The following is a 115,343-nucleotide window of genomic DNA, read 5'->3' as shown; positions in this document are numbered from 1 at the left end:
ATTGAGCTGGTTGAAAAAATCAGGCAGCCTGCAACCAGCACCATTTTGTGCCCATAACGAGAGGCAATTCTGCCACCCCAAAGCGCGGTGGGGACGACTGTTGCTGGGCCGACCATCATGGCCAGGCCCGCTTGCGGCAAGCTGTAGCCCCAAATTTTTGTCATCAGAAAAAAGAACGAAAAGAACATGGTGGCAAAGGCCGTTGAAAAGAACAAGGCAGCAATATTCACTGCGCGGTAGGTGCGGTTTTGGAATAAATTCAGATCAACCAGCGGATTGCTTGTTTTCTTGCACCAGTACACAAATAGCACCAGTAAGCCCAGGCCAGAGCCGCCCATTAGCATTGGAATATGTGGTTGGTTTAAATAGTTTTTATATTCAATCAGGCTACTGGTGATGGCGGAAATCGCTGCAATAATCAGCAACATGCCTATGAGGTCAAATCGCAGGTGGCTGGCAGGATTGCTGGATTCGTTGAGCGTTTTGATGCCCATGAACAGGCAATAAATCCCCAGTGGGGCATTGATATAAAATGCCCATTCCCAGCCCCAGCTATCGACAATCCAGGCGCCCACGGCAGGCCCCAGTGCGGCGGCCAATGCGCCAGTCGCGCCCCATGCACCGACGACGATGGCCCGTTTGTCTTTACTGAATGCCTCTAAAATCAGCGAGAGTGCCGCTGGCCCTAAAAAGGATGCCCCTATGGCCTGAACGACCCTGGCTGCAATCAGGGTATGGATATTGGGTGACAATCCACACAAGACAGAGGCCAGGATAAACAGCGCGACACCGACCATGAAGATACGTTTACGGCCATACCTGTCTGCCAGGCCGCCGGCCGGGATCAGGCAGGTGGCGTAAACGATGGTATAGGCATTCATCACCCAGGCGATGCTGGTCGGGTTCGCCTCAGGAAAACTCTTAGCAATGCTATGAAAAGCGACATATAACACGGTGGTGTCTATGGACACTAAAAATGTCGCCAGACTGGCGATATGAAAGACCAGCCACGGGCTTACGCGACGTATCGCTAGATTGTGTTCAAGTGGGTGCATGTTATTCATCGTGTGGATGGCCATAAATCAATGACTTGTTCGACCAATTGCAGCATGTCCTCTTTGCTGGAGCCATTGATCGCTTGCAGCGATAACCCTTTATGCAAGGTGACGACATAGAGCGCCAGGCGTTGGCTATCGACAGTTGGTTTAAGTTCGCCGTCTGCTTTGGCTTGCTCAAAGCGCGCGATGAGTTTTTGCTGATGCTGCTGTAGTCCGGCCACCAGTTTTTGCTGGATGCCTACTTTTTGTAGTGCCTCACTGGCCGTACTCATCACCACCAGGCAACCGGAAGGTGATTCGTTGTAAAACAGGAGCTCGATGGATTTCACTAATAACATCCTGACCAATGATTGTGTGGTGGGTTCGTCAAACACCGCATGAAAATAGGCCGTTGGCCCTGAGGTATAAGCATTCAACACCTCTAAAAAGAGTTGTTCTTTATTGCCAAAGGCCGCATACAGGCTAGGTTTGTTCACATTGAGTGCGGTGGTCAAGTCATCCAGTGACGTGTTGTCGAAGCCTTTCTTTCTGAATAGATCAAGCGCAATCCTGAGTGCCTGGTCTTTATCAAAGTTTCTTGGCCTACCTCGAGGTCTTTTAGGAGAAATGTTGTTCATGAAAATTTCCCTTATATAAATATATACCAAATGGTACAAAAATATATTGACAATAGCAATAGCCTTGCTTTAAATTATTTATACCAATCGGTAAGTAATTTAATTTTTAAGGAAAACACAACATGAACAGACTGAATTCTATGCTCGGCAAAGCCTTTATTTTTCATTCACTTTTGAGCTTGGGCATGATCGAAGCGAGCGCTGGCAGCGCGAATGCAGGACTGGCTACAGCGCCTAACCAGACGATAGCAGCCAATGGCATCCAATTTTCATATCGCAGTATTGGCAATAAAAGCGGCACGCCCATCGTCTTGTTACAGCACTTCACCGGCACCATGGATTACTGGGATCCGGCAGTGGTAGATGGTTTGGCCAAAACGCACCAAGTCATTGTGTTTAACAATACCGGCATGGGGCACAGCTCTGGCAAGGTAGCAGACAATATTGCGCAAATGACCACAGATGCGTATGCATTTATTGCTGCCTTAGGCTATCGCCAGGTAGATTTGCTGGGTTTTTCCATGGGAGGATTTATCGCGCAAGAGTTAGCTGCCGCGCATCCGGACAAAATCCGCAAAGTAGTGCTGGTGGGTACGTCGAACAAAGGTGGCGGTGAGCACTTGATGAAGGTATTGGGCGAAGCGTTCTCACAAAACCTGCCAGACCCAAGGGTATATTTGTTTTTTACGCAAACGGCTGCTAGTCAGCAGGCAGGCCAGGCGTTTCTTGCACGATCCAGTGTACGCAAAGACCGCGATCCTGAAATCTCGAAAGACGATATGAACTCACATGCCAAGGCCTTGATTACCTGGGCCAATACCCCTGATACCGAATTCAGCTTGCTCAAGGCAATCAAGCAGCCAGTGCTCATTGTGCAGGGCTCTAACGATGAGATGTTGATCACGGATAACTCAATCACTTTGTACAAGCATCTGCCAAATGCACAACTGGTGTTATACCCTGACTCTGCCCATGGGTCATTATTTCAATACCCGGCGGATTTTGTTGGTAAAGTGAATCAATTCCTGAATTAAGCCTCAATACAACCGCCAGGGGAAGATTCCCCTGGCGGGATTGGCTATCGTGATTAAAAACGTTTCAGCACAATGCTGGCATTGACGCCACCAAAGCCAAAGCCGTTGCTAATGGCATATTGAATGGCCAAGGGCTGTGTTTTATCCCTCACAAAATGCAGGCCTTCTGCCTGAGCATCGACGTTTTCCAGATTTAAATTGTAAGGCACCTGCTGATCCCTCACCGACAATGCCGTAAAGATGGCTTCAATGCCGCCAGCAGCACCCAGCAAGTGGCCTGTAGAGGATTTTGTTGAGGTAATGGCTATCGGGCTATGTTCGCCAAATACCGTTTTGATCGCTCTCAGTTCGCCCGCGTCGCCGACCGGGGTCGAGGTCGCATGTGCATTGAGATGCTGAATATCGTTCGGCTTGATATTGGCCATGGCAATGGCGGCCTGCATGGCGCGTTTTGCGCCATCGCCATCTTCTGGCCCGGCGGTGATGTGGTAGGCATCTGCCGAGGTGCCATAACCAACAATTTCTGCAATGGGTGTTGCCCCACGCGCGGTGGCATGGCTGAGTTTTTCTATCACCAATATGCCTGCACCTTCGCCCATGACAAAGCCATCCCGCTGACTATCAAACGGGCGTGAGGCTTTTTCTGGCGTGTCATTAAAGCCGGATGACAATGCTTTTGCCGCCGCAAACCCACCCAGGCTGACCAGGTCAATACAGGCTTCTGTGCCACCGCAAACGGCAATATCAGCTTCGCCAGCGCGTATCATTCTTGCCGCATCCCCAATGGCTTGCACACCGGCCGCACAAGCGGTCACAGGCGCGCCTATCGGTCCTTTAAAACCATGGCGAATCGAGACGTGGCCTGCGGCCAGATTCACCAGAAACGAGGGCACGGTAAAAGGCGATAACCTGGCAACGCCTTTGTTGTCTGTAGTGCGCACCGCTTGCGCAATGGCTGGGAAGCCGCCAATGCCAGAGGCAATCACCGTCGCCGTCCTCGCTTGTTCTCTATCGCTCTGCGGAAACCATTTGGCCTGTTTAATCGCTTCTTCGGCCGCAACCATGGCAAATTGAATAAAGCGGTCCATTTTTTTGAGCTCTTTAAATGCAATCACCTCTTCAGGCGCAAAGCCGCCACTGGCATCATCCGCTTTGCTTGGCACAATGCCTGCAATTTTAGTGCTCAGGTTGTCAGCGATGTCGGCCGATAGCCTCATGATCCCTGATTGGCCACTCAACAAACGCTGCCATACTAGCTCAACGCCACAGCCTAAAGGAGAAACTATCCCCATGCCTGTAATCACAATTCTTTCCATAAGTCCTCTACACTGATAACCATTTATAATGGTTACTTTCAATATAAAAGTAACTATCTTACAGTAACTTTCATGATAAAAGTTAATTGGTGATCCAATGAAAAATAAAAGTCTTTTAAACATGCCTTGTCCGATTGCCAAAAGCCTGGAGCATGTCGGTGAATGGTGGAATATCCTGATTTTAAGAGAGGCGTTAATGGGCGTTTCCCGTTTTGACGACTTTCAGCACTATTTGGGTATCGCGACCAGTACACTCGCTAAACGGTTAAATGCACTGGTTGAGTCTGGACTGCTGGAGCGTCGGCGGTATTGCGAAAAGCCACCAAGGGATGAGTATGTGATCACCCAAAAAGGGCTGGATTTCAGACCGGTTTTACTGACGATGATGCAATGGGGAAACCAGTATTACGCAGACGGTAAACCTGCGATTCAATTGGTTGACACCCAAACCAACCAGGCCGTTGATTTAATGCTGGTGGATAGAAATACAAACATGGAAATCGACCCGCAGCGGCACAGGTCTCAAGCAGGGCCTGCGGCTGACGAGTTGATTAAAGCCCGTTTTGAGTGATCACTTTGGATCCGATCACTTGGAATTCCGCCTAAACGTCAACAAGTACCAATTGACCAATACTTAAAAACATAATGGCGGTTTTGACTGGCAGGTCATCTTGCCTGAATAGTTGCGCATAGTGGGTGAGTTGCATTTTAAAACTCGCCGCCAATAAATGCAGGTCGTCACTCTCTGCGACGGGCACAGACTTATAGTCAATAATCCAGCGTGCGCCATCTGCCACAAAGGTACGGTCTATGATTTTTTTACCTTCGCTGAGTTGCTCAATCGCCAGTTCCGAGGCCGCTTGTGTATGCGGCTGTAATACCCAGTGGCCATCTTCGGACTGCACGGTGGTGGTTAATAATTGAGCGACGTGGCTGGCGCCCAGGCTGGCTTCGCTATCACTGTAGCCTTGCTGTTTAAACCAGCGTTGCATGGGGTGTTGCAGCGATAAGAATGCGTTTTTTTCATGCGTCTGCCAGGCGGCCAAGCCTTGCTCGGCGATGAGTTGCAAGTACAAATGGGCGAGGGTGCCAATATCGGCTTCCAGCCGGTGGGCGCTATCGTTTTCTTTTGAGGCCTGATAACCCGTGTGGGTTTCGTGGTGTGTCGTTTGCAAGAGGGCAGGTGTGCTGGCTTCGCGTAAACGAATGAGTTTGGGCACAAACTGCCGGATATCAGATTCTTGTTGTGCACTGGGGTAGCGGCTGACAATATCGTGTTCGCTGCTAAACCACTGCTGCACTGCGGGCCATAACAAATGCAGAAAACTGTTTTTACGCGCTTGCGGTTCGCCACTTTTGTCCGGCTTGGCTGCGCCCAGTAAATGCAGTTGGCGTTCGGCACGCGTGGCTGCGACATAGAGCACGCGGGCGTCTTCGTAGGCGGCGCGGGTTTTGTCCAGGTCGTTTAGGTAGTCATACGTAGTGATCGTCGCTTGCTGGCGTTTGAGTGCTGTGGGCACAAACGGGGCGGCAACCAGTTCGGTGTGGCCGTCTTCCATAGGAACCTCTTCCCAAATCACCAGCTTGGCATCATCCGGCGGATTGCTGCCATCCAGACCGGGCAAAATGACCGTGTCAAACTCCAAGCCTTTGGATTTATGGATGGTCATAAACTGCAAGCTGGCGTCCGCTTTAGCGTCGGGCGCGGCGTAGAGCTTTTGTACATCGTCGGCCAGCGCTTGCGGGTTAAACTGGCCGTGTTGCTCCAGTGCGGCGATACGCGCAAAAAAAGCCTGTACATCCTGCACATCACTTTCATTCCACAGACAATTGGCGCCTCCCAGCCGCAGCCAGGTGTTGTGCACCCAGCGGCTGACCGTGGTGCGGCCACGCCACTGCAAGGCGTTTTGCATCACCTCGCGCACATGGCGAGCCCGGGTTTGGCCGTCGGCACTTAAACGGGCGAGAATGTGGTCGTCGCTCAATAAGCTAAGCACGCTGCGCTGGCCATCCTGGCCGATGAGCGCGTGCATGTCGGCCAGCGTCAGGCCGCACCAGGGCGCCCGCAATAGCGCCAGCCAGTGCACGCGGTCAGCGCGTTGGTGCAGCGCATGCGTGAGCGTGAGCAAGTCCTGCACAATCTGCCGATTCGCCAACTCTTCAATCTCAACAGCCTGAAAACTCAGCTCGGCATGATTGCGGCGCATTTCTGTCACTAGGGCATGCAAGTGTTTGCGCGCCCGCACCAGCACGGCGATGGTAGCCTCAGGGTTGTCGGCGCGTGTTTGCTGGATGATGCGGATAATCTGCTCAGCTTCGAGGTGACGGATGTCGGCCGGTTCTTCGTCTTCGCTATACACGGGGGTGATGAGTGGATGCACAAACACGCCTGCGCCCGTGGCCTCGGCCCGTGTGGCGACAAATGGCCGGTAAGCAATCGCGCCTTGCTGTGGCGCATCGCTTGCAGGCAGCATGCCTTGAAAGGTCTGGTTGATCCAGTCCACCACCGGCGGGCGGGAGCGGTTGTTACGCCACAGCTTGAGTGGTGTCAGCGCAATATCGCCTATGCCGTGCAGGGCGGCATTGAGAAACAGGCCGACATTCGCCTTACGGAAACGGTAAATTGACTGCATGGGGTCGCCGACGGCAAATAGCGTACGGCCATCGTCGGGCTGCCAGCCGCGTGTCAGCGCCTTAAGCAGGTCAATCTGCATCGGGCTGGTATCCTGAAATTCATCGACCAGTAAATGCTGGATGCGATAATCCAGTCGCATGGCCAGTTCGGTGGCTTCATCGCCTTCTTGCAGCGCCTGAAACGCGCGTTGGGAGATTTCGACGAAATCCACTTCATTTTGCGCTTGAAAGCATAACCATAGCTGTGCGGCGGCAATATTGAGTAACTGGCTCAGCGCCTGGATCATGGCATCGTCTTCGCCGTTTGCATCCGGCAACAGGCGGATGCGTGCCAGGCTACGCTCGCTGTCAGCGTGTTGGGCGAGGCCCGCCAGTATCTCGGTCAGCGCTTCTTTATAGGGCTTAGCCTCGTCGGTGGCGGCTAAGCCCATGTTTTTATCCAGCCGCTTGCGCAAACCGCCGCTACTGGTGAGCAGCAGCTCGGTCAGCGCACGCCAGTCTGGTAAATTTTCTATGTTGGCAGTCAATGGCGTTTGCCAGTCCAGCAAAGCGGATAGCGCATGCTCAGCTGGCAACTGGCTGGCGGCGTAGCGCGCAATAGGCATCAGTGATTGTTGCAGGCGGGCAGGGATGGCTGTTAGCGCAGCTTGCAATTCGCTTTCTATCAGGTAAATCAAGGCCGTTTGTGCCTGCGTATGGTCTTTGGTCTGACTTAAATGCAGCCATTGCTCACGCTTGGCCAGCATCGACATCAGCAGGCTTTCCAGCCTGGCTTGGTCATTATCCATATAGCGCAGCACACGGCGCACAGGTTCGCCCAGGCGCTCGTCATCCATTGTTTGCAATGCCAGGCCAGCCGCTTCACGGTAATAGGCCCAGGCATCTTCAGTCACGGCGGGTTGTGTGCCAAATCGGCTCAGTAAAGGCATTTGCCGCGCCAGGTTGGCGCATAGTGAGTCAATGGTGTAAATACGCAGCCGCGCCGGGCTGGCGAGCAAGTGCCATTGCAGTTCTGCCGAGCGTCGCAAGGCCTGTTGGCCTAAGGCATAAGTGATTTGTTTGTGCGGCGCCTCTGGCGGCACGCCCGTGTCTGCCAGCAATAAGCTATCGAGAATCCGCGCCCGCATTTCCGATGCTGCTTTATTGGTAAAGGTGATGGCGATAATCTCTTCGGGCGCCTGCACGGTTTGCAGCAGCTTGAGAAAGCGCTGCGTCAGCAGCTCGGTTTTACCGGCACCCGCCGGGGCTTCGACAATAAACGATTCCACAGCCAGCGCACGTTCGCGGTTGGCAGCATCCAGCGCCAAGGCTTGCTGGAAGTCAGTCTCAGTCATTTTCATACTGCCCCTCCGGCCTGAAGCTGCTCAAACTGCAATTGCCGTTCGGGCAGGCGCAACAAGGGCAGTACATCGCAATAACCGAGGTCTTGTTCAGCCTCAAACACCACGGCGGCTTCACCGGCCTTAAGTGCTAGGGCGGTGCGCGTGATTTGTGTGTGCCAATGTGTGAGTACCGATCGCCAGTCGGGGAACTGCTCAGGGTCAAACAATTTGTTTTTCTCGTGGTTAAAGGCTTTGATGCCAGGCACGATGTCATCTTCAGCGGCGACGCCAGCGAAGCCGCCATCAGTCAGGCGCAGCTTGCCAAAGCACACTGCTGCAATGTCGGCATCCTGTAGCAGAAAAGCGGCGTAAATCGGTAATTGTGGTTCGCTGATTTTGTCTGACGCCCAGTTTTTAAAGTCGGGCATGCTGCCGGTTTTGTAATCCACCACCACCAGTCGGCCATCGGCTAGCGTATCGACGCGGTCTATCACCAGTTTGACCTGTATGCCTTCAATGAGTGGTTTGAAGACTTGTTCGACCGAGGTGACGGCGAATGCTTGCGGACGTTCGCGTTCCACTTCCCATAACCAGGTCAGTGCCAGTTTACTCAGACGCTCTGCCTCCAGTTGGCAAAACACGGCAGAGAAGGGTTGGGCAAATTCGCTATTAAAGGCAGCGATGACCTCTGCGGCAATCTGGTCTAGCTGGGTTTTTAAGTGGTCGGCATCTACTGTTTGCCAATCCAGCGTCGTTTGCTGCGACCAAAAAGCTGCCAGCACGCGGTGGATGAGGTCACCGCGCTGCATGGCGTCCAAGCCATTGTGTGGCGTGTCCAGTTTGCGCGCTTTGAGGCGGTATTGGTAAAACGCCCAGGCCGGGCACAGCGCTTGCGCACGTAGCAAACCCGTGCCGCCGCTAATATGTTCACCTTCCTGTATAGGTGGTGCCTGGTGGTCATCCAGCCATTGCCAGTCTTGCGTGCTGTTGCGCGCCAAGGTTTCGGCCAGCGTCGCGGCACCTGCCGTTTCGGTGGCTTCTGGGATCGCTTGTATCAGCGGGCTCATGCGCAACAAACGATCGCCCTCTTGCCGGGCAGATGAAAAAATGACTTGTTTGGCCGAGCGCAGCAGGCGTTGGTGAATCTGGCTGGCAAAGGCCATTTGCACTTCGCTACTCGCATTGGGGGTGCCTGCCTGCCGCTGCAATTCAGCCGGGATCAGCGCATTGGTGCGCGATAATGGTGGCCAGACATGGTCGTTCATGCCCATCACCCACACGCCATCGAGTGGCTGCGCACTGGCTTCCAGCATGCCCATGACGGTGATATTCGGTAATCGCACGGTTTGCGGCTGGAAAATTTGTGCCTGGCATAACTGAGAGAGTCTGTGCAGCGCACTCATGGCATCTACCGGCCCCAGCCAGGCATCCAGTGCTGCCAGTTGTGTCAGTACGCTTTTAAACTTGGTCTGGCACTGGTGTTCGTGGCTGGATAAGCTGCGTTCGCCAGGCCAATGTGTGGCTGCCAGTAATGCAGTAAAGCTGGCCACCCAGGCGGAAGGAACTTGTTTGCGCGGTGTTTGTTTGGCTTGTGTCAGCAAAGCCGTTAAATCGGCATGCAGGGCCGGGCACAAAATCGGGTATTCATCCTGCTGCTTGCGCGAGACAAAGCGGGCGAAGGTCTGCGCGCTCACTTGCAGCGGTAACTGGCGGCGCATCTCGGCATCGAGTGCAGCGCGCGCATCCGCTTCATACAGCGCTTGCGACCAGTAAATGTCGGCCAGCAACACCGATAGTTCGGCTTGTGGCATGGGGCTGGCCTGAAAGGCTAGCCGTAATACATGCAATGCGCACTGTACCAGCGGCCAGCGGCTCAGTGGCAGACCCAGCGAAAACTCGTAACAGCGCGGCGTTTCGGCCTGAGCAGGGTGCAGCGCTTCTGGGTGAAAGGTGTCATCCAGCAGGTTGGCCAAGGTGTCACGCAGGCTATCCAGCTCGGGCACGACAATCGCCAGTGTGGCTTGCGGATTAGCGCTTAACTGCTGTTGCGCCCAGTGCACTGCCGCGCGCATTTCGTCCATGGCCTCGGCAAACGTCATGCGCTGTGTGTGTTGTGCGGTCATGCCGTGATCAAAGGCGCTAATGTGAACGCCTGCCGCTTGTAGCGTTTCTAAGAGGGTTTGTACATGCGGGTTGATGCGGTCAAAACCAGCCAGTTGTATACTGGCAGATAAGGTCAAAGTGTGCTGATGGAGTTGTTCCAGTTGCCAGGTCTGGTAACGTACGCCCTCCAGGTAGCCACTTTGTTTGCATAAGGTTTGAAACTGCTGGCGCCACTGCAAAAACTGGCGCGTCTCTTCGCTGGTATCGTCCATGTCCAGGCTGATATTCCACTCAATCAGGTAGCGGTTGGCCTCCATGGCGGCGCTGGCCAGGCCATTGGTATTGAATAAATCAATGGCACTGTGCTGGCGTAAACAATGCTGAATCGCCTGCTCCCAAAGCAAGGCTTCCTGCGTGGTGGATAACATGCCCAGTGGCGCCTGGGCGATATCAATTTGCCCGCACAATAGTGCGTGTTCTATGCGTTGATTCACCCAGTCTTGTAACGGAAACACCTGTGGTGCCTGCCACTGTGCATGGCCTTGTTGCTGATACGTCTGTTGCAGCCATTGCCGGATACCTTGCGCCAGGCGTGCTGAGGCGCACAAAATCACAGTGCCTGAATCAGGAAGAACATTGGTGGCCGTCATGGGTAAGTGTCAGCAGGAATTATTATCTTTAGCGCCATATTTTATAAGATAATGCGGTAAATAAACGATAAAAAACTTGCGGAGAAGTGACATGTCGGCTTTTGCCAAATTTTTAAAATGGATTTTCTGGATCATCCTGTTACCGGTGGTGTTGCTTGGGCTTTACACTTGGGGTAGCCTGAGCTGGGTATATTCTGATGGCGAGCGCATAGGGTATGTACAGAAATTAGCCCATAAAGGCTGGGTGTGCAAAACCTGGGAGGGCGAGCTGGTGCTGGTCACCGTACCGGGTACACAGGCCGAGAAGTTTTATTTCACCGTGCGTGATGCGGCGGTGATCGCTAAAGTGAATCAGCTGGCTGGCGAACGCGTGCGCCTGCTATACAAAGAACATAAAGGCGTGCCTTCCAGCTGCTTTGGTGAGACCAGCCATTATGTTTATGATGTGGATATCATTAAAGAAGACGGGCAATAGTGGCTGTGCAATCAATAAACAAAAATGCTCCCGGAAGGGAGCATTTTTTATTCGCCAACCTGATTAAGCAATCAGGCGTAAGCGATCGAATTCATTCGCCTCGTCGGCATTGATTTTGAATTGATTCACGGATTCAACCAGCGTGTGCACTTGCTCCAGCATGCTTTCTGCCGCGGCCGCCGCTTCCTCTACCAGGGCTGCATTCTGCTGCGTGGTTTCATCAATTGAAGTCATGGACTCGTAGATTTGTTCCAGGCCGCTGCTTTGCTGGCCAGAGGCCTCAGAAATCGCCTGTATGCTGTGTGAGACTTGTTGTACGGCATGCACGATCTCATGCATGGTGTGGCCTGCCTGGCTCACTTGCTTGGCACTGGCATTGGTTTGAGAGACAGAGGCTGCAATCAGCTCTTTGATTTCTTTGGCAGAAGCCGCTGAGCGCTTGGCCAGGTTGCGCACTTCACCAGCAACCACGGCAAAGCCACGGCCTTCTTCGCCAGCGCGGGCGGCTTCCACGGCGGCATTGAGGGCCAGAATGTTAGTCTGGAAGGCGATGCTGTCAATCACGCCGGTAATTTGCGCAATTTGCGCCGAGGTTTCATTAATGCCTTGCATGGTGGTGGTTAAGGCATTAAACGCTTCGCCGCCCTGTAACGCCATCTGGTTGGCCTGGCTGGCTTGCAGGCTGGCCTGTTGGGCATGCTCGGCAGTTTGCCGGATATTGTTGGTCAGGGTTTCGAGGTTGGCGGATGTTTCTTGTAGCGCATTGGCCTGCGTTTCAGTGCGGCGCGACAGGTCGTTGTTACCTTTTTCAATTTCAGCCGCCGCAACATGGATAGTTTCTGCTGCCTGTTTGACCGTTTGTATAGGTGCCACCATGCGTTGCAGAATCTCCTGCGAACCTTGCAGGGCTTCCCTGAAGTCTCCTGCGTGGGTAGTGACATCGACCAGGCTATACAACTGGCCTTGTTGCGCTTCGCCTGCGATCTGACGGGTGTCTTCTACCAGACGGTTCACTGCCAAAATGCAGGTATTCAGGTTGTTGATCAGCACCTTGAAGTCGCCATGGTATTGATTGTGGATAGGCGCAGGAATATCACCGGCAGCAATGCGTTTGACGCAGTCTGCGGCCACATGCAGCGGCGAAACCACCGCATCCAGCGTCTGGTTGATGCCCTGGATGATTTTCTGGAAATCACCGGCGTGCGCTTCAACATCGACGCGGGTATTTAACTGGCCTTGTTGTGCTGCAGAGGCAAGGTGGTGTACATCTGCAATGAGCTGATGGATGGCGCCTGTGCAGTGTTTGAGGCTGGTTTGCATCAGGTTAAAGTCGCCGACAAAATGTTCTTCAATCTGCGTGGGGATATGTCCCGCAGCCATCTGGTCCAGATAGCGGGCGGTGGTTTGCAAAGGCACAACCACGGCGTCCAGTGTTTGGTTAAAGCCTGCGACGATCTGTTGAAACTCACCCTGGTGGCGCGACACATCGACGCGGATATTCAGTTGGCCCTGCTCGGCCGCTTGTGACAAGGTATGGACGTCGTCCATCAGCAGGTTAAAGTTCTGGCGTACTTGTTCAATGCTCTGGTTGATATAGCTGCGCTGGCCGGGGAAGGTTTCCAGTGGCTGGTTAAAGTCGCCCTGGCCAAAGGCGGTTACTACTTGCAGGGATTTTGTCTGTGCCAGAATATGTTCTTCTACCATCTGGTTGATGCCAGTGGTGAGTTGCTGATAAGCACCATGAAACGGCTGGCTGTCGATACGGTAATCAATCATGCCGTCACGGTGCTGGCTGGACATTTCATTGAGGGATTGCACGATACTTTGAATCGTCGACTGCATGCGGTGCATTTCGCGCAGCAGTTTGCCGGTTTCGTCATTGGTCGTTGGCGCGTCTTGTGAAATGAACTCACCATTGGCAATGTGTTGTGACAAGGTCAATGCCTGTTTGAGCGGCGTAGTAATCGAGCGCGTCATTTTCCAGGCGATGGCCATCGCCATGAGCACGGCAATCAATAAGGCAATTTCGATGTGTTTGTTGGCCTTGGCAATGGTGGAGGCAAACTGGCTGGAGGCATCAGTGACGCCAGCAATATTCATATCCATCAGCAGCCGCAGCGAATGGCTCAATGGTTTGTCAGCGCCTTTGACTGTGGCATCAATGTCAGTCACGCTCATGCCGTCATCTTTCAGTGCTTCGCAACGCTTGATGGCTTCGCGGTAGGTGTTCACGGCCAGACTGATGTTGCCTAAGATTTCCTGTTCCTGCTGATTGATCTCGCTGGTGGCGGCATAGGCTTTCATGGCTTGTTCGATATCATCCATACTGTGTTGAAACTTGCTGGCTTCACGGCCCCCGCGCAGCACGTAGTTTTTAAAATGGTGTACGGCATCGCCCAGGCCTTTGCTGGCGTTTTCAATCTGAGTTCTTTTCACCAACTGGATGTTTTCAAAATGTTGCCAGGTGTGATTAATGTGGTTGAAGCCGCGCCAGGCAATCACAAAAATAAAGGTGGTAAACAAGATCAGCAGCGCGTAGCCCAAAAACAAGCGGGTGCCTACATTTAAATGAGCGATGGATTTCTTCATGCAATTCCTCTGGATAATACTGGGTAAGTCAGCAACATTGCGTTGCCACGGGCGTCACGCTTTGCGACGCACAACCCATTTACGTAAAATAAATTGGTAAATGAAGGCTTTTAAAAACATCTTCACAAAAGATTCATAAAGCGAGCTTGGGCGCCATTTCAGCGCAGGGGATGGTTGTGGCGGTAATCCGTTGTATGATGACGCGATTGATGACCGCCTACACAATAGAGTTGGGTTTAGATGGCTGAACAGAAAAATTACATTACGCCGGAAGGCTATGCCGCGCTGGAAAAAGAATTTCAATACCTGATTAAGGTTGACCGGCCCGAAGTGGTGCGTGTGGTGAGCTGGGCCGCCGGCAATGGTGACCGCAGCGAAAACGGCGATTATATTTATGGTAAAAAGCGCCTGCGCCAGATTGATGGGCGTATTCGCTTTTTGACCAAGCGCATGGATGCCGCGGAGATTGTCTACAGCAATACGCAGACCAATACTGAAAAAGTGTATTTTGGCGCCTGGGTGACGCTGTTCAACCTGGGGGATGATAGCGAAATCACTGTCCGTATTGTCGGTCAGGACGAATTGGATCCTGCGCAGGGTTATATTTCATGGGTGTCGCCCATGGCCAAAGCACTGTTGGCAAAAAACTTGGGTGATACCGTGCGCGTGGTCACGCCTGGGGCGGAAATAGAATATGAAATTATCGATATCCGTTATGCATAAAAACAAAAAATAAGCGGTGACTTGAACTAATCGCCATTTGGCCTTATCTTAGCCGTATATGCGAAAACGCCTTTGCCTGTTCCTGATTTGCTGGTTGCCATGTTTTGTCATGGCCGCCAACGTCATGTCATTGCAAATGGCCCTGGCAGAGCAGACATTCACTAGCACTGCCCAGGTGCAGCATGATGAGATGCCGTGCCATCATATGGCAGATGAGCATCAAGACATGCATCACGCAGCTGGCGATCAAACCACCTCTAAGCATCATTGCACAGTGTGTGGCTTTTGCATGGTCACGACTGGTGTTGCTCATTTAGACGCGTTTCCAACCGTTTCCCTCATTGCACAGTCCAGCGCTGCCCCGTTGTTTGCGGCCGATCCTGTGCACTCTCAAACTTACCCCCCAGCGATCAAACCACCCATATTCAGCTAACACACAGGACAAGTCCGTCCACACGTTTTGTTAGATTGAATATGGAGGCTATATGTTTAAGCAACATCATGTTGCGCTTGGTGCCTTACTTCTCTCCCAGTTAATGATGCCTGCCCACGCGGCGGCACTCATGGGCTTTGAAGATAGCGCCATGCTTATGACCGAGATCGGTCGCTATAACCAGGAATGGATGTTGAACTACTCGCCCGCGCTCGGGCATGCCATCGGCGTTGAGCAGATGCGCATGTCGGGCAAAGGCGAGCAGGCCACTACTATTTCCGGCATCAATTACACCGGCCTCATCAAGCGCTGGAACCTGCCATCGGCGCAAGCCAATGTCTGGTTCAACGGCAGTGTGGGCGAAGCCCGTGGCCAGTATGACGGCTTTGCCTACACGCCCAGCTTGCAGTTCGATATGGAATCCACGCGGCTGTATTTCCTGGCTAAAGCCCGCATGATCCGTGCGCCCAATATGAACTACGACACTGCCGCGGTGCAGGCCGGGTTTTCGTTTTATGAAACCGGCTTTAACCAGACGCAGCCGTGGTTTGTGATTGAGGCTAAAACCATGCGTAACAACGATCCCGGCCTGCAAATCACCCCGGCGTTGCGCTTGATCAACAAAAATTACTTTCTTGAATTTGGTGTCACCAACCCGTGGCAGGGCGAGGGCTTTGCGCCGCGCCTGAATGCCATGTTTGTGTTTTAACCAATTAACTTTTAAAGGATATTGAAATGAAAAAATTATTAGTGACTTTGATGTTGTCTGCCATGGCTCCTGCGGCATTTGCCGTGACCACGATTAAGGCCGAAGTGAACGGTATGGTGTGTGCATTTTGTGCCAAAGGCATAGAGAAAAAACTCAATGCCTTACCACAAAAACAGGCGGCTTTTGTTGATCTCAAGAGCCGCGTGGTGGCCTTGCAGTTGAAAGATGGCCAGGACGTGTCGAATGAGGCCTTTAGCAAAGTGATTCAGGATGCCGGTTACTCGGTGGGCAAGCTGGAGCGCGTTAATCAGACCGTAGAGGCGATCCAGGCAGAGGTGGCCAAGGCCGAGAAGGCAGGCAGCAAGTGATGGCGGCAGAAATCAACCATCTGCAAGCCAGCCGGCGGCTTAACTTACTCTCGCTATTCACCAGTGGTTCGACGCTGATTTGTTGTGCGCTGCCAGCGACGCTGGTGGCCATCGGTTCAGTGGCGACCTTGACCAGCCTCATCAGTCATTTTCCGCAATTGATCTGGATCAGCGAGCATAAGCCACTGGTGTTTGGTGTGGCTGGCGTCATGCTGTTGCTGGCAGGCATCATGCAATGGCGGGCACGGTTGCTGCCGTGCCCAACCGACCCGCAATTGGCCGCGTTATGCACGAAAACGCGGCGCCAAAGTGTCTGGATTTACTGGTTCTCGGTGATTATTTTTCTGGTGGGTGCTTTTTTTGCATTTGTGGCACCGTTGTTCATTTAGGATGACGTCATGAAAAAAGCCGACTGAATAGTCGGCTTTTTGATTGTTATCTCAAGGTTATTTCGGTGTTGTTTGAGATTCAGGTTCAGCAACAAAGATTTCTACGCGGCGGTTTTTCGCACGATTAGCCTCAGTATCATTGGCTGCTAACGGTTCATGTGAGCCGCGGCCATCAATGGTGATGCGGCTAAATGCAATGCCGCGCTCGGTCAGGTAATTACGGGCGCTGGCGGCACGATTCACTGACAATGGATCATTGACTGCATCTGAGCCGCTACTGTCCGTGTGACCAACGATATTGACGCGTGCTGCTGGGTTGTTTTGTAAGCCAGTGGCAAATTTATCCAGGATAGGGCGCAGGTTAGGTTTGATATTGGATTTGCCTTTATCAAACGAAATATCACTCGGGATTTCTAACTTGAGCTGGTTGTTTTCTGTTTTGGTCACCGCAACGCCCGTGCCCGCTGTTGCCTGTTCCATTTCCTGTTTCTGGGCTTCCATTTTTTTGGACCAGATGTTACCCGCAATTGCACCGGCACCGGCACCGACGGCGGCACCGATGACCGCACCTTTACCGCCACCAGCCACTGCACCAATGACACCGCCAGCCGCTGCGCCTATGCCTGCGCCTTTCGCTGTCCCTTTCTGGGTTTCGCTCATATTTGCGCAACCAGACAAGCCAATCGCTGCCGTTAAGACTGAGGCTGTGATTATTTTATGCATTCTTTTCTCCCTAATTTAAGTAAACATGTGTTGCCTTTGTTTGTCCATCAGGTGTGAGGGAAGTTCAGTCCTCAACACGTTCTAATTGCGTATAATCTCACGGTTGATTAAAGCAAATTATATTTATGCCGTTGAATAGACAGATAAACGTCAGTCATATTCCGCCACAAACAAAGTGAATGATAGAGAGTACGCAGGTCAGGGTTCATGGTGCCACCAGTCATATTAGATATTGAAGCATCCGGTTTCGGCGCGGGCAGTTATCCGGTCGAGATTGGTTACGTCGATACCAGGGGCGAAGTGTGGAGTGCGCAGGTGCAGCCGCATAGTGACTGGCTGCATTGGGATAAAGAGGCTGAAAAACTGCACCAGCAGTCGCGACAGTCACTTGAGGCGCATGGGCAAACGGCACAAGAAATTGCCGCGCATCTTAATCGTGTGTTTGCTGGCCAGACGGTTTATACCGATGGCTGGTACCAGGACTTTGTCTGGTTGCATAGCTTGTATGAAGCGGCTGGACTGAGTCCACGTTTTAAGCTGGAAGATTTAAGTGTGACGTTAACGCCTGAGCAACAGGCGGTCTGGCATGAGACCAAGCAAGCGGTGAGAGATCGTTTTGCCTTGCAGCAGCATAGAGCCTCTACCGATGCCAAAGTGTTGCAGCTAACCTGGATAACAACTGCTGAAATGGCTGCTGCGTTGACTGAGTAATGCTGGCTGTTGACATAACAAAGCCCCGATAAGGGGCTTTGTTGTTTTTAAGCGCTTATTTACAGCTCTTTTTGGCATCGACTTCAAACTCAATATCCACATCGGTCCATGTTTTACCCTGATGGAACGCCTGGGTACAAATACGGCCGAACTTCTCAAACGCGCTGCCACCATTAAAGTCTTTGATAATATCCAGCGTGCCTTTGGCTTGCAAATGACCATTTTTCTCGGTGACTTTCATCGGGATGACTTTGGTCACGTCGTTCATGGTCACGGCCAACTGTAAGTCATTGCCCTGAATTTTCTCAATTTTGGCGGTGATCTTGCCTGGATTGGCAAAGTTTTTAAACAGGCCAGTCACGACATTCATATTACGGATATTGGCCAGGGCAGGGTCCCAGGTGCCGCCTTTACCATTATTCAAGTCATTTGAGGTGTCCAGCGACGTGCTGTCAATATCAATGGTTGCGCCTTCGAGCTTGCCGGTAGTAGAGGCCAATTGATATTTTTTAAAGGTATTTTTGGTGACGACATACGATTTGTCTTGTGCGCCGAACGCGGTGAATGAGAACTTAAAGGATTTTTCATCTGGGGTGTAAATACAGCTGTTTGCCCATACTGCGCTGCTTAATAAACTGCCAATGATTGCTGTTAATGCACGTGCTTGCCACATATTCATATCCATTTCCTGCCTTATTGTTGATCTGGTTAAACGCGTAAATGATTGCGATTGCTCGCTTATTTATAGTAATGATAATCATTATCAATTGCAATCGTTACAGCAAAATTAGAAGGTTTATTTATCATAGCGTCCGCTCACACCTTACTGTTAGCCATAACGCCATATGCTTATGAGCTACATGAATTCAGTTACAATCAATGACTTTTTCGCGCTATCCATACCTGTTGTCAGATGACTCATCCAGCACATACAAACTCAACCTGGGATATTTTTTGCAAGGTCGTCGATAACTTTGGCGATATAGGCGTGTGCTGGCGGCTGGCGCGGCAATTGGCTGATGAATACGATCTCAGCATTCGTTTGTGGGTAGATGATCTGGCACTGGCAGAACGGTTTGCGGGGACGGGGCATGCACGTATCTGTTTACAGCATTGGATTGAGGCTGCTGATTTTTCGCAGGCAGCCGATGTGGTGATAGAAACCTTTGGCTGCGACTTGCCAGAGGCTTACCAGCAACACATGATCAGCCAGCGTTCCATGTGGGTCAACGTTGATTATTTGTCTGCAGAAAGCTGGGTAGACAGTTTTCACGCGCAACCCTCGCCGCAGGCCAATGGGTTGGTGCGCCATTTCTTTTATCCAGGCTTTACGCAAGCGACAGGTGGGCTGTTACGCGAGGCCAGTTTGCCAGCGTTGCAAGCCAGCGCGCATTGGCAGGATTTGGGCCTGGAACCGGCGCCCGATCAACTGACATTGTCACTGTTTTGTTATACGCACGCGCCCTTGGCAGCACTGGTAGAGAGCCTGCAGGCTTCAACTGTGCCTGTACGCGTATTAGTACCGCAGACGGTGGCGCCCATGTTGGCCGCGGTGCTTGGGGTAAATGATTGGCAAGTGGGGGAGTGCGTTAAACGTCAGCAATGCGCGTTTTTAGTCATTCCGTTTTTATCGCAAGCCGATTACGACCGTTTGCTGTGCCTGTGTGACTTTAATTTTGTGCGCGGTGAAGATAGCTGGATTCGCGCCTTATGGGCGGGCAAGCCGATGATCTGGTTGCCTTACCAGCAAAGTGAAGCGACGCACCTGGTGAAACTGAATGCGTTTATGGATCATTATCTGGCGCAGGCCGATACCGCGCTGGCAGATGTTATACGCAGGGCCATGCTGGCATGGGCACAAGGGGATTGGTTGCCTGCCCATTGGCAAACGTTGTTAGCCGTGTTGCCACAGTTTGCGCAGCACGCCAGTACCTTCAAATCAACGCAATCCCAACAGGCTGACCTGGCGACTAACTTGGTGATTTTTATTGAGAAATGTCGTACACATCGGGTATAATTCCGCGCTTTCAAATCCCGCATACAAATTAAGGCTTATTTATGAAAATCGCTCAAGACCTCCGCGTTGGCAACGTAGTGATGATTGGCAACGACCCGATGGTAGTTGTAAAAACCGAATACAACAAATCCGGCCGTAATGCGGCTGTGGTGAAAATGAAAATGAAAAACTTGTTGACTGAAGCGCCAAGCGAAAACGTTTACAGCGCACAAGACAAGTTTGATGTGATCGTATTGGAAAAGAAAGAAGTGACTTACTCTTACTTTGCTGATCCTACTTATGTATTTATGGACGCTGAGTACAACCAATATGACGTAGATGCCGAGTTTATGGAAGATGCGCTGCCATACCTGGAAGATGGTATGCCATGTGAAGTGCGTTTCTACGACGGCAAAGCCATTTCTATCGAATTGCCAACCACTGTCGTGCGTGAAATCACCTACACTGAGCCAGCGGTTAAAGGCGATACCTCAGGTAAAGTGATGAAGCCAGCCAAAATTGCGACTGGTTTTGAGATTCCAGTGCCACTGTTTGTGAGCCAGGGCGACAAGATCGAGATCGATACACGTACTGGTGAATACCGTAACCGTGTGATGAAATAATTCATCTTATCCGTTTTAAAAAAACCCCGGCTTGTCCGGGGTTTTTTATTGCCTATTGATTGCATCCAAGCGGTTGGAGTTTGGAGTAGCGGGGGAAATAATGCGTGCATTGTCAGGAATCATTCACTATTTGCCATGAATTTTTTTCAATGACAATCGTTGCAGCTTTACATCATTTCAATATTGGGGGATGCAATGCGTTGCCTGCAAGTTAATACTAAACATGTCTTACCGACATTATTGTTTGCTGGAGGAGTACTTTTCACCAGTCTACCAGCCAGTACAGCGGAGGATCCAAGATCACTCAAGCATCCGCTGATAGGCTACTGGGAGTCGCGTGTGCCTGAGAATGGTTGCCTGGAAAGCTATTGGTTCAAAGAAGACGGGAGCGCAGTATTTACCAGTGGCGATGAGCAGTTGGAAGCGCACTATGAGGTGACGCCGCAGCCTGATGCGCATGGTTTTTTTAAATTGAATCACCGTGTGATGCTTAGCAACAAGGCGCTGGACTGTACTAAACAAAGTTCTGAAATCAATAGTGAGCAAACCAGCTTTCTGTTGTTTAAGCCTGACGGCAGCAGTTTTATCTCCTGTGACAACGATGATCCCTCCCTTGAGAACTGCTTTGGTCCCATCGAGTTAAAGAAAAACGCGAGCAGAAGTTTGCGCTAAGCTTGGTAGGCAAGGTCTATGTGGCTGGAAAAAATGCGCTTATTCAGGCGGCTTGCCCCTGCGCTGGTGGTTTGCCTGGGGTTAACGGTCGGGCATTCTACTCAGGCGATTATTCATGGCCTGACATTCCCAGGGATGGCCATCTCCACCGTCAAGTTAAGCATTCAGCATGCACATTTCTTGCAATCAGTCGAAAAGTGGGAGTATTACGATTCGATTTGCAGTGCTGCAATTGTGGGCCTTAAGCCGCTGACGCTGATTACTGCCGCGCATTGCCTGAAGGAGGTGCGTGTCAGTGGTCCACAATCATTACCCGTGTTGTCCATCGCGCAACCTGAGTTGTTAGGGATAGAGCAAATCACTCTCAAACACGCTTTTTACCGGCCTTTTGAAGCGGTGTCCGAGGATTTGACGCAAGACATTGCTGTGCTGGTGTTTGATGCCAAAGTGCAAAGCCTGATAAGGCCATTGCGTATTCGAGTGGATGACAGCTTGCCGGATATACTCATGATTTGTGGCTATGGGCGCGGTGATAGTGAGGCAGATACCCGACATCCCCGTTGTGGAGAGCGCAAGCCCATCCGTGATCTGTCAGATTTTTATCAGGTGTTGCCCAAAGCGTATCGTGAGATGGACGAGATGTTACATCTGCAAGCACAAACCCAGTTTGCTTATACACAAGAGTTGGTACACGCCGAAAAGGCGCTAGTGGCGGTAAATCGTTTAAATGAGCTGAATCAATACGATCACACCATGCCCATGCCTACTGTTGGTGATTCGGGCGGGCCATGGCTGGTGCTTAATGCCAAAGGACAATATGAGTTATTAGCCATTACCAGTCTGGTTGAGCGTTTTTATAATCCCAGCGCACACTGGCCATTTTTCCAGAAGCAAGTGCCGCTTTCTGAGTATCCGTATATCGCCTATGGACTACGGCTAAGCCATCCCGAGGTATTGGGTTTTCTGCAATATGCCCAGCATAGCGGTGCTGATATACAGTTTACGTCAGCACCGCTATTCCGGCATGGTGGTCGCGAGTCTCAGTCAACTGATAAATGACATGGAGGCTGCTGCAATAGGTGCAGCGTAGCGCGTTCAAGGTGCGCTAGCTGCTGTTTGCTCTGTTCCAGGGCCTCAGATAAAGCCAGTCTGTGGCTTTTGGTCAGTAATGACTCAATATCGGTCATTTGGTGATGTTCGTCCAGCGTGATGTCGGCTCTCTGCAGGTGTTCAATGATATGACCCAATGCCAACGTGTGGTTGATGGTGGGGAACGGCTCTGTGCTATTCGCGTCTATTGCCAATTGTTGCTCGTGATGTGTTTGTATGACGCTATGGGCTAAAAATTGCAGGCCTTCCTGTGCCATGAATTTTGCGGCGTAACGGCCTTTCTCATGTACCGTAGCGCTATGAATTTCCCGCATACCAGCTGAATGAGCCACGATTGCCAGAGCACTCATCAAGAGCTTGTTAAGTACTTTCTGGTGGCAAAGGTAATGCGCGAGGTTTGCATAAAATTGCCCAAGTCTGCGCAATGTTTTATCTGGGGTATTATCGCTGTTGAGAAAGCCGACCAGGTTCACATTAATATAATGGTGCCAAGTGGAGTCGGCTACAATATTTCCTATACCGCACCGTTTGCCTTGATAAGCTGCAACCAGTCCGACCTCTTGCAAGTTAGCGCCAGCTGCCTTATTGGTGCCCCAACTAATGATTTCTGGTTTGATCTGTATGCCAGCATGTTTTGGCCAGTCCTGTTCCGGGAAATTGGCCGGGATACGCAGGGCACCTTCGTGGACATGATCGGGGAATACATCAATCACGCCGGCCGGGTTGTCAGCCGAGAGTGGGGCTGCAAATAATGGGTGAGGAATATATTCAGGGATAAAAGCGTTACCAAACGGACCACCGATATGTTCCTGTCGTATGTGCCAAATGTATTTTACTTTGGTGGTTTGTGGTTGATTGTCTTCTTGTTTTGGCATATTGGCCATGTCATCATCGCCAGCAGTGTCGACGTGATAGAGCCCCTGACTACTGTTTGTCTGGCTGACAGGATTACCCATCCATATACGCATGTCGCCGGCACGTGGAATATTTTTACCTAAGGCACGCCCGAGATTGTAATAATCTGCCTGTTCATGCATCCAATTCGAGTGGTCGCCAGTGACCAACACCCCACCACCAGCATCCATCCAATGTCGCAATAGCTTGATCTCTTCATCGGTAAATTCCTGGTCCTTGGCGTTCTTGTCGAAACTTGTGCCGCCAAAGTTGCCTGCTGCTTCCATATGATTACCGTAATGCATGCCAAATACCCATATCTGGGAGTATTTGTTAAGCAGCGATGCGCTTAAACGATGCGGGTTTTGCAGCAAGGCCGGGTTGTGAATGATGTTGCCATCGGCGTCATAGTCATAGTAGCGATTAATGACATCTATCTGATAGCGTGTAAAAAAGGTGCTTTGGTTTTCAAGCGTAGCCTTGAGCAGGCCCAAGCCAAATTCATCTTTAAAGCCGCGTCTTGCATTGCCTTTTGCTTTATTGGCTACGACCCATGACTCGTCGGCATCGTCGCAATAAAATAGAATGCGTATGGTGGCGCGGCCAGCCAATGTTTCGCGCCAATTGTCACGTAAGGTGAGATCTTTGAGAGTTGTCATCATATACACTTTGTTAAATTAAGTTAATTTTAGTGTAAAGGCTAAATGTCAGGACTGCAACTCTTTATGAGCGTCAATGCGATGGAGGAGGTTAAATGCGAAAACGGCGTCGACTCTTTGGGAGTCAACGCCGTTTGTGTCACGGTGTCATAATGCCAGTAGATTTTATATCATCTTAGGCATTCAGCTTGGCATTAATTTCTTGTTCGGCTTGCAGCCAGTAATCCATATGCTGATGACCAAAGCCACTTTTCTCGGCAATATAATAAGCAGCGACTTCAATCATTTTATAGCGTTCTTCGCTGGTGATAATCGCGGGCTTGGAGATTTTTTTACGGGTGCTTGCAGACTTGGCTGACTTTTCTGCCGTTGTTTTGGGCGCTGTCTTTTTGGCTACAGTGGTTTTTTTCACGGATGCATCAGGGGTTTTGCTAGTTGCCATACTATTCTCCTGGATATAGAGGTGAGTGAAAGCGTGGGCTTGTGGCCGCTGTAAAGCTATATTAAGAGTGAGCCGGGCTCAGCGTCAAGACATCATCGGCAATCTATTTGATCTACATTAAATTTTCACTGGTAATTTTTGTGTTTGAGGTTGAATTGTGTCGCGTGTTTGGCTTAAAAAGCCATGTTTGCCGCAAAAGCAACTTCCAAAGGCTGCCTATTTATGGTGTAGTTACCCGCTCATTGAATTGGAACAACCATATGTATAAAAAAGCACTCACCTCATTGACGATATTGTTCTTTATGATGGGGTTTATTACCTGCTTGAATGATATTCTGGTGCCATATCTGAAAGCCATTTTTGCCCTGACTTATAGCCAGGCAGCGCTTATTCAGTTCTGTTTTTTTGCGGCTTATGGCCTGACCTCCATCCCATTCAGTAAATTGATTGAAAACATCGGCTATCAAAAAGGCATGGTGGTTGGTTTTGCGCTGGCTGCGTTAGGTTGCCTGCTGTTTTACCCGGCCGTACTGTTACATACGTATGCATTGTTTTTAGGCGCATTGTTTGTGCTGGCCTCTGGCATTGTGCTGTTGCAAGTGGCGGCTAACCCATGTGTCTCTATCATTGGCCCGCAGGAAACGGCGTCCTCGAGGCTGACCATGGCGCAGGCCTTCAATTCACTGGGGACGTTTGTCGCGCCATTTTTTGGGGCTTATTTCATCCTGTCCGGTTTAACTAACTCTGTTTATGCAGAGGGCGTGGTTTACCCGTACTTCTTGATTGCTGCCGTATTAATTGTGATTGCGCTGGTGCTTTCACGTATTAACCTGACAGGGATGGAAACTCGCCAAGCCGATGACACTGGCTGGCTGGAAGTCTTGCAAGAAAAAAACCTGTTGCTTGGCGTGATTGGTATTTTTGCCTATGTAGGCGCAGAAGTGGCGATTGGCAGCTTTCTGGTCAGTTATGTGATGGAAATTCTGCACGTGCCAGAAACGGAAGCCGCGCCGTTAATCGCGCTTTACTGGGGCGGTGCCATGGTCGGGCGCTTTATTGGTATTTTCACACTGAAAGCGTTTGCCCCGGCCAAAGTGCTGATGATACACGCCTTGCTGTCAGCGCTATTGATCCTGGTCTCTATGCAAACTACGGGAGCTGTTGCGATTGGCAGCATGGTGCTGGTCGGTTTGTGTAACTCGATTATGTTCCCGACCATTTTTACCTTGAGCATCAAAGACCTGAAAGCCGGGCAAGAGAAAAAAGGATCTGGGTTGTTGGCCACGGCGATTTTAGGGGGTGCGGTGGTGCCATTGCTGACGGGAATGCTGGCTGACCGCATTGGCTTGCATCACGCCTTTGTATTACCAGTCATCTGTTATGCCTATATTGCGTGGCTGGGGATCAATCACCTTAAAGCACAATCATTGTGACTAACAAAAAAGCTGCCTACAGGCAGCTTTTTTGTTTGATGACATCACTATCACAACATTAGGCAGACGTTCCGCCAACGGTTAAGCCATCAATTTTCAACGTCGGCTGGCCTACGCCTACCGGCACGCTTTGGCCTTCTTTGCCGCAAGTGCCCACGCCGCTATCCAGCGCCATGTCATTGCCTACCATGCTGACTTTGGTCAACACGTCCGGGCCGTTGCCAATCAGGGTAGCACCTTTCACTGGATAGGTAATTTTGCCGTCTTCGATCATATAGGCTTCAGCGGCGCTGAATACGAATTTACCGCTGGTAATGTCGACCTGGCCGCCGCCAAAGTTGGCGGCGTAGAGGCCTTTTTTCACCGACTTGATAATCTCTTGCGGGTCTTTGTCGCCGTTGAGCATATAGGTGTTGGTCATGCGCGGCATCGGGATGTGCGCGTAGCTTTCGCGGCGTGCGTTGCCGGTCAGGCCCATGCCCATAAGACGTGCATTCAGTGTGTCCTGGATATAGCCACGCAAAATGCCATCTTCAATCAGCACAGTGTTTTGTGGGGCATTGCCTTCGTCGTCCATGGTCAGTGAGCCGCGACGGTCTTGTATCGTACCATCGTCAACAATAGTGATGCCTTTGGCAGCCACCTGCTGGCCGATCATATTGCTGAAGGCGCTGCTGCCTTTGCGGTTAAAGTCGCCTTCTAGGCCGTGGCCGATGGCTTCGTGCAGCAAAATGCCTGGCCAGCCATTGCCTAGCACAACGGTCATGCTGCCAGCCGGGGCAGGGCGAGCTTCTAGGTTAACCAGTGCCTGATGCGCGGCTTTGCGGGCGTAGTCTTGCAAGACGTCATCAGTGAAGTAGCTGTAATCAAAACGGCCACCGCCGCCGCTGGAACCTTGTTCGCGACGGCCGTTGTGTTCGGCAATCACTTGCAGCGACAAGCGCACCAGTGGGCGAACATCTCCTGCCATGACGCCGTCACTGCGTGCCACCAAGACAACTTCATATTCTGCGGCTATCGAGGCCATCACTTGTGTGATACGCGGGTCTTGCGCTTTGGCATAACGCTCGAGTTTTTCCAGCAGTTTGACCTTGGCATCAGCACTCAGGCTGGCAATCGGGTCTTGCGGCAAATACAACGGCGTATGGCTGCGCGTAATAATGCTGTGGCCGGTTTTTTCCTGGCCCAGGTTGGCAATGGCGCGCGTGGCACTTGCCGCTTGTTGCAGGGCATCAAGATGAATGTCGTCGGAATAGGCAAAGGCGGTTTTTTCGCCACTGACGGCACGGACACCTACGCCCTGGTCAATATTAAAGCTGCCGGATTTGACTTGGCCTTCTTCCAGCCCCCACGACTCACTACGGCTGTATTGAAAATATAGGTCAGCATAGTCGATGTTGTGCGTCATCATGCCGGACAATACATTGGTTAAAGCGCTTTGATCCAGTCCGGCCGGGCGGAGTAGCAAGTCGTTGGCAGTGGTGAGTAGCGTTTGCATAATGGGCTAAATAGTGAGTTAACTTGTTAAATCGTTATGGTTGGAGTCTAGGACTGGCTAAAGAGTGCCATACAGGCACTCAGCGTTTTCATTAAATTGCCTTAATGGTTTTGTGTTTAAGCGCTGGGAGGCTTTGGCGCAGGTTTTTAATATAGTTGCGGTTAACGTTAGCGACTACAATCCCTGAGCCACGCGGCAGGCGATCCAGCACCACACCCCAAGGGTCCACAATCATGCTGTTGCCATGTGTTTCGCGGCCAGAGAGGTGATACCCCCCTTGCGCTGAGGCGATGACATAACTCAGGTTTTCTACGGCACGCGCACGCACCAGCGTTTCCCAGTGGGCTTTGCCGGTGGTTTCGGTAAACGCTGAGGGCACAACGATCATATCGACTTCGCCCATGGCGCGGAACAGCTCCGGGAAGCGCAGGTCGTAGCAAATCGACAGGCCAATACGGCCAAATGGCGTATCCACGGTCACCACGGTGTCACCAGGTTCTATGGTGTTTTCTTCATGGTAATGTTCGGTGCCCATATCGAGGCCGAACAAGTGGATTTTATCGTAGCGCGCCACTTGCTCGCCTTTTTCGTTGTATACCAGGCAGCTATTGCGCACTTTGTTGGCGTAGTGACTTTCCAGCGGCACCGTCCCGGCGACAATCCAGATTTTGTAAGCCTTGGCGGTTTTGCTTAAAAACTGCTGAATCGGGCCATCATCTGGTTTTTCGCGAATGGTCACCTTGTCGAAATCTTTCAGGCCCATGATGCAAAAGTATTCCGGCAGCACCACCAGTTTGGCCCCGACCTTGGCCGCCGACTCGATCAGCCGTTTGGCTTCGACCAGATTGGCTGTTACGTTAGGGCTGGACGCCATTTGGATTGCCGCAACTTTAACGATGTCATCGTTAGCGGCGGATTTGAGTTTTTTAGTTTTTTTCTCAGCCATGGCAAAGGTTCCGTTGAAATAATAGTGATAGTGGCATTAATGCAGACTTTTCAAAGGTTGAGCAGAGGGCGTACTGGGTGCCTTTTTATCAACTTCTGCTTCCTGTGGATTATCCCATGTGCCTGTAATCATATACTCACTGGCGCTGATTTTGTTAAGCGGATCCTTGAGTAATTTTTGTGCCACAAACGCAGCCACGCCAACAATCGGGCCGCCTGCCAAAGCTGCCAGGGAGACCGAGTCGCTAATATGGGGCACGACTTTGACCTTCAAGCGTTGCGTTTCGGTTTTTAAGTTGGTTTCACCCTTGATGCTGGCTTCGGCCGCCGGACCCGTCATAAACAGGTCGTTGCTGCGCAAAATACCATCTTTAATATTGGCGGTAGAGTTGATTTTGTCAAAAGCAAAGCCTTCGCTAAATAAATCACGGAAATCCAGGGTTAACCGGCGCGGCAGGCTTTGCAAGCTCAGCAAGCCGAGCAGGCGGCCCACGCCTGGCTGCACTTTTAAAATCTGGCCTTTTTCCAGTTGCATGGTGAAATTGCCATCCAGCCGCTCCACTGCAAACTCATGCGGGCTGCCCGGCCAGCCCAGTTGACCATTCATGCTGCCGGTCCCGCCTTTGACCATTTCGCCGCCGGGCTGGAAGCGTTGCAGGGTTTTGCCCAGGTTACTGGAGTTGAGGTTGAATTTGAGCATGGTTTGCGGGCTGCGTACCGAGTTGCGCCAGGTGCCGTCTGCGGTGAGCTGGCTATCACTGTTGTTGATATTCATGCGCTGTATTACCCAGCTCTCGCCACTGTTATAGGCTTTTAAATCCAGGCTGCCCAGTTGTTTGTCACCAAACTGGAAGTCCTGCGCTGTAATATCCAGCTCAGGGTAGGTCATATCCAGGCGGCGTACTTCGGCCGGATTCGTATTGTTGTCGGTATCCATGCTGCGCGGGATGCGCAGGTAATTCAGTTTGGCTACCAGTTTGCTGGGTTTGCCTGATAACCAGTCAGCGTCACCCGCAAGTTCCTGGCTTTGAATTGACAGTTTCAGGCGTTCTCTTTCCGGTGCAATATTCAGTTTGATCTGATGCAGGTTGCGGTCAAACACGTGCAGGGTGCCTGCGGTCAGCTCAATCTGATTTAAAGCCAATGATGAGGCATCGGACGTCTGGCTGCCACTTTCCTGGTTCAGGTAGGTTAACCATTCATCGACATTCAGCTTTTGAAAGTCGGCACGCAAGTTAATGCCATCGCCAGCAGGCAGGCGTGGCGGTGTGTTAATGGCAATTTCACCTGCACTCACGGTTGAAGGGCTATTAGCATTACGCAAAAAGTTGGCATGTATCCAGTCGTTATAGTGAATGGCAATTTTGTCTGGCTGGTTGCTCTCCTGGCGGAAACGGATACTCAGGCTGGCGGGTGTTTCAACGCTCTTTTTGGCCGGTTCTGGCAGGTCAATGGCCATGCCAATTAATTGCGAGCGGATGTCCAGCCGGATATTCGGTGCCTGGATCAGTAAATTACTTTTCCAGTCAGTCGTGCCATGCAAGGCGCGGGTAATCGGGTTGTTATCCAGTTTTCTGAGTGCGGCGTCGGTGATGCGGCCGCTGCCCTGGATAATGACGGATTTGTCCGGCCGGGTGCTCAGGCTGACGCTGGCAGGATTGTCAAACATCGACAATTGCATGCCTTGGGCTTGCAGGCCTTTTTCGTTGAATTTTAAATGGCCATTGATATTACTCATTTCCGGCATGGCGATTTGCGGGTTAGCGGCAATATGGCCATTTTTGATGTTGTAGTCGCCTTGAAACTGGCTGGCATCTACATCATTGAGCGGCACTTGCAAGGCCAGTTTGAGGTCGGCATTGCCAGTTGTTTTTAAATAGTCAGTAAAACCCATGGTGACTTGCCGCACCGGGCTAGTGTTGATGAATTTCACCCCTTGTTCGACGGTGCCGGTGGCTGCCGCTTTGATATTGAGCATCGGCCAATCGGCATCCAGTTGCGGAATTTCTACCTGTGCTTGTGTAATGTGCTGACCAACCGTGGAACCGTTTTTCACAGCGATATCCATGCGTTTGCCTTCAAATTTGAGGAAGGCGTCGATATTTTGAATCACCGGCCAGTCAGTGCCATACTCCAGGCTGGCACGATCGACTTGTGCGGTGACTCGGAACAGCCCCAGTGATGGATCAGACTGATGCGCTGCATTCACATAGGGGAAGTCTTGCACGCGGCCTTTGACAATGACTTCGCCATGCCTGATCTGACCACTCAGGATAGAGGTGTCCAGCCAGTGCAAGGTGCTTTCACCCAGGATCAGCGGATAATAAAAAGGGGCAAACTTGGCATCGCCGCGCTCAATCTGGCTTTGCAGTTGTATGGTGTCGCCGCCTGCGGCGCCCAGTTGATATTCCAGATTGGTGCGCAAGGCCAGGTGGGGATTGCTGAAGTGCAGGTTGCGCGTGCTGATCAAGGTTTTCTGGCCGTTATGACTCCACGCCACTTCGCCTTGTAGCTGGTCTATGGGCAATGCCCAGCGTAGCACGCCGGCCAGCTCAATGGTCGCCTTGCTGGTATCCAGTTCCACGCTGCCTGCATTGGGGCGTACTGACAATTGCCCTGACCAGTTATCCAGGCCGGGGATGCTGGCGTAGGCTTGGGTATGCAGCCCATTAAAATTGGCGTCGACTGTGTAATCACGCCACTGATCTTGCTGGTAAAGCCAGCGCGCCTTGATTTGAGAGGCATTGCCTGCGGGGGCCATGTTTTCAAGATAAGTGGCTATTTTTGAATCAGGCGGTAACCATTGTGCAAATAAATGGCCTTGGGTCAGGCCGAATTTTTTAACCGTGAGCGTGCCTTCATGGCCTTGGCTATCCCATTGCAATTCACCATTGGTGTCTTCGAGCACCAAGCCCGGCTGCACGTTGGCAGAAAAGTGCTTGAGGGTGAGCATGAATCGTTGCTCAACACGCTGCCAGCGTAGCTCGCCAGTGACGGTTTTGGCGATAAATGTTTGCGTCTCATTGGCCGGCTTGACGGCTACATCGTTCAGCTGTACTTGCGCTGCCAACCGTTGCAATTGCAAGGCGTCAAATGCCAGTGTGGTGGTCAGGTTGCCTTTACCAGCATTTATTTTTAGTGGCAAGTCTAACCACGGGCTCCAGGCGGCGAGGTCAGTTTCTGGCAAGCGTAGCGAAATTTCGCCATGCCATGCTTCAGGTGCGGCCACATCATCACCAACCACGACTGACTCCAGGGTCATACGCTGCTTGGTCCCGGTGGAAACCAGGCTGTCTATATGGATGCTATGGCGGTGCAGCAGGCGTTGCCAGACCGGGGTCAGTATTTCAATATTCAAATCTTCTAGCAGGAGTGGCGGCGCCTGGCGTTGTTCATCGAGCCAGGTAATGGTGGCGTGAGAAATCTGGATGCGACGTTGCGCCAGCAGCCAGTTGGCAAAAGCCGGATTGCCTTGGCCAGACATGGAAATACCCGCTAAAAACAGCTCACCGTTGGCGGTACGCCTGATCACCAAATTGGGCGCATCTATACTGAGGCTGACCAGCGATGGGGAGAATAATGCCAGACTACTCCAGGACAGGCGGGTGGTGATCTTGGGCAACTCAAGTGCCGGGCGGTGTTCGGTATCAAACACCGTGACTTTGCCCAGGGTGACTTGTGGTGCCAGGCCGCGCCAGCGAATGGCAATATGGGCAATGGTGACCTGTTGCTTGAGTGACTGGCTGAGCGCTTGTTCAATCTTGCCGCGGTAGTCATCAATGTGGGGAAACACATAAAACTGAATGACACCAACAATGCCTGCCAGCAAGACAAACAAGACAATCAGTAATGAAGCTAGCCAGCGTTTGATTTTTTGCAGAGGCATATGGTGTTGAACAGCAGTGGCAGAAGTAATTGTTTAACTGACTATTTTACTCGAAAACAGTTGCGCAGCCGCAGTAGAAGAGGTGGGAAGTCGCGGAATTATTCAGCCAGAGCCTGAATGATTCGTTTAAAATGCCACTCTTTTGCAATATCGTTTTTAAATGAAAGTGATTGTCAGTGATTCAGTTTAAACAACTGACTTTTTCCAGAGCAGGTAAAACACTGGTCGAAGCGGCCAGTTTCCAGTTGCATCCTGGGCATCGCGTCGGTCTGACCGGGGCCAATGGCGCGGGTAAATCGACCTTGTTTGCCTTGCTGCGCGGTGAGCTCACGGCGGATGTGGGCGAGTTGCTCATGCCGCCACAGTGGGTAATTGCGCATGTGGCGCAGGAAACGCCTGCGCTGTCGCAATCTGCACTCGAATATACCCTGGATGGCGATGAAGAGTTGCGCACCTTGCAAGCGCGCCTGGCGCAAGCGGATGCCGGGGAAGGTAATGCAGGCGAAAGCCATGACCCGTTGCATGTCGCCGAATGGCATCAGCGCCTGGCGGATATTGATGGCTATAGCGCAGAAGCCAGGGCCAGTGCCTTATTGGCCGGCCTGGGATTTTCTCAGTCACAGTTAAGTCGTCCGGTCAGTGATTTTTCCGGGGGCTGGCGTATGCGCCTCAACCTGGCGCGTGCTTTAATGTGCCGTTCGGATTTGTTATTGCTGGATGAACCGACCAACCACCTGGATATTGAAGCCGTCATCTGGCTTGAGGGCTGGCTGAGTGCCTATCGCGGCACCTTGTTACTGATTTCGCATGACCGCGAGTTTCTTGATAACACTGTTAACCATATTCTACATATAGAGCAGCAACAACTGACTTTGTATCGCGGTGGCTATAGTGATTTTGAGCGCCAACGTGCAGAAAAGCTGACATTGCAGCAAGCCAGCTATCAAAAGCAACAGCAGCAAATGGCGCATTTGCAGAAATATATTGATCGTTTTCGTGCACAGGCGACCAAGGCACGCCAGGCACAAAGCCGCATCAAGGCACTTGAGCGCATGGAGCGTATCAGTGCTGCGCATGTAGATTCCCCGTTCAGTTTCAGTTTTCGTGACCTGGGTTCGGCGCCTGATCCTTTACTGGTGATGAATCAGGCGGGGTTGGGCTATGCAGGTCAAACCCTGGTCAAGCTGGGGCATCTGGCTATACGACCTGGTGAGCGCATCGGTTTGCTGGGTAAGAATGGCGCTGGCAAGTCCACCTTGATTAAAGCGCTGGCGCAGTCAGAAACCTTATTGTCGGGCGAGCGGGTAGAAGGTAAAGATTTACGTATCGGCTATTTTGCCCAGCATCAGCTGGAGCAACTGGTTGCCAGCGACTCGCCCTTGCAGCATTTGCAGCGGCTGGACACCAATGCCAGAGAGCAGGAGCTGCTGGACTTTTTGGGCGGATTTGATTTCCGCGGCGAGATGGCCAAAGCGCCTTGCGGCCCTTTTTCTGGCGGTGAAAAATCGCGCTTGGCATTGGCGATGCTGATTTGGCAACGGCCCAACCTGATTCTGCTGGATGAACCGACCAACCATCTGGACATTGAAATGCGGCACGCCTTGTCTATGGCTTTGCAGGCCTATGAAGGCGGCATGGTGATGGTGTCGCATGACCGTACGCTGCTGGCCACATGTTGCGAAAAATTTGTACTGGTGGCTGATGGGCAAGCCAGTGTGTTTGATGGCGACCTGGAAGATTACAAAGTGTCTTTACTCAAGGTGGCGCAAACTGAAGTCACTACGAACCGACCTGTGGCCGCCAAGCAGAATAGCTATCATCAGCAAAAAGCGGACCGACAGGCACGCCTGGTGGAGCGCAGGCCTTTGCTCAAAACGCTGGCGACATTGGAAACACAGTTGACCAAGCTCACGCAGGAAAAGCAAGATGTAGAAAACCGCCTGGCGGATAGTGCGATTTACGAGGTAGAGCAGCGTGAAACATTGCAGGCGCTGCTGATTGCGCAAGGTGAAAATCAAAAACAACTCGATGTCATCGAAGAGCAGTGGTTAGACGTGCAGGAAAAACTGGAAGCCCTGCCTGAGATTGAATAACACGGATAATATTAATAAAGGGAGCATCATGGAAATGACTTATGAAGAACGTTTGAGGTTTATGTATCAGCTATGCCAGGCGCAGACTTGTGCGGGTATTCAGTCTGAAGCACAAGCTGTAGAAGCCTTTGCCAATGTTGAAATCGAAGACGCTATACATTATCTGGCGAGCTTTTTAACGTTTAAAGCGATTCAGTCCGCTGACCGCCATCCGGCAGAAGAGCTGGAAAACGATTTTGATATGCTAGGTGTGTATCAATGCTTCGGAGTGATGGTGTATGCCTTCTTATTCATGCCACTCACTCAGGAAGGGCGTCATCCTGACTACGATAGGGCGCAGATTACCATCGGTAAAACCCTGTTTGATGGGCTTGCGCCAGAGATGCTGGCTGAGATTATTGAATCTGGCTTTCATAAGTTCAAACTGATTGCAGAAGCGGAGTCTGAACATTGGCAGGAGTACCGTGAAAACCTGGATAAAGTGACCATTAGCTATATGATTGCAACGACAGATGATGATAGCCCGCATAGTCCGGAAGAGGTGCTGCCACTGTTTGGTCAATTGCTAAGTCAGTTATGTGAGGCATTTACGGCTGATTAGCCGTTTAGTATTATAAAATTTTCAGGTATGCTTTAAAATTGTTTAACATTTTTGATACAGTTTGAAAACTTGGGTAAAGTTAGGCCATTTACGCTTGTTAATCAATTTAATTGTTCATAATATTCCAAGGCTAAATATTACGATAAGCCTTGTGTTATCTTTTAAAAAAGGACATAAATGAGCAAGCTGCTGTTGATTGACGATGATGTTGAATTAGCCAATATGCTGAAGGAGTTCCTGACGCAAGAGGGCTTTGCGGTGACGACTGCGCACGATGGTCTGACCGGCGAGCAATATGTGCTGGCAGGCAAATTTGATTTGGTGATTCTTGATGTGATGATGCCAGGTCAGGATGGTTTGCAGACGTTACGCAATGTCAGACAACATTCCGATATCCCTGTGCTGATGCTAACGGCCAAGGATGATAATGAGGGCCGTATAGAAGGGCTGGAGGGCGGTGCGGACGATTATGTCCAGAAGCCATGCCTGCCGCGTGAACTGGTTGCCAGAATTCGTGCCATTTTGCGCCGTCATACTAGTGACACGCCTAAAGGCAACGATATTGTGGTTGGCCAGTTGGTGGTGTCCAGCGAGCGCAGAAAAGTATTCTGGGCTGACAAGCCGATTGTGTTTACCAGTACGGAATTCAGCCTGATTGAAATTCTGGCCAAGCACGCCGGTACGATTGTGAGCAAAGAAGATTTGTCCATCAAGGCGCTGGGTCGTCCGTTGGTCAAATATGACCGTAGTATTGACGTGCATTTAAGTAGTATCCGTCAAAAAATATCAGAAGTGTCTGGCGGTGTGAATGTGATACAAACCATTTACCGCGTCGGATACCAACTTGTTAGAGAGTAAGTGAATTAAACGCGAGGGTTATGGGGCGCCTGTTCTGGAAGTTATTTTTAGCATTTTTTTTGGCGCTCATCTCCACCGATCTCATCGTTGGTAATATTGTTGAGTGGCAGACCCATCAACAATCTCCCATACATCATACAGTCTCGCAGGCTTGCACTTCAGTAAGCGACTGTGAGACCAAGCCAAATGCCTTAAAGCCTGAGTCTCAGTCAGTGAAGGCCGATCAACCGTCGGCTGAGAGGCAATACTTTAGCCTGCCTTTATATGTACTGATCTACAGCCTCGTCTCCAGCAGCATTTTTGCCGGAGTCCTGGCCTGGTCAATTTCGCATCCCATCAAGTTATTGCTTGATCATCTTAAGAGTGCCGCAGAAGGGGATTTGCTGGTCAGGGTGAGCCCCAAAATCACCGCCAGTCACGATGAATTTTCTGAGTTGGGTGAAGCATTTGACTTGATGGCATTGCGCCTCAATAACATGATTAAAAGCCAATCCAAAATGTTGCATCATGTTTCTCACGAGCTACGTTCGCCATTAGCCAGGATACAGATGTCGGTGGGCCTGGTGATGCAGAATCCCAAGAAAATGCAAAGCTCTTTACAGCGTGTTGAGCTGGAAGCGGTACGCATGGAAAGAATGATTTCAGAGTTGCTGGAAATCTTTCGATTTGAATCTGGCATGCAGAAGCTGCAAAAGACCGAGGTCGATTTAAAAGAACTACTGACCGGGATTGTGGGTGATGTGCTATTCGAGAAACATGAGGCCAAGCTGCATCTGGATATGCCGGAGGATGCTGTAGTCGTGGACGGCCAGTTGGAGTTGTTGCAACGGGCAATCGACAATGTGATCCGCAATGCCGTGAAATATGGCCCAGAGAGTGGCGTGGTAACGATTGAGTTGCAACACAGTGCACGTACCAGTGAAGTGATCCTGGAAGTGGAGGATCAAGGCCAGGGCGTCGAGCCGCAAGAGCTTGAGCAAATCTTCAGGCCGTTTGTACGCGGACGTCGCGCATCACAGGTGGACGGCCATGGCATCGGCTTGGCCATGACCAAGCATATCGTTGAAGCGCATGGTGGTTTCGTCAAAGCGACCAATCTCAGTCCGCATGGTTTTATGATCCGTATCCATTTGCCCGAAAAGCATGAGGCTCCTACCGATCAAGAGTCTAAAAATTGGATGTAACAATGCTAAAATAGCGGGTTTACGAATAACGCAGACGATAGCCGGATACTTTATGACAGCACAACATTCCAACCCAGACAGCACGACAGAGTCAGTCGTTGATGAGAATCACGTGATTGCAGAGCGTCGCGAAAAGTTGCGCCTGCTGCGCGAACAGGCGCAATCTGCACAAGTCGCGACGTTTCCTAACGACTTCAAGCCTGAGCATAAGGCCGCTGTTTTACAGGAGACTTATGCTGCCACAGAGAAAGACGTGCTGGATCCGCAAGAGATTGTGGTTGTGGTGGCCGGTCGCATGATGCTCAAGCGCGTCATGGGTAAAGCCAGTTTTGCGACGATTCAAGACAGCACGGCGCGTATTCAACTGTATGTAGCACGTGATGAAATCGGCGAAGAACTCTACGAGAGCTTTAAACACTGGGATATGGGTGACATTCTGGGCGCGCGCGGACGTTTGTTTAAAACCCGCACCGGTGAGCTGTCGGTGCATGTGACCGAACTGCGTTTGCTGACCAAGTCGCTACGCCCATTGCCAGAAAAATTCCATGGTCTGCAAGATCAGGAAATCAAATACCGTCAGCGTTATGTTGACCTGATCACCTCTGAAGAAACCCGCGCGACCTTTAAAGCGCGTTCAAAAGTCGTGGCGGCGATTCGCCAGTTTATGAATGACAACGAGTTTCTTGAAGTGGAAACGCCCATGCTGCACCCGATTCCTGGTGGTGCGTCAGCCAAGCCATTTGTCACACATCATAATGCGCTCGACATGCAGATGTTTATGCGTATTGCGCCAGAGCTCTACCTGAAGCGCCTGATTGTGGGTGGTTTTGAGCGCGTGTTTGAAATCAACCGTAACTTCCGTAATGAAGGCCTCAGCGTGCGGCATAACCCTGAGTTCACCATGATGGAATTCTACGCAGCCTATACTGACTACCAATGGCTGATGGATTTTACCGAGCAATGTATCCGTGCGGCAGCGATTGCGGCCAACGGTACGGCAGTATTGAGCTATGCTGGCAAAGAAGTCGATTTAAGCAAGCCGTTCGAGCGTTTGACCATTGTCGGTGCAATCCAGAAATATGCACCGCAATATACGCTGGCACAACTCAATGACGCGGACTTTATCCGTCAAGAATTATTGAAGTTTGGCGTAAAACCATTTGACCATGCTGGTTTGGGTTCACTACAGTTGTCCCTGTTTGAAGAAACTGCGGAAAGCCAGCTGTGGCAGCCAACCTATATTATTGATTACCCGGTGGAAGTATCGCCTTTGGCGCGTGCTTCAGACAAGCACCCTGAAATCACTGAACGTTTTGAGCTGTTTATTACCGGCCGTGAAATGGCCAATGGCTTTAGCGAGTTGAACGATGCTGAAGACCAGGCCGCGCGCTTCCATGCCCAAATGAAAGCCAAAGAGGCGGGTGACCAGGAAGCTATGTATTACGATGCGGACTTTATCCGTGCCCTGGAATATGGCATGCCGCCGACCGGTGGTTGTGGCATTGGCATCGACCGCCTGGTGATGCTGATTACGGATAGCCCAAGCATTCGCGATGTGATTCTGTTCCCGCATATGCGCGCAGAAAGCTAAACCAATCAAAATAACATGGAGCCACCCGATAAGGGTGGCTTTTTTGTTACTAATAGTCTGCCTGTAAGAAATATGTAAGGTTTGTCATCAAACTGTCATATTGAAAATTCAAAATACGTCCCGGATACACACATGTAATCTTATTAACAGGGGATAATAATGAATTTGAAGTTTCGTCGTTTGTTGATGGCAACCTTGGCCGGTGGCTTGTTAACAGGTTTGACGTCTGTCTCATATGCTGATTCAACTACTGACCTGGTGCAGGCATTGATTAGCAAAGGTGTTTTGACTGAAGAAGAAGGCGCTTTGCTGATGAAGGGCCGTACTAATGAAGTTGAAGTGCAGAAAAAGAAAGAAAGCAAGAACTGGACTAGCCGTGTGAATATCCGTGGTTATGTGCAGAACCGTGTCACGGCGATGATTGGTAATGATGGTGATGATCCTGCGCATCCTGTCGATTTGTGGTCTGACCGTTCGGTGGGTACTGATTCATCCATTAACCCAGATAAGAACTTTTTGATTCGTCGTGCACGTATCATTATTTTTGGTGATTTTGGTGATCATTTAAGCTACTACATCCAGCCTGACTTCGCATCGTCTGCCAGTGGCACTAACAACATTGCGCAGCTTCGTGATGCTTACGGCGATATCAATATTGATAAGGCTAAAGTACACCGCGTGCGTGTGGGCCAATCTAAAGTACCTTATGGTTTTGAAAACCTGCAATCGTCTTCTAACCGTTTGGCGATGGATCGTGTAGACGCAATGAACAGTGCAGTGCGTGATGAGCGTGATACAGGTGCGTTTTACTACTACACGCCAGAAAATGTTCAGGCATTGTTTAAAGAAATCAACGATAAAGGCCTGAAACACTCTGGCAACTACGGTATGTTGGCTGCAGGTTTGTATAACGGTCAAGGCGCCAACCGCAGTGATGTGAATGACAATTACCATGTAGTCGCACGTGCTACTTATCCGTGGAAAACTGAATCCGGCCAAATCTATGAAGCGAGTATCCAAGGCTATCATGGCGACTATGCACCAACAACAGGTCGTTATAATTTCAATGGTAATACTAACGTCAGTTCATCTGCAAACACTGGTGCAACACGTACGCCTACCATTGCAGCTGCGGATGCCAAAGGCTTTAAAGACCAACGCGTTGGGGTGAGTTTTGTGATGTACCCACAACCATTTGGTTTACAAGCTGAATGGAACTGGGGTACTACACCAGGTATGGATGCTGCTCAAAACAGAATTGAAGAGAAAAGCCTGCAGGGTGGTTATGTGCAGGCCATGTATAAAATCGACAATTTCCAATTCCTGGAGACGAATGGTACTTTGATTCCATTTATCAAATGGCAATACTTTGATGGTTACAACAAAGCGGAAACTAACGCGCCTGAGAACCATGTGAATGATTGGGAATTGGGTGTGGAATGGCAACTTGCACCAGAGGTTGAGATTATGGCTGAATACCACCGTATGAAGCGTAATAACCTGGTGACTGGTAACCGTGCTGGTACACTGGATTATCAAAGCTTCACAGCAGATGCATTGCGCGTACAAGTGCAGTACAACTTCTAACAACAAACGTATCAAAACTTAAATTGAAATCCCGCATTCTTGCGGGATTTTTTTTTGTTTTATATATAGTTAAAAGTAATATAAAAATAACAAATAATTATTTTTTAAAATATACATAGTCTGAAATAATGCCGTTTATTCAATGCAGTGAGGGGCGTCATGTCTACAGTATTAAACAAACCGGAAACAAAAACGGACGAGGCTGTACTGGCTATCGTGGCCGCCGCCATTACGGCAGTGCAGCAGGATACTGGTTATGGTTCGATTGAAATTACGGTACATGATGGGCGGGTGACACAAATTGAGCGGCGCGAGAAAGTCCGCTTTGATCACCAGGTAAAACCCAAGAAATAGTTGAAATGATTTTACTGAGCACTGACCAGGCTGCTGGAAGTCATTAATTTACGGGAGATAATACATGCAGTTAAAGAAAATAAGTCTTGCACTGGCAACCGCAGGTGTGTGGTGGCTGGGTAATGGCGTGGCCTCGGCAGCAGAAGAGGGTCAGCTGGCAGAGACACAAGTAGAGGATGCTGAGCAACAAAAAAAGGTAAAGGCACGCCTGGAAGAAATTAAAGCCGAAGAAAAAGCAGCGGCCAAAGCGGCCAATGGCTATTACGTTGAGCGTCGCAGTTATGGCACGCAAAAAGAAACCGAGCCACCGCGCTATGTGAAGCAGTTAAACAAGACATGGCTGAAAGACTACGACAGTTTTGCGGATATTGACTGGCTAGATATTGGTTTCGAATATCGTGCCCGTTACGAGCATCGTGATAACGATTTCAGACGTGCGCAAGAAAATATTGATGATCCACTCTTGTTGCGTTCACGTGCTTACTTGGGGTTGAAGAATATTCTGGATCCATTCCGTTTTGCCGTTGAAGTGCAAGACTCCCGTCGTAACCATAGTGATTACACACGTAGCAACGATACGCGCGATGTGGACAAGGCGGATGTGTTACAAGCGTATCTGGAGCTATATTACAAAGACAGTATCTTTGGTAAGGACGACCTGGGTAACAGCCGCCCATTTTGGGTGCGAGGTGGTCGGTTGGCCTGGGAAAGTCTGGATCGCCGCCTGATTGCGCGTAACGAATGGCGCAACACGACCAATACTTTCCAGGGCGTGCGTGCCAACATTGGTGAGAAAAAGAATGACTGGCAGTTGGAAGCGTTTGCCGTACAACCGGTTCAACGTTTTACCGATAAGTTGGATGAGGTTGATCACTCGCAGAACTTCTATGGCGTGATTGGTGACTGGCGTCGTTGGTCTGAATACGTGACTATCCAGCCTTATTATTTTCTCTTGAAGCAGAATGGCGACAAGGTTGAATACGATACCAATGGTAACTTGTATTCTGATCGTAGTGTTTATACAGCCGCACAGCAAAACCAGGCGACCATTGATCGCGAAATTCACACCGGTGGTGTGCGTGTGTTTGGTGTGGTGCCTGGCACTCAATGGGACTACGATGCCAACTATGCTCAGCAATGGGGTCACCAGCAACGTTTTATTAGCAATGCCATTGGCTATCGAAAGGTAGATCATGATGCTTTTGCCTACAATGCTGAGGTTGGTTACAGCTTCAAGCACCCATGGAAACCACGTGTCAGCGCTTCTTATGGTGTTGCGTCAGGCGATAAAACAACGGCGTCAGGCACGGACTTCAGCGACAACGGACGCTTTGACCGCTTGTTCGGTTTTGCCCGTCCATGGTCAAACAACGATTACATCCAGATGGAGAACATTCGTGCGTCAAAAGTACGCCTGGAATTTGATCCACAAGTACCTTACTTAAACAACGTTAAAGTCGATACAGGTTTCAGCTGGTACCGTTTGGATGATCCAACCGATCGCTGGAATGCGGGTGCTAACCTGCGTGACAGAACGGGCAAATCTGGCAGTGACCTGGGTAAAGAGTTTGACCTGCGCGTGCGTTTCCCACTGAATCAGTATGCTTCACTCAATTTGGGCTATGCGCACTTCTGGGCCGGTGATTTTGTGAAAAATGCGGTCAGTGCTAATGCGACAAACATTGCAACGTTTGACCAGAATCGCTCAAACAGCTCAGATTTTTTCTACACAGAATTAACCCTGCTCGGTTTCTAATAGAGGACTTATATGCAATTTAATCCAACTTTTAAGAAGGCATTGCTGATCGCTGCACTGATCACGCCATTAGCTGCCTGGGCTGCCGACGTCAACCTGCTCAACGTGTCTTACGATCCAACACGTGAGTTGTATCAAGACTATAACGATGCATTTGCCAAGTACTGGAAAGCTAAAACGGGCGACAATGTGGTGATCAAGCAGTCACACGGTGGTTCTGGCAAACAGGCGCGTTCTGTTATTGATGGTTTGCAGGCAGATGTGGTGACGCTGGCGTTGTCTTACGACATTGACGAAGTCGGCAGTAAAGGGCGCTTGTTCGGGCCAGACTGGCAAAAGCGTTTGCCACATAACAGTTCGCCTTATACCTCCACCATCGTGCTTTTGGTGCGTAAAGGCAACCCGAAAAACATCAAGGACTGGAATGATTTGATCAAACCAGGGGTTTCTGTGATTACGCCTAACCCGAAAACTTCGGGCGGTGCACGCTGGAACTATCTGGCTGCGTATGCCTACGCGCTTAAGCAGAACAATAACGATGATGCCAAAGCCAAGGACTTCTTGAAAAAGCTGTTTAAAAACGTGCCGGTGCTGGATAGCGGTGCGCGTGGCTCAACCACCACTTTTGTTGAGCGTGGCATTGGTGATGTGTTGCTGGCCTGGGAGAACGAGGCTTTCCTGGCGTTGAAAGAGCTGGGCCCAGACAAGTTTGATATCGTGGTGCCATCCTTGTCGATTTTGGCTGAGCCGCCAGTGACGGTGGTTGATAAAAATGCCAAGCGACATGGTACTGAAGCGGTTGCAAAAGCTTACCTGGAGTATTTGTATAGCGAAGAAGGTCAGGAGATCGCGGCGAAGAACTACTACCGTCCAACCTTGGAATCTGTCGCCAAGAAATACGAAAAACAGTTTCCAAAGGTCAATTTGATCAAGATTGATGAAACGTTTGGCGGCTGGCAAAAAGCACAGAAAACACATTTTGCCGATGGTGGTGTGTTTGACGAGATTTACCAAAAATAAGATTTGATTAACAGAAAAAGGCATTTACCCAATGCCTTTTTCTTTCTCTACAAAAGGAGAGTGTTTCATGTCAAAAGCATTAGTGATTGGTGGTGACCGTATTGAAGGCATCAAGCAGGTACTGCAAGCGCAGGGGATCGATAAAATTGATCACTGGACAGGCAGAAAGCCCGGAGATGTGAAGCGCGAGCTACCGGCAAACGTCAATGTGATTGTGTTGGTCACCGGCTGGCTCAATCATTCCATGATGTACCGTATCAAGCATGTGGCGCACAAACGCGGCCTCAAGGTCGTGTATACACGCAATAGTGCCGATGGTATGCAGCGCGTACTCGAAGCGGCCTGATCACGCGTTGCACGGTTACGCAGTCTTAAATATTAATTTTTTTTAAATTAGGTCTAAATTTATCCGTTTGTTTGGCCGATAACCCTAATGAGATTTCAGGTTTAATGACCTGACTCAAGAATTTTTCTGTGTCGACGGCTCAGAATAATGCGGTGATAGCGGTTAAAGGGTAAATAATGAGTCAAACCGGGATTGGCGAACTGGCAGCGCCACTCAGCGAAAATATAACGCAGCGGCAGTTTATGCGTCATCGTCTTGTGCGTAAAGTACAGGATCATACTCATTTTTTGGCGATGGCAAGCATGGTATGCGGTTTGCTGGGCTTTCCACATTACCTGTTAGACGTAGATAACAATGTCTGGCTGGCACAACTACTCACTTATCTCACATTTATTCTGGTGAGCTACAATTTGCTGCTCGAAAACGGCCGCACCAATCTGGCCATGCTCACTATGTCGCTGGTCACCATCAGTTTGTTTATGGTGCAACTTTCCCCTTATGCCGCCGATTTTAACGATACTGCGCATCTGCTGCGCATTGCGAATGACCTGCAGGTGCAACAAGACTCAAGGCTGGTAGAATACGCCTCAGGTGCTTTGCTGGCTTGCCTGATTGCCATTTCCTATTTATTCCAGCGTTCTGGCTGGCTAGCTACCAGTCAGGCAATTTTGTGTGTTGCGGTGATGATTCCCTTGATCCCGCTGCTGGGTTTTTTGTGCGGCATTGCCCATCCTTACGGCCTGATGCCACCATTAGCGACCCTGAGTGGTTTGTTATGCGCCTTTGGTTTATTGGCCAGGCACGCGTCGCATCCGCCCATGAGTTATTTATTGTTGATGGACGATAACGGTAAGCAGATACGCTTCAGCATTGTGTTCTTAAGCTTTTTTGCCATCATGTTGGCCAGGGCTGGCGTCGAGTTTGAAGACAATATGCGTGCATTACCGGCATTAGTGGTGGTGGCGATTCTGGCCATTGTCTATACCATGACGGTGACTTATTACCGCAAAGGGCAAAGCACCGACCTAGTGCTCCCGGCCACGGATATGGACTTTGCCAGCCAATTGGAAGCAGCGTTGGATAGTCAGCAGTTTTTTATGGTGTATCAACCGCAAGTCGATTTCAATACGGGTAAGTTAAAAGGCGTTGAGGCGCTAGTGCGCTGGCGGCATCCCGAAAAAGGCGTGATCTCACCTGAAAAATTTATTCGCGTGGCAGAACTCACTGGCCTGATTGTGCCTTTAGGCAAATGGGTGATGCGAACCGCTTGCACGCAGGCAGCGCAGTGGAACCATCACCCGGTATTGGGACAGATGGAAGTGGCTGTGAATGTGTCTGCTTTGCAGCTCAAGTCCGGCACGCTGGTAGAGGATATTTTACGCATCCTGGCTGAAACTGGCTTACCGCCACAGCGGCTGGTGGTGGAGCTGACTGAAAGCTCTTTTGTACAAGATGATGGCGAAAATGCCCGCATCATGCATCGCTTGAAACAGGCAGGCATCAAACTGGCAATTGATGATTTTGGCACCGGGTATTCGTGCTTGTCTTACCTACGCGATATTCCTGGTGACTACTTAAAAGTCGATCGTTCATTTGTCATGGAGTTGCCAGGCCATAACAAGGCCGAGGCAGTGATTCAGGCCATTGTCAGCCTGGGTAAGAGCCTGGATTACCGCATTATTGCCGAAGGCATCGAAAACGAAGCCCAGGCCAGCTTTCTCAAAGGCATAGGTTGCGATATCGCGCAAGGTTTCCTGTTTTCACGGCCGCTGGAAGCACCGGCTTTAGAGCATTGGGTGGCTAACGACCTTGCTGTCAGTACAGAATCTGTCAATCCATCATCATTGGTGGCGAATAGTAGTCGCTGAAGCGCTATATCTTTGGTTGCTTATATATAATTTCATGCCATTTCATAGCAAATCATCCATGAGTATCAATTTAATTTGATTTAAAGGATGATAAAACCCTGTTTTATTTTATGTTGGTCTCAATGTAATTGCGCCTATAGTAAAACAAAACTGCCTGCCAGCGCGGGCAATAATAATAGATCGAGACAGGGGGCAACATGTCAGTATCCAGCATTGACTGGTCAGCTGTAACTGTTCAGGAATGTACAACGCAACACCAGTACATGCGGCATCGATTTCTTAGAACGGTACAGAAGTATTCTCCTTGGCTGGCGCTCGCCAGCATTGTGAGTGTGCTGCTAGGGTTCCCATTGAGTGACCTGCACCACACGTTTGAATTAAGTGTGCTGCAGAGTGTGAGCTACCTCATTTTTGTGGTGGTGAGTTTGCGTGTCATCTACGACACCAGGCGCGAGCATCCCATGGTCAGATGGCTGATTGGCAGCGTGTTACTCGGCTATTTCCTGCAAACCTATTGGCTATTAAGCAGCCATGCCTCTTTTAGTCATATCGCCTCTATCAATAGCTTTTCACAAGTGGTCAGCCATGGCCAGATTGCGACCGATTTCGGTATGTCTTTGCTGGTGATCGCCGGCTTCTTGTTGTGTCACTATCAATGTAACCGGGCTAGCCAGGCCGTGCTTAGTGTCGCGTTGTTGCTGCCAGTGACTGGCTTGCTGGCGCGTGCTTATGGTATTCCGGATGCCTATGGGCAGCTTTCCATGTTGTCTTGCTTGGGCGGCTTGCTGTGTGCCTCGGCCTTGTTGGCCAAGCAGGTCTCTCAAACCTCAATGAGTTATCTGCTGTTGATGGACGATACTGGCAAGCACCTGCGCTGGATCGTCAGCTTGCTGTTTTTGTGTGCCATCGTGTTGGGCGGCGTGGGCGTGTATTTTAAACACGACTACCGTTTGACGCCTTTGATTATCACGCTGGCATTGATCTCAGTCGTCTGCATCATGACGTTTACTTATTACCGTAAAGGCGTCATGCATGAGCAGGTGTTACCGCCTGAAGACCTGGCCTTTGCCAGCGAGCTGGAGGCGGCGATTGCGCATCAGGAATTTTACCTGGTCTACCAGCCGCAACTGGACTTTATGACGGGTGAGCTCGTTGGTGTCGAAGCATTAATCCGCTGGCAACATCCGCAACAAGGCGTGGTGCCGCCTGCCAAGTTTATTGGCGTGGCCGAGTTGACCGGCCTGATTGTGCCCATGGGCGCCTGGGTATTAAAAGCGGCCTGCCAGCAGGTGGCTGCTTGGCAAGAAGGGGCATTGAGCAAGGCCAAAGTGTCGGTGAACGTTTCGCCCATGCAGTTACGCTCACCAGGCTTTACCGATTATGTGCTGCAAGTGTTACGTGAAACCGGCTTGTCCGCTGACCGCCTGGTGATAGAGCTGACCGAGAGCGCCTTGATTCACTCTGATTGTAAAGGCACTGATAGCTTGCAGGCGCTCAAGCAATTGGGCGTCAAGCTGGCCATCGATGATTTTGGCACTGGTTACTCATGCCTAGCCTATTTGCGCGACATTCCTGGTGATTATTTAAAAGTAGACCGGTCTTTTGTCAATGACGTGCCTGGCAAAGAGCGCTCTGAGGCGGTGACCAGTGCCATTGTGGTGCTCGGCAAAAACCTGCATTACCAGATTGTGGCCGAGGGGGTTGAAACACAAGCCCAAGCCGACTACCTGAAGAGCCTAGGTTGTGATTTGGTGCAAGGTTATTTATACGCCAAACCCATGGAAGAGCAAGCCTTGCAACAATGGGTGAGCGCAAGGCTTGCGTGAGTGCTGCTATCAGGCACGCAATCAGTTGCCCGCTGTAGTTTGAAACTTGTGATGGTTGAGTTTAGACCTGACCAGCTCAATATGCGCGCGTAGCTCGTAAGCATATTGTGAAAAGGGTACTGGTAACTTTACATTGACCACTTTGGCTTCAATATCATTGAGCTTGTCCAGACATTCCTGCACGTCTTCTGCACTTTTGATCTCCTGTAACTGGGTGTCCAGAAAGCGCAACTCACCGTAATAACGAAACAGTTTTCGTTTCACCAGCCACACATACACCATCGGGATAATCTTGGTCAGCGGAATCAGCAAGGCCAGTAATGGCAAGATCACGATCAAGGTCCGGTTCACAAATGTCGCCGCCCAAAATGGCAGATATTTATCAATAATCGGCAAGCCAGATTTGTAAAAATTAAGTGCCTGCGTACTCAGTGGAAAGTCGGTATCCTTGGCCGATGGAAACTCGCCCTTGCTATTAAACATGCTCGGGCCACCGTGTACTTCAGCAATCACTTTCATCATCAGGTAGACCAGGGCTGGGTGCATGTTTTCTTTCACCACCAGTGTGGCGGTCGGGGCGACCAGATGCACATCGTGGCTGGGAGTATTACGTGCCAAGTCCATGGCACCTTCGGGTAATACCAGGTGGTGCATAAACGCGAATTTGCGTGAAAAGGCTTCTGCGGTGTCCAGGCTGAGTAAGCGCAGGCGTTTGTCCGTCACCATTTCATGAATCATGCCCGAATTGGCGACATCGACAAACAGTGCGGCATCGAGTTTACCCTGGCGCAAGGTGGTGGCCGCCTCTTCACCGCCAATCTCGACAAGCCTGGTATTGCTGGCGTTAATTCCGCTTTCATTAAGCAGGGTGCTGACTAAGGTGTGCGTGCCATTACCCGCATAGCCGATGGCAATACGTTTGCCTTTGAGCGCAGATAAATGCGTAGTGCTGGCTTTGCAACGGCAAAAAATCCACACCGGCTGGTAATACAAACTGCCCAGTGACAACAATGAACCAGCGCCTTCGCTATGGGCCACGCCGTCCTGGATAAACGCAATATCAACGTCTGATTCAGCGTCTTTTAACAGGCGCAGGTTTTCGGTGTCACCAGAGGTCTTGCGCAACGTGAGCGTAATGCCTTCTTTTTGCAAATAAACACCGTAAATAGCGGCAAATGCGTTGTAGTTCAGATCGGACTCGCCGGTGGCGATCACAATTTTGCGAGGTGGCGCCGGGTCTATGAATTTATAGGCAAAAAACAGCGCCAGGCAGATTAGAAGCACCGACGGCAGCGTTGCTTCCAGCATCTCTCTGGTAAAGATTGAGGTGAATTTGTTATTGCGTGGATCAAATTTCATCGGTCAATATTCTGTGTATAGATGGCAGCAACCGCTTGGTTGATAGGGGGATTTTACAGAGGGTTGGCCAGAATGTCACAACTGACGATGATCGGCGGGCACCGGCAAAAAAACAGCCATTCACCGGCCGGTGAATGGCTGCCAGGATAAACCGCGTTAGGCGTGATAAGATGCTAGCCGTTGTAGGACTGCAATCATGCGGTCGATTTCTTCATAGGTGTTGTAAAACGCCAATGAAGGACGCACCGTGGTTTCTACCCCAAAGCGGCGCAAAATCGGTTGCGCACAATGATGGCCAGAACGCACGGCAATGCCTTCTTCATTGAGCGCTGCACCGACTTCTTCACTCTGATAGCCTTTGAGTGCAAATGACAGCACGCTGGCCTTGTGCTTGGCCGTGCCTATCAGGCGCAAGTTGGGGATCTGGCACATGGCGGCGGTGGCATATTCAAGCAAGGCATGCTCGTAGGCCGCGATGTTCTCAATGCCCAGGCGTTCCACATATTTCAGTGCTGCGCCCAAACCAACTGCATCGGCAATATTGCCGGTGCCTGCTTCAAACTTGGCAGGCGCCGCGTGGTAGACCGTTTTTTCAAACGTCACGTCCTGGATCATATTACCGCCACCTTGCCAGGCCGGCATGTCTTGCAACACATCTGCTTTGCCATACAGCGCGCCAATGCCAGTCGGGCCGAAGATTTTATGGCCTGAGAACACAAAAAAATCTGCATCCAGCGTTTGTACATCGGTACGCAGGTGTGAGACGGATTGTGCGCCGTCCAGTAATACCTTGGCGCCAACCCGGTGTGCCATGGCAATCATTTCTTGCGCCGGCGTCACGGTGCCCAACGCATTCGACACTTGCGTGAAAGACACCAGCTTGGTTTTTGCCGTGAGCAATTTCTGGTATTCCTCCAGCAAAATCTGCCCGCTGTCGTCGACCGGAATCACCTTGATCACCGCGCCTGTTTCCTGGCATAGCTGCTGCCAGGGCACGATATTGGCATGATGCTCAAGGTTGGAGACCACGATCTCGTCACCAGCGCCAAGATGCTTCTTGCCCCAGGTTTTGGCCACCAGGTTAATCGCTTCGGTGGTGCCACGCACAAAAATCACGTTATTCACCGACGGTGCATTGATAAAGCGGCGCACGGTTTCACGCGCATCTTCATAAGCATCCGTCGCACGCGCCGCCAGTTCATGCGCTGCACGGTGGATATTGGAGTTTTCGTGCTGGTAGAAATAGCTGATACGGTCTATGACTACCTGTGGTTTGTGCGTAGTTGCAGCGTTATCAAACCACACCAACTGACGACCGTTGACGCGCTCGTTCAGAATCGGGAAATCGCGGCGCACGCCATGCACATCAAAGGCTGGATGCGCAGAGGCGGGCAGGCTACCGATGACGGCTGGCTCAGCTTGCAAAAAGTAAAATGATTGCGCGCTGCCCGCAGATGGTTTGTTGGCCGGTTGTGTGGATGCTGCTGATGACGGTGACTGGCTCGCAGCTGTGCCCAACCAGCGATCAAGCTCCTGCTGATAAGGAATCTCAATGCCCAGCCCGGCAAAAGCGGCCGGTGCCAGGTAAGCGGCGTCAGGCTGCAATACATTCAGGTGTGCCGGATGGTTATGCAATGGATCGCTGCCCAGCGCTTCGACGCCTGGCGCATAGGTGAGCTGCTGCGCCTGTGCTTCTTGCGTGATAGGTTGGCCTTGCGACTGCACATAGCTTGGCGAGGCTGCGCCGATCGAGTTGCCGCCCGCATGCCCCAGCTTGGTGGTCAGCGAGTCTGTGGCGGGCACAGACGGTTGCGGGGTATGGCTACTGGCCAGTGATTGTGCCAAGTCTGCTGCGGCAAACGGGGCCGTGGCCGGAAAGCCCTCGGCGTAAAGATCATTCACCAGTTGCGTCAGGGTGGCGGTATCCAGCACCCCCGTGTTTTCCAGTTCGCGACCAACGCCCAGCGCAGCCGTCATTTTCGGATGCTCACCCGGCAGTGAGGCTAATATCGCCTCAGGCTCAAAGCTTGCTAAATCGATTGAATTACTTGTAGTCATAGTAATGGTCAACTCCGACATCTTCCAGTACGGCAATCGCATCTTCGGTCAGTACTGCCAGTGAGCAATACAGGGAGACCAGGTAGGATGCAATCGCTTTATGGTTGATACCCATGAAGCGCACGGACAAGCCCATGGTTTGTTGGCCAGGCAGGTTTGGTTGATACAGACCAATCACGCCTTGTTTGCTTTCGCCTACGCGCAGCAACAGGATTTTGGATTTGCCGTTGACGATAGGCAATTTGTCGCTAGGAATCAGCGGTACACCGCGCCAGGTCAGAAACTGTGAACCAAACAATGACACGGTTGGCGGTGGCACGCCACGGCGGGTGCACTCACGGCCAAAGGCAGCAATTGCTTTCGGGTGCGCCAGAAAGAAGGCAGGCTCTTTCCAGACTTTGGTCAGCAATTCGTCCAGGTCGTCCGGAGTAGGGAAGCCATTACGGGTTTTCACCGTTTGTGACTTGGCCACGTTGTTCAGCAGGCCGTATTCCTTGTTGTTGATCAGTTCGCTTTCCTGACGCTCTTTCACCACTTCAATGGTCAGGCGCAATTGCTCTTTGATCTGGTTGTGCGGGCTGCTATAAAGGTCAGACACGCGGGTATGTACATCTACCACGGTGTTGACAGCGTTCAACACATATTCACGGCCCCATTCTTCGTAGTCGACAAAAGTCGCTGGCAGTTCTTTTTCGTCTTTGTTGGAGCAATCGACCGTAATGGCGTTAGGATCTTTGGCTTTGTTGACGCGGTAAATACCAGCTTCTACCGGTACCCAATTGAGCAAATGCACCAACCAGCGTGGGCTGATGGTGCTGAGCATGGGCACCGATTTGGTGGCATTGGCAAGCGTTCGTGCGGCCACATCGCCTAAGGCGCTTTGGGTTGGTTGTTCAGACATACAATTATTCTCCTTATTAAGCTAATTAATTAGCGGCTAAAAACTGAGTGGTTAAAAATCAAGCAGCCACCGGAATCGGTTTGGCATCCGAATGTGCTTGTGTGACATGACTATTGGCGGGCACGCTGCGGGTCACCCAGACATTGCCACCAATAATGGAATGTTTGCCGATCGTGATGCGGCCCAGAATCGTGGCACCGGCATACACCACCACGTAGTCTTCCAGAATCGGGTGACGTTCAAACTTTTTGACCAGATGGCCATTGGCATCTTTGGGGAAGTTTTTGGCACCCAATGTCACGGCCTGATACAGGCGGACATGACTGCCAATAATGGCAGTTTCGCCAATGACGACGCCCGTGCCATGGTCGATAAAAAAGTGATCCCCAATTTGCGCACCAGGATGGATATCAATCCCGGTTTGCGAATGGGCAATTTCGGTGATTAAACGCGCAATAATGGTCAGGCCCAGACCATGCAATACATGAGCAATGCGGTAATGAATCAAGGCCAGGATGCCAGGGTAGCTGACCAGGATTTCATCGACACTGTCTGCGGCCGGGTCGCCCTGGTAAGCTGCTTCCAGGTCGGTATCCAGTTGCAGACGGATATGTGGCAACTGCTCGGCAAAAGCGTGTGTGATGGCATGCGCTTGCGTATTAAACTGGCTGGCGGGGCTGCCAGGTGCTTTAAAGGCGAGTTCCAGGCGTACTTGCTGCTGCAACTCACGCAAGGCTTTATCTAGTGTGGTGCCGACATAAAAGTTAATGGCATGTGCTTGTATATCAGAGTCGCCCAAACGATTGGGAAACAGGGACGCGGCCAGCCAGTCCACGCATTTCCCCAGGGCTTTGCGGGCGGGCAATTTGGGCGGCTGTGACAAACGCTGGCGCTGCTGCAAGGCGCTTTCGCGTATGCTGGCCAGTTGTTGCACGATGTGTTCAATCGCGATCTCTTCCATCGGCTATCCAATCCTGTATCTAAGGCATTGACTGCTGGGTACAGACGAAAAAAAAGCCAGCTGCCCCTCCTGGGGAAACTGGCTTCCAGGTGTCTGGTCAGCGTTAATCTTTTTAAACTATAAAAGAATCCATCGGCCTTGAACAGGCCTGTGACTAGAATCGTTAATTATTTGTTTATATGTTTTTATTCTTAAAACGGCTTTAGCGCGTGCTTAACGGGTCATGTATAGGTTCATTCGGAAGGATAGCTTAATATATCTTTATATTATAAATATATTATTTTTTATTCTTTTTAAAAATATAAGTTTGTCGTTATAGTGCTCTCCAGTTTGATAATAATAAAGGGAGTTATGTATGCCGTTTGTATTGCGCAGTGTCTTAGTGGCCGTGTTGTTCAGCAGTGTGTCACTGCAAGCCGCCGAGTTGTTGAATGCGTCTTATGATGTGACCAGGGAGTTTTATAAGGATTTCAATCCGGCGTTTGTGCAGTACTGGAAAGAAAAGACCGGTGAAACCGTGACAATTAACCAGTCGCATGGTGGCTCGACCAAGCAGGCGCGTTCTGTCGTGGATGGCTTGCCAGCAGACGTGATTACCATGAACCGCAGTGCCGACATTGATATCCTGGCACAAAAAGGCAAATTGATCCCGGCCAACTGGCAAACACGGTTACCAAATAATAGCGTGCCCAGCGCGTCACCAACCGTCTTTCTGGTGCGTAAAGGTAATCCTAAACAAGTCAAAGACTGGGATGACCTGGTCCGCCCAGGCGTGACGTCTGTGATTCCTAATCCCAAGACCTCAGGTAACGGTAAATATAGCTACCTAGCAGCCTGGGGTTATGTGACGCAAAAAGGTGGTGATGCAGCCAAAGCACGCCAGTTTGTGACAGAGTTATTCAAGCATGTGCCAGTGTTGGATACTGGTGGCCGCGGCGCGACCACGACCTTTGCCCAGCGTGAGATTGGGGATGTACTGGTGACCTTTGAAAACGAAGTCTATTTGCTGCAAAAAGAGCTGGGTGAAGACAAGTATGAAGTGGTGTATCCGTCTGTGACCGTGCTGGCAGAAAATCCGGTGTCATTAGTAGATAAAGTAGTGGACAAAAAAGGCACGCGTAAAGTGGCGCAGGCTTATCTCGAGTTCCATTTTTCACCGCAAGGGCAAGCATTGGCTGCCAAGCATTATTTGCGTCCGCAAGTGAGCGAAGTGGCGCAACCGGCATTCAAGAAGTTACATACGTTCACCGTCAAGCAGGTGTTTGGTAGTTGGAACGAGGCTGAAAATACGCATTTTAGTGATGGCGGTATTTTCGACCAGATTTATCAGAAGTAAGCAGATTTTTCAGAAGTACAAAGTAGTCTCGCAGGAAGGAGTCACGATGACGCAACGTCAATCAAATCAGGAACCAGAACACGTCATACAGCTACGGGCAGAGTTAAAGCATGCGCTGTCGCTGGATCTGGAAGAGCTGGGGCTGCTGGAAGCCAGTTCGGGCGAATATGAGAGCACCTTTATCGGTGTGCATCTCAAAACCGCTTTCCAGCCTATTTATGATGCCAAACAAGGCGATATCTACGGCTACGAAGCCCTGATCCGTCCGTCTTTGTTTGGCACGCTGGGCAGTACGCCAGAGTTTGCGTTCACCTATGCCGAGCAATCCGGCAAGCTGGTGCAGTTTGACCGTGTATGCCGCTCGCAGCACGTGTTGAATTACCGTGCGATTCACCAGGAAAACGGCCTGCTGTTTTTAAACGTGCATCCAAAATTGCTGCTTGAAGTCAGCGCGCACGGCAAGGTATTTGAGCAGATTCTGCATAAATATTCCGTGCCTACGCACCGGGTGGTGCTGGAGATCAATGAGTCCCTGATTGAGCAGGACAAGCACCTGATTGCGGCTATCGAGAACTACCGTGCACTGGGCTACCAGATTGCGTTTGACCATGTGGGTGGCCATCAGAGCAAGTTGTACCGCTTATGGAGCGCGCACCATGATTACATTAAGTTTGATGTGTCAGTGATTCACCAGGCAGCACAACAGCCTTCACTGGCTAAGGCCTTGAAGGGGCTGGTAGCGACGGTGCAAGACCTGGGCAGTACGCCGGTGATTCTTGGCATAGAAACGCAGCAGCAACTGGATATTGCCATTGCTTCTGGCGCGACCGTGCTGCAAGGTAATTTATTGGCGGCGCCAGTGGTGGCCAAGGTTATTAATGACCAGTACCAGCACCGTTCACCTAAAGTAGCGTAATCATCACTTCTTTAATATAACAGGCGCTTATAAATTAATGATTATCTATTCTTTTGAGATTTAAAAGAATCCAGCTACATTAGCGCCTGTTTACACTTGTCACCACACAATATGGCATCACAAAAAAAGAAACATTTACTTCCCGGCTTCGGGCTGTCATTGGGGGTCACACTGGTTTATTTAAGCCTGATTGTGCTGATTCCGTTAGCAGCTGTTTTTCTACGCACCACTGAGCTGAGTTTGCATGAGTTTTGGGCCGTGGTGACCACGCCACGGGTAGTCGCTACCTATAAACTGACTTTTGGTGCCTCCCTGCTGGCAGCCGTGATTAACCTAGTGTTCGGCTTACTCACGGCCTGGGTGCTGGTGCGCTACCAGTTTGTTGGTAAAAAAGTCCTCGATGCCTTGGTCGATTTACCGTTTGCTTTGCCGACTGCGGTGGCTGGTATTGCGCTCACCGCGATTTATGCGCCAAATGGCTGGTTAGGACAATGGCTGGAACCACATGGTATTAAAGTGGCTTTTACGCCGCTGGGCGTCGTGGTTGCGCTGACGTTTATCGGTTTGCCATTTGTGGTGCGCACGGTGCAGCCGGTGCTGGAAGACTTTAGCGCTGAGGCCGAAGAGGCTGCTGCCAGCCTGGGCGCCAACCGCTGGCAAACCTTTTACAAGGTTATTTTGCCAGCCATTTGGCCTGCTTTGCTCACCGGCTTTTCGCTGGCCTTTGCCCGCGCGGTGGGTGAGTATGGTTCGGTAATTTTTATTGCGGGCAATATGCCGATGATCTCCGAGATTACGCCGCTGATGATTATCACCAAGCTGGAACAATATGACTATGCCGGGGCAACCGCAATTGCAGTGGTGATGCTGGTGATTTCGTTTGTCTTGTTGTTGCTGATTAACTTATTGCAGTGGTGGAGTAATCACCGCCATGGTCATAAGTAATTGGCTATGCGGGCAAATGGCTGCACTCGCTTAATATTTAATTGAATAGAACATTTATGCATACCACACAATTTCAACAATATCAGGGCAAGGTTGCTTACAAGCGTGCGACCTCTGAACCGACCTGGGTACGCTGGGGGCTGATTGGCCTGGCACTGGCTTTTTTGGGGTTGTTCTTATTAATCCCGCTGGCGGCTGTATTTGCTGAGGCCTTGCGCAAAGGCTGGGGCGTCTACCTGGCAGCGATTACCGAAGCGGATGCTTTGTCAGCCATGAAGCTCACCCTGATTGCTTCCCTGATATCGGTGCCGCTTAACTTGGTATTTGGTGTCGCTGCGGCCTGGGCGATTACCAAGTTCGACTTTAAAGGCAAAAGCTTTTTGATCACCTTGATTGATTTGCCATTTGCCGTATCGCCAGTGATTGCAGGTTTAATTTTTGTGCTGATTTTTGGCCTGCAAGGCTGGTTTGGCGAGTGGCTGATTGATCATGATCTCAAAGTCGTGTTCGCAGTGCCTGGCATTGTGTTGGCGACCATTTTTGTGACTTTCCCGTTTGTGGCACGTGAGTTGATTCCGCTGATGCAGGCACAGGGCAAAGAGGAGGAAGAGGCCGCATTGGTATTAGGTGCCTCTGGCTGGAAAATGCTGTGGCATGTGACCTTGCCCAACGTGAAGTGGGGCCTGATTTACGGTGTGATTCTGACCAATGCGCGGGCGATGGGTGAGTTTGGTGCCGTGTCTGTGGTGTCCGGCCATATCCGCGGCCTGACCAATACCATGCCGCTGCATGTTGAGATTTTGTATAACGAATATAACTATGCGGCTGCGTTTGCTGTTGCTTCACTGCTGACGCTGCTGGCACTGGTCACACTGGTATTAAAAACATATGTCGAATGGCAGGCTTCGCGTGATGCTGCCAATATTGAAAAGGAAGTGACGGCTTAAGATGAGTATTACCATTCAACAGATTAACAAAGGCTTTGGCCAGTTTAGCGCGTTGCGTGATATCAACCTGCAAGTGCCGTCTGGCGAGTTGGTGGCCTTGCTGGGGCCGTCAGGTTGCGGAAAAACCACCTTGTTGCGCATCATTGCTGGTCTGGAATCCCCGGATAGCGGCCAGGTATTGTTTGATGGCGTAGATACTACCCATAGAGATGTGCGCGAACGCCAGGTAGGGTTTGTATTTCAGCACTATGCACTGTTCCGCCATATGACCGTGTTCGAGAACGTCGCTTTTGGCCTGCGCGTGCGTCCAAAAGAAACCCGCCCGTCAGATGCTGAAATCAAGAAACGTGTGCATGATTTGCTTAAGTTAGTACAACTCGACTGGCTGGCAGATCGCTATCCACCGCAATTATCTGGTGGCCAGCGCCAGCGTATCGCTCTGGCACGTGCGTTGGCCGTCGAGCCTAAAGTGTTGTTGCTGGATGAGCCATTTGGCGCGCTGGATGCCAAAGTGCGTAAAGACCTGCGCCGCTGGTTGCGTCGCCTGCACGACGAGTTGCATGTCACTAGTGTGTTTGTGACGCATGACCAGGAAGAGGCTCTGGAAGTGGCGGATACCATCGTGGTGATGAATCACGGCCAGGTCGAGCAGGTAGGTTCACCACAAGGTGTTTACGACCAGCCAGCCACGCCTTTTGTATATGAGTTCTTGGGCAATGTGAATGCGTTCGAAACACCACAAGGCAAAGGCTTTGTTCGCCCGTATGAAATTGCCGTGAGCCGCGTGGCAGAAGCCAACAGCATCCCCGGTGCCTTAACCTATGTGCATTCAGTCGGTTCTCTGGTGCGCCTCGAAATCAAGCGCACAGACAATGAGCAATATGTAGACGTGGAACTTGGGCGTGACCAGTTTAACCAGTTGAATTTTCAGCAAGGTGAAACCGTGTATTTGAAGCCAACGCAGTTGCGCGTGTTTTAAATATCCAACTCGATTGCGCTGAATCCAGGCGAGCCACTGTGCTCGCCTGTTTTTTTGCCTGCCTAGGCTAACACTTCAACAGGTTTTAAATCACAGTGTTAAAGTTGCACTTTTGTTATCAAATATTAAATTAAATCAATGTTTGATGACATAAACAGAATGACGTTATGATGCCTTATCACTCCATGATACTTGCTAACGTTATGTTGGTCGTGGCGGTGTCTATGAAAAAACAATGGTAGAGCGATGACGTACGACGAACATACCCCCGACGCTGGTAATCATCCAGAGTATGCTGAAATGCTGGTGACCGATGAATGGAAAGCCATTATAGCTGGCACACCGCCTGCGGTGATCCAGCAAGTTTATGGTTTGATTACTGACAATATGCAGGAGCTGCTCACTGCTTACCTGCATTACCTGGGCACCGACCCGGTATTGAGCAAGGTGCTTAATACGGATGAGATGCGTGCCAAATGGACGGCCGTGTTTGAAGAGTGGGTGTATCAGCTGTTTAGCATGCAGTTTTCGGATGTAAACCACTTCGTGCAGGAGCAGCATGCGCTAGGCATGAAATTGTCCCGAGTCGGCTACCCAGCGCATTCGGTGTCGAAAAGCCTGCGTATGATCAATGCCTGTATTTTGCGGCATATCCTCATGCAAGCGTGGACAGACCAGGAAAAGATGCAGTCGGTGATGTATGTGAATCATCTGATCGGACTGTCATACGAGATCCGTAATCATGGCTATATGCAATCGATTTCTGATCAAACCCGATTGGATGAGTCGTATCGGCTGGCGGTGATTGGCAGTAATATCGCCATGGAACGGGAACGGCAACGCGCATTTCTCACCGAATGGGAGCGCAATATCCTGGCCTGGTTTTACAGTCCGTCAGATATCGGTTTGCCACGATTGGCCAAGTCTGAATTTGGTATGTGGTTTTTGCACAAAGCCAGCCTGATGTTTGAACGCACGCCTAAACTGCAAAACATTGCCGAATGCATTGCCAAAATTGACCAACAGATATTGCCCAAGCTGGAAACCACGCAGTACGATGATCGTGCGGCGATTGGCAGTCAGTTCCAGTTGATTCAGCAAGACCTGGTCAAAATCAAGTTTGTCATTAATGAGATTTTTGATTCACACATTGAGCTGGATAACGCACGCGACAGCCTGACCCGGTTGTTGAACCGACGGTTTATCCATACCGTGTTATCGCGCGAAATTGCCTTGCAAAAACGTGCAGGTGCAATAGGCTTTGCCATCCTGATTCTCGACCTTGATCACTTCAAAGCTGTGAATGATAGCTATGGCCATGCTGCCGGGGACATTGCTTTGCAGAAGGTGGCGACCTTAATGACCGAATCTGTGCGGCCGTCAGACTTTGTATTTAGGTATGGCGGTGAAGAAATGCTATTAATCCTGGTTGAAGCGGATGCGAGCACAGCCATGCATGTCGCAGAGAATATCCGCAGCAAGGTCGCACAAGCGCGTATACAGGCGCCGAGTGGCGAACATATTGCACTCACCGTGAGTATTGGCGGCGCGCTTGCAAAGGGCAAAATTGATTATGAGTCTGTGATCGCAGAAGCTGATAAAGCACTCTACCAGGCCAAACATGCAGGCCGCAACCGGGTGATGATGAGTGCGTGATTATTTTTCACGCACGATGTTGCCTGAAATCACATAGCGTTGTTTGCCATCAATAATGGTTGAATATACCTTCATGGTGTTCAGGTTGATGACCTGGGTGACATTGATGCCTGTTTCTTCTACCCAAGTCGCAAAGTAAATCTTGTCAGCAATTTTAAGACGATCGGGATGTTCTGTTCCGCTTGCACCTTTTTCAGGTCCAGTTACACATGTCCATGTCATTGATTGATTATCTTTGACCAGAACACGATAGAAACTCCCATCCTCGTATTGGTAGATAAATTGACCAATATAAGCTTCATTTACGGGTGTACGTTTCTCAACGTACTGCAATCCATTTTTGTTAAAGTATCCTAATGCAACTAAACCTAGAAAGATCCAGCCAGTCAAAAATGGAATTGAGCGTTTTAGAACTTTGAGCGTACTCATTGTGGGGTGACTGGCGGTTACGAGCATACCCAGTCTTTTCTTGTAACGTCGCAAAGTGTCGTACCAAAGCATAATGATAAAAGTAAGACTTAGCCATGCGTAAAGTTCCGGGTTTTCTGTGCTTATACACCCAATTCCTAGGCTAAATGCCAAAGCACTAAAAACTGAATTTAGAGTTTCTGTGTATCGAAGAGCGTAAGGTACAGATTCAGTAAGTGTTTTTTGGACACACGGTTTCTTCGGATTCATAACGTAAGTTAAGGTCTAGGTTCTGGTGAATACCTGCAAAAGTTATGAGGTATGGAGTCGGAAGTATTAACCCTATATTGGAATATTTCAACAATAATATTCAGTTAAAAATATAGTTGGGAAAGGCTAGTATTGCTTCGTAAAATCTGACTATTTCCCCATAGTTTTGATGATGTCTTAGGTGCAGCACAGTGACATCGTTGGTTGTTAAGGTCCAATCGTGTGGGGATGATAGGTAATAAACGCATGTATACATGGTAAAGGGGCATTGGGGTGTACGTTTTCGATGGCCCGCTTGAATGATGAGTTAGGAGCATACAAAACTGTTTAATAAAAGCATATGTTCGCTATAAAGCCCAATTGTTATTAGCTAATGCTGGATGAGGGAGATGATGTTTTTTTGTATGTATGTAATTTATAAGACGCCTAAGTCCAAAAAATAGTGAGCCCAAAATAACAATAGCCACTAATTAAGAGTAAGTATTGCCCACATTGAGCCTATTATTGCGTTCGGTTGTTGTATCCATGAAAACACTGGTAGTAAACCAAGAATTTGCCAGCCACACAAAAAACCACAAAATCCTCTTATGAAGCGTAATATACCTATCATTCCCAAGCTCCTACGGTAAAAGTAAAAGTGAGAGGCGAGCGGTTTCGCCGCGAAGAGTCCCTCTTGATTAACTGATTGGGCTGCACTATGTTGCCCACCGAACGTCATATTTTCCGACCAGTTCATTTAATACTCTGTCTAAAAGGCGCTCACACTCTTCGGTGTGCAGAAGGTTTGCGCCGCCCATGCTGGTGCGTTCAATTTCCCAGTTCCGTTCGGGATAATTCACTTTCCTCAAGGCTGAGACTTCACAGTGGCAGTCTTTGTGAGGCCAGTCATGGCGTAATGCCAAATTTATGACAGCAATAAGGCTCTGCTCAGTAATGAGTGCTTTGCTCATGTGCAATCCCCCTTTGTTGTGACGCCCAATGTTTGAGTGATGAGTTAGGCAATTACGATTTCCCCTGAAGTTGATCAATCTTTTTTTGTTCCTCTAGGGCTTTCCGTTTGAAATAAAGTCCGATTAGACTTTTCTCATGACCTACTAACAATGCAATAAGACTAACAATTGGGGTAGCAAGAATTATAAAAAAGATAAAGTATTCATCGGTATTCGGCATGCCGTTTTTTTATGGCTAGAGTTACTGCTGTACCGAAGAGAAGTAGATTCAGAAGAATAGCTGCATATTTCATAAAAATCCTTTAATGCCTAACGTAATATATACACCGAAAGCGCTGTATAACTTATTTTCTGAATTGGATTAACTCTGTGATTATTTGACATATGATCATGTTTTTATTATCAATTCTTTTATGGCTGTAATTTATGAAACACATCAGATTGATGCGTTATTAAAGTTTTTTAACTGTTACAAACAAGCTGATTATCATCAAGCTTATCCAGAAAAGCAATATTTAAGATTTGAGTATGCAAGCATTAACGCCAAATTAGGGTTGGCGTGGAATTAAGATCAATAGTTTCTGTAGTGATCAGAGTTTGAGTGAGGAGGCATCAAAGGTCTGGAATCAGATGACCAAGTTTGTTTGATTTGGTTTGCAGATACTTGAGATTTTCCACGGTCGGTGTGGTCAGCAGCGGTACTTGCTGGTGAATACTGATGCCCAAAGATTGCAGGGCCGCACGTTTTTCCTGGTTGTTGGATAACAAACGGATGCGGTTGATTTCAAAATAAGCCAGCATGTCTGCAGCGGCTTCATAAGTGCGTGCGTCTATCGGCAAGCCAAGTGCCACATTGGCTTCTACCGTATCCATGCCCTGGTCTTGCAAGGCATAAGCACGCATTTTGTTGGTGAGGCCGATGCCGCGGCCTTCATGGTTTTTTAAATACAGGATCAAACCCTGGCCGGTTTCCTGGATCAGGCGTTGCGCGTGATGTAGTTGTTCGCCGCAATCGCAGCGCGTGGAGCCAAACACATCACCGGTCAAACACTCAGAATGCACTCTTACCAGTGGCTCGCTGGCGCGCTGCAGTTCACCGCAGGCCAGGGCAATATGTTCCACGCCATTGCGGTTATCCGTAAATACATGGATATCAAATTCACCAAACTGGGTAGGTAATCTGGCGGTGGAGGTATGGGATAAAAAAAGCATGTACGTGGGTGTTCGGTGTTAAAGGCTCAATCTCATATTGTAGCGGTTGTGCGTTTTTTAAAGTGCCTGTGATGAATTAATCTGCGATTTAGAACATGCAAATACAGGGAGCAGGCCTGAATTCAGCTTGGTTTAAGATGAATACTGTTAAACTTTGGTCGATTTCAGTGGTTTTCAGGAGTGCTGGGCCTATGTTCTGGATGCAACGCCGTATATGGATGGCGCTTTTCGCGCTGGTGCTTGTATTACTTGCACTGGTTTACCTGCCACGCGCAGATTCGGGTGAAAGCCCCGCCAACGCTGGGCGTTTATCGGCGAAAGGTGATATTTTGAGCTTGGAAAAAATCTCACAAAAAGCCAGAAGCTATAAACCTGGCGAGATTCTGGAGGTCGAACTTGAGAAAAAGCATGGGCGGTATATTTATGAGGTTGAGATACTGGATGCCGCTAGCCAGGTGTGGGAGCTTAAACTGGACGCTAAGAGCGGGCAGTTACTCAAAATGGAGCAGGACGACTAAAGTATGCGTTTGCTGTTGGTAGAGGATGACGCTGTGCTCGGCGCCCAGACGCAGCAGGCACTCAAAGCGGCGGGCTATGCTTGCGACTGGCTGCAAGAGGGCAGTGAGGCCAGCATACAAGGTACGCTTGAGCCCTATGACCTGGCGATCCTGGATCTGGGTTTGCCGGGCAAGCCTGGTTTGGATGTGCTGGCTGAATGGCGTGCACAGCCTGGCAGTATGCCGGTAATCGTATTAACCGCGCGCAGCAGCTGGCAGGAGAAGGTGGAGGCATTTAATTTGGGCGCGGATGACTATGTGACCAAGCCTTTCCATATGGAGGAATTGCTGGCACGTATCAGTGCCGTGCATAAGCGTAGCGTGGGTGTAGTGAATGGCGCGCTGGTAGTGGCAGATTTAAGCCTGGACGAGCAGACACAAACCATCTGGCAGGGCGACACTGCGCATGCATTGACGGGTACCGAGTTCAGGTTGCTGCGCTACCTGATGTTGCATCCCGGGCGAATTTTTTCTAAAACCGAACTCACCGAGCATGTCTACGCCTATGATGCAGATAAAGACAGCAATGTGATTGAGGTCTATATCAACCGCTTGCGGCAGAAAGTCGGTGTCGACCGCATCCAGACCAAACGTGGTCAGGGCTATCTGTTTACAGGTGGCCAGACGTCAGGTGTGGGCGCATGAAGTCGCTGCGCAGACAGCTATCGCTGGGCTTGATGCTGAGCCTCGTTGGGCTGCTGACGCTGCAATGGGCGGTGGTCACCTTTACCATAGACCATTTAATCCAGTCGCAAATGACGGCGCGTATGCAACAAGAAGCCGAAGGCTTGCTGGCCGGCGTGTCGGTGAACGCGCGCGGAGAATTGGCGCTGGAGCCGCGACTGATTACAACCAGTTATCAGCGCCCCTTTTCTGGCCGCTATTTTATTGTGCTGCTAGACAATACAGGCAAGGACGCTGCACACAAGATACAGTCTCGCTCCTGGTGGGATGTGGATATGCCGGTGAGTGCACTCAAGGTCGGTGAGGAGCGGGTCAGCCATGTTAGCGGCCCGGAATCGCAACCGTTGCTGCTATTGGGGCATGCTTACCGTAAACAGCAACGCACCATCACGATTTATATTGCAGAAAGCCTGGTCGAGCTTCAGCAAAGCCTGCGCCTGTTTCATTGGTTGTATGGCGTGTTTTCCTTGCTGGGTTTGCTGGCGTTGCTGGCATTACAGCGCTGGATTGTGGTGAATACACTGCTGCCTTTGCAGCACATCAAGGAAAACCTGGCAAAAGTCGCTAGCGGTGAGGTACAGCAGATTAATGCCGGCGGCCCGTCTGAAGTCATGCCGCTGGTCAACGAGTTTAACCGCATCCTCAAAAGTACCAGCCAGAAAACCCGGCGTTCACGCCTGGCCATTGGCAATCTGGCACATGGGCTCAAAACCCGCCTGGCGCAGTTGCAATTGCTGGCGGGTAACGGATCCGTGGATGGGGATACGCAGTTACGGCAGATGATACAAAACTGTAGCGAAGAGATACACCATGATGTCGAACGTGAATTAAAACGCGCACGACTCATGGGCGATGTTTACACCAGCCAGCAGACTGATTTAGATGTAGAGTTACCTAAACTGGTGACCACTTTGCAGAGGATTTATAGCAATAAGACAGTGGCATTTGCCTGGCAGCACGATGGGCAGGCCCGCGTGATGGTTGACCGTGAAGACATGCTGGAGTTGCTAGGTAATGTGCTGGATAACGCCTTTAAATGGTGTCACGGTCAGGTGCAGTTACATGTATCAGTGCAAGACGTGATCCAGATTGTGGTTGAAGATGATGGCCCAGGTAGCAGCGCGCCGACATTGGATACGTTGTTGCAGCGCGGTATGCGTATGGATGAATCCAAACCCGGCAGTGGTTTGGGGCTGGCGATTGTGCAGGATATTGTGCAGCACTACCACGGCCAGGTGACGCTCACGCACTCTGAGCGACTGGGTGGTTTGCGCATCCAGATGACGCTGGCACCCACGTCGGTAGGCACCAGCGTTTAAGCCTTAAAACCAGTCGCGGTTGATGCTGTTGACCTTGCCGGTTTTGGCATCGATATATACTTCCCATTCGGCACCATTGCTATCGACAATTTCAACTTCGTAATCCCAGCCGGATTTGAATTTTCTGCGCTCCAGTTCGACCTCTTTCACCACACCGGGCTTGGCTGCCAGCGCTTTGCTTTGTGCTTCTTCATGTGAAATCAGGCCAAACGCTTTGGCTTTTTCAGACATCTTTTGTACGTCATCATCGTCTGCCAGCGCAGGTTGACTGGCCATCGCGCCTAAGAATAGAGCGATCATGAGCAGGTTAACGGATTTGTTTGAGGCTTTATGCATCGTGATCTCCATGTGATTGATTGAGTATTCACGATACTGCACGCGCCTTAATTCAAGCTGAAAACACAGATAGATGTTGCGGGCAGGCATTCAGTTTGGTGAAAGATTTGTGAAAGTCTGCTGTAAGGCAAGTGCGCTAGAGTGAACACCATCAAATCCGTCTCACAAAGGCGGCAATAGTGAAGTCTCAATTAAAGGAGCGTGCGATGAAAATAGTGAAATTAGTTGGTTTAATTGGTTTGGTTACTATGTCATTTGCTGGATCTGCAATGGCGGATCAGTCTGTTGTCACTCAAAACATTGCGAAAAGACCGGTGTTTGAGCTGTCTACTGCAAATGCAGATCAGACTTGGGAGGGCGCAAGCCTGAAGAAAGATATTCGCCTACAGGCGCTAAGTGCGCGCACAAATTTACAATTTGTAAGTAAACGCGCTTATCTTGCACCAGTAGCAACTGACTAACTATCAGGATGAATAGCCTGGTAGTTGCAGGTTAGGCTGGTGCTGTTTGAGTTGAGTAAACAACCAGCGTGTCTCAAGCAGTATCCAGACACGTAGCATGGCCTCCATCGGGTCAAAAGGCTTGGTTAAAAAGTCTTTTGCACCCAATGCCAGTGCCTTGCGGCGCGTGGCGATGGTAGCGTCTGCGGTGAGCACCAGCACGGGGAGGTATTCATGCGGTCCGACATGGTGTGATAGCTGGTCGAGGACGGCAAAACCATCCAGTACCGGCATCATGAGGTCCAGCAAAATCAGGTCGGGTTGAAACGCATTGACCAGGTCCATGGTTTTGGTCGAGTCGGTTGTGCTGATGACTTGCTCAAAGCCTTCCTTGGTCAGTAACTCTTCCAGCAGTCGCAGATTGGCCTCGGCATCATCGACGATTAAAATTTTGGAGGCACGTAGTTGTTCTATATTCATGGGGTCTCTGGTAGGAGTTTTAGTAATAACTGGTTAAAAGCGGCGACATTCAACGGCTTGGTAAAGTAATGCGCGATGCCTAGGGTGTTGAGGCGTTGCATAGTTTCCGGCAAGGCGTCTGCACTTAAAATCACCACCGGGATATGTTGCAAGTCTGTGCGGCTGGATTGAATATGCTGGATCAAGGATTCTCCCGAGCCATCCGGCAGGTTGAGGTCCAGCAGCAGCAAGTCTGGCTGCATATCGCGCAACCAGACCATGCTTTCTTGCACACTGGCCGCCAGGTGTAGCTTGAGGTGCCTGTGTTTGCTTAATATGGCTTCTATCAGGGCCTGGTTGCTATGGTTATCTTCTACATAGAGGATGTGGCGTTTGGCTGCGGGCGTAGCCGACGTTGCGCGGTGCGGCGCAGCGTCAATGGCAATCTCTTTGTTCATGGCTGTCACTGGGGTGGCCTGAACTGCCTCTGGCAGGCTGATCCAGAACAGGCTTTGGTCTTCGGCAACGCCGATTTGGCCGCCCATGGCATCCATCAGTTGCTTGCTGAGCACCAGGCCCAAGCCTGTACCTTCAGTCACGGTGCGCTCAGCCCCCAGCCGATCAAAGGGGGTAAAGAGCCGCGAGCGCAAGGCTGCTGGGATGCCTTGCCCCTGGTCTTTCACATCGACACGGATATGACCGTTTAGGCGGTAAGCACTGAAGATGACGCTGGTGTTTTCTGGACCATATTTCAAAGCATTGGCCAGCAGGTTTAAAATCACCTGCAGCAAGCGCTGACGGTCGGCGCGCACTTTCAAATCAGGCTCAAAATGCGTTTCTATGGTGATGTCGCGCACTTTTTCCAGTGGCTTGAGATAGTGGTAGGCTTCTTCTAGCAGTAGATTCAGGGCGATGACTTCCATAGACATACTGATATCGCCACTTTCAATGCGCGAAATATCCAGTACTTCATTAATCAGCTTCAGCAAGTGTTGGCCGGCATTATGAATCAGCGTGGCGCTGTCTTTTTGCCGCCCTTCGGGCAAGTCGTTTTCGAGGATCTGCGCAAAGCCCAAAATCGCGTTTAATGGCGTGCGCAGCTCATGACTGGTACGTGATAAAAAATTACTCTTGGCAGCACTGGCTTCTTCTGCCTCTACACGGGCCAGGTGCGCTTCCTGCGCACTTTGTGTCAGCAATTGCGAGGCATGCTCCAGTTCACTGGTGAGTTCACCCAACTCGTCACGGCTGATGCTAGGCAAGGCCAGAGGTTCGCCCTTGACCAGGTGTATGGCGCTATCGCGTATGGTTTTGACGCGGGCAACAATGGTTTGGGTAAACAGCCAGACGCCAATCAGCGAGCCGACTACGCCCGCAATCACGGCCATCAGCGTGATGCGTAAATTGCGCTTGCGTTCGTACACCACTTCTTTTTTGTCCTGGTTAACGATGGCGGATTCGCGCAAGCTCATGCGCTCAAGATGGGCACGCAGTTGATTTAAGGCATTGCCCTGTGAGCTGAATTTACCAATCAGTGCTTCATCAGCCTCTTCTTCACTGTGGCTAGCCAGGGTCGCCAGGTCGTCCAGGTTTTTGGCGACCAATGGATGAATCACTTGCAACAGGTGTTGTTGCGAGCGGTCATCCAGGTTGTGTTCCAGTGAACTCAGTAGGTGTGGCATGCTTTGTCTGGCGCTTTCGTAGCCTGTCAGAAACTGGCGGTTACCTGTCAGCAGGAAATCACGCACGCCGGTGGAGGCTTCGAGCAACAGGGTTTGCAGGGTCTGGATATCCTGCTGGATTTGTAGCGCATTTTGCACGCGTCTTTCCAGCAGTGCGGCTTGTTGTTCGCTTTCAAAAATCAGGGCCAGTGAGGCCAGCAATACGGTCAAGGGTAGGGCATTAAGCACAATGCCTTTGGTGGTCAGCGATAAATCCTGCCACAAGCGGTCCATGCGGTGGGTGGCATTCGTCATGGCATGAAGTATGACTTTCATCTGTTATAACCCATCACTTTTGAATCCGGCCTCAACGGCTTTGACGGCGGCCTGCGTGCGGTCGTTCAGGTCCAGTTTGCTTAGAATACGTTCAATATGGATTTTGACGGTGCCCGGCGAGATGCCCAGTTTTTGCGCTAATGCGGCGTTGCTTGCGCCTGAAGGCAGCAGCGCGAAGACTTCGCGCTCACGGGGCGTGAGTTTTTGCAGGTAGCTATCATCAATGGCTGTGGCGGTTTGGCTGTGTCCTTGCAGTGCGAATCCAAGTAGGCCACAGACACTATGTAGTAATTGCAGGTTGCTGGGACTTAAGGGGTTGCCGGTGATTAGGCCGAGTAACCCCACAGCGCGTTGCTGGCAGGCGATGGGCAAGTGGTAGCAATGCATGGCAGGTGAAGTGTTTGCTTGCAGGGTCCACAGGCTGGGCACAAATTGCGCGTGTACTTCAAAGTGTATGGGTTCTTTCAGCCATTGTCCCAGCGCGCCCAACATGGGCACACGAGCGCCGACCGGAAAAGTTTTTCCACGTTGCGCCAGTATCTTCAATGCCCCGGCATGCTGCTGGCTAATCAGGCCATGTGCCGCGCCGAATTGCATGCACAACTCATCAAGCAGCCATTGTAGTAAGTCTTCAGACCAGCCATGCATGAACAATTTCTGTCCAAGCCGTTCAAACAATCTGTCGTGAGCCAGTTGTACCTGCGATTGTTTAAGCGCATTGCGTAAGGCAAACGCGCTTTCTGTGGGTGGGGGGCTGTCATTCAGCATATGCCGTTTAGTATATACCGAACTACCTATATCGGTAGATTTTTTGTTGCCAGACCACGGGCACAATGCAAACCATCGTGAATGCATCAACATTCATACAAAACGAAACAACTGGTCTGAAAGACAATTAAAGGAGAAATAATATGCGTAAAGTAACTGCTATCGTTGCCGTGGTATTGGGTTTGAGTGTTGTGTTGCCTGTGCAGGCAGCTGACACTAATGTAGAGGCTGTGCAAAGAGCACATCAGGTAAATTTCCTGGGTAAGCGTCCTTATCAACAAGTGGTTGCCAAGGCTGATGCTGAGCAAGCATGGGTAGGGGCTACACTGCGTGTGGAGCCAAACAACCAGCAGCAGGTATTAAAACTGCACAACCTGGGCAAGCGTGCTTTCTAGTCAGTGTTGCGTAAGGTTGTTGGCACATAATTACCTTACACCTGCCCCAGGTGTATACACAAATAAATTATGTAGGAGCGATAAATGAGTAAATTATTATTGGCACTCTTGGTGACATTTGGTTTAATGGCTAATGTACACGCAGAGGAAACACTGGATCAGGACATGGGCGTAAAAGATTTGCATCATAAAAACTTTTTAGGTCAGCGTCCTTATGCCAAAACACCTGTAGCGAAACAAAACTCCGATGAAAAATGGGTAGGTGCGGGCATCGTGACTGACAAGCCGGAAAAAGGCTTCGATAAACATCAACAAATGCGTTTGAACTTTATTGGCAAACGTCCATATACCGGTAGCACCACAGCGGATTAATTCGCTGATACCGCTCTAACAATAACCCCGCATCATTGCGGGGTTTTGTGTGTCATAACGTCAATTATAAAAATTAACAATATAACAATAGTTTTGTTTGTGAAGGATATACACCATGTCAACCTCAGTGCAGGGGTCTAGCCTGCTAGACTTGTTCAAGCACATCAATCGAGACTTACCAGCCTCCATTGTCGTGTTTTTTGTGGCATTGCCACTTTGTTTAGGTATCGCGCTGGCGTCGGGTGCGCCGCTATTTTCGGGCGTGATTGCCGGGATTGTCGGCGGCATCGTTGTTGGCCTGGCCAGCGGCTCGCAACTGGGTGTCAGTGGCCCGGCAGCTGGCCTGGCTGTGATTGTGATGGCGGCCATTGGCAACCTGGGTTCTTATGAAGTTTTTCTGGCGGCGGTGGTGCTCGCTGGTGTATTCCAGTTTTTGCTGGGGCAGTTGAAGGCCGGTTTTATTGCCTACTTTGTGCCATCTTCAGTGATTACCGGCATGCTCACAGGCATAGGCTTGCTGATTATCCTCAAGCAGATTCCGCATGCATTTGGTTACGATGCGGACTACGAAGGCGATGAATCGTTTGACGCGTTTGCAGGGCATGATACCTTCAGTGATATTTTGCAGGCATGGGACCTGTTAACGCCTGGCGCAGTCTTAATTGCAGCCGTGTCTTTCGCGATTCTGATCCTCTGGGATACGGTGCTGACCAAAAAACACCGGATTTTCCAACTGCTGCAAGGGCCGATTGTGGTGGTGCTGGTCGGTATCTTGCTCAACGTGGCCTTTATGCGCGGCTGGTTGAATTTCACCTTGAGTGACGACCAGATTGTGCGCTTGCCTGTAGCGAGCAGCTTGGGCGAGTTTGCCAGCTTCTTTACCCATCCTGATTTCAGCAAGATCACGCAGCCGCTGGTGATTAAAACTGCGTTGGTCATGGCCATTGTCGCCAGCCTGGAAACACTCCTTTGTGTCGAAGCGACTGACAAACTGGATACACACAAACGTGTGACGCCGACCAACAAAGAACTCAAGGCGCAAGGCTTGGGTAATATTGTGTCAGGGCTGATTGGTGGTTTGCCGATTACGCAGGTGATTGTGCGTAGTAGTGCCAACGTGACTTTTGGTGCGCAAACAAAATTGTCTGCAGTCTTGCATGGTTTCTGGCTATTGCTGAGTGCAATTACCATTGCCAGCTTCCTCAACCTGATTCCTCTGGCTAGTCTGGCCACCATCCTGATTATGGTGGGTTACAAACTGGCTAAACCTAAACTGTTCAAGCAAATGTACCAGTTGGGCTGGGAGCAGTTTGTGCCGTTTATTGTGACGATAGTCGCGATCGTGTTTACCGATCTGCTGACCGGCATCGGCCTGGGCCTGGTGATTGCCATATTCTTCACCTTGCATCACAGCTACCGCAATTCGCACTACATCAAGCAAACGCGTTCTACCAAAGACGGCAAAGAGGTGTATGAGTTAGTGCTGGCGGAAGAGGTTTCCTTCTTTAACAAGGCCAGCATCCTGGAGGTATTGGAAGCCATTCCACCGAATAGCAAAGTGGTGATTGATTGTACCAACAGCAAATCAATTGCCTATGATGTGGTGGAGTTTATCCATGGCTACCAACAGCATGCCAAATTGAAAAATATTGATGTAGAAACCATTGATTTCAAACCACCCAAGCATATGCTGGGACATTAACCAAAAAGCATGGCGTATCAGCCATGCAAATAATTCATTAGTAGAGGATACACAATATGTACAAGCACCCATTACTCGACCGCGACAAAATGACCGCGCGTGAAGCACTGGATATCTTGATTGAAGGCAATCACCGGTTTATTACCGACCGCGAGCAGGACAAAGACTTCAAAAGCCTGATTCAAATCACTAAGGATAAACAACATCCGTTCTCGTCTTTTTTGAGCTGCAGTGACTCACGTGCACCAGTGGAGTTGTTATTTGACCAGGCGTTGGGAGATGTGTTCAGCGTGCGCCTGGCTGGTAATATTGCTTCAGACAAAGCCATCGGCAGCCTGGAGTTTGGCAGCAAGTACCTGGGCAGCAAACTGATTGTGGTCATGGGCCATACTTCTTGCGGCGCAGTCAAAGCTGCATGTGATGACTTTAAAGATGGGCATATTGGCGAGATTATCAACCTGATCAAGCCTTCTATCCGTCACGAAAAGACCATTACCGATCCGGCCCAGCGCAATTCAAAAAACAGTGATTTTGTAGAGAAGATTTGCGCCTTGAATGTGAAATACCAGATCGATACTATCATTCGTTGCAGTGACATTATTGATGATATGTTGCAAAGCAAGCAGATCGGTATTGTCGGCGCGGTCTACGATATCTCTACCGGTAAAGTGGACTTCCTGGAAGATACCTTTATTGGTTAATCAGCCATAGGCATGAAACAAAAAGCCGATGCATGCATCGGCTTTTTTATTGGGCTAACTGGCGGCAACAGGCTTAGTGATGGCCTTCTTTCGCAAGATTAATACTGTATTTTGGAATCTCTACCGTGACATCGGTGTCTTGCAAAATGGCCTGGCAAGATAAGCGCGATTGTGGTGTGAGTCCCCAGGCGCGGTCCAGCATGTCGTCTTCGTCTTCTTCAATCTCATTCAGGCTATTAAAGCCTTCGCGTACCACGACATGGCAGGTAGTACAGGCGCAGACGCCGCCACAGGCATTATCAATATCAATATCGTGCTTGAGCAGCGCGTCACAGATGGAGGTGCCTTTATCGGCTTCGATCACGGCCCCTTCAGGGCAGATGTCAGCATGAGGCAATATGGTAATTTTTGGCATGTTTAGAGTTCCAGTGAATCCAGGTTTTTGCCGGCAAGGGCTTTTTGTACTGAGGCGTCCATGCGTTTGGCAGCAAAGTCTTCTGTGGCATGGTTGAGTGCATCGCTCGCCTGTTTAACCGCATGGCTATCCGTGCCCTGGCATAAAGCCAGCAGGGCATCAATATGGGTTTGTATTTGTTGACGTTCGTCTGCATTAAGCAATGTGTCACCATCTTCAGCCAGCGCGGCTTGAATCGCTTCAATCAGGCGTTGCGCATCGACCACGGCCTCGCGCAGCATACGCGCTGCTTTGTCGCTTTCGGCTGCACCAAATGAATCCTTCAGCATGCTGGTGATCTGGTCTTCGTTCAGGCCATAAGAGGGTTTCACCGTGATGTTGGCTTCCACACCATTGGTTTGTTCACGCGCACTGACGGATAACAAGCCATCGGCATCGACTTGAAACGTCACGCGAATACGGGCGGCCCCAGCTGCCATCGGCGGAATGCCGCGTAGTTCAAATCGTGCCAATGAACGACAGTCACTGACCAGTTCACGCTCGCCTTGCACGACATGAATGGCCATCGCGGTTTGGCCGTCTTTATAGGTGGTAAAGTCCTGCGCGCGTGCAATCGGCAAAGTCGAATTGCGAGGAATCACTTTTTCTACCAATCCGCCCATTGTTTCCAGGCCGAGTGAAAGCGGCGTGATGTCCAGTAACAGTAATTCATCGCCACTGCGGTTACCGGCGAGCACGTTGGCTTGTATGGCTGCGCCAAGGGCGACGACCTTATCCGGGTCGAGGTTGGTCAGTGGTTCTTGCTCGAAGAATGCCTGCACCGCATGGCGGATATGCGGCATACGTGTTGCCCCGCCGACCAGGACCACGCCTTTGATCTCGTCTATGCTTAATCCTGCATCGCGCATGGCTTTGCGCGTCGGGCTTAAGGTTTTAATCACCAGGTGCTCGGTGAGCGCGACAAACTGGGCGACCGACAAGGTTTCATCGACCAGGGCGCCGTTGCTCAGTTTACAGGCGATGTTAGCTTCATGGTTATCGGTCAGCCATTCTTTGGCTTGGCGTGCCTTGGTCAGCAGCAGGCGGGTATCTTCTTCGCTGAGAGGTTTGAAGTCCTTGGTTTTACTGCGTACCTGATCCAGCACCCAGCAAAAAATGCGATGGTCAAAGTCATCACCACCCAAGGCAGAGTCGCCGTTGGTGGCCAACACTTCAAATACGCCTTTGCTCAGGCGCAGGATGGAAATGTCAAAGGTGCCACCGCCCAGGTCATAAATGACATAGACGCCTTCGGCGGCATTGTCCAGGCCGTAGGCGACCGCAGCGGCAGTGGGTTCATTGAGCAGGCGTAATACATGCAAGCCTGCCAGGCGAGCTGCGTCTTTGGTGGCCTGGCGTTGTGCATCATCAAAATAAGCGGGCACGGTGATGACCGCGCCTGTGAGTTCGCCCCCCAATGCTTTTTCAGCACGGGCTTTCAGGGTTTTTAAAATCTCGGCAGAAATCTCGACCGGGCTTTTCAAACCCGCACGCGTTTTGATTTCGAGAATGCCTTGCGAACTGTCATTCTCCACAAAATGATAGGGAATATGTGCTCTGTCGGTGATGTCGTGCAAGGCGCGACCCATAAAGCGTTTGACCGAGACGATGGTATTCACCGGGTCAAGACTTTGTGCTGCCTGTGCTTCATGGCCGACAATGACGGCATCCTGCAGGTAACGTACCACAGACGGCAACAGGGCGTGCCCATGTTCGTCATGCAATACGGTGCTCATGCCGCTACGTACAGTGGCCACGAGGGAGTTGGTGGTGCCCAGATCAATGCCCACTGCCAATTTGTGTTGATGCGGGGCAGGGGATAAGCCAGGTTCGGAAATCTGTAATAAGGCCATGAAACTCTAATCTTCCAACTGAGCGATCAGCTGATTCACATCTTCACTCACTTTATCAATAAACCGCAGCTTGCGTACCGTCAGGGCGGCCTGCGTCGGGGCGGCCACAATTTCATTGGCCACTTGCTGCTGCAAGGCCTTGGCTTGCGTGCGCATTTCTTTCAGTAACGCATCCAGCGCGGGGATGTCCTTGCCAAACCTGGCGTCATCCATGGCTTCACGCCACTCCATTTGCGCCATCAAAAAATCACCCGGCATGGCCGTGTTGTTTTCTTCATCGGTGGCAATACCTTGCAGTTGCAGCAGGTAGCGGGCGCGTGACGTCGGCTGTTTGAGCACCTGGTAAGCTTCGTTTACCTGCGTGGCCATTTGCATGGATTGCATGCGTTCGGCGGGTGACGCATTCACAAATTTATCCGGATGGACTTCTGCTTGTAACTTGCGGTACTGGGCATCCAGCACCGCCATGTCTAGCTCAAACTGTTGCGGTAGCTGAAAGAGGGCGAAGTAGTTTTGCATAGTCGATGGCTGTAAATACACGCATGCTGCATGTATTTACAGCAAACGTTAAACGGTAAATGACTCGCCGCAGCCGCACTCGTCTTTCACATTCGGGTTGTTGAACTTAAAGCCTTCGTTCAAGCCTTCCTTGGTAAAGTCGAGTTCAGTGCCATCGATATACACCAGGCTTTTCGGGTCGACAATGACCTTGATGCCGTGGCTTTCAAATGCCACATCTTCCGCTTGCATTTCGTCCACAAATTCCAGCGTGTAGGCCATGCCTGAACAGCCCGTGGTTTTGACGCCCAGGCGTAAACCGAGGCCTTTGCCACGGTTAGCCAGAAACTTTTCCACGCGGTTGGCTGCGGTTTCAGTCAGGGTAATTGCCATATGCTTAACCTTGTTTGGATTTCAAGTCAGCAATCGCTGATTTGATTGCATCTTCTGCCAGCACGGAGCAGTGAATTTTCACTGGCGGCAATGCCAGCTCTTCAGCAATCGCAGAGTTCTTGATCTCTTGCGCCTGATCCAGTGTTTTGCCTTTTAACCATTCTGTCACCAGCGAGCTGGAAGCAATCGCAGAGCCGCAACCATAAGTCTTGAATTTGGCATCTTCAATTACGCCTGCATCATTCACCTTGATTTGCAACTTCATCACGTCACCACACGCAGGCGCGCCGACCATGCCGGTGCCCACATTCGGGTCGTTTTTGTCCAGAGAACCCACGTTACGTGGATTTTCGTAGTGGTCCAATACTTTATCTGAGTAAGCCATGTTGTTGCTCCTATCAATTAAATCGCGACCAACAGGATTGTGCCGCTTTTTAATCCTTAAAAAATATTACTTAATTCGTAAAAATTGCAGATTTGACTGTCTGGCAAGGCGGAAGAGTGCGCCGTTTAGTCCATCTAAACAAGCACTTTGACAACGCCGCCAGGCGGTCAAAGATCAATTTTTAATGTTCCGCCCATTCTACTTTGGACAAATCAATTCCATCCTTGAACATCTCCCATAATGGGGACAGTTCACGCAATTTTCCAATTTTGCTCTTTAACAGATCAATCGTGTAATCTACATCGGCTTCAGTAGTAAAGCGTCCAATGCTGAAACGGATCGAGCTGTGTGCCAGTTCATCAGAACGGCCCAGTGCGCGCAGTACATAGCTAGGTTCCAGGCTGGCAGAGGTACATGCGGAGCCGGAGGAGACAGCAATGTCCTTGATTGCCATGATCAATGACTCGCCTTCAACGTAGTTAAAGCTGACGTTGAGGTTATGCGGCACGCGATGATCCAGGTCACCATTGACATAAGTCTCTTCAATCTGCAACAAGCCGTTCAGCAAACGGTCGCGCAGTGCTCGGATACGCTCGTTTTCGCTGGCCATTTCCTCACGTGCGATGCGGAAAGCTTCGCCCATGCCCGCAATCTGGTGCGTCGCCAGCGTGCCTGAACGCATGCCGCGCTCATGACCACCGCCGTGCATTTGCGCTTCAATGCGGATACGTGGTTTGCGGCGCACATACAAGGCACCGACGCCTTTAGGACCGTAGGTTTTGTGTGCGGAGAAGCTCATCAAGTCCACTGGCAATTTTTCCAGATCAATCGCGACCTTGCCGGTTGCCTGTGCCGCGTCGACGTGGAAAATAATATTATTGGCGCGGCATACATTGCCCAGCGCTTCAATATCCTGAATCACGCCGATTTCGTTATTGACCAGCATGATGGAGGCCAATACCGTGTCCGGGCGAATCGCAGCTTTGAATTTCTCAAGGTCAATCAGGCCGTCGGCTTCTGGTTGCAGGTAAGTCGCTTCGTAGCCCTCACGTTCCAGTTCACGCACGGTATCCAGCACCGCTTTGTGCTCGGTGGCTGCGGTGATAATGTGCTTGCCTTTGCTGCCAGCGTAAAAGTGCGCGGCACCTTTAATCGCCAGGTTGTTAGACTCCGTTGCGCCTGATGTCCAGACGATTTCACGTGGATCGGCATTGACCAGTTTGGCCACTTCTTCACGCGCGTTTTCTACCGCGTGCTCTGCGGTCCAGCCATACGGGTGGCTACGCGAAGCAGGGTTACCAAAGTCTTCGGTCAGGTAAGGAATCATTTTTTGCGCAACACGGGGGTCTACCGGTGTGGTCGCAGAGTAATCCAGGTAAATCGGCTTTCTTTCAGACATGTCTCATGCTCTTTCAATTAAAGTCTTATGCCGCAACGGCATTTAATCCTTTCAGACGCTGCACCTGTTGCTGCAACGCTGCTAAAAACTGTGTGATTTCTTCACTGGTATTGCTATCGCTCAGGCTGACACGCACTGCACCGCGTGCCAGATCTGGCGTGATGCCCATGGCCAGCAAAACATGGCTAGGCTCTGTACTGTCACTGGAGCAGGCTGAACCGCTAGCCACGGCAAAACCTGCTTTATCCAGGGCTGTGACCAATGTTTCGCCTTCAATATTCGTGATGGCAAAAAAGCTGGTGTTAGGCAGGCGCTTGGCCTGTGGCGCAAAAATTGTGGCGCCTAACTGGTTTAACCCCGCTTCGAGTTGCTCACGCAAACGCTGCACTGCCGTATGGCGCGTGTCCAGGGTTTCCATCGCTAACTGGCAAGCTTGAGCAAAACCAATCACGCCAGCGACATTTTCTGTGCCGCTACGAAGACCACGCTCCTGACCGCCACCATGCAGCAAGGGTCCAATGTCTACACGTTTATCAATAATCAATGCGCCGACGCCAATCGGCCCGCCAATTTTATGGCTGGAGATCGTCATCGCATTCACGCCCAGAGCGCTCATGTCGACGTGGATTTTGCCAAATGCCTGCACGGCATCAGTATGCAATAACGCACCATGTGCTTTTGCCAGTTTTGCCAATTCGGCGACTGGTTGTATGACGCCGGTTTCATTGTTTGCCAGCATGGCCGAGACTAAACCTGTGCGAGTGCTCAGTGCTTGTTCGGCCTGTGCCAAGTCAATCACGCCCTGACTGTCCACACCAATAGTGACCACTTTCCAATCATGCCAGGCCAGTGACTGTGCCGGGCGTGTCACGCACGGATGTTCAATGCCGCTGATCAGTAACTGTGACGGACTCAGGTTCGCCGTGATGCCTTTAATGGCAAAGTTATTGGCCTCTGTGCCGCCAGACGTAAACACGACTTGCGACGCCTGCACACCGACGCAAGCTGCAATCTGTTTCCTGGCCAGCTCTAGCGCTTCGCGTGCATTACGGCCAAACACATGGCGGCTGGTCGGGTTGCCCGTTGGCTGGCTCAACCAGGGCAGCATCGCTTCCAGCACCTGAGGATTTAACGCCGTGGTGCTGTTGTGGTCTAGGAAGACGTTTTTCGTTGTCATAGCCAAATATTAGGCGGCAATGGTTGCTTCAGAGCCACATTTTCTCGGTGCGAATACGATCGTACCTGCGCTTTTTTTGCGCTGCATATCAACCATGTCTGCCAGGCTGACACCGGACAAATAATCCAGAATCTTGCTATTTAATGACGCCCACAGCTCATGCGTCATGCAGCGGCCTTCGTCGTGGCAGTTCTCATTGCCGCCACATTGCGTCGCATCAATTTGTTCGTCCACGGCTGTGATAATGTCAGAGACTGAAATCTCGTGGTGCGATTTGGCAATACGGTAACCACCGCCTGGCCCGCGCACGCTGGAAACCAGACCTTGTTTGCGTAAGCGGCTAAATAACTGTTCAAGATAAGACAGTGAAATGCTTTGACGCTCACTGATGCCAGCTAAGGTGACTGGTTTGTCCGCTTCGTAGAGCGCGATGTCCAGCATTGCGGTAACAGCAAAACGTCCTTTGGTAGTTAATCGCATCTTGAGATGACCTTTTAAAACAGAGGTGAATTGTATAATAACCTACTGTTTTAGTCAATTATTATGCCCAAAAAGTTCAGGGCTTGATGTCGTGTTGCCAGAAGGTGGCTATTCGGGCTTTTTGGCAAAAGCCTCACCAACATTGGTATCGGTTTCAGTATCGCTCAGTTTGGCTAATTGTATTTTTAGTTCTGCGATCTCGGACTCTTGCTTGTGGGCATGGTCGAGCAGGCTGTTGATGGCCTTGATCATGGGGTCATTTTCATCGTTGCCAACCGCGTAGGCGCTGAAGCCCATTTTTTGCGCGGCATCCTGGCGTTGTTTGGCTTTTTCCTCTTCAAGAATACGCGCCGGGATGCCGACGGCTGTCGCGCCGTCTGGCACATCTTTGACCACCACCGCGTTCGAGCCAATCTTGGCATTTTTTCCAATGGTAATTGGCCCCAGCACTTTTGCGCCCGCGCCGATGACGACGCCAGACTCCAAAGTCGGATGGCGTTTGCCCTTGTTCCAGCTGGTGCCGCCTAAAGTCACGCCATGATACAGCGTGCAGTCATCGCCAATAATGGCTGTCTCCCCGACCACTACACCCATGCCGTGATCAATAAATACGCGGCGGCCTATGGTGGCACCGGGATGAATTTCGATGCCGGTAATCCAGCGCCCAAAGTGGGAGAGGGCACGCCCCAGCCAATACAGACGATGACTCCATAACCAATGGCTGAATCGATGCAGGATCAGGGCATGCACACCAGGGTAAGTGGTCAGAATCTCGAAATGGGTACGCGCCGCCGGATCGCGGTCAAACACAATCGAAATATCTTCTTTGAGGTGCTTAAACATGCGCGCATTATGCCATTAAGTTAGGCGCGCGTCTAAAGCTGGCACGGCTATTTACACTAAACGCGCAATTGCAAGCTTAGTATTTGCTGTGTTTTTTCGGGTTGACTGTCAGCGTCAAAATGCCACGCAATAAATTCACTTCTTCTTTCTCTAACCGGCTACGGCCATACAGGCGGCGCAGGCGTTCAAACAGCTTTTTAGGCGCGCGCGGGTTGATGTAGCCAATATGTTCCAGGACTTCGCGCATATGCTCGTAAAAACGCTCCAGGTCTTCCTGCGTGGCGAGCTCGGCTGGTTTTTCTTCGTAGTGTAGTTCCCCGGTCGTGATCGCCATACGTGTTTCATAACTCATGATTTGTACTGCTTGCGCCAGGTTGAGCGAAGTATACTCAGGGTTGGCCGGAATCGTCGCCAACACATGACAAAGATCAGCCTCGGCATTGCTCAGGCCGCTCATTTCCGTGCCAAATACCAATGCCACCTGGCTATGGCTCGCGACGGATTTTACTTCTTGTGCCGCTTCGCGCACCGTCATCACCTGCTGCGACAGCGAGCGTTCCTTGCCACTGACGCCAATCACGAACTGGCAATCGGCCAATGCCTCTTCCAGTGTTTCTGTCACCACGGCAGTTTCCAGTAAGTCAGCCGCATTTACCGCCAGCGAGTTTGCTTCGCTATCCGGAAAGTGCTTGGGGCGTACCAGGTAAAGGCGGCTTAAACCCATGGTTTTCATGGCGCGTGCAGTAGAACCAATGTTGCCAGGATGGCTGGTTTGGCATAAAACGACACGAATATTGGCAAAGATTGTAGATTCTGGAGTAGATGACATGGGTAAATGTTGCCGTTATGTTTGTGGCTAAGCGTGTAAAAAGCTAAAATAGCATTTTATCAGTTGAATCAAGATCCCACAGCATGCATCCAATCCTGAATGTCGCCATTCGCGCCGCGCGTGAAGCAGGCAAAATCATCAACCGTGGCGCCATGGACATCGGCGCCTTAAAAGTCGAGCAAAAAGACACCAATGACTTTGTCAGCGAAATTGACCGCAATGCCGAGCAAGCCATTATCAATGTATTAAAAGAAGCTTACCCAAACCACGGCTTTTATGGCGAAGAAACGGGTAAAACCAATAGCGAATCCGATAATATCTGGATTATCGACCCGTTAGATGGTACGACTAACTTTTTGCATAACTTCCCGGCTTACTGTATTTCAATTGCCCTGCAAGAAAAAGGCGTGCTGACACAAGCGGTGATTTACGACCCAGTGCGCAACGACCTGTTTACCGCTACCAGAGGCAGCGGCGCGTTTCTGAATAATCGCCGTATTCGCGTCACCCAGCGTACCAAATTGCAAGAAGCATTGCTTTCCACAGGGTTCCCATTCAAAGATTTCAGCTATCTGGATACTTATATCAATATCTTCCGCGATATGGCCAAGAAAACAGCTGGCTTGCGCCGTCCAGGCTCCGCCGCGCTGGATCTCGCCTATGTCGCCGCCGGTTTCACTGACGGTTTCTTCGAGATTAACCTGTCGCCATGGGATATCGCTGCTGGTGCGTTGCTGGTACAAGAGGCCGGTGGTATTGTCGGTGACTTTGAAGGCAATGAAAGCTGGTTACGTACCGGTAATATCGTTGCGGCGAACCCGAAAGTGTTTGGGCAAATGCTGCAAGTGATTGCACCGCACTTAACTGAGCGGATCAAGACACCGACATTGGTCGCGTAGTTTTTTGATTGGGATGGATAAGTAGACCCGGATAGAAATATCCGGGTTTATTTTTTGTGGGTGATTGGTCGGGACGGAGATTCCTTAATTAGTGGTTGTTTGTGGCGGTTTGTTTCGCCTTGTTGGCGAGTCACTTTCTGGTGCTTGTCCCCCAGAAAGTAACCAAGGAGGAAGACACCCAGCCATCACGGCCTAAAGGCTCCCTTGCGTTGCTCAACAAAATAAGCGGTCACGAAACTCGCCCTAGCAGCTTGCACACTACGCAAGCTGCCGCGGTGCTCAGACAGTCGCTCCCTTCTCCCTTGTTTTGTCTCCGCTACTCAGCGTGATGGAATGGGATTTATCTCGCCAAACTCACATTTCATAAATGCGGACGATCTAAAAACCAGATTCTTTTTCTTCAATTCGCGAACGGTTGCAGTCGCATGGTGTTTGGGTCCCCATCTGCCGCGCCGAGTAGCGCAGGCGAAGTGGGGGATGTCGACCATCGGCTGTTCGAGTTCCGCAACGAGCCACGTCTTGTGTGGCTTGTCAGGGCGAGTTTCGATGGACGCCCGCTTTGACGAGCAACACAGGAAACAAGCGGAAGCTGGGGTGTCTTGTTCTTTGCCTTCTTTCTTATGGACAGGCATAAGAAAGAATGGTCGCCGAAAAGGCGAAATAGATCGCTCATCAAACAACCTTCGCTTTGTGCAAGCAAAAAAAGCAACTCGCCAGCAAGGCGAAAGAAACTGCTATATAAACATATCTCTTTGAAGAATAACTTTCTTCCATCATCGTCTTTCTATCAGCACGCTCGGCAAAAAACATGCTTTTGTTGTAAGATGCACTGGCTATTTATTCCAACCTCTCTAAATCAAAGTTTCCCTGCATGGCCTTCGAAAATCACACCCCCATGATGCGTCAATACCTGACGTTGAAAGCACAGTATCCCGATATGCTGCTGTTTTACCGCATGGGTGATTTTTACGAACTGTTTTTTGAGGATGCTGAAAAAGCGTCGCGTTTGCTTGGGATTACACTGACCCGCCGTGGTGCCAGCAATGGCGAGCCGATTAAGATGGCAGGTTTGCCTTACCATGCAGCCGAAGGGTATCTGGCCAAATTGGCGAAAATGGGCGAAGCGGTGGCCATTTGCGAGCAGGTGGGTGATCCGGCAACGTCTAAAGGGCCGGTAGCGCGTGAGGTGACGCGTATCCTCACCCCTGGCACCCTGACGGATGCGGCGCTGCTAGATGAGACACGTGATAACACGCTGCTGTGTGTGGCCAAAGGGGAAGGTTTACTGGGTTTGGCGCGGCTCAACCTGGCCTCTGGTGAGTTTGTGTTGAGTGAAATCGCGCCCGGACATTTGTCGCAAGAGCTGGAGCGTATTCATCCTGCCGAGCTGGTGATTGCAGAGGACCATAGTTCAGAGGTATTGCAACAGTCACGTTGCGCTAAAAAGCGCTTGGCGCCATGGCAGTTTGACCTGGATACCGCTAACCGCAGTTTGACGCAGCAATTCAATACGCATGACCTGGGTGGTTTTGGTTGTGCTGAAATGCCTGCGGCAGTGACGGCGGCGGGGGCTTTGCTGGAATATGTGAAGCATACCCAGCGCACGGCGTTGCCGCATATTGCCGGTTTACGTGTAGAGCAGAGCCATCATTACCTGCAACTGGACGCGGCGACACGCCGCAACCTGGAAATTGATACCACCATTCGTGGTGAAGCCACGCCGACGTTGTATTCATTGCTGAATTCAACACAAACGGCCATGGGCGCGCGATTGTTACGTCATTGGTTGCATCATCCTTTGCGCAACCAGCACCTCATCCAGCAGCGTCATTTGGCAGTGGCTGAGTTGCTGGGGCAGTTTCTGGATAGTGCATTGCAGCAGGCGCTGCATCCGATAGGCGATATTGAGCGCATGACGGCACGGGTTGCTCTGAAAACGGCCCGTCCGCGTGATTTGTCTGGTTTGCGTGATAGTTTGTTGCAATTGCCTGCGCTGGTTGCGGCATTGCCAGGAGCCATGTCTCCTTTATTGCAAGGGTTGCTGGGTGAGTTGCAAGCGCCCTCTGATGCGTTGCAGTTGTTGGTGCAGGCGATTCAGGCGGAGCCTTCTGCGGTGTTGCGCGAAGGCGGCGTGATCGCCACTGGTTACGATGGCGAACTGGATGAGTTGCGTGCGATTCAGACCGATCATGGTGACTTCTTATTGCAATTTGAAGCTGCAGAAAAAGCCCGTACCGGTATTGCCAATCTCAAGGTTGAATATAACAGTGTGCATGGTTTTTATATTGAAATCAGCCGCTTGCAGGCCGAAAGTGCGCCACCGGAATATCGCCGCCGCCAAACACTAAAAAACGTTGAGCGTTTTATTACTCCTGAACTTAAAGCGTTTGAAGATAAGGTTCTGAGTGCTAATGAGCGTGCCTTGGCGCGCGAAAAAATGCTTTATGAGCAGGTGCTGGATGCACTGTTGCCGCACATTACCACGTTGCAACGTATCGCCACGGCGGTCGCCAGCCTGGATGTACTGGCCTGTTTTGCCGAGCGGGCACGGGCACTCAATTATGTGCAACCTGAGTTTCGTGCCGAGATTGGCCTCGATATTCAGCATGGCCGCCATCCTGTGGTGGAAAGCATTGCCCAGCCTTATGTGGCGAATGACGTCACGCTCAATGCCTATCGGCAATTATTGCTGATTACTGGCCCGAACATGGGTGGTAAATCCACCTTTATGCGGCAGACCGCATTGATCGTATTATTGGCTTATTGCGGCAGTTTTGTACCAGCACAAACGGCAGTCATTGGTGAGGTTGACCGTATCTTTACCCGCATTGGGGCATCTGACGACTTGGCCGGTGGTCGTTCTACCTTTATGGTGGAAATGACGGAAACGGCTAATATCCTCAACAATGCCAGTGCCAATAGCCTGGTGTTGCTGGATGAAATTGGCCGCGGTACCAGTACGTTTGACGGTTTGAGCCTGGCCTGGGCCGTGGCTAAACAGTTGCTGGAGAAAAACAAATCGTTGACCTTGTTTGCCACACACTACTTTGAGCTGACTCGCATTGTCGATGAAGCTAAGCATGCCGCCAATGTGCATCTGGATGCGGTGGAGCATGGTCAGGGTATTGTGTTTTTACATAAGGTAGAAGAGGGCGCCGCGACCATGAGTTACGGCATACAGGTGGCGCAGTTGGCCGGTATTCCTAAGTCTGTGGTGCAACTGGCCAAGCGCAAACTGCAACAACTGGAAAACCAAACCATTGCCGCTACACCACAAAATGATTTGTTTGCGGTAAGTCATGCGCCAGAGGAACCGCCTTTGCATCCCCTGGTCGCAGAGTTAGAGCGTATTCAACCGGATGACCTGACGCCCAAGCAGGCGTTAGAGTTACTGTATTCTTTAAAAAAACAATTGTGAGGATTTGACCATGCAAAAACCTGCGATCACGCAACAAGCCATTCATGAACTGTTAGCTAACCGCTGGAGCGGCCGTGCTTATGATGCAGACCAGTCGGTCAGCAAAGAACAAGTGGTTAGCCTGCTTGAAGCCGCCCGTTGGGCGCCATCCTGTTTTGGCGACCAGCCCTGGCGCTATGTTGTTTGCAACAAGGCCGATAATCTGCAAGCCTGGCAGGCAGCGTTTGATTGCCTGGTGCCTGGCAACCAAGGCTGGGCAGTTAACGCGCCGGTGCTGTTATTAATTTGCGCAGATACCTTGTTTGGCCATAACGATAAACCGAATAAGTGGGCCGCCTACGATACAGGCGCCGCGACTGAAAACCTGTGTTTGCAAGCCACAGCCCTGGGCCTGATGGCGCACCAAATGGGTGGATTCGACGCCGATAAAGCCAGGGCAACTTTCAAGGTGCCAGAGCGCTACCAAATTTTAGCCATGGTGACTGTAGGCTACCAGGCATCCGTAGACAGTTTATCGGGCGAAGTGAAAGAGCGCGAACTGGCTGCCCGTAGTCGCAAGCCACTGGAAGAGTTATTTTTTAATGGGGTCTGGCAAGGTCAATAATGTTGCATCTCTGTCTACGAGTAGATTAGCCCGTTTGGGTAGATTAGCCGCTGATCAATCATATTGTTGTTGAGTTATTTGACACGATGAATTAGCATGGGGCATAAATAAAATTTGTTATTAAAAATATGCCTGTTTATTCGGGTTAATTCTTAGAGGAGAGAGAATATGTTGATTTCGCGCTTTGCTAAAACGCTGGTCGGCGCAGCCTTGTTTGTAGGCATGTCTTTTGCCAATGCCGCTAGTTATACCTTTGTAGGTAGCTGGTCTGTGTATAACGATGATGCACCATACTGGAGCGATGTTGCCTATGATGCGACCAATGGTCCATTAGCCTATACCGCTCAAGAAGCCGCTGCACTGTTGTTTGGTGGCTCTGCATCAGACTACGTAATCAGTACTATTGATGCGTCTGCTGCAAACATCGACTTCCAGGCTTGGTATGACGTGATTGGTTACGGCGGTGCTGTATTTGCACAAGACTATAACAACAAATACAACGGAGCATACTACGGTCCAGTAGATTCATTCGTGTTGGGTGATATTCACTCTGCTGCTTCTGCCTTTGTTAGAGACAACAATGTCACTAATCTGAACTATGCATTCCGCGTGAATGCTGTACCGGAACCAGAAACCTACGGTTTGCTGATGGCTGGCCTGGGTGCTATTGTATTGGTGCGTAGAAGAAAAGCCACTGTGTAATTCATGCGCATGTGAACCATAAAAAAGTCGGCTTTGCCGACTTTTTTGTTTTTAAGGTTTGGGACGAGTCACCGATGAAAATTTCTCTGGCATCAGGCTTCGTCTGTTAAAATATGAGTCATAAAAACAATTTTTTGGACTGGAGATAGTATGGCGGTTGTAACACTGACCAAAGAAAACTTTAAAGAAACCATCGAAAGCAATGCGTTCGTGATTGTCGACTTTTGGGCGCCATGGTGTGACCCTTGTGTCGCATTTACGCCGACTTTTGAAGCTGCTGCAGCAAAAAATCCGGACATCGTATTTGGTATGGTGAATACTGAAACTGATCCGGAAATTTCTGAGTATTTCGAAGTGAAGCAGATTCCTGGATTGTTGGTCATTCGTGAGCGTGCAGGTATTCATGCGCAAGTCGGGGAGATTGGTGCACCGGCGCTGGATGAGATTATCAAGTGGGCACGTGAGTTTGATATGACGCCAGTGCGTGAATATTACAAAGCGGAAGACGCTAAGCAATAATCGCTGATTATTGTGTTTAAAAAGCCATGCATTGCATGGCTTTTTGCTTTTTGAGTGTGTCAATTAGTGATGTAATGGGCGTTGCTTTTTGCCTTTTCGGCGAGTTACTTTCTTTAGCTTGCCCAAAGCGAAGACTATTCTATGATCGATCTATTTCGCCTCTCGGCGACCATTCTTTCTTATGCTTGTCCATAAGAAAGAAGGCAAAGAACAAGACACCCCAGCTTCCGCTTGATTCCTGTGCTACTCGGCTTGCCGGGCGTCCATCGAAACTCGCCCTGACAAGCCACAAAAGACGTGGCTTGTTGCGGAGCTCGGACAGCCGATGGTCGAAGACTCCCGTCAATCCTGCGTTGCTCGGCGCGGCAGATGGGGACCCCGAACACCAGGCGAACGCAACTGTTTTCAGACTTTAGTAAAAGAATCTGGTTTTTAACCATCCGAACTAAATCAATGCAAGTTAGATGAGACAAATCCCATCTCATCACGCTGAGTAGCACAGGCGAAGTGGGGGGGCTCTGCCATCGACTGTTCGAGTTCCGCGGTGGCTTGCGGGGTGTGCAAGCCGCTAGGGCGAGTTTCGATGGACGCCCATTTTGTTGAGCAACGCAAGGGAGCCGTCAGGCCGTGATGGCTGGGTGTCTTCCTCTTTGGTTACTTTTTGGGGGACAAGCACCAGAAAGTGACTCGCCGAAAGGCGAAATAGGATATTGCTATAGCAAGCATTGGCTAAAGGCCTCTTTCTTGATCACTTTTAATCCACTGGCACTTTCGCCCGCGCCACCACATTCCTCAGTACAAAACTGGTATGTACGCCTGTAACACCTGCAATTTTGGTGATTTTATGCAGCAACAGATGCTGGTAATCATCCATGTCCTTTACAACCACTTTAAGCAAATAGTCTGATTGTTGGCCGGTAATCAGCAGGCATTCAAGCACTTCTGGAATCTGCGTGATGCTGCTTTCAAAATTGGCAAACCGTTCTGGTGTGTGTTGATCCATGGAAATACCAATCAACGCCATTAAGCTCAACCCCAGCTTTTTGGCATCGACCAGTGCCTGATAGCCAAGTATCAGGCCTGCTTGTTCTAATGCTTTGACTCTTCTCAGGCATGGCGCAGGGGAGAGGCCGATACGGTCAGCGAGTTCCTGGTTGCTGATGTGTCCATCGGTTTGCAGAATGCTGAGTATGGCTTTGTCGAACCGGTCTAATTTCATATAAATTTCAACTTTAATTTTATATTGAAATAATATTACAAAAATAATTAATTAATTGAAATAATATTTTTTAAATTGGCTATTTGTGTGGAAATTAGCAATTTAATTTTTCGCCAAACCTCTATCATGTCTCCTGTCAAAAACAAAACCGATGGAGCACAGCATGCAGACACAATCCGCACAAAAATATCAGGCCTTTCCCCCTGTGAATCTCAAAGACCGCCAGTGGCCGAATGCAGTCATCAGCCAGCCTCCGATCTGGATGAGTACTGACCTGCGTGATGGTAACCAGTCGCTGTTTGAGCCTATGGATGCGGAAAAGAAACTGCGTATGTTTAATATGCTGTGCCAGATGGGATTCAAAGAAATTGAAGTGGCTTTTCCTTCGGCGTCACAAACGGATTTTAATTTTGTACGCAGCCTGATTGAGGAAAAGCGCATCCCGGATGATGTGACCATAGAAGTGCTGACGCAGGCGCGTGAGCACCTGATACGCCGGACCATGGAGTCGGTGCGTGGCGCACGGCGTGTCATTGTGCATATTTATAATGCGATCTCGCCTACGTTTAGAGAGGTCGTCTTTAATATGAGCAAGGCCGAGGTGAAAGCCATGGCCGTCGATTCGGTGAAGCTGGTCAAGGCACTGGCAGTCGACATGCCTGAAACCGAAATCATCATGCAATATAGCCCGGAGACGTTTACGGCCACTGAGCTTGATTTTTCTAAAGAGGTATGTGATGCAGTCACCGAGGCCTGGGAGGCGACGCCAACACGCAAGGTGATTATCAATTGCCCGGCGACGGTAGAAGTGGCGAGCCCCAATGTGTATGCAGACCAGATTGAGTGGATGCACCGCAACCTGGCGCGCCGCGATAGCGTTATTCTGAGTCTGCATCCGCATAATGACCGCGGTACGGCGGTAGCTGCGACCGAGCTGGGTATCATGGCGGGCGCTGATCGCGTCGAAGGTTGCCTGTTCGGGCATGGCGAGCGTACAGGGAATGTTGACCTGGTGACAGTGGCGCTTAATATGTATACGCAAGGTGTGCATCCCGGCCTGGACTTTTCGGATATTGATGCGATTGGCCGTACGGTTGAAGAATGTACGCAGATTGAGATTCATCCGCGCCATCCTTATGCGGGGGATCTGGTTTTTACTGCATTCTCTGGCTCACACCAGGATGCGATTAAAAAAGGCTTTGCGACACAGCAGGCAGATGCGCGCTGGAACGTGCCTTACCTGCCTATTGACCCTAAAGACCTGGGCCGCAATTATGATTCGATTATTCGCGTGAATAGCCAGTCCGGTAAAGGCGGCGTGGCCTACCTGATGGAAAACCATTACGGTGTCGTCATGCCCAGACGCATGCAGGTGGAGTTTTCAGGCGTGGTCCAGCAATATACGGATCAGCATGGCAGTGAAGTCGGGCCTGCCGAGCTGTGGCAGCTGTTTAATGCACAGTATGTGTCTGCCATCGTGCCTCTGCACTTTCAGGACTACCAGCTTGAAACGCATGCACAAGGACAGGCCATCCGCATGCATATTGCCGTGAATGGTGTACCGACCATCGCCAGCGGGCAGGGCAATGGGCCGGTAGATGCGGCAGTTCATGCGCTGCAGAATATTGGCATACAGGTACAAGTACGCAGTTTCGAAGAGCGCTCACTGGGTGCTAGCCCTTCTGCTGGCGAAGCGACTGCCTGTGCCTTTGTTGAAGTCGTCTGCCAGGGCAAAGTCTGTTATGGCGTGGGCATGGATACTAATATCGTGACTGCTTCTATTAAAGCGATTTTCAGCGGCATGAATCGTTGTGGTGTACAGCCCGCAGGGATGGTTAAAATGGCCTGATGTGATTGACCGCCGCCTATCGTCTTAGGCGGCGTATCTTTACCAGTGGCCGGTGGAGATGAGTCTATAGATGAAATAGGCGCCAACCAGCATCATGGCATAGACCGGCAGGTTGCTTGCTGAGCGCCGTTGCTGGCTGCTGATGTGGGTGATGTAGCGATGGAAGGCGAAGGCAGCCAGTAGCCCAACGGCAGTGAGTATCATGTTGAGCGTTGAAGCCATGACCCATTGCACCCAGTCCATTGGCCCCTGGTTGCTGCCAAATACATGCACGGCAATGCCGATAAAGCCGCACACCATCAAGCCCAGGGTAAATGATGCCTGCACAATTTGCCAGGGGCTGTCCGGGCGGATAGTGCGGTTTTTGCTGTAACGGTTTGGATCCATGCGCTACTCCTTTCAAGCAACATGCGCCTAAGCGCCATTGATTGCTTTCAAGCCCGCACAGAGTGCGCGGGTGTTAACTGTTACTGCTTATTGTAGCCGGATTATTTGGTAAATAACCGACCGGGTCTACCGGTTTGCCTTTTTGGCGAATCTCGAAATGCAGTACCGGTGATTTGTTATTGGCTTGGGCTGGCAAATTGGCCAGTTTTTCGCCAGAGGCCACAAACGCGCCTTCTTTCACTAAAGAATTCCCTTGATGGGCATACACTGAGAGCAGGTTGCTGTTGTGCTTGATGATGATCAGCTTGCCGTAGCCACGTACATCCATGCCGCTGTAAATGACTTTGCCAGCCCCTGCGGCATTAATCACCTGGCCTGCATTGCCAGTGATATTGAGGCCTTTGTTGGTTTGGGCGTCAAAGCCAGTGCTGACTTTGCCCGCTAATGGCCATTGCCATTGAATATCCGCATCGGTAATTGCTTCAAGGTCCGTTGCTGTTGCCGTCTTGCCAGTGTCAGCAGGTGCCTGCGCATTGCTTGCTGCTGCAGTCGTCGCGGGTTCCGCAGCATTGTTAATGTCTGGGCGAACAATGGCTGAAGTCACGACTTCTGCATCATCTGGCGGATTGGCACTGTCATTGGCTTTGCTATTTGCCGTGCTGCTCGTTGCCTTGGCGTTCAGGCTGAGCACTTGGCCAACATGAATCTCGTACGGCGCCTGTAACTGGTTAACGTCGGCCAGCTTCATGAACGGGATGCCAAACTTACGGCCTATGCTGTACAGTGTGTCGCCTTTTTGCACCAGGTATTGATTAGCCCCCAGCGTTGCCGGCGTAGCCACTGGTTTATTACTCTCGGTACTGCCCGGGATATTGCTGACAGAGCTACTGCTGACCGGCGCCCGTGGCATGGGTGAGTTAAGGGCGCAGGCGGCAAGTGTGCAGCTGGTGCCCCATACCGTGAGCAAAGTGCGGAATCTCATGATAAAGCCGTGCCTCCCAACAATGGAACAAATTTGACCGGCTCCAACGCAATTTGTTGTACGCCTTGTGCGCTACGCTCGATCAGATGTAAGACTTGTTCTGTGGTGCCGACCGGAATCACCATGCGGCCACCCACGGCCAGTTGTTCAACCAGCTCTTGCGGTACATGGCTGGCAGCGGCAGTGACCATAATGGCATCAAATGGTCCATAACTTTTCAAGCCCAGGCTGCCATCGGCATGGTCCAGTTTAACGTTGGTGCATTTTAAGGTGCGCAAATGGTTTCTGGCTTTCATCACCAGCGGACGTATGCGTTCCAGTGAGTAAACCTCGGTGCTGACGCGTGACAATACCGACGTCTGGTAGCCGCAACCAGTGCCTATCTCCAGCACTTTATTGAGCTGTTTGCCATTGCGCAGGATTTGCGTCATTTTGGCCACAATATAAGGCTGTGAAATGGTCTGGCCGTAGCCAATCGGCAATGAAACATCTTCATAAGCGCGAATAGATAGCGCTTCATCGACAAAGATATGGCGCGGAATATCGGCCATAGCGGCGATCACTACTTCATCGCTAATCCCTTGTTCGCGCAGGCGGGTCAGCATGCGCTCACGGGTACGTGACGACGTCATGCCTATGCCGGTTTTATTGGATGTTCTTGGAATCGCCATAATACTTAATTCTTGGCTTGCAGCCATTGTTGCATGGCTGCGATTTGCGAATGCTTGGTCAGGTCTACCTGGATAGGGGAGATAGAAACATAGCCTTGTGCGACGGCATGAAAGTCAGTGCCTTCACCGCCATCATTGGGTTGTCCGGCGGCGCCTACCCAGTAAACCGTTTCACCACGCGGGGTTTGCAGCTTAATCACAGACTCAGCCTTGTGGCGTTTGCCTAGGCGCGTGATCTGACGACCCTTAATCTCTTGCAATGGCAGATCTGGCACATTGATATTGAGCAGGGTAGGCTCGGTAAATTCGCTGTGGTTGTATTGCTTGACCAGGTCGACCACGATTTTGGCTGCCGTTTCAAAGTGGGCTGGCTGGTGCTGCGACATGGAGACGGCAAATGAAGGAATGCCTAGCAGATAGCCTTCAGTGGCGGCCGCGACCGTGCCTGAGTAAATGGTGTCGTCGCCCATATTGGCGCCATCATTGATGCCACTAATCACCATGTCCGGCATGTCTTGCATCAGGCCGGTGAGGGCAATGTGTACGCAGTCAGTAGGGGTGCCGTTGACATAGTAAAAACCGTTGGCGGCTTGTTTGACACTCAAGGGGCGGTCTAGCGTCAGTGAGTTGCTTGCACCGCTACGGTTACGCTCAGGTGCCACCACCGTAATATCAGCGATTTTGCTTAGGTGGCTGGCAAGTGTGTTCAGGCCTGGTGCCAGGTAGCCATCGTCATTGGATAACAGAATTCTCATGCCCGATATTATATAAGGTTTACCAGGCTTGTCAGCGTCCGTACACGAAAGAATTTATAGTGAAAATGGCACCTGCATTGATGCTGTTAAAGCGATCTCACGCAGGCTGGTAACTGCGGCCTGTGTATTTGGAATATGCAATCACGCTGGCAAAGAAAATCAGGCTGAGGATGACTTCTACCACGGCCAGCCACCGCGCTACACCTGTCTCTGACCATGCCCTGACCGCGCCTTCGGTGAAGTAAAACAAAATCAGCATGCCTGACCATTGATAGGTATAACGTTTGCCGCGTAAAATGCCAAATAGCGGTAACAGTAAGGGCAGTGCTTTGAGAAACAGCAAACTACCGCCTGCGCGTAAAGGCGCCCAGAAAATCTCCCAACCTAGGCACAACACAATCAGGCCCAGCAGGCTGATACTGGCCGCGCTGCGGCTAACGGATAAAATGCGTGGAATCATGATCTACCTGCTTGTGCTAGGGCAACCAGTGCTTTACGTGCGTCCATCGCGTTTAATACCGGCTGTTCAAACTGAAAACGCAGCAGGCCTTGCGTTTCTTCGCCCTGATGATATTGCACATCAAAGCCTTCTGCATCCAGGCCGATCATTTCTGCATGGTCGGCTGTCACGCCATGCACATGCTGGCAATATTGCAGCAGGCTGTCTTTATGGTCTTCGTTCATATGGGAGACGATGCCGCCTTCCTGTGCCGCCAGCATGCTGTCAGCCAGGTCGTCATTGAGCGCATCGCCTTCAAACCAGCCCATGCGGCCAAAGCCCGCAATATAGCGTACTTGCTCAATCTTGATGCGGTAAAAATGAAAGTCATGCATATCAAAGTAACTGGCTGCTTGAGGCAGATAGCGTAAATAACGCGCACGCAAATCCTCATCCTGTTTGTCGCAATGAATCGCTTCGCCCATTAGGGTTAGCCGTGCATTGGCTTGTAAATCATCGGCACCAGAAAACACTAGCAAGGAGACTTTCGGGTTTTCCAGAATATTTTTGGTATGCTCAGCAATGGTGCTGATTAGAATCACCGGTTCGGCTTGCTGGTTGCAAACAAACGGCGCCACCGAGCCAAACGGAAAGCCAGGGTATTTCATCGAGTGCGTCGATAAAATGGCATGGCGGGTTGAAAACAAGAATTGGCGGGCTTCATGGGCGAGGGCAGCAGACATAGCGTTACTTTTCCTGAAAAACTGTTATTGCAATTTGAGTGCAGTTTCGGCCAGGCGTTTACCCAAGGCCATACACAATTTTTTTTCATCATCCGAAATCGGCTGGTCATCCAATGCGCCACCAATATGACTGGCGCCATAAGGTGTACCACCTGTTTTGGTGGTGCCCAATTGCGGTTCTGAATAAGGCAAGCCTAACATCAGCATGCCGTGGTGTATCAGCGGAATCATCATGGTCATCAGCGTCATTTCGTTACCGCCATGCAGTGAGCCGCTGGAGGTGAATACCGCCGCTGGTTTGCCGATGAGCGACCCCTTGAGCCACAAGCCGGACGTGCCATCGAGAAAATATTTCATCGGCGCGGCCATATTACCAAAGCGGGTAGGGCTGCCCAAGGCCAATCCGGCACACGCTTCCAGATCCTGCAAGGTGGCATACGGTGCGCCAGACGCCGGAATGTCTGCCTCTGTGGCTTCACAGTTGGCTGACACTTTAGGCACGGTGCGTACCCGCGCTGTCGCCCCGGCAACACTTTCCACGCCACGTGCAATTAATTGCGCCATCTCTTTGACGGCGCCGCCTTGTGAATAATAAAGAATCAGGATTTCGGTCATTGTTTAGAAAATATACGTGATTAGTCAAAGCTAAATCCATAAAACACATCCAGCGCGTTGTCTGAGCCGGTCCTAGTTTCGATGGAGATGCGCTTGGTCAGTTGATAGGTGAGTTTACCAACATTTAACAGGCCGACAATGCTTTTTTCATAGCCAACCACCAGGTTGCGGTTAATGCGTTTGCCGACGCTGACGGCATAGTTGGTGGGGCCGGTGCCACGCACGTCTATGCTGTCGAGGCCGACGGCTTGTGCAATTTTGGTTTGCAGGGAAACGGAGTCGCCTTGGGATAACAGTGCACCTGCTGCAACGGATAACAAGGCCATATCACTGCTGCCGACTTGTGACATGGGTTGCCCCAGTACCAGCAGTGAAATCTTATTTTCATTGCTGGTATCAGGCGTAGAGACCAGTTTAAGCTGCGGCGTTTGCAGGCTGCCATTGATTTGAATGCCGACTTTGGTACTTTCCACTTGCCTGGTCGCCAGCACATCCAGGCCGATATTGGGCAGCTTGCCGCTGAATATGAGGCGGCCGGTTTCGATATTGAGTGACTGGCCATAGGCGATATACGTACCGGTGATTTCCAGTGTGCCCGCGGCAGCCAGGTCATCCAGCAGGCCATTGAGTTGCATATTGCCACTTAAGGCACCGTTGAGGCCTTGACCACGTAACATAAACTGCTCGGATTCCTTGAAAGGTAATACCAGTGGTTTGTCGCCAAAGTCGAGTGCAAAGTTCTTAAACACCAGTTTCGACGTCGGTTCAGCCTGGCTGGTTTGTGGTGATTCAATCACGACATCTTCGTCCAGTTTGGGCTTATCCGCTTTCGGCAGTTCAAACAGGCCTTTATGTATCTTGAGTTTGCCGCTGAGCAAGGTTTGCCCACTGGCCATGCTGATGTTGGTATTGCCGCTCAGTTGTACCCAGCGATCTACCCGGGATAAAGCCTGTAATTTGTTGAATTGCATGGCGGCATCCAGTTGCCAGCGATCGTCTTTAAACACCAGTTGGCCGTTGCCATTGAGTTCGCCACTTTTGCCAGCAAAGTGTAGTTGGTCAATATTCACCTGGTCGCCTGATAGGATGGCATGCAGGTTGCCTTGTTCCAGCCACAGGCCTTGCGATGGGACTTGTAAGGCCAGCGCCTGGCCTTGAATGCTGCCTTGTAATTGTGGCTGAGCGATCATGCCGCTAGCCTGGGCATCTATGGTTAATTGCCCGGCTGGCTGCATGTCTGGCATAAGCTTGGCTAGCCAGCCTAGTTGCGAAATGTTGGCCTTGAGTTGTGCCGAGAGCGGGGCTGTGTGTTGAATCACGATACCATTTGCGGTCGGTGTGACGAGGATGTTGCCACTGAATTGCAGGTCTATCGCGCTGTCTGCGCTTATGCTGCTTTGCACGCTGACGCGATTGTTCTGCGCCTGGATATCTGCCAGTAGTGTCTGTATACCCAGCCCTTGCCAGCGTGCCTGGCTGCTGTCATAGGTTTGCCAGTCGCCCGAACTGCGCTCAAGGTGCAGTGCGCCGTTCAGTTGTTCATCTAATGCTAGCTTCCATTGTGCCGAAACACGCAAATGGTCTGCAGGTAAGGCTTCTGAATGCTCGGGTACCAGCCATGCCATCACCGCTTGTAATGGGAACGCCTTGAGTGCGCCTTGGCTGCTGAACTGCACTTTTTCGGCTGCTTGTTGTGTGAGCTGGTCGGTGACCTTGGCCGGGCGGTAGCGCAGCTGATCGAGTTGCAGCTGGCCTGAGAGGGCATTGACGACCAGGTTTTGCAACTGGAAGCCTTGTTCATTTTGCCATTGCAGGCTGGCAGGTTGTGCCAGTTGAAAGACCTTGCCATTGGCATCTTGCAATTGCGTGAGCTGTGCTTGCCAGGTGTTTGCTTGCCAACTGCCCTCTAACGCTAGTAACAGGTTGCGCTGCAATAACGGATCAGCATCATTCACTTTGAGCGCCAATTGGTGTTTCGCCAGCGTGCCTGTCAGGTTGAGTTCGGCGTCAATCGGGGGGCTATCGATGCCGCGCGCATTCTGCTGTGACAAACCGCGTAACTTGACCTGGTTTTTGAGCGAGCCCTGTGACTGGTCAGTGGCCTGACCCTCTGCCTCAAAGCCTGCTAACGTTAAGCCTTGTGGTAACTGCAATTGCTGGCCAGAGAGTTGATAGGTGGTTGCAAAGCCGCTGGCAGACTGTTGCACCGTGCCAGTGCCTTTTACCTGGCCCGCAAAGCCTGGCATCAGTTGCGCCAGGTTGGCGAGCTCGGCTTGCCATGACAACGTGGTGACCTCCACGGTAGAGATGTTTTTACCCGCTTGTATGGTCAGTTTGTTTTTATCCAGTTGCGCCAGCAAGTCCATATTCATTAGTTGTGTGCCTTGCAGGCTGGCACTGCCACGCACAATCAGCGGCTGCCCCTGCAAGCGGCTGTCTCCTGCGTCTATGGTTGCCAGCATCTGGCCTTGTTCGGTCAGGCTACCATCGGCGACAATTTTTAAATCCACCTTGCCAGCCAGTTGCGGATGGATATGCTTGGCTTGCAGCTGTTGTAGATGCAATAGTAAATGGCTGTTGCGTGTTTCATCCAGGCCAATACTGGCGCTGATTTGCAGCAGGTCTTCGGTCTGCCCGCTGGCTGGCACTATCGCAAATGGCCTGGCTTGTGGCTGGTAGTGATGGTTGGCGGTAATCTCCAGCCGGGTTAAATCACCATGTAGTTCGGTGCGCAGGTGATAAGGTAATTCGGTTTGCGGTTGTTGCACGTCCATCCAGCCATTAAGCGCGAAGGGCGCGGCATTTTGTATTTGAAAATGCGTGCTGACTTTGCCCCACGGGCTCAGCGCTTGTGCGATGCGGAATTGCAAGACCTGATTGTCGGCATCGAGGTCAAACTGAATCTGTGTAATCTCTGAAGTGCTTGCGCCCTGGATAATAGTGAGCTGGTCAATCTGGCCGGAGAGCAAGTGAAACGGCAACGGAATGTTGATACGCGCTGGTAGCGGTGTTTTTGCCGCTGGAGGCGTTGGCGTAACCTCGGTCGTGGGTTTAAAACGCAAAGTGATTTGTTTGGCGCGAAACTGCGAGACGGTGAGCTCGCCTTTGGGCGTGACCGCCAGGCGCATATTGGAATCTATGCCTTCCACTTTGAGTGTTGCGTTACCGAGGTCGGTTTCAAATTCTTTTAAACTGGTCATCAGCAGTACATTTGCCGCCCACACCATTTGTGGCGTGATGATCAACGATAAACAAAGCACACCAGTGAGCGTGAGTTTGAGCAAGCGCTTGAATGTGTTTACGAGTAACATCAGAAATTCACGCCCAGGTTAAAGTGCAAACGGTATTCTTTGGTTTCTTCGCCATAGGCAACGTCCACGCCTACCGGACCAATCGGGCTGCGCCAGCGTACCCCCAGGCCATAACCAAAGGCCGGGTCATAGTCTTTCCAGCTATTGGCGGCATGACCAAAATCGACAAATACGGCAGCGCCCCAGGATGAGGTCAGCCATTGCACAATTTCGCTGCTGCCAGTCAGTAACACGCGGCCGCCAACAATCGCATCGGCTTCTTTAACGCCGAGTGACTGGAAAGCGTAACCGCGCACGGATTGGTCGCCACCCGCCCTGAATAAGTAAGTCGCAGGCACACTGCGCGCGCCGGTGACGGTGCCAACTTCAATGCGGCCCAGCCATTGCGTGGATTGTGTCAGTGGGTAAAAACCCTGTAACCTGGCTTGCGACTGCAGAAAGCGGCCGTCAGACAGCTTGTCCAGCGGTGCCAGTTGGAACTGGGTGTTTAGTATCCAGCCCTTGGTCGGTGCCAGCGGATGATCCAGTTTGCGCACATTCAGGCCATAGGCCAGTGTGGCCGCCTTGTTAAATTGCGACGATTCGCCGTCCACGGTTAAAAATTCATATAGCAGATTCGCGCCGACATATTGCTCGAAAATGCCAGGCTGGCCCCAATAGCGGCGCACACCATTCTGCACGGCAGTGGTGATCTGACCTTCGAGGTCTGTGCGTGTCACGCTGTTTTGTATGCTGTCGCGGTAGCCTTTGTTATCGGTGAGAAAGGTGATGTTGGAGGTGACGGCTTGCAGCTTCTGTTCTAGCCGCAAGCTACTATCCCATAACAGGCCGCGGTCAAACAGGTTGCGGTCGGTGTAGTTAAATACGATACGGGCGCCGGTGTTGGTGCTGGCGCCTGCGCCAATGCGGAAGGTGTTCTGCTCCATTTCGTGCACAGTGACGTCAATGTCAGCACTATGATCGGCGTTGAGTGCTTCCGTCCTGGCAACTACGTCCACCGAGCGAAATTTACCTGTGCTCATAAAGCTGTTTTGTAAGGTCAGTAAATCGGATTGACGATAGGGCGCACCAGTTTTCAGTGTGTTGAGCGGACGCACCAGCGACTCTTTGTAGTGTTGTAGCCCATGTATGCTGACTTCGCCTATGCGTACCGCAGGCCCGGAATCCATGGCGAGGGTAATCAACACTTCTTGGGTCTGTGGATTGACCATGGCCTGCGAGGTAGTGATTTTGGCGTTTGGAAACTCTGCACGCAGCAAGGTGGCCAGTAACTCACGCTTGGCAGTACCCCAGGCTTGTTGGGTAAAGGTGCTGTTCACTGGCAGTGGCCAGCTTTTCTGCGCGGCTTCTAATGTAGATTGATGGCTGGGTTGCTGGATTTCGCCAGTGATCGAGACGTTAACCTGACTGACTTTGGCTTGCGGTGGCAGGCTGATATGAAATTCGGCCAGGTTGACGCTAGGTTGGACGGTGACGGTTTTGGTTTTAAAGTAACCTTCAGTGGCCACTAAATCGGCAATTTCTTGCGGGGTTTTTTGTATTAATCGGCGCCATTCACTGTCGTTCATGCGCGGGTTTTGCATGGCTTCGTGGATGGTCAGGTGTTTTTGCAGCAGCTCACGCAGTGCTGAGGTATCTTCTGGGGGCGTATCATTGGCGAGTGAAAAGCGTGTCTGGTAGCTGGTGCCTGATTTGACCTCAAACCAGAGCGTGTCTTGAGCATAGCAGGTTGCTGTCTGTGCTAGCAAAACCAGGGCCAGCAAAGTCAGCATGAGGTGCATTAACTGCTTGCACGTGGTGTTTGCCCAGAACAGGCAGCGAAACAAGATGTTTACTGCCTGTTCATAAGCGGGATGTTTTACATGATGAGCAAGAAAATCCCGGATCAAATCGACTTAGTCAACACTATTTAAATATGCTTCACCAGTTGACTGGCCTTGCCGGTATAAGTTGCAGGCGTGAGGGCCAGCAATGCTTGTTTGGCTTCAGCTGGAATCTGCAAGGTTTCAATAAAGGCATGCAAAGATTGCTTGTTGATGCCACCTTTACCGCGCGTCAGTTCTTTGAGTTGCTCATAAGGGTTTTCAATGCCATAACGGCGCATCACAGTCTGGATCGGTTCAGCCAATACTTCCCAGCTATTGTCCAGGTCTTCTGCCAGACGTTGTGGATTGACTTCCAGCTTGTTCAGGCCACGCAGGCAAGAATCATAGCCGAGCAAGGTGTAGCCAAATGCCACGCCCATATTACGCAATACGGTAGAGTCAGTCAGGTCACGCTGCCAGCGGGAGATAGGCAATTTTTCTGCCAGGTGACGCAATACGGCGTTGGCCAGGCCCAGGTTGCCTTCAGAGTTTTCAAAGTCAATCGGGTTAACCTTGTGCGGCATGGTGGAAGAACCGATTTCACCGGCTTTGACTTTTTGCTTGAAATAGCCGACCGAGATATAGCCCCAGATGTCGCGGTTAAGGTCAATCAAGATGGTGTTGATGCGTGACAAAGTGTCATACATTTCAGCCATGTAATCGTGTGGCTCAATCTGGATGGTCATCGGGTTATAGGTCAGGCCCAGTGATTCGACAAAGCGTTTGGCAAAGCCTTCCCAGTCAAAGTCAGGGTAGGCAGACAAGTGCGCGTTAAAGTTACCGACGGCACCGTTGATTTTACCTAACACTTCATTAGCATGCAGTTGCTTGAATTGACGTTGCAGGCGGTAGACCACGTTGGCCAGTTCTTTGCCCATGGTAGATGGGCTGGCAGTCTGGCCATGTGTGCGTGACAGCATAGGCTGGTCAGCCAGCGCATGTGCCAGCTCGGTCAGGCGCGCAATCACTGCTTGCAGGTTAGGTTGCATCACCGCATCACGTGCAGATTTCAGCATCAAGGCATGTGACAGGTTATTAATGTCTTCTGAGGTGCAGGCAAAGTGAATGAACTCGCTGGCCTTTTTAATCTCAGGGTTACCGTCAAATTTTTCTTTCAGCCAGTATTCGAGTGCTTTCACGTCGTGATTAGTACGTGCCTCAATCGCTTTTACTTGAGTGGCGTCGGCTTCGCTAAAGGCCGTGATGGCGGCATCCAGCTCGGCGATGGTTTCTGGGCTGAACGGTGCAATTTCAGCCAACTCAGGCGCTGCGCTCAGTGCTTTTAACCATGCGACTTCTACCAGTGCCCGGTATTTGATCAACGCATATTCACTAAAGAAAGGGCGTAAAGGATCGAGTTTGGACTGGTAACGGCCATCCAGTGGAGACAGGGCGTTGAGCGTGGTGAGAGACGTCATGGGTAAAAAACTTATCGATTCAAAAGCCGATATTTTACCCAATCCAGCCACGCTTGTCTTTGTTGAATGTGTTTTGCCATTCACGGCAGCAATGTAAACGCGTGCTGAATTTGTCGATTAAAACCGCTTTGTTTGGTAAATTGTGCTTGATTTAGCCGTGACATAATCGCTCACTGGGAATGAATTTCACATGAGACGCCACGTATCGCCATTGATTGCTCGACTGCTGACAGGCTTATGCCTGGCACTGAGTCTGCTATGGACGCAGACGCTGGCGGATGACTATGTGCTGGCCATGCTGGAAAAAATTCGGCAACGCTATGGCGAAGAGGCTTACCAGAATGTCATGCGCATGAATGAGATGTTCGCCCAGGTGGCGGGTGCCAGCGAGATGACCAAGGTGCATATGGTGAATGACTTTACCAATCAGCACGTATTGTTTGTGGATGATATTACCCTGTGGGGCATGGAAGATTACTGGGCCAGTCCGCTGGAAACCTTTGGCAAAGGGGCGGGTGACTGTGAAGATTTTAGTATTGCCAAATATACCTTGCTGAAAAAGCTGGGCGTGTCGCAAGACAAGTTACGGCTGACTTATGTCAGGGCGCGCATGCCTAGCGGATCTATCCGTCCACATATGGTGTTGACTTATTATGCCACGCCAAACAGTGACCCACTGGTCCTCGACAACCTCAATTTTGAATTATTGCCCGCCTCTAAGCGCGGTGATTTGTCTCCTGTCTTCAGTTTTAATGATAAAGGCTTGTTCGTGGCGAATAACCCGAATATGCGCGCTGGATCCCCTTCCAATATCTCCAAATGGCGTGATGTGTTGACGCGTATGCGACAGGACGGATTGGAATGATTAAAAACCTGTTAGAAATGTGGTTATTATGGAGGCGGAATGCTAGGCTAATGCGCAAAGCCGGCACGCACGGCGGGTTATGGCCGAATCCACCCCAGGAAAGTAAGAGGGCTTTCAAATGTCTTTGGTAAAACAGATACGAATTGCAATTTCTGTCATTATTTTAATGGTGGCGGCAGGATGCCTGTTCCTCGGTGTTTATGATGACCACCGCTATATGGCTGAGCAGTTGCAAAAAAAGAATAACGATAACGCCAACGGGCTGGCGATTACGCTTTCCAATATCCAGAAAGACAATGTCACGGTAGAGCTGATTATCAGCGCCCAGTTTGATATGGGGCACTATCGCCGCATTGCCATTATTTCGCCGGACAATAAGCTGATGATCGAGCGGGTGAACCGTCATCCACACTCCATCGCCCCGGCTTGGTTCCAGTCGGTGTTTTCCGTCAATATTCAGCCTGGCGTGGCCAATATCCAGTCCGGCTGGCAACAATATGGCACCTTGGAGCTGGAGAGTGAGCCGTCGCTGGCTTATGACCAATTGTGGGAAACCTCACGTCATGCCGTGTTGTGGACATTGATTGTCGCCTTGCTCAGTTATGTCGTGTCCGGCTTCTGGCTGAAACGTATCCTGAAACCATTGGATGACGTGATTGCACAAGCCGAAGCCTTGGGCGAGCGCAAGTACATCACCATTGCAGAACCTGCCACAGAAGAGTTCCAGAAACTGGTGCGCACCATGAATACGCTGTCTGACCGCGTTAAATCCATGGTGACGGCAGAGTCTGAGCGCCTGAATACCTTTAACCAGCAAATCAACTACGATGAAGTGACCGGTTTGATGAACCAGTCACATTTCACCAATACGGCTTCGGTTGCCCTCAAAAATGATGGCTTTGTCGAAGGTGTGTTGATTTTGGTGCAACTGCGTAACTTGCCTGACATCGATAAGCAAATGGGCTACAGCGTGACCAACCAGTTGATTAAAAAGGTTGGTGATGCCGTGCAGCAGCAGATGGAACATTACCAGGACGTGGTGTGTGGTCGCCTGGCTGGAGGCGTGTTCGGTATTTTCAGCCGACAGCCACTGGATGATTTTGCTGTCACTACCGAGCTCAAGCTGGTGCTGGAAAAGCTGAACGCAGCACAGCAATTGTTGCAGTTCCAGTTTGTGGTCACACATACCAAAACTAAAAAAGGCGATGACTTTGTCGATATTCATCGTGTGATGCAGTTTATTCTCGACCTGGCTGAAGATCAGGCGGCGATTCCTATGCGGGTGATGAATGCCAATAGCATCGTCACTTCAAGGAAAAACTACCTCAATCAATGGAAAGAGCAGTTCTTGCAGGCGATTGAGCAGAAGCAGATCAAGCTGGCCTGCTACCCGGTCATGCAGCGCGACCAGCAGCTGTATCACTACGAGTGCCCATTGCGTTTGCATATTGATGAAGGCGATCAATGGCTGGCTGCAGGTGCGTTTATTGATTGGGCCAGCCAGCTCGATATGATCAAAACACTGGACGGCTTGGCATTGGAATATGCCGTTGATATGCTGACGAAGAACAATGCCAGCCTCAGTGTGAACGTTTCTGCGGCAGCAATGCGCAGTGATGAATATAAAGATAAGTTGCAAGCATTAATCCTGACAGTGACAACGCCAGCCCGGTTAAGCTTTGAAGTCGCCGAAGAAGCAGCATTCAGCGATTTTGTGAAATTTAAAGAGTTTGTGCACCTGGTGAAATCCCTGGGTTGTATGGTCGGCATGGAGCATGTCTCCACTCGCCTGGCGCAATTGGGTGATTTGCATGAACTGGGCATGGATTACATCAAGTTTGATGCGTCACTCATCCGTGACATTCACCTGCGTCCGCAACAACAGTCTCTCATGCGCGGTTTGTGCATGATGGTACGCACCATGGGTATTGTGCCGATTGCCGAAGGTGTGCAAGACCAGCAAGAGCTGGATAGCTTGAATGCAATCGGTATTGAAGCGGTGACCGGCCCCTTTGTGCAGGAAAATTTACAATTTGGTGCACTATAAAAGTGTCAATTTTTGTAATTTCGGGGTGTTATGCCATATACTCATCGTTTTGACATGGCTTAACACCCCATACAATCAATAGTCGGTAAATCAGTCACTGATTTAACTCAGATAAGGATAATAATAAGTCATCTGCCATGGAAACGACGCCATACTTTAATAAGACCGCAAAAGACGCTCTGCTCGAGTGTCTTCTTTATATCTGTCGCCATAATCGACTGGCAACAACCCGAGATGCTTTAACTTCTGGCTTACCGCTGGAAGGGGGCAAGCTTAATCCTGAATTGTTTAAACGCTCAGCTGAACGTTTGCGGCTGGAAGTGACAGTGAAGCAGGGGGCGGTTGCAACATTGCTGCAACCACAGGCTGATGTCACCTTGCTGCTGAATAATCACCGGGCCTGCCAACTGATCAAAATAGATGAAAGCCAGCATTTTGCCCAGGTGGTATTCCCAGATTTGTCGCCCGATGCGGTAACCATGAGCCTGGCTGACCTGGCGGCGGAATATACCGGTTATGCCTTGATCACCAAGCAAAACTTTATGTTTGATGCGCGGACTCCAGAAGTGGGGCGGGTCAAAGTCAGGCACTGGTTTTGGGGGACATTGGCAGAGAACAAGGGCATTTACCGCGATGTGATGGTTGCAGCCTTGCTGATCAATATTTTTGCCTTGGCCATGCCACTGTTTACCATGAATGTGTATGACCGCGTGGTGCCAAACAAGGCAGTAGAAACATTGTGGGTATTAGGCATTGGTGTTGCGCTGATTGTGCTGGGCGATTTATTGTTGCGCTCCATGCGTGCTTATTTCCTGGACTGGGCTAGTGCACGTATTGATGTGAAACTCAGTACGCAAATCATGGAAAAAGTGCTTGGCACCCGTTATGAAGCCAAGCCTAATTCTGTTGGCTCTTTTGCCTCTAACTTACGCTCGTTTGAAAGCGTGCGTGATTTTATTACCTCCGCCACCGTAGTGACGCTGATCGACTTGCCATTCGGCATTATTTTCCTGATCGTCATTGCCTGGATTAACCCTTATATGGTGTTGCCAGCATTGATTGGTGGCGCGATTGTATTGATTTACTCTCTCAGCGTGCAAACCAAGATGCATGACCTGTCAGAAACCATGTACCGGGCCAGTGCCCAGCGCAATGCCACACTGATTGAAAGCCTGGTAGGCCTGGAAACTGTGAAGTCCATGGGCGTGGAAGGCCAGATGCAGGGCAAGTGGGAGAAAAGCGCGCTGTTTTTATCTGAAGTCGGCAGCAAGCTCAAACTATTGTCCTCTTCTATTACCAATGGTACCTATGCCTTGCAGCAAATTATTAGTGTTGCGATTGTGATTTTAGGCGTGTATTTAATCTCGAATGGGGATTTAACCATGGGGGGATTGATTGCCTGCTCGCAATTAACCAGCCGTGGCCTGGCACCGATTTCTCAAATCGCAGGCTTGTTTACGCAGTATCACACGGCGGCGACTTCATTGAAGTCATTGGATGAGGTGATGGGTAAACCGGTGGAGCGTAACAAAGGGGTTAATTTCCTATCCCGCCCAGCATTCAAGGGCGAAATCGAGTTTAAAAATGTTTCTTTTAAATATCCTGGCTCGGATGAGTTGGCCCTGAACCGGGTCTCTTTCAGGATTCGTCCAGGTGAGCACGTTGGCCTGATTGGCCGTATGGGCTCGGGTAAAACAACCATTAATAAACTGATTCTTGGTCTGTATCAGCCAACCGAAGGCGCGATCCTGATTGATGGCATTGATGCGCGGCAGATTGATCCGGCTGAATTGCGCCGCAGTATTGGCTATGTCCAGCAAGATAACCATTTGTTTTATGGCTCATTGCGTGAAAATATTACCTTGCGTCATCCGCATGCGGACGATCATTCAGTGCTACAGGCCGCACAAGTAGGCGGTATTGCAGAGTTTGTGAATGCGCATCCCAAAGGCTTTGACCTGGAAGTGGGCGAGCGCGGGGATACCTTGTCTGGTGGCCAGCGCCAGGGTGTGGGCATTGCGCGGGCGTTTGTGACGCAACCACAAATTGTGTTGCTGGATGAGCCGACCAGTGCCATGGATCACTCTGGTGAGGAAACCGTTAAACGCAACATTGCCCAAGCCACAGCTGATAAAACCATGATTGTGATCAGTCACCGTAACGCTATGCTGGAGCTGGCGGAACGCCTGATAGTGATTGATGCCGGTCAGGTGGTTGCAGATGGTAATAAAGAGGACGTCACTGCTGCGCTGCGCGCCGGCAAAGTAGGTAAGGCGAGATAACAATATGGCAAAAAAAATATTCGATCAATTAGGTGAAGTCACCAAGCCGGACAGTATCTGGGTGCGCCTCGGCAAGCCAGTGCATGCCCTGGTAGACAAAGTCATCAAAACCGAGACCGCTGAATCACGCACCTGGTCCGAGCAAGCACATGATGTGATGATAGAAGACACCATGTTGCATGCGAAACTGATTATGTACGGTATTTTGGGGATTTTGCTGGTGCTATTGGTCTGGGCCAGTGTCGCCAAGGTGGACGAAGTCACCCGGGGCGAAGGGCGTGTGATTCCGTCTCGCCAGATACAGGTTGTGCAGTCACTGGATGGCGGTATCGTTGTCGATATCATGGTGCAGTTGGGGGATACCGTAAAACGGGGTCAGCCTTTGATCAAGATTGATGAAACACGGGCTATTTCTTCATTAAAAGAAAATGAAAGCCAGTATTTATCCCTCAAAGCCAAAGAGGCGCGCCTGAAAGCGTTGGCCAATGGCGGCAGTTTTAATCCTCCCAGCGAAGTACAGCAAAAAACGCCTGATACTTACTTGCAAGAATTGCAATTGTTTAATGCCGCCAGGGATGAGCTCAACTCACAGATCAATATCGCCAGGGATCAGTTGTCACAGCGCGAGCGCGAACTGTCTGAAGTGCAGTTTAAGAAAGAAGTGGCGATTAAAACTTATGATTCCACCAGTAAAGAACTGGCGGCCAATCGTCCCTTATTAAATAGTGGCGCGGTATCAGAGATAGAGATCTTAAGGCTGGAACGTGATGCCAATCGTGCGAAAGGGGATATTGATCAGGCGTCGGCGCAGATGGGGCGTTTGACTGCAGCGATTTCTGAAGCCCGACGTAAAGTGTCAGAAGCTCAACAGTCGTTCCTGAGTAAAATTCGTACGGACTTGAACGAAACCACCGCCAAAATTAATAGCCTGACGCAATCCAGTCTCGCACTATCAGATAAAGTAAAACAATCTACCTTGACGTCACCCGTTAACGGTAAAGTCAGCAAGCTGTATTACAACACCGTAGGTGGCGTGATTCAGCCCGGCAAGGAAGTCATGGAGGTGGTGCCTTCTGATGATGCGCTGGTAATTGAAGCCAAAGTGCAAACCAAGGATATTGCGTTTATCCGCCCGCAGCAGCCTGCGGTGATTAAGTTGACTGCTTATGACTACACGATTTATGGCAGTTTGGATGGCGCAGTGGAAGATATTGCAGCAGATTCCACCATAGACGATAAAGGTAATGCATATTATGTCGTTAAGGTAAGAACAGACAAGAATAATCTGGGCGACCACTTGCCGATTATTCCCGGCATGGTGGCACAGGTTGATATTCTGACCGGGAAAAAAACAGTGCTGTCCTACTTATTAAAACCAGTGTTAAAAGCTAAATCTTACGCACTAACCGAGCGCTAATTACTATGAAGCATATATTTATCACTACCTTAAAACAGTCCATAGAGTCCTGGCTCAAGGCTTTTCCGCAATTGACGACGATTGCGGATGTTGTGTCAGCAGATGTCGCCGGGGCTTCCATTATCTGGGTACATGCACAAATTGAGCAAGGTAACCAGTGGCGCAAGCATGTGCAGCAGATATTAACCTTCTTGCCTTCTGCCAAGGTGATTGTGTTGTCGAACAACCCGGAGCAGGCCGAAGCCATGCAGGCGCTGGAATTAGGGGCGGTTGGCTATTTACACGCTTATGCCCATCAACACGTGCTGCAAGAGGTATACAGCGTTGTTTCACATGGCGGCGTCTGGTTAGGGCGGGATGTGCTCAAACATTTAATCACATTGACGACACGAGGTAATCCGCAGCCGGATGCCACGGAAGAAATATTAGATGGTTTGACCAAGCGTGAACGTGAGGTCGCACTTGAGGCAGCTAAGGGCAATAGTAATAAAGAAATTGCACGTGCTTTATCTATTTCTGAACGCACCGTAAAAGCACATCTAACATCTGTGTTCGACACCTTGAAAGTGCGAGATCGTTTACACCTGGCATTAGTCCTGCAAGGTAAATCTGCTCAGGGACACTTCTCCCACGATGAAAATGTGCAAAAAGATTCTTTGAATAAATTACATTTAAATTCATGATTGATTAATTATTTTAATTTATGTTTATTTTTGTAAATTAATGAATTTAATCAGATTTTTTCAAAAAAACTGCTGTCATAAAGATGAAATGTGTGACATTTTTCACTAAAAACCCATCTAAGTGACTACTCAGATGGGCTATTCGCCCTTGTGCCGACACAATTCCGTGGTTATACTGATTCTGGATGAATCTTTATAACTTGTTAAGAGTCTGCACATGAAACTAAAAAAAATCGCCTCGGCACTATTAATGGGTGTATTTTCTTTCTCGTCTATTAGTTGGGCTGCCAGTCCTGAGACGTTAGAGAAAATTATCGAAAAGGCTGTCTCCGAAAACCCGGAGGTTCAAGCCAGCTTCCACGCTTTCAAAGCCGCAGAGTTCGATGAGTCTGCCGCCAAAGGTCGATATCTGCCAAATTTGACGGTGGATCAAACGTTCAGAAATCAAGAGCGCCTGACGCCAAACGTTAATAACACCTTTACACCTAACCAGCAATCCACATTGACTTTGCGTCAAATGATTTTTGATGGTTTGGCGACACCTTCTGAAGTCGGCCGCCTGGATCACGTTGCAAAATCCCGCTTCTATGAATTGCAAGGTCAAATGCAAGGGGTTGCGCTGGATACGGCAACCGCTTATTTTGATTTGTTGCGTTATCGCCGTTTGGTGTCTTATGCGCAAGACAACTTTGTCGTGCACAAGCAGATTTTTGACAAGATCAAATCCCGCGTGGATGCTGGTGTAGGTAAGAAGGTTGACCTGGAGCAGGCAACTGGTCGTCTGGCCTTGGCTGAAGCAAACCTGCTGACAGAAACCACCAACTTGTATGATGTATCTGCTCGCTTTCAACGCCTGGTGGGTGAGTTGCCACCTGAAAGCATCAATGAAGTGATGTTGACCGGTGATGGCCTGGCTGGTAGTGCGGATCAGGTGTTGGATGCTGCTTACAAGCAAAACCCAAACATCCTGGCAGCGATTGAAAATATTATCGCGGTTGAAAAGTCTGTTTCTGGCAAAAAAGCGCCATTTATGCCTCGCTTGGACCTGCAAGGCCGTAAAGTGATTGATGTGAATGATGCGAGCAAAAACAGCACATTGGCAGCAGACACTCTGGAAGTGACAGCCAGCTGGAACATCTTTAATGGTTTTACTGATAAATCCAACCTGGATTCTGCAGTAGAAACCTTAAATCGTTCACATGACTTGCGTGACAAAGCGTGTATCGATACACGTCAGCTGGTGGCTATTGCTTACAACAACATCAAGCAGTTGAACGAGCAAGTGGCTTACCGCAAGCAACACCAAGACTCTATTGAAAATGCGCGTCTGGCCTATCGTAAGCAATATGATATCGGCCAACGTACCTTGCTGGACTTGTTGGATACAGAAAACGAATATTTCCAGTCCCGTCGTAACTTTACCAATGCGGAAATGGACCTCAGCACTGCTTATGCCAGAACCTATGCAGGTCAAGGCTTGTTGTTGAGCAAACTGGGTGTGACACGTGCTGACGTAGGTGAGTATCCACGTGAAGAGTATATGGATCGCGAGAATGTGTGTAAAGCGGTTGCGCCCACACAAGTAGTGCCTGACAAAGCTGCATTGTTAGCTAATGCCAAACCTTGGGAAGGTGAAGCCTTCAAACCCAAAACACAAGAAAAAGCGACGATGAAATTCACGCCGCGTATCTTGTTCCAGGCTAATAGCGCCATCATCTTGCCAGAGTCTTATGCCGATCTGGATATCGTATACGACGTTGTTAAAGAGTGGGGCAATGACAAGGTTGAAATCGCTGGTCATACTGACAAGCGTAATACCTCAAAAGAGAAGTACAACCTGGTCTTGTCAGAGAAGCGTGCAAAAGCGGTTGCTGACTACCTGGTTAAAAAAGGCATGGATGCCCAGCGCCTGATGGTAAAAGGCTATGGATTCTCACAGCCGATTGCTGAAAATGATCCTGTAAGTGGTAATGATGCCAACCGTCGTGTTGAAGTCATTCGCTTCCAGTCTGTCGCTCAGTAATATTGATCTGAGCTCCTGCTTGTTGGGAGTGTAAAAAAGCGGTGCCAAATTGGCACCGCTTTTTTTATATATGCCAGCGCGTGTTGGCAAGCGTAATGGCCTTTCAGGCTGGTCAGACATTGTACTTTAGTACAATAGATTTCTGTTTTGGATTGGCGTTTAATACGTCACTATCAGAATTGTCTCAATCTTAAGTGAGGATAAACATGGCTACAGTAATCGGAACTGTTACAAATATTCAAGGGATGGCTATCGTTGTAGATGCAAGTGGCAATCGCCATATGTTGAAAGTTGGTGAAGTGCTGCATGCAGGCGATAAAGTAATCACTGCTTCTGGCGCTGCTGTCGCCGTGAAACTGGCCAACGGTGAAACCGTGAATTTTGCCGAAGCGCAAACAGTCAAGATTACTGATAACCTGGCTCAGGTGGATGTTTCTGACGTCACTGAAAATGCAGTGAATCAAACAGTCTTTGACGCGGTGCTGACAGCATTAAATGAAGGCCGTGATATCACAGAGGTATTGGATAGCCCAGCTGCAGGTGAGGCTGGTAGTGATGGTAATACCAGCTTTGTAAACCTGGACAGAATCCAGACACAAAATGCCGGTGGCGCCAACTATGATGGTGGTACTGGTGCAGGTGGTGCAGCGACAGGCGGTAGCATTGCGCCTAATTATGTGTATCTGACACCAGCAAGTGGTGCGCCAGTAATTGAGTTATCAGATGATGATAATAACGATGGCTATTTAAACGCAGGTGAATTGGGTAATGCTACAACCACCAAAGCCACTGTGACACTGCCAGCGGGACTTGAACCAGGTGACACATTAAATGTGGTACATAACGGCGGTACGATCAGTGTCGTATTGTCAGCAGCTAATATTGCTAACGGTTCCGTTGAGTTGCAAATACCGGTTCCAGCTCAGGGTTCTACATTAACAGTAACGGCAAGCATTACCAATCAATCCGGCCAAACATCGCCTTCAAGCTCAGACTCTGCAATTATTGATACCAATGTTCCAAATGGTGGCAACGCTCCTATCGTCGAAATTACTGAAGATGCAAATAACGACAACTTTATTAATCGTGCCGAGCTTAATGGGGATATAGATGTAAAAGTGTCGTTCACGCCAAGCTTGGTCGATGTAGGGGATATTGTCGTTGTTAAGTCCAATGACGGTACTGTTAAACAGGTTGTTATCACAGCTAACGACAAAACAAATGGCTTCATTACAACAACTGTGCCAGCACAGCCTGATGGAGACACTGTTACGGTGACTTCAACCATCGTTGATGCAGCCAAAAATGAATCTAAACCAGGTAGTGATTCTGCAACTATCGACTTGAGCGCGCCAGATATTCCGGCGTTTGTCGGTGTTGATGATGTTGGTCCAACTCAAGGGTTGATTGTTAATAACTCAACCATTGATGATAACAAGCCTGAAATTCGTGGTTCCAATGGCAATCCTGGCGACACAATCACCATTTACGACAATGGCACCAAGCTCGGCACAGCCCTTGTTCAGCCTGACGGCACATGGACATTCACGCCAACAACACCATTGGTTGATGGCTTACACAGTATCACTGTCACTGCGACTGATCCAGCTGGCAATACCAGCAATCCATCGACACCGTTGAGTTTCACGGTTGATACAGTAGCGCCTAATACGCCTGCTTTTGAAGGTGTTGATGATGTTGGCCCAACACAAGGTGTGATCGTTAATAACTCAACCATTGATGATAACAAGCCTGAAATTCGTGGTTCCAATGGCAATCCTGGCGACACAATCACCATTTACGACAATGGCACCAAGCTCGGCACAGCCCTTGTTCAGCCTGACGGCACATGGACATTCACGCCAACAACACCATTGATTGACGGCGCACATAGCATCACTGTCACTGCGACTGATCCAGCTGGCAATACCAGCAATCCATCGACACCGTTGAATTTCACGGTTGATACAGTAGCGCCTAATACGCCAGCATTTGAAGGTGTTGATGATGTTGGCCCAACTCAAGGTGTGATCGTTAATAATTCAACCATCGATGATAACAAGCCTGAAATTCGTGGTTCCAATGGCAACCCTGGCGACACGATCACCATTTACGATAATGGTACCAAGCTGGGTACTGCCCTTGTTCAGCCAGACGGCACCTGGACATTCACACCAACAACACCATTAGTTGATGGCTCACACAGTATTACAGTGACTGCGACTGATCCAGCTGGCAATACCAGCAATCCATCAACACCGCTTAACTTTACTGTTGATACCGTTGCGCCTAACACTCCAGCATTTGAAGGGTATGATGATGTAGGCACCATCCAAGGTGTGATTGTTAATAACTCTTCGATTGATGATAACAAACCAGAAATTCGCGGCACGGGCGGCAATCCTGGCGATACGGTGACTATTTACGATAATGGCACCAAGCTTGGTACAACACTTGTTCAGCCAGATGGCACATGGACGTTCACACCAACAACACCATTGATTGACGGCGCACATAGCATCACTGTCACTGCGACTGATCCAGCTGGCAATACCAGCAATCCGTCCGCACCATTGAACTTTACGATTGATACCGTTCCACCAGCGCTGTTTATTAGCCTGGACGCGAACGTTGCAGGTGATGGCATTGTGAACGTGGCTGAATCTACAGCCGCAGCAATTCCAGTGACTGGTACAGTAAGCGGCCAATTTAAAACGGGTGACATTGTCACTGTGACCGTCAACGGTAAAGACTTCACAGGTGCTGTGACTGCGGCAGGTACCTTCTCAATTAATGTTCCTGGTGCCGATTTGGCCGCTGATGCGGACAAAACGATTGATGCGCGTGTTACGACATCAGACATCGCAGGTAATACCACGACAGCAACAGACACCCAGACTTACACAGTCAATCTGTTGCCGCCAGCATTGGCGATTAGCCTGGATGCAAACGTTGCAGGTGACGGCATTGTAAACGCAGCAGAATCTACAGCTGCTGCAATCCCTGTGACTGGTACAGTCAGTGGTGATTTTAAAGTGGGTGATGTAGTCACTGTGACCGTCAACAACAAGGATTTTACTGGCACAGTACAAGCTGGTGGTAAGTTCTCGATTGATGTTCCTGGTGCAGATTTGGCTGCTGACTCTGACAGTACCGTATTTGCGAGCGTGACAACGACTAATGCTGCGGGTAATAATGCGACCGCAACCGATACCCAGACCTACACTGTCAATGTATTGCCACCAGCACTGGCGATTAGCCTAGATGCGAACGTTGCAGGTGACGGCATTGTGAACGTGGCTGAGTCTACAGCTGCTGCGATTCCAGTGACAGGTACAGTGAGCGGCCAGTTTAAAACTGGCGACATTGTGACGATTACGATTAACGGTAAAGACTTTACTGGCGCAGTGGCGACAGACGGTACTTTCTCCATTAATGTACCAGGTGCCGATTTGGCTGCTGATGCAGACAGCACAGTATTCGCCAGCGTCACCACCACCAACGCGGCAGGTAACAGTGCGACAGCAACAGATACACAGACTTACACAGTCAATCTGTTGCCGCCAGCACTGGCAATCAGCCTGGATGCAAACGTTGCAGGTGATGGCATTGTGAACGCTGCTGAATCTACTGCTGCAGCGATTCCAGTGACTGGTACAGTGAGTGGCCAGTTCAAGGTTGGTGATACCGTGACTCTGACGATCAACGACAAGAGCTTCACTGGTACGGTATTAGATGGTGGCAAGTTCTCTATCAATGTGCCAGGTGCTGATTTGGCAGCTGACGCTGATGCCACTATTTTTGCGAGCGTGACAACAACAAACGCTGCAGGTAACAGCGCAACAGCTACTGACACCCAAACTTATACTGTCAACACAGCACCGCCAGCAGTTGCCATTAGTCTGGATGCAAACGTTGCCGGTGATGGCATTGTGAACGCTGCTGAATCTACAGCCGCTGCGATTCCAGTGACAGGTACAGTGAGCGGCCAGTTTAAAACTGGCGACATTGTGACGATTACGATTAACGGTAAAGACTTTACTGGCGCAGTGGCGACAGACGGTACTTTCTCCATTAATGTGCCTGGTGCCGATTTGGCTGCTGATGCAGACAGTACAGTATTCGCCAGCGTCACTACCACCAACGCTGCAGGTAATAGTGCGACAGCAACCGATACACAAACATACACTGTGAACGTATTGCCACCAGCAGTTGCCATCAGCCTGGATGCAAACGTGGCTGGTGACGGTATTGTGAACGCTGCTGAATCTACGGCAGCAGCAATCCCAGTAAGTGGTACCGTGAGTGGCCAGTTTAAAACTGGCGACATCGTGACGGTGACGATTAATGGTAAAGACTTTACTGGTGCAGTTGCGGCAAATGGTACTTTCTCTATTAATGTGCCTGGCGCAGATTTGGCAGCAGATCCTGACGCAACGGTATTCGCCAGCGTCACTACCACCAATGCTGCGGGCAATAGCGCAACAGCAACCGATACGCAAACATATACGGTGAATGTATTGCCACCAGCAGTTGCAATCAGTCTGGATGCGAACGTTGCAGGTGACGGCATTGTGAACGTGGCTGAATCTACAGCCGCTGCAATCCCAGTGACTGGTACGGTGAGTGGCCAGTTTAAAACTGGCGACATTGTGACGATCACAGTCAATGGCAAAGATTTCACTGGCGCAGTTGCGACAGATGGTACTTTCTCGATTAATGTGCCAGGTGCTGATTTGGCTGCTGACTCAGACAGCACCGTATTTGCGAGCGTGACGACAACAAACGCGGCAGGTAACAGTGCGACAGCGACCGATACTCAAACCTATACAGTAAACCTGTTGCCGCCAGCACTGGCGATCAGCCTGGATGCAAACGTTGCGGGTGACGGCATCGTGAACGTCGCTGAGTCTACTGCTGCAGCGATTCCAGTGACTGGTACAGTCAGTGGTCAATTTAAAGTAGGTGATGTTGTTACTTTGACCATTAACAGCAAAGAGTTCACCGGCACAGTGCAAACTGGCGGTAAGTTCTCAATTAATGTGCCTGGTGCAGACTTGGCAGCAGACTCTGACAGCACGATCTTTGCGAGCGTGACGACAACCAATGCTGCAGGTAACAGCGCAACAGCGACGGATACACAAGATTATAAACTGGCCGTAAATCCAAACCTGTTTGCAACGATTGCGCTTGATGCCAACTTTGCTGGCGACGGTATTATTAATATCGAAGAGGCTAAAGCGACATCAACTATTGCGGTGACTGGTACTGTTGGTGGTGACGCTAAAGCAGGTGATCCAGTCGTTGTGACCATCAATGGTAAAGATTACAACACAACTGCTATTACGCGTCCTGACGGTAAACTGGGCTTCAGCGTCAATGTGGCTGGTAACGAGCTGGCTGCTGACCCAGACAAGACTATCGATGCAAAAGTGACTGTTAGTGACAATGCTGGCAATAGCCTGAGTCAGTCAACACAATTGACCTATACCGTTGACCTGACACCGCCAGTGGCAACAATCGCGCTGGACGCTAACTTCGGTGGTGATGGCATCATCAACATTGAAGAAGCGAAAGCGACTTCAATTACGCCAG

The 115,343-nt window shown here is 50.4% G+C and carries 98 protein-coding genes (1 of these 98 running past the window's edge); 53 read left to right on the top strand and 45 right to left on the bottom strand.

What is annotated here, in order from left to right; all coding sequences use genetic code 11:
* Together ACIDE9_RS13310 and ACIDE9_RS13305 are read right to left on the bottom strand one after the other, a co-directional pair.
* Positions 1 to 1,055, bottom strand: partial view of an MFS transporter gene (locus tag ACIDE9_RS13310; RefSeq protein ID WP_411995185.1) — the 5' portion only. The gene continues 331 nt to the left of window position 1, outside the view; 1,055 of the gene's 1,386 nt are visible here — the first part of the coding sequence; the start codon lies at positions 1,053 to 1,055; the stop codon falls past the left edge of the window.
* 5 nt (positions 1,056 to 1,060) lie between these two features.
* On the bottom strand, positions 1,061 to 1,675 hold the full coding sequence (locus tag ACIDE9_RS13305; protein ID WP_411995184.1) for a TetR/AcrR family transcriptional regulator: 615 nt from the start codon (positions 1,673 to 1,675) through the stop codon (positions 1,061 to 1,063).
* A 122-nt stretch (positions 1,676 to 1,797) separates the two neighbouring features.
* Between ACIDE9_RS13305 and ACIDE9_RS13300 the strand changes: the two genes are divergently transcribed.
* Positions 1,798 to 2,709, top strand: a complete 912-nt coding sequence (locus ACIDE9_RS13300; RefSeq protein ID WP_411995183.1) for an alpha/beta fold hydrolase — start codon at positions 1,798 to 1,800, stop codon at positions 2,707 to 2,709.
* Between the two features lie 53 nt (positions 2,710 to 2,762).
* Here ACIDE9_RS13300 and fabF read toward each other — a convergent pair whose 3' ends face one another.
* Positions 2,763 to 4,025, bottom strand: coding sequence for a beta-ketoacyl-ACP synthase II (gene fabF / locus ACIDE9_RS13295; RefSeq protein ID WP_411995182.1), 1,263 nt, complete (start codon positions 4,023 to 4,025; stop codon positions 2,763 to 2,765).
* 97 nt (positions 4,026 to 4,122) lie between these two features.
* Between fabF and ACIDE9_RS13290 the strand changes: the two genes are divergently transcribed.
* A complete protein-coding gene (locus tag ACIDE9_RS13290; protein ID WP_411995181.1) occupies positions 4,123 to 4,596 on the top strand; it encodes a winged helix-turn-helix transcriptional regulator in 474 nt (157 codons plus the stop codon).
* A 31-nt stretch (positions 4,597 to 4,627) separates the two neighbouring features.
* Here the strand turns inward: ACIDE9_RS13290 and ACIDE9_RS13285 are convergent, their stop codons facing one another.
* Both ACIDE9_RS13285 and ACIDE9_RS13280 read right to left on the bottom strand, forming a co-directional pair.
* On the bottom strand, positions 4,628 to 7,999 hold the full coding sequence (locus ACIDE9_RS13285; protein ID WP_411995180.1) for a UvrD-helicase domain-containing protein: 3,372 nt from the start codon (positions 7,997 to 7,999) through the stop codon (positions 4,628 to 4,630).
* The gene (locus ACIDE9_RS13280) at positions 7,996 to 10,734 is read right to left on the bottom strand and encodes a PD-(D/E)XK nuclease family protein (RefSeq protein ID WP_411995179.1); all 2,739 of its coding nucleotides are present in this window, start codon (positions 10,732 to 10,734) and stop codon (positions 7,996 to 7,998) included. Before ACIDE9_RS13280 ends, ACIDE9_RS13285 begins: the two co-directional genes overlap by 4 nt.
* 91 nt (positions 10,735 to 10,825) lie before the next feature.
* On the opposite strand from ACIDE9_RS13280, the gene ACIDE9_RS13275 reads away from it, so the two are divergent.
* Entirely contained in the window at positions 10,826 to 11,209 is a 384-nt protein-coding gene (locus tag ACIDE9_RS13275) for a hypothetical protein (RefSeq protein WP_411995178.1), read from the top strand.
* A gap of 63 nt (positions 11,210 to 11,272) precedes the next feature.
* Here ACIDE9_RS13275 and ACIDE9_RS13270 read toward each other — a convergent pair whose 3' ends face one another.
* Complete coding sequence (locus ACIDE9_RS13270) at positions 11,273 to 13,798, bottom strand: methyl-accepting chemotaxis protein (protein ID WP_411995177.1); 2,526 nt, start codon at positions 13,796 to 13,798, stop codon at positions 11,273 to 11,275.
* A 240-nt stretch (positions 13,799 to 14,038) separates the two neighbouring features.
* Here ACIDE9_RS13270 and greB point away from each other — a divergent pair, with 240 nt between their 5' ends.
* From greB to ACIDE9_RS13245, 5 genes are read left to right on the top strand one after another with little or no spacing between them, the layout of a single operon-like run.
* A complete protein-coding gene (greB, locus tag ACIDE9_RS13265; protein WP_411995176.1) occupies positions 14,039 to 14,521 on the top strand; it encodes a transcription elongation factor GreB in 483 nt (160 codons plus the stop codon).
* A gap of 58 nt (positions 14,522 to 14,579) precedes the next feature.
* Positions 14,580 to 14,954, top strand: a complete 375-nt coding sequence (locus tag ACIDE9_RS13260) for a DUF2946 family protein (protein ID WP_411995175.1) — start codon at positions 14,580 to 14,582, stop codon at positions 14,952 to 14,954.
* 52 nt (positions 14,955 to 15,006) lie between these two features.
* Positions 15,007 to 15,663, top strand: coding sequence for a hypothetical protein (locus ACIDE9_RS13255; RefSeq protein WP_194754179.1), 657 nt, complete (start codon positions 15,007 to 15,009; stop codon positions 15,661 to 15,663).
* Positions 15,664 to 15,689: 26 nt separating this feature from the next.
* Entirely contained in the window at positions 15,690 to 16,031 is a 342-nt protein-coding gene (locus tag ACIDE9_RS13250; protein ID WP_194754180.1) for a heavy-metal-associated domain-containing protein, read from the top strand.
* Positions 16,031 to 16,420: a hypothetical protein gene (locus ACIDE9_RS13245; protein WP_411995174.1), complete on the top strand. Its 390-nt coding sequence runs from the start codon at positions 16,031 to 16,033 to the stop codon at positions 16,418 to 16,420. Before ACIDE9_RS13250 ends, ACIDE9_RS13245 begins: the two co-directional genes overlap by 1 nt.
* Positions 16,421 to 16,477: 57 nt before the next feature.
* Here ACIDE9_RS13245 and ACIDE9_RS13240 read toward each other — a convergent pair whose 3' ends face one another.
* Complete coding sequence (locus tag ACIDE9_RS13240) at positions 16,478 to 17,143, bottom strand: OmpA family protein (protein ID WP_194754182.1); 666 nt, start codon at positions 17,141 to 17,143, stop codon at positions 16,478 to 16,480.
* Positions 17,144 to 17,350: 207 nt separating this feature from the next.
* Between ACIDE9_RS13240 and ACIDE9_RS13235 the strand changes: the two genes are divergently transcribed.
* Entirely contained in the window at positions 17,351 to 17,854 is a 504-nt protein-coding gene (locus ACIDE9_RS13235; protein ID WP_411995173.1) for a hypothetical protein, read from the top strand.
* A gap of 55 nt (positions 17,855 to 17,909) precedes the next feature.
* Here the strand turns inward: ACIDE9_RS13235 and ACIDE9_RS13230 are convergent, their stop codons facing one another.
* Entirely contained in the window at positions 17,910 to 18,533 is a 624-nt protein-coding gene (locus tag ACIDE9_RS13230; RefSeq protein ID WP_411995172.1) for a hypothetical protein, read from the bottom strand.
* Between the two features lie 234 nt (positions 18,534 to 18,767).
* Between ACIDE9_RS13230 and earP the strand changes: the two genes are divergently transcribed.
* From earP to ACIDE9_RS13210, 4 genes are all read left to right on the top strand, one after another.
* Positions 18,768 to 19,871, top strand: a complete 1,104-nt coding sequence (gene earP / locus ACIDE9_RS13225) for an elongation factor P maturation arginine rhamnosyltransferase EarP (protein ID WP_411995171.1) — start codon at positions 18,768 to 18,770, stop codon at positions 19,869 to 19,871.
* A gap of 41 nt (positions 19,872 to 19,912) precedes the next feature.
* The gene (efp, locus tag ACIDE9_RS13220) at positions 19,913 to 20,473 is read left to right on the top strand and encodes an elongation factor P (RefSeq protein ID WP_194742573.1); all 561 of its coding nucleotides are present in this window, start codon (positions 19,913 to 19,915) and stop codon (positions 20,471 to 20,473) included.
* Positions 20,474 to 20,668: 195 nt separating this feature from the next.
* The gene (locus ACIDE9_RS13215; protein WP_411995170.1) at positions 20,669 to 21,145 is read left to right on the top strand and encodes a hypothetical protein; all 477 of its coding nucleotides are present in this window, start codon (positions 20,669 to 20,671) and stop codon (positions 21,143 to 21,145) included.
* An 18-nt stretch (positions 21,146 to 21,163) separates the two neighbouring features.
* On the top strand, positions 21,164 to 22,204 hold the full coding sequence (locus ACIDE9_RS13210) for a hypothetical protein (protein ID WP_411995169.1): 1,041 nt from the start codon (positions 21,164 to 21,166) through the stop codon (positions 22,202 to 22,204).
* Here the strand turns inward: ACIDE9_RS13210 and ACIDE9_RS13205 are convergent.
* Both ACIDE9_RS13205 and ACIDE9_RS13200 read right to left on the bottom strand, forming a co-directional pair.
* Positions 22,186 to 23,808, bottom strand: coding sequence for a hypothetical protein (locus tag ACIDE9_RS13205; protein WP_411995168.1), 1,623 nt, complete (start codon positions 23,806 to 23,808; stop codon positions 22,186 to 22,188). The two genes, ACIDE9_RS13210 and ACIDE9_RS13205, sit on opposite strands and share 19 nt — an antisense overlap.
* A 175-nt stretch (positions 23,809 to 23,983) precedes the next feature.
* Positions 23,984 to 24,250, bottom strand: coding sequence for a DUF2934 domain-containing protein (locus ACIDE9_RS13200; protein WP_411995167.1), 267 nt, complete (start codon positions 24,248 to 24,250; stop codon positions 23,984 to 23,986).
* 260 nt (positions 24,251 to 24,510) lie between these two features.
* On the opposite strand from ACIDE9_RS13200, the gene ACIDE9_RS13195 reads away from it, so the two are divergent.
* The gene (locus ACIDE9_RS13195) at positions 24,511 to 25,683 is read left to right on the top strand and encodes a sugar MFS transporter (protein WP_411995166.1); all 1,173 of its coding nucleotides are present in this window, start codon (positions 24,511 to 24,513) and stop codon (positions 25,681 to 25,683) included.
* Between the two features lie 58 nt (positions 25,684 to 25,741).
* On the opposite strand, the gene tldD is transcribed toward ACIDE9_RS13195, so the two are convergent.
* From tldD to ACIDE9_RS13180, 3 genes are all read right to left on the bottom strand, one after another.
* A complete protein-coding gene (gene tldD / locus ACIDE9_RS13190; protein ID WP_194742579.1) occupies positions 25,742 to 27,181 on the bottom strand; it encodes a metalloprotease TldD in 1,440 nt (479 codons plus the stop codon).
* A gap of 91 nt (positions 27,182 to 27,272) precedes the next feature.
* Entirely contained in the window at positions 27,273 to 28,127 is an 855-nt protein-coding gene (locus tag ACIDE9_RS13185; RefSeq protein ID WP_411995165.1) for a carbon-nitrogen hydrolase family protein, read from the bottom strand.
* A 36-nt stretch (positions 28,128 to 28,163) separates the two neighbouring features.
* Positions 28,164 to 32,012, bottom strand: coding sequence for a YhdP family protein (locus tag ACIDE9_RS13180; RefSeq protein WP_411995164.1), 3,849 nt, complete (start codon positions 32,010 to 32,012; stop codon positions 28,164 to 28,166).
* A 176-nt stretch (positions 32,013 to 32,188) separates the two neighbouring features.
* Between ACIDE9_RS13180 and ACIDE9_RS13175 the strand changes: the two genes are divergently transcribed.
* The 12 genes from ACIDE9_RS13175 to ACIDE9_RS13120 all read left to right on the top strand — a co-directional run bounded on the left by ACIDE9_RS13175 (position 32,189) and on the right by ACIDE9_RS13120 (position 47,096).
* Positions 32,189 to 34,105 (top strand): ATP-binding cassette domain-containing protein, encoded by a 1,917-nt coding sequence (locus ACIDE9_RS13175; RefSeq protein ID WP_411995163.1) that lies wholly within the window; start codon positions 32,189 to 32,191, stop codon positions 34,103 to 34,105.
* Positions 34,106 to 34,133: 28 nt separating this feature from the next.
* On the top strand, positions 34,134 to 34,706 hold the full coding sequence (locus tag ACIDE9_RS13170; protein ID WP_411995162.1) for a hypothetical protein: 573 nt from the start codon (positions 34,134 to 34,136) through the stop codon (positions 34,704 to 34,706).
* Positions 34,707 to 34,883: 177 nt separating this feature from the next.
* Complete coding sequence (locus ACIDE9_RS13165) at positions 34,884 to 35,564, top strand: response regulator transcription factor (protein WP_194754195.1); 681 nt, start codon at positions 34,884 to 34,886, stop codon at positions 35,562 to 35,564.
* Between the two features lie 59 nt (positions 35,565 to 35,623).
* Complete coding sequence (locus tag ACIDE9_RS13160) at positions 35,624 to 36,748, top strand: ATP-binding protein (RefSeq protein ID WP_411995161.1); 1,125 nt, start codon at positions 35,624 to 35,626, stop codon at positions 36,746 to 36,748.
* 52 nt (positions 36,749 to 36,800) lie between these two features.
* The gene (lysS, locus tag ACIDE9_RS13155) at positions 36,801 to 38,339 is read left to right on the top strand and encodes a lysine--tRNA ligase (protein ID WP_411995160.1); all 1,539 of its coding nucleotides are present in this window, start codon (positions 36,801 to 36,803) and stop codon (positions 38,337 to 38,339) included.
* Positions 38,340 to 38,498: 159 nt separating this feature from the next.
* The gene (locus ACIDE9_RS13150) at positions 38,499 to 39,926 is read left to right on the top strand and encodes a porin (protein WP_411995159.1); all 1,428 of its coding nucleotides are present in this window, start codon (positions 38,499 to 38,501) and stop codon (positions 39,924 to 39,926) included.
* Between the two features lie 159 nt (positions 39,927 to 40,085).
* The gene (locus tag ACIDE9_RS13145; protein WP_194742588.1) at positions 40,086 to 40,280 is read left to right on the top strand and encodes a YezD family protein; all 195 of its coding nucleotides are present in this window, start codon (positions 40,086 to 40,088) and stop codon (positions 40,278 to 40,280) included.
* A gap of 64 nt (positions 40,281 to 40,344) precedes the next feature.
* The gene (locus ACIDE9_RS13140; RefSeq protein ID WP_411995158.1) at positions 40,345 to 42,036 is read left to right on the top strand and encodes an alginate export family protein; all 1,692 of its coding nucleotides are present in this window, start codon (positions 40,345 to 40,347) and stop codon (positions 42,034 to 42,036) included.
* 12 nt (positions 42,037 to 42,048) lie between these two features.
* Positions 42,049 to 43,056 (top strand): sulfate ABC transporter substrate-binding protein, encoded by a 1,008-nt coding sequence (locus tag ACIDE9_RS13135; protein WP_411995157.1) that lies wholly within the window; start codon positions 42,049 to 42,051, stop codon positions 43,054 to 43,056.
* A 67-nt stretch (positions 43,057 to 43,123) separates the two neighbouring features.
* Positions 43,124 to 43,402, top strand: coding sequence for a DUF2325 domain-containing protein (locus tag ACIDE9_RS13130; protein ID WP_019882674.1), 279 nt, complete (start codon positions 43,124 to 43,126; stop codon positions 43,400 to 43,402).
* A 176-nt stretch (positions 43,403 to 43,578) separates the two neighbouring features.
* Positions 43,579 to 45,270: a putative bifunctional diguanylate cyclase/phosphodiesterase gene (locus ACIDE9_RS13125; RefSeq protein ID WP_411995156.1), complete on the top strand. Its 1,692-nt coding sequence runs from the start codon at positions 43,579 to 43,581 to the stop codon at positions 45,268 to 45,270.
* A gap of 197 nt (positions 45,271 to 45,467) precedes the next feature.
* Complete coding sequence (locus tag ACIDE9_RS13120; RefSeq protein ID WP_411995155.1) at positions 45,468 to 47,096, top strand: putative bifunctional diguanylate cyclase/phosphodiesterase; 1,629 nt, start codon at positions 45,468 to 45,470, stop codon at positions 47,094 to 47,096.
* 21 nt (positions 47,097 to 47,117) lie between these two features.
* Here the strand turns inward: ACIDE9_RS13120 and ACIDE9_RS13115 are convergent, their stop codons facing one another.
* From ACIDE9_RS13115 to epsC, 4 genes are all read right to left on the bottom strand, one after another.
* The gene (locus tag ACIDE9_RS13115) at positions 47,118 to 48,455 is read right to left on the bottom strand and encodes a TAXI family TRAP transporter solute-binding subunit (protein WP_411995154.1); all 1,338 of its coding nucleotides are present in this window, start codon (positions 48,453 to 48,455) and stop codon (positions 47,118 to 47,120) included.
* Positions 48,456 to 48,611: 156 nt separating this feature from the next.
* Positions 48,612 to 50,513, bottom strand: a complete 1,902-nt coding sequence (locus ACIDE9_RS13110; protein WP_411995153.1) for a family 2A encapsulin nanocompartment cargo protein cysteine desulfurase — start codon at positions 50,511 to 50,513, stop codon at positions 48,612 to 48,614.
* Positions 50,500 to 51,414 (bottom strand): family 2A encapsulin nanocompartment shell protein, encoded by a 915-nt coding sequence (locus ACIDE9_RS13105; RefSeq protein WP_019882668.1) that lies wholly within the window; start codon positions 51,412 to 51,414, stop codon positions 50,500 to 50,502. The genes ACIDE9_RS13110 and ACIDE9_RS13105 overlap by 14 nt, the downstream gene beginning before the upstream one ends.
* 58 nt (positions 51,415 to 51,472) lie before the next feature.
* Positions 51,473 to 52,375 (bottom strand): serine O-acetyltransferase EpsC, encoded by a 903-nt coding sequence (gene epsC / locus ACIDE9_RS13100; RefSeq protein WP_411995152.1) that lies wholly within the window; start codon positions 52,373 to 52,375, stop codon positions 51,473 to 51,475.
* A 355-nt stretch (positions 52,376 to 52,730) separates the two neighbouring features.
* On the opposite strand from epsC, the gene ACIDE9_RS13095 reads away from it, so the two are divergent.
* From ACIDE9_RS13095 to ACIDE9_RS13070, 6 genes are all read left to right on the top strand, one after another.
* The gene (locus ACIDE9_RS13095) at positions 52,731 to 53,711 is read left to right on the top strand and encodes a sulfate ABC transporter substrate-binding protein (protein WP_411995151.1); all 981 of its coding nucleotides are present in this window, start codon (positions 52,731 to 52,733) and stop codon (positions 53,709 to 53,711) included.
* Between the two features lie 46 nt (positions 53,712 to 53,757).
* Complete coding sequence (locus tag ACIDE9_RS13090; protein ID WP_411995150.1) at positions 53,758 to 54,627, top strand: EAL domain-containing protein; 870 nt, start codon at positions 53,758 to 53,760, stop codon at positions 54,625 to 54,627.
* Between the two features lie 111 nt (positions 54,628 to 54,738).
* The gene (cysT, locus tag ACIDE9_RS13085; RefSeq protein ID WP_411995149.1) at positions 54,739 to 55,572 is read left to right on the top strand and encodes a sulfate ABC transporter permease subunit CysT; all 834 of its coding nucleotides are present in this window, start codon (positions 54,739 to 54,741) and stop codon (positions 55,570 to 55,572) included.
* A 56-nt stretch (positions 55,573 to 55,628) separates the two neighbouring features.
* Positions 55,629 to 56,519, top strand: coding sequence for a sulfate ABC transporter permease subunit CysW (gene cysW, locus ACIDE9_RS13080; protein ID WP_194754208.1), 891 nt, complete (start codon positions 55,629 to 55,631; stop codon positions 56,517 to 56,519).
* A 1-nt stretch (position 56,520) separates the two neighbouring features.
* Positions 56,521 to 57,498, top strand: a complete 978-nt coding sequence (locus ACIDE9_RS13075) for a sulfate/molybdate ABC transporter ATP-binding protein (RefSeq protein ID WP_411995148.1) — start codon at positions 56,521 to 56,523, stop codon at positions 57,496 to 57,498.
* Between the two features lie 246 nt (positions 57,499 to 57,744).
* The gene (locus tag ACIDE9_RS13070; RefSeq protein ID WP_411995147.1) at positions 57,745 to 59,154 is read left to right on the top strand and encodes a GGDEF domain-containing protein; all 1,410 of its coding nucleotides are present in this window, start codon (positions 57,745 to 57,747) and stop codon (positions 59,152 to 59,154) included.
* On the opposite strand, the gene ACIDE9_RS13065 is transcribed toward ACIDE9_RS13070, so the two are convergent.
* The 3 genes from ACIDE9_RS13065 to ribA all read right to left on the bottom strand — a co-directional run bounded on the left by ACIDE9_RS13065 (position 59,155) and on the right by ribA (position 61,994).
* On the bottom strand, positions 59,155 to 59,610 hold the full coding sequence (locus ACIDE9_RS13065) for a MoaF-related domain-containing protein (protein WP_411995146.1): 456 nt from the start codon (positions 59,608 to 59,610) through the stop codon (positions 59,155 to 59,157). It abuts the gene before it with no gap.
* Between the two features lie 917 nt (positions 59,611 to 60,527).
* Positions 60,528 to 60,782, bottom strand: a complete 255-nt coding sequence (locus tag ACIDE9_RS13060; RefSeq protein ID WP_411995145.1) for a hypothetical protein — start codon at positions 60,780 to 60,782, stop codon at positions 60,528 to 60,530.
* Between the two features lie 612 nt (positions 60,783 to 61,394).
* Entirely contained in the window at positions 61,395 to 61,994 is a 600-nt protein-coding gene (ribA, locus tag ACIDE9_RS13055) for a GTP cyclohydrolase II (RefSeq protein ID WP_411995144.1), read from the bottom strand.
* Positions 61,995 to 62,185: 191 nt separating this feature from the next.
* Here ribA and ACIDE9_RS13050 point away from each other — a divergent pair, with 191 nt between their 5' ends.
* The 3 genes from ACIDE9_RS13050 to ACIDE9_RS13040 are packed head-to-tail and all read left to right on the top strand — an operon-like array spanning position 62,186 to position 64,554.
* The gene (locus ACIDE9_RS13050) at positions 62,186 to 62,512 is read left to right on the top strand and encodes a PepSY domain-containing protein (protein WP_411995143.1); all 327 of its coding nucleotides are present in this window, start codon (positions 62,186 to 62,188) and stop codon (positions 62,510 to 62,512) included.
* Positions 62,513 to 62,515: 3 nt separating this feature from the next.
* On the top strand, positions 62,516 to 63,196 hold the full coding sequence (locus tag ACIDE9_RS13045) for a response regulator transcription factor (RefSeq protein ID WP_411995142.1): 681 nt from the start codon (positions 62,516 to 62,518) through the stop codon (positions 63,194 to 63,196).
* The gene (locus ACIDE9_RS13040) at positions 63,193 to 64,554 is read left to right on the top strand and encodes an ATP-binding protein (RefSeq protein ID WP_411995141.1); all 1,362 of its coding nucleotides are present in this window, start codon (positions 63,193 to 63,195) and stop codon (positions 64,552 to 64,554) included. Before ACIDE9_RS13045 ends, ACIDE9_RS13040 begins: the two co-directional genes overlap by 4 nt.
* A gap of 3 nt (positions 64,555 to 64,557) precedes the next feature.
* Here ACIDE9_RS13040 and ACIDE9_RS13035 read toward each other — a convergent pair whose 3' ends face one another.
* Positions 64,558 to 64,890 carry a PepSY domain-containing protein gene (locus tag ACIDE9_RS13035; RefSeq protein ID WP_411995140.1) on the bottom strand — a complete coding sequence of 111 codons (333 nt, stop codon included), beginning with the start codon at positions 64,888 to 64,890 and terminating at the stop codon, positions 64,558 to 64,560.
* Between the two features lie 206 nt (positions 64,891 to 65,096).
* Between ACIDE9_RS13035 and ACIDE9_RS13030 the strand changes: the two genes are divergently transcribed.
* A complete protein-coding gene (locus tag ACIDE9_RS13030; RefSeq protein WP_411995139.1) occupies positions 65,097 to 65,351 on the top strand; it encodes a hypothetical protein in 255 nt (84 codons plus the stop codon).
* A 3-nt stretch (positions 65,352 to 65,354) separates the two neighbouring features.
* Here ACIDE9_RS13030 and ACIDE9_RS13025 read toward each other — a convergent pair whose 3' ends face one another.
* Genes ACIDE9_RS13025 through ACIDE9_RS13015 form a run of 3 tightly spaced genes read right to left on the bottom strand, consistent with a single transcriptional unit; the run spans position 65,355 to position 68,641 of the window.
* Positions 65,355 to 65,810 (bottom strand): response regulator, encoded by a 456-nt coding sequence (locus tag ACIDE9_RS13025; RefSeq protein WP_194754219.1) that lies wholly within the window; start codon positions 65,808 to 65,810, stop codon positions 65,355 to 65,357.
* Positions 65,807 to 67,786, bottom strand: a complete 1,980-nt coding sequence (locus tag ACIDE9_RS13020; protein ID WP_411995138.1) for an ATP-binding protein — start codon at positions 67,784 to 67,786, stop codon at positions 65,807 to 65,809. Before ACIDE9_RS13020 ends, ACIDE9_RS13025 begins: the two co-directional genes overlap by 4 nt.
* A 3-nt stretch (positions 67,787 to 67,789) precedes the next feature.
* Positions 67,790 to 68,641, bottom strand: a complete 852-nt coding sequence (locus ACIDE9_RS13015; protein ID WP_411995137.1) for a LuxR C-terminal-related transcriptional regulator — start codon at positions 68,639 to 68,641, stop codon at positions 67,790 to 67,792.
* Between the two features lie 56 nt (positions 68,642 to 68,697).
* On the opposite strand from ACIDE9_RS13015, the gene ACIDE9_RS13010 reads away from it, so the two are divergent.
* From ACIDE9_RS13010 to ACIDE9_RS12995, 4 genes are all read left to right on the top strand, one after another.
* The gene (locus ACIDE9_RS13010) at positions 68,698 to 68,949 is read left to right on the top strand and encodes a hypothetical protein (RefSeq protein WP_411995136.1); all 252 of its coding nucleotides are present in this window, start codon (positions 68,698 to 68,700) and stop codon (positions 68,947 to 68,949) included.
* Between the two features lie 84 nt (positions 68,950 to 69,033).
* Entirely contained in the window at positions 69,034 to 69,321 is a 288-nt protein-coding gene (locus ACIDE9_RS13005; RefSeq protein WP_194754222.1) for a hypothetical protein, read from the top strand.
* A gap of 115 nt (positions 69,322 to 69,436) precedes the next feature.
* Complete coding sequence (locus tag ACIDE9_RS13000; protein WP_411995135.1) at positions 69,437 to 71,023, top strand: SulP family inorganic anion transporter; 1,587 nt, start codon at positions 69,437 to 69,439, stop codon at positions 71,021 to 71,023.
* 56 nt (positions 71,024 to 71,079) lie between these two features.
* Positions 71,080 to 71,724: a carbonic anhydrase gene (locus tag ACIDE9_RS12995; protein WP_194754224.1), complete on the top strand. Its 645-nt coding sequence runs from the start codon at positions 71,080 to 71,082 to the stop codon at positions 71,722 to 71,724.
* A 73-nt stretch (positions 71,725 to 71,797) separates the two neighbouring features.
* On the opposite strand, the gene fdx is transcribed toward ACIDE9_RS12995, so the two are convergent.
* The 10 genes from fdx to ACIDE9_RS12945 form a co-directional block, all read right to left on the bottom strand.
* Entirely contained in the window at positions 71,798 to 72,139 is a 342-nt protein-coding gene (gene fdx / locus ACIDE9_RS12990) for an ISC system 2Fe-2S type ferredoxin (RefSeq protein WP_194754225.1), read from the bottom strand.
* A 2-nt stretch (positions 72,140 to 72,141) separates the two neighbouring features.
* Positions 72,142 to 74,031 (bottom strand): Fe-S protein assembly chaperone HscA, encoded by a 1,890-nt coding sequence (gene hscA, locus ACIDE9_RS12985; RefSeq protein ID WP_411995134.1) that lies wholly within the window; start codon positions 74,029 to 74,031, stop codon positions 72,142 to 72,144.
* A gap of 6 nt (positions 74,032 to 74,037) precedes the next feature.
* Positions 74,038 to 74,550 carry a Fe-S protein assembly co-chaperone HscB gene (gene hscB, locus ACIDE9_RS12980; protein WP_411995133.1) on the bottom strand — a complete coding sequence of 171 codons (513 nt, stop codon included), beginning with the start codon at positions 74,548 to 74,550 and terminating at the stop codon, positions 74,038 to 74,040.
* 48 nt (positions 74,551 to 74,598) lie between these two features.
* Entirely contained in the window at positions 74,599 to 74,922 is a 324-nt protein-coding gene (iscA, locus tag ACIDE9_RS12975) for an iron-sulfur cluster assembly protein IscA (RefSeq protein WP_194754228.1), read from the bottom strand.
* Between the two features lie 4 nt (positions 74,923 to 74,926).
* Positions 74,927 to 75,307, bottom strand: coding sequence for a Fe-S cluster assembly scaffold IscU (iscU, locus tag ACIDE9_RS12970; RefSeq protein WP_019882635.1), 381 nt, complete (start codon positions 75,305 to 75,307; stop codon positions 74,927 to 74,929).
* A gap of 181 nt (positions 75,308 to 75,488) precedes the next feature.
* Positions 75,489 to 76,706, bottom strand: coding sequence for an IscS subfamily cysteine desulfurase (locus ACIDE9_RS12965; protein WP_411995132.1), 1,218 nt, complete (start codon positions 76,704 to 76,706; stop codon positions 75,489 to 75,491).
* A 25-nt stretch (positions 76,707 to 76,731) separates the two neighbouring features.
* Positions 76,732 to 77,883, bottom strand: coding sequence for a cysteine desulfurase family protein (locus ACIDE9_RS12960; RefSeq protein ID WP_411995131.1), 1,152 nt, complete (start codon positions 77,881 to 77,883; stop codon positions 76,732 to 76,734).
* A 9-nt stretch (positions 77,884 to 77,892) separates the two neighbouring features.
* Positions 77,893 to 78,363 carry a Fe-S cluster assembly transcriptional regulator IscR gene (gene iscR, locus ACIDE9_RS12955; protein ID WP_411995130.1) on the bottom strand — a complete coding sequence of 157 codons (471 nt, stop codon included), beginning with the start codon at positions 78,361 to 78,363 and terminating at the stop codon, positions 77,893 to 77,895.
* Positions 78,364 to 78,471: 108 nt separating this feature from the next.
* Entirely contained in the window at positions 78,472 to 79,206 is a 735-nt protein-coding gene (cysE, locus tag ACIDE9_RS12950) for a serine O-acetyltransferase (RefSeq protein WP_194742621.1), read from the bottom strand.
* Positions 79,207 to 79,282: 76 nt separating this feature from the next.
* On the bottom strand, positions 79,283 to 80,035 hold the full coding sequence (locus tag ACIDE9_RS12945) for an RNA methyltransferase (protein WP_411995129.1): 753 nt from the start codon (positions 80,033 to 80,035) through the stop codon (positions 79,283 to 79,285).
* Positions 80,036 to 80,118: 83 nt separating this feature from the next.
* Here ACIDE9_RS12945 and ACIDE9_RS12940 point away from each other — a divergent pair, with 83 nt between their 5' ends.
* From ACIDE9_RS12940 to ACIDE9_RS12920, 5 genes are all read left to right on the top strand, one after another.
* On the top strand, positions 80,119 to 80,934 hold the full coding sequence (locus tag ACIDE9_RS12940) for an inositol monophosphatase family protein (RefSeq protein WP_411995128.1): 816 nt from the start codon (positions 80,119 to 80,121) through the stop codon (positions 80,932 to 80,934).
* A gap of 871 nt (positions 80,935 to 81,805) precedes the next feature.
* Positions 81,806 to 84,352, top strand: coding sequence for a DNA mismatch repair protein MutS (gene mutS, locus ACIDE9_RS12935; protein ID WP_411995127.1), 2,547 nt, complete (start codon positions 81,806 to 81,808; stop codon positions 84,350 to 84,352).
* 10 nt (positions 84,353 to 84,362) lie between these two features.
* Positions 84,363 to 84,956 carry a nitroreductase family protein gene (locus ACIDE9_RS12930; protein ID WP_411995126.1) on the top strand — a complete coding sequence of 198 codons (594 nt, stop codon included), beginning with the start codon at positions 84,363 to 84,365 and terminating at the stop codon, positions 84,954 to 84,956.
* A 168-nt stretch (positions 84,957 to 85,124) separates the two neighbouring features.
* Positions 85,125 to 85,658: a PEP-CTERM sorting domain-containing protein gene (locus tag ACIDE9_RS12925; RefSeq protein WP_411995125.1), complete on the top strand. Its 534-nt coding sequence runs from the start codon at positions 85,125 to 85,127 to the stop codon at positions 85,656 to 85,658.
* Positions 85,659 to 85,808: 150 nt separating this feature from the next.
* The gene (locus tag ACIDE9_RS12920; RefSeq protein ID WP_411995124.1) at positions 85,809 to 86,177 is read left to right on the top strand and encodes a thioredoxin family protein; all 369 of its coding nucleotides are present in this window, start codon (positions 85,809 to 85,811) and stop codon (positions 86,175 to 86,177) included.
* Positions 86,178 to 86,931: 754 nt separating this feature from the next.
* On the opposite strand, the gene ACIDE9_RS12915 is transcribed toward ACIDE9_RS12920, so the two are convergent.
* Positions 86,932 to 87,396 carry an Lrp/AsnC family transcriptional regulator gene (locus ACIDE9_RS12915; RefSeq protein WP_194742875.1) on the bottom strand — a complete coding sequence of 155 codons (465 nt, stop codon included), beginning with the start codon at positions 87,394 to 87,396 and terminating at the stop codon, positions 86,932 to 86,934.
* A gap of 163 nt (positions 87,397 to 87,559) precedes the next feature.
* Between ACIDE9_RS12915 and leuA the strand changes: the two genes are divergently transcribed.
* Positions 87,560 to 89,245: a 2-isopropylmalate synthase gene (gene leuA, locus ACIDE9_RS12910; protein WP_411995123.1), complete on the top strand. Its 1,686-nt coding sequence runs from the start codon at positions 87,560 to 87,562 to the stop codon at positions 89,243 to 89,245.
* 39 nt (positions 89,246 to 89,284) lie between these two features.
* On the opposite strand, the gene ACIDE9_RS12905 is transcribed toward leuA, so the two are convergent.
* The 10 genes from ACIDE9_RS12905 to purB form a co-directional block, all read right to left on the bottom strand.
* Positions 89,285 to 89,632, bottom strand: coding sequence for a hypothetical protein (locus ACIDE9_RS12905; protein WP_411995122.1), 348 nt, complete (start codon positions 89,630 to 89,632; stop codon positions 89,285 to 89,287).
* A 73-nt stretch (positions 89,633 to 89,705) separates the two neighbouring features.
* Positions 89,706 to 90,614 carry a peptidoglycan DD-metalloendopeptidase family protein gene (locus ACIDE9_RS12900; protein ID WP_411995121.1) on the bottom strand — a complete coding sequence of 303 codons (909 nt, stop codon included), beginning with the start codon at positions 90,612 to 90,614 and terminating at the stop codon, positions 89,706 to 89,708.
* Positions 90,611 to 91,246, bottom strand: a complete 636-nt coding sequence (locus tag ACIDE9_RS12895) for a protein-L-isoaspartate(D-aspartate) O-methyltransferase (RefSeq protein ID WP_411995189.1) — start codon at positions 91,244 to 91,246, stop codon at positions 90,611 to 90,613. The genes ACIDE9_RS12900 and ACIDE9_RS12895 overlap by 4 nt, the downstream gene beginning before the upstream one ends.
* A gap of 44 nt (positions 91,247 to 91,290) precedes the next feature.
* Positions 91,291 to 92,040, bottom strand: coding sequence for a 5'/3'-nucleotidase SurE (surE, locus tag ACIDE9_RS12890; protein ID WP_194754242.1), 750 nt, complete (start codon positions 92,038 to 92,040; stop codon positions 91,291 to 91,293).
* A 97-nt stretch (positions 92,041 to 92,137) separates the two neighbouring features.
* On the bottom strand, positions 92,138 to 92,500 hold the full coding sequence (locus ACIDE9_RS12885; protein ID WP_411995120.1) for a DUF2069 domain-containing protein: 363 nt from the start codon (positions 92,498 to 92,500) through the stop codon (positions 92,138 to 92,140).
* Positions 92,497 to 93,222 carry a HugZ family protein gene (locus ACIDE9_RS12880; protein ID WP_411995119.1) on the bottom strand — a complete coding sequence of 242 codons (726 nt, stop codon included), beginning with the start codon at positions 93,220 to 93,222 and terminating at the stop codon, positions 92,497 to 92,499. Before ACIDE9_RS12880 ends, ACIDE9_RS12885 begins: the two co-directional genes overlap by 4 nt.
* Positions 93,223 to 93,246: 24 nt before the next feature.
* The gene (wrbA, locus tag ACIDE9_RS12875; protein WP_411995118.1) at positions 93,247 to 93,837 is read right to left on the bottom strand and encodes an NAD(P)H:quinone oxidoreductase; all 591 of its coding nucleotides are present in this window, start codon (positions 93,835 to 93,837) and stop codon (positions 93,247 to 93,249) included.
* A gap of 20 nt (positions 93,838 to 93,857) precedes the next feature.
* Positions 93,858 to 97,148, bottom strand: a complete 3,291-nt coding sequence (locus ACIDE9_RS12870; protein ID WP_411995117.1) for a translocation/assembly module TamB domain-containing protein — start codon at positions 97,146 to 97,148, stop codon at positions 93,858 to 93,860.
* Positions 97,148 to 98,929 carry an autotransporter assembly complex protein TamA gene (locus ACIDE9_RS12865; RefSeq protein ID WP_411995116.1) on the bottom strand — a complete coding sequence of 594 codons (1,782 nt, stop codon included), beginning with the start codon at positions 98,927 to 98,929 and terminating at the stop codon, positions 97,148 to 97,150. Before ACIDE9_RS12865 ends, ACIDE9_RS12870 begins: the two co-directional genes overlap by 1 nt.
* A 128-nt stretch (positions 98,930 to 99,057) precedes the next feature.
* Positions 99,058 to 100,431, bottom strand: a complete 1,374-nt coding sequence (gene purB, locus ACIDE9_RS12860; protein ID WP_411995115.1) for an adenylosuccinate lyase — start codon at positions 100,429 to 100,431, stop codon at positions 99,058 to 99,060.
* Between the two features lie 190 nt (positions 100,432 to 100,621).
* Here purB and ACIDE9_RS12855 point away from each other — a divergent pair, with 190 nt between their 5' ends.
* From ACIDE9_RS12855 to ACIDE9_RS12825, 7 genes are all read left to right on the top strand, one after another.
* Positions 100,622 to 101,296, top strand: a complete 675-nt coding sequence (locus ACIDE9_RS12855; protein ID WP_194754248.1) for a transglutaminase-like cysteine peptidase — start codon at positions 100,622 to 100,624, stop codon at positions 101,294 to 101,296.
* A 118-nt stretch (positions 101,297 to 101,414) separates the two neighbouring features.
* Positions 101,415 to 103,343, top strand: coding sequence for an EAL domain-containing protein (locus ACIDE9_RS12850; protein WP_411995114.1), 1,929 nt, complete (start codon positions 101,415 to 101,417; stop codon positions 103,341 to 103,343).
* A gap of 137 nt (positions 103,344 to 103,480) precedes the next feature.
* The gene (locus tag ACIDE9_RS12845; RefSeq protein ID WP_411995113.1) at positions 103,481 to 105,625 is read left to right on the top strand and encodes a type I secretion system permease/ATPase; all 2,145 of its coding nucleotides are present in this window, start codon (positions 103,481 to 103,483) and stop codon (positions 105,623 to 105,625) included.
* A 4-nt stretch (positions 105,626 to 105,629) separates the two neighbouring features.
* Positions 105,630 to 107,042, top strand: a complete 1,413-nt coding sequence (locus ACIDE9_RS12840) for an HlyD family type I secretion periplasmic adaptor subunit (protein WP_194754251.1) — start codon at positions 105,630 to 105,632, stop codon at positions 107,040 to 107,042.
* Between the two features lie 5 nt (positions 107,043 to 107,047).
* Positions 107,048 to 107,725, top strand: a complete 678-nt coding sequence (locus ACIDE9_RS12835) for a LuxR C-terminal-related transcriptional regulator (protein WP_411995112.1) — start codon at positions 107,048 to 107,050, stop codon at positions 107,723 to 107,725.
* 217 nt (positions 107,726 to 107,942) lie between these two features.
* A complete protein-coding gene (locus tag ACIDE9_RS12830; protein WP_411995111.1) occupies positions 107,943 to 109,748 on the top strand; it encodes a TolC family outer membrane protein in 1,806 nt (601 codons plus the stop codon).
* A 206-nt stretch (positions 109,749 to 109,954) separates the two neighbouring features.
* The coding region (locus ACIDE9_RS12825) for a retention module-containing protein (RefSeq protein WP_411995110.1) at positions 109,955 to 115,343 on the top strand (5,389 nt) is incomplete at its 3' end.

This window comes from Methylophilus sp. 'Pure River', assembly GCF_046765995.1.
Lineage (GTDB): Bacteria > Pseudomonadota > Gammaproteobacteria > Burkholderiales > Methylophilaceae > Methylophilus.
This window is presented reverse-complemented; position numbering and strand designations above follow the sequence as displayed.

Coding starts and splice junctions, on each gene's coding strand:
- ACIDE9_RS13305 (WP_411995184.1), bottom strand. CDS start 1,675: ATGAACAACATTTCTCCTAAAAGACCTCGAGGTAGGCCAAGAAACTTT.
- ACIDE9_RS13300 (WP_411995183.1), top strand. CDS start 1,798: ATGAACAGACTGAATTCTATGCTCGGCAAAGCCTTTATTTTTCATTCA.
- fabF (WP_411995182.1), bottom strand. CDS start 4,025: ATGGAAAGAATTGTGATTACAGGCATGGGGATAGTTTCTCCTTTAGGC.
- ACIDE9_RS13290 (WP_411995181.1), top strand. CDS start 4,123: ATGAAAAATAAAAGTCTTTTAAACATGCCTTGTCCGATTGCCAAAAGC.
- ACIDE9_RS13285 (WP_411995180.1), bottom strand. CDS start 7,999: ATGAAAATGACTGAGACTGACTTCCAGCAAGCCTTGGCGCTGGATGCT.
- ACIDE9_RS13280 (WP_411995179.1), bottom strand. CDS start 10,734: ATGACGGCCACCAATGTTCTTCCTGATTCAGGCACTGTGATTTTGTGC.
- ACIDE9_RS13275 (WP_411995178.1), top strand. CDS start 10,826: ATGTCGGCTTTTGCCAAATTTTTAAAATGGATTTTCTGGATCATCCTG.
- ACIDE9_RS13270 (WP_411995177.1), bottom strand. CDS start 13,798: ATGAAGAAATCCATCGCTCATTTAAATGTAGGCACCCGCTTGTTTTTG.
- greB (WP_411995176.1), top strand. CDS start 14,039: ATGGCTGAACAGAAAAATTACATTACGCCGGAAGGCTATGCCGCGCTG.
- ACIDE9_RS13260 (WP_411995175.1), top strand. CDS start 14,580: ATGCGAAAACGCCTTTGCCTGTTCCTGATTTGCTGGTTGCCATGTTTT.
- ACIDE9_RS13255 (WP_194754179.1), top strand. CDS start 15,007: ATGTTTAAGCAACATCATGTTGCGCTTGGTGCCTTACTTCTCTCCCAG.
- ACIDE9_RS13250 (WP_194754180.1), top strand. CDS start 15,690: ATGAAAAAATTATTAGTGACTTTGATGTTGTCTGCCATGGCTCCTGCG.
- ACIDE9_RS13245 (WP_411995174.1), top strand. CDS start 16,031: ATGGCGGCAGAAATCAACCATCTGCAAGCCAGCCGGCGGCTTAACTTA.
- ACIDE9_RS13240 (WP_194754182.1), bottom strand. CDS start 17,143: ATGCATAAAATAATCACAGCCTCAGTCTTAACGGCAGCGATTGGCTTG.
- ACIDE9_RS13235 (WP_411995173.1), top strand. CDS start 17,351: ATGGTGCCACCAGTCATATTAGATATTGAAGCATCCGGTTTCGGCGCG.
- ACIDE9_RS13230 (WP_411995172.1), bottom strand. CDS start 18,533: ATGAATATGTGGCAAGCACGTGCATTAACAGCAATCATTGGCAGTTTA.
- earP (WP_411995171.1), top strand. CDS start 18,768: ATGACTCATCCAGCACATACAAACTCAACCTGGGATATTTTTTGCAAG.
- efp (WP_194742573.1), top strand. CDS start 19,913: ATGAAAATCGCTCAAGACCTCCGCGTTGGCAACGTAGTGATGATTGGC.
- ACIDE9_RS13215 (WP_411995170.1), top strand. CDS start 20,669: ATGCGTTGCCTGCAAGTTAATACTAAACATGTCTTACCGACATTATTG.
- ACIDE9_RS13210 (WP_411995169.1), top strand. CDS start 21,164: ATGTGGCTGGAAAAAATGCGCTTATTCAGGCGGCTTGCCCCTGCGCTG.
- ACIDE9_RS13205 (WP_411995168.1), bottom strand. CDS start 23,808: ATGACAACTCTCAAAGATCTCACCTTACGTGACAATTGGCGCGAAACA.
- ACIDE9_RS13200 (WP_411995167.1), bottom strand. CDS start 24,250: ATGGCAACTAGCAAAACCCCTGATGCATCCGTGAAAAAAACCACTGTA.
- ACIDE9_RS13195 (WP_411995166.1), top strand. CDS start 24,511: ATGTATAAAAAAGCACTCACCTCATTGACGATATTGTTCTTTATGATG.
- tldD (WP_194742579.1), bottom strand. CDS start 27,181: ATGCAAACGCTACTCACCACTGCCAACGACTTGCTACTCCGCCCGGCC.
- ACIDE9_RS13185 (WP_411995165.1), bottom strand. CDS start 28,127: ATGGCTGAGAAAAAAACTAAAAAACTCAAATCCGCCGCTAACGATGAC.
- ACIDE9_RS13180 (WP_411995164.1), bottom strand. CDS start 32,012: ATGCCTCTGCAAAAAATCAAACGCTGGCTAGCTTCATTACTGATTGTC.
- ACIDE9_RS13170 (WP_411995162.1), top strand. CDS start 34,134: ATGGAAATGACTTATGAAGAACGTTTGAGGTTTATGTATCAGCTATGC.
- ACIDE9_RS13165 (WP_194754195.1), top strand. CDS start 34,884: ATGAGCAAGCTGCTGTTGATTGACGATGATGTTGAATTAGCCAATATG.
- lysS (WP_411995160.1), top strand. CDS start 36,801: ATGACAGCACAACATTCCAACCCAGACAGCACGACAGAGTCAGTCGTT.
- ACIDE9_RS13150 (WP_411995159.1), top strand. CDS start 38,499: ATGAATTTGAAGTTTCGTCGTTTGTTGATGGCAACCTTGGCCGGTGGC.
- ACIDE9_RS13145 (WP_194742588.1), top strand. CDS start 40,086: ATGTCTACAGTATTAAACAAACCGGAAACAAAAACGGACGAGGCTGTA.
- ACIDE9_RS13140 (WP_411995158.1), top strand. CDS start 40,345: ATGCAGTTAAAGAAAATAAGTCTTGCACTGGCAACCGCAGGTGTGTGG.
- ACIDE9_RS13135 (WP_411995157.1), top strand. CDS start 42,049: ATGCAATTTAATCCAACTTTTAAGAAGGCATTGCTGATCGCTGCACTG.
- ACIDE9_RS13130 (WP_019882674.1), top strand. CDS start 43,124: ATGTCAAAAGCATTAGTGATTGGTGGTGACCGTATTGAAGGCATCAAG.
- ACIDE9_RS13125 (WP_411995156.1), top strand. CDS start 43,579: ATGAGTCAAACCGGGATTGGCGAACTGGCAGCGCCACTCAGCGAAAAT.
- ACIDE9_RS13120 (WP_411995155.1), top strand. CDS start 45,468: ATGTCAGTATCCAGCATTGACTGGTCAGCTGTAACTGTTCAGGAATGT.
- ACIDE9_RS13115 (WP_411995154.1), bottom strand. CDS start 48,455: ATGAAATTTGATCCACGCAATAACAAATTCACCTCAATCTTTACCAGA.
- ACIDE9_RS13110 (WP_411995153.1), bottom strand. CDS start 50,513: ATGACTACAAGTAATTCAATCGATTTAGCAAGCTTTGAGCCTGAGGCG.
- ACIDE9_RS13105 (WP_019882668.1), bottom strand. CDS start 51,414: ATGTCTGAACAACCAACCCAAAGCGCCTTAGGCGATGTGGCCGCACGA.
- epsC (WP_411995152.1), bottom strand. CDS start 52,375: ATGGAAGAGATCGCGATTGAACACATCGTGCAACAACTGGCCAGCATA.
- ACIDE9_RS13095 (WP_411995151.1), top strand. CDS start 52,731: ATGCCGTTTGTATTGCGCAGTGTCTTAGTGGCCGTGTTGTTCAGCAGT.
- ACIDE9_RS13090 (WP_411995150.1), top strand. CDS start 53,758: ATGACGCAACGTCAATCAAATCAGGAACCAGAACACGTCATACAGCTA.
- cysT (WP_411995149.1), top strand. CDS start 54,739: ATGGCATCACAAAAAAAGAAACATTTACTTCCCGGCTTCGGGCTGTCA.
- cysW (WP_194754208.1), top strand. CDS start 55,629: ATGCATACCACACAATTTCAACAATATCAGGGCAAGGTTGCTTACAAG.
- ACIDE9_RS13075 (WP_411995148.1), top strand. CDS start 56,521: ATGAGTATTACCATTCAACAGATTAACAAAGGCTTTGGCCAGTTTAGC.
- ACIDE9_RS13070 (WP_411995147.1), top strand. CDS start 57,745: ATGACGTACGACGAACATACCCCCGACGCTGGTAATCATCCAGAGTAT.
- ACIDE9_RS13065 (WP_411995146.1), bottom strand. CDS start 59,610: ATGCTCGTAACCGCCAGTCACCCCACAATGAGTACGCTCAAAGTTCTA.
- ACIDE9_RS13060 (WP_411995145.1), bottom strand. CDS start 60,782: ATGAGCAAAGCACTCATTACTGAGCAGAGCCTTATTGCTGTCATAAAT.
- ribA (WP_411995144.1), bottom strand. CDS start 61,994: ATGCTTTTTTTATCCCATACCTCCACCGCCAGATTACCTACCCAGTTT.
- ACIDE9_RS13050 (WP_411995143.1), top strand. CDS start 62,186: ATGTTCTGGATGCAACGCCGTATATGGATGGCGCTTTTCGCGCTGGTG.
- ACIDE9_RS13045 (WP_411995142.1), top strand. CDS start 62,516: ATGCGTTTGCTGTTGGTAGAGGATGACGCTGTGCTCGGCGCCCAGACG.
- ACIDE9_RS13040 (WP_411995141.1), top strand. CDS start 63,193: ATGAAGTCGCTGCGCAGACAGCTATCGCTGGGCTTGATGCTGAGCCTC.
- ACIDE9_RS13035 (WP_411995140.1), bottom strand. CDS start 64,890: ATGCATAAAGCCTCAAACAAATCCGTTAACCTGCTCATGATCGCTCTA.
- ACIDE9_RS13030 (WP_411995139.1), top strand. CDS start 65,097: ATGAAAATAGTGAAATTAGTTGGTTTAATTGGTTTGGTTACTATGTCA.
- ACIDE9_RS13025 (WP_194754219.1), bottom strand. CDS start 65,810: ATGAATATAGAACAACTACGTGCCTCCAAAATTTTAATCGTCGATGAT.
- ACIDE9_RS13020 (WP_411995138.1), bottom strand. CDS start 67,786: ATGAAAGTCATACTTCATGCCATGACGAATGCCACCCACCGCATGGAC.
- ACIDE9_RS13015 (WP_411995137.1), bottom strand. CDS start 68,641: ATGCATTCACGATGGTTTGCATTGTGCCCGTGGTCTGGCAACAAAAAA.
- ACIDE9_RS13010 (WP_411995136.1), top strand. CDS start 68,698: ATGCGTAAAGTAACTGCTATCGTTGCCGTGGTATTGGGTTTGAGTGTT.
- ACIDE9_RS13005 (WP_194754222.1), top strand. CDS start 69,034: ATGAGTAAATTATTATTGGCACTCTTGGTGACATTTGGTTTAATGGCT.
- ACIDE9_RS13000 (WP_411995135.1), top strand. CDS start 69,437: ATGTCAACCTCAGTGCAGGGGTCTAGCCTGCTAGACTTGTTCAAGCAC.
- ACIDE9_RS12995 (WP_194754224.1), top strand. CDS start 71,080: ATGTACAAGCACCCATTACTCGACCGCGACAAAATGACCGCGCGTGAA.
- fdx (WP_194754225.1), bottom strand. CDS start 72,139: ATGCCAAAAATTACCATATTGCCTCATGCTGACATCTGCCCTGAAGGG.
- hscA (WP_411995134.1), bottom strand. CDS start 74,031: ATGGCCTTATTACAGATTTCCGAACCTGGCTTATCCCCTGCCCCGCAT.
- hscB (WP_411995133.1), bottom strand. CDS start 74,550: ATGCAAAACTACTTCGCCCTCTTTCAGCTACCGCAACAGTTTGAGCTA.
- iscA (WP_194754228.1), bottom strand. CDS start 74,922: ATGGCAATTACCCTGACTGAAACCGCAGCCAACCGCGTGGAAAAGTTT.
- iscU (WP_019882635.1), bottom strand. CDS start 75,307: ATGGCTTACTCAGATAAAGTATTGGACCACTACGAAAATCCACGTAAC.
- ACIDE9_RS12965 (WP_411995132.1), bottom strand. CDS start 76,706: ATGTCTGAAAGAAAGCCGATTTACCTGGATTACTCTGCGACCACACCG.
- ACIDE9_RS12960 (WP_411995131.1), bottom strand. CDS start 77,883: ATGACAACGAAAAACGTCTTCCTAGACCACAACAGCACCACGGCGTTA.
- iscR (WP_411995130.1), bottom strand. CDS start 78,363: ATGCGATTAACTACCAAAGGACGTTTTGCTGTTACCGCAATGCTGGAC.
- cysE (WP_194742621.1), bottom strand. CDS start 79,206: ATGTTTAAGCACCTCAAAGAAGATATTTCGATTGTGTTTGACCGCGAT.
- ACIDE9_RS12945 (WP_411995129.1), bottom strand. CDS start 80,035: ATGTCATCTACTCCAGAATCTACAATCTTTGCCAATATTCGTGTCGTT.
- ACIDE9_RS12940 (WP_411995128.1), top strand. CDS start 80,119: ATGCATCCAATCCTGAATGTCGCCATTCGCGCCGCGCGTGAAGCAGGC.
- mutS (WP_411995127.1), top strand. CDS start 81,806: ATGGCCTTCGAAAATCACACCCCCATGATGCGTCAATACCTGACGTTG.
- ACIDE9_RS12930 (WP_411995126.1), top strand. CDS start 84,363: ATGCAAAAACCTGCGATCACGCAACAAGCCATTCATGAACTGTTAGCT.
- ACIDE9_RS12925 (WP_411995125.1), top strand. CDS start 85,125: ATGTTGATTTCGCGCTTTGCTAAAACGCTGGTCGGCGCAGCCTTGTTT.
- ACIDE9_RS12920 (WP_411995124.1), top strand. CDS start 85,809: ATGGCGGTTGTAACACTGACCAAAGAAAACTTTAAAGAAACCATCGAA.
- ACIDE9_RS12915 (WP_194742875.1), bottom strand. CDS start 87,396: ATGAAATTAGACCGGTTCGACAAAGCCATACTCAGCATTCTGCAAACC.
- leuA (WP_411995123.1), top strand. CDS start 87,560: ATGCAGACACAATCCGCACAAAAATATCAGGCCTTTCCCCCTGTGAAT.
- ACIDE9_RS12905 (WP_411995122.1), bottom strand. CDS start 89,632: ATGGATCCAAACCGTTACAGCAAAAACCGCACTATCCGCCCGGACAGC.
- ACIDE9_RS12900 (WP_411995121.1), bottom strand. CDS start 90,614: ATGAGATTCCGCACTTTGCTCACGGTATGGGGCACCAGCTGCACACTT.
- ACIDE9_RS12895 (WP_411995189.1), bottom strand. CDS start 91,246: ATGACGTCGTCACGTACCCGTGAGCGCATGCTGACCCGCCTGCGCGAA.
- surE (WP_194754242.1), bottom strand. CDS start 92,040: ATGAGAATTCTGTTATCCAATGACGATGGCTACCTGGCACCAGGCCTG.
- ACIDE9_RS12885 (WP_411995120.1), bottom strand. CDS start 92,500: ATGATTCCACGCATTTTATCCGTTAGCCGCAGCGCGGCCAGTATCAGC.
- ACIDE9_RS12880 (WP_411995119.1), bottom strand. CDS start 93,222: ATGTCTGCTGCCCTCGCCCATGAAGCCCGCCAATTCTTGTTTTCAACC.
- wrbA (WP_411995118.1), bottom strand. CDS start 93,837: ATGACCGAAATCCTGATTCTTTATTATTCACAAGGCGGCGCCGTCAAA.
- ACIDE9_RS12870 (WP_411995117.1), bottom strand. CDS start 97,148: ATGTTACTCGTAAACACATTCAAGCGCTTGCTCAAACTCACGCTCACT.
- ACIDE9_RS12865 (WP_411995116.1), bottom strand. CDS start 98,929: ATGCACCTCATGCTGACTTTGCTGGCCCTGGTTTTGCTAGCACAGACA.
- purB (WP_411995115.1), bottom strand. CDS start 100,431: ATGACGTCTCTCACCACGCTCAACGCCCTGTCTCCACTGGATGGCCGT.
- ACIDE9_RS12855 (WP_194754248.1), top strand. CDS start 100,622: ATGAGACGCCACGTATCGCCATTGATTGCTCGACTGCTGACAGGCTTA.
- ACIDE9_RS12850 (WP_411995114.1), top strand. CDS start 101,415: ATGTCTTTGGTAAAACAGATACGAATTGCAATTTCTGTCATTATTTTA.
- ACIDE9_RS12845 (WP_411995113.1), top strand. CDS start 103,481: ATGGAAACGACGCCATACTTTAATAAGACCGCAAAAGACGCTCTGCTC.
- ACIDE9_RS12840 (WP_194754251.1), top strand. CDS start 105,630: ATGGCAAAAAAAATATTCGATCAATTAGGTGAAGTCACCAAGCCGGAC.
- ACIDE9_RS12835 (WP_411995112.1), top strand. CDS start 107,048: ATGAAGCATATATTTATCACTACCTTAAAACAGTCCATAGAGTCCTGG.
- ACIDE9_RS12830 (WP_411995111.1), top strand. CDS start 107,943: ATGAAACTAAAAAAAATCGCCTCGGCACTATTAATGGGTGTATTTTCT.